The 115343-nt window shown below is 59.6% G+C and carries 88 protein-coding genes and 1 pseudogene (1 of these 89 running past the window's edge); 25 read left to right on the forward strand and 64 right to left on the reverse strand.

From position 1 onward, the window contains the following. Nucleotides 1–416: 416 nt before the first annotated feature. Nucleotides 417–3047 (reverse strand): NAD-dependent DNA ligase LigA, encoded by a 2631-nt coding sequence (gene ligA, locus ACFSYH_RS03880; RefSeq protein ID WP_377465242.1) that lies wholly within the window; start codon nt 3045–3047, stop codon nt 417–419. A gap of 149 nt (nt 3048–3196) precedes the next feature. On the opposite strand from ligA, the gene ACFSYH_RS03885 reads away from it, so the two are divergent. Further along, entirely contained in the window at nt 3197–5326 is a 2130-nt protein-coding gene (locus ACFSYH_RS03885; protein ID WP_377465243.1) for a prolyl oligopeptidase family serine peptidase, read from the forward strand. Then, a complete protein-coding gene (locus ACFSYH_RS03890; RefSeq protein WP_377465244.1) occupies nt 5316–5849 on the forward strand; it encodes an NUDIX hydrolase in 534 nt (177 codons plus the stop codon). Before ACFSYH_RS03885 ends, ACFSYH_RS03890 begins: the two co-directional genes overlap by 11 nt. A gap of 109 nt (nt 5850–5958) precedes the next feature. Here the strand turns inward: ACFSYH_RS03890 and ACFSYH_RS03895 are convergent, their stop codons facing one another. The 4 genes from ACFSYH_RS03895 to ACFSYH_RS03910 are packed head-to-tail and all read right to left on the reverse strand — an operon-like array spanning nt 5959 to nt 10833. Next, a complete protein-coding gene (locus ACFSYH_RS03895) occupies nt 5959–7278 on the reverse strand; it encodes an MFS transporter (RefSeq protein WP_377465245.1) in 1320 nt (439 codons plus the stop codon). 6 nt (nt 7279–7284) lie between these two features. Next, nucleotides 7285–8322, reverse strand: a complete 1038-nt coding sequence (locus ACFSYH_RS03900) for a hypothetical protein (RefSeq protein ID WP_377465247.1) — start codon at nt 8320–8322, stop codon at nt 7285–7287. Next, nucleotides 8319–9596: a tRNA 2-thiouridine(34) synthase MnmA gene (gene mnmA, locus ACFSYH_RS03905; RefSeq protein WP_377465248.1), complete on the reverse strand. Its 1278-nt coding sequence runs from the start codon at nt 9594–9596 to the stop codon at nt 8319–8321. Before mnmA ends, ACFSYH_RS03900 begins: the two co-directional genes overlap by 4 nt. Before the next feature lie 25 nt (nt 9597–9621). Next, a complete protein-coding gene (locus ACFSYH_RS03910; RefSeq protein WP_377465249.1) occupies nt 9622–10833 on the reverse strand; it encodes a cysteine desulfurase family protein in 1212 nt (403 codons plus the stop codon). A gap of 187 nt (nt 10834–11020) precedes the next feature. Between ACFSYH_RS03910 and ACFSYH_RS03915 the strand changes: the two genes are divergently transcribed. Further along, nucleotides 11021–12157: an acyl-CoA dehydrogenase family protein gene (locus ACFSYH_RS03915; protein ID WP_377465250.1), complete on the forward strand. Its 1137-nt coding sequence runs from the start codon at nt 11021–11023 to the stop codon at nt 12155–12157. A 372-nt stretch (nt 12158–12529) separates the two neighbouring features. Here the strand turns inward: ACFSYH_RS03915 and ACFSYH_RS03920 are convergent, their stop codons facing one another. Continuing rightward, the gene (locus ACFSYH_RS03920; protein ID WP_377465251.1) at nt 12530–13525 is read right to left on the reverse strand and encodes an electron transfer flavoprotein subunit alpha/FixB family protein; all 996 of its coding nucleotides are present in this window, start codon (nt 13523–13525) and stop codon (nt 12530–12532) included. Nucleotides 13526–13539: 14 nt separating this feature from the next. After that, nucleotides 13540–14346, reverse strand: a complete 807-nt coding sequence (locus ACFSYH_RS03925) for an electron transfer flavoprotein subunit beta/FixA family protein (RefSeq protein WP_377465252.1) — start codon at nt 14344–14346, stop codon at nt 13540–13542. Between the two features lie 116 nt (nt 14347–14462). On the opposite strand from ACFSYH_RS03925, the gene glgX reads away from it, so the two are divergent. From glgX to glgB, 4 genes are all read left to right on the forward strand, one after another. Then, complete coding sequence (glgX, locus tag ACFSYH_RS03930; RefSeq protein WP_377465254.1) at nt 14463–16769, forward strand: glycogen debranching protein GlgX; 2307 nt, start codon at nt 14463–14465, stop codon at nt 16767–16769. A 333-nt stretch (nt 16770–17102) separates the two neighbouring features. Continuing rightward, on the forward strand, nt 17103–19124 hold the full coding sequence (locus ACFSYH_RS03935) for an alpha-1,4-glucan--maltose-1-phosphate maltosyltransferase (RefSeq protein WP_377466083.1): 2022 nt from the start codon (nt 17103–17105) through the stop codon (nt 19122–19124). Continuing rightward, nucleotides 19121–20875, forward strand: coding sequence for a maltose alpha-D-glucosyltransferase (treS, locus tag ACFSYH_RS03940; protein WP_377465256.1), 1755 nt, complete (start codon nt 19121–19123; stop codon nt 20873–20875). The genes ACFSYH_RS03935 and treS overlap by 4 nt, the downstream gene beginning before the upstream one ends. Nucleotides 20876–20966: 91 nt before the next feature. Next, entirely contained in the window at nt 20967–23213 is a 2247-nt protein-coding gene (glgB, locus tag ACFSYH_RS03945; RefSeq protein WP_377465258.1) for a 1,4-alpha-glucan branching protein GlgB, read from the forward strand. Between the two features lie 240 nt (nt 23214–23453). On the opposite strand, the gene ACFSYH_RS03950 is transcribed toward glgB, so the two are convergent. From ACFSYH_RS03950 to ACFSYH_RS03960, 3 genes are all read right to left on the reverse strand, one after another. Beyond that, entirely contained in the window at nt 23454–24386 is a 933-nt protein-coding gene (locus ACFSYH_RS03950) for a co-chaperone YbbN (RefSeq protein ID WP_377465259.1), read from the reverse strand. A gap of 98 nt (nt 24387–24484) precedes the next feature. Then, nucleotides 24485–25498, reverse strand: a complete 1014-nt coding sequence (locus tag ACFSYH_RS03955; RefSeq protein ID WP_377465260.1) for a hypothetical protein — start codon at nt 25496–25498, stop codon at nt 24485–24487. A 2-nt stretch (nt 25499–25500) separates the two neighbouring features. Continuing rightward, a complete protein-coding gene (locus ACFSYH_RS03960; protein WP_377465261.1) occupies nt 25501–27330 on the reverse strand; it encodes a hypothetical protein in 1830 nt (609 codons plus the stop codon). A 332-nt stretch (nt 27331–27662) separates the two neighbouring features. Between ACFSYH_RS03960 and ACFSYH_RS03965 the strand changes: the two genes are divergently transcribed. Then, nucleotides 27663–30068, forward strand: coding sequence for a DivIVA domain-containing protein (locus tag ACFSYH_RS03965; protein ID WP_377465263.1), 2406 nt, complete (start codon nt 27663–27665; stop codon nt 30066–30068). 12 nt (nt 30069–30080) lie between these two features. Continuing rightward, nucleotides 30081–30581 carry a hypothetical protein gene (locus tag ACFSYH_RS03970; protein WP_377465265.1) on the forward strand — a complete coding sequence of 167 codons (501 nt, stop codon included), beginning with the start codon at nt 30081–30083 and terminating at the stop codon, nt 30579–30581. Between the two features lie 14 nt (nt 30582–30595). Here the strand turns inward: ACFSYH_RS03970 and ACFSYH_RS03975 are convergent, their stop codons facing one another. Next, entirely contained in the window at nt 30596–31396 is an 801-nt protein-coding gene (locus ACFSYH_RS03975) for an alpha/beta fold hydrolase (RefSeq protein WP_377465266.1), read from the reverse strand. 3 nt (nt 31397–31399) lie between these two features. Then, nucleotides 31400–31690: a hypothetical protein gene (locus ACFSYH_RS03980; RefSeq protein ID WP_377465267.1), complete on the reverse strand. Its 291-nt coding sequence runs from the start codon at nt 31688–31690 to the stop codon at nt 31400–31402. Between the two features lie 283 nt (nt 31691–31973). Between ACFSYH_RS03980 and ACFSYH_RS03985 the strand changes: the two genes are divergently transcribed. Together ACFSYH_RS03985 and ACFSYH_RS03990 are read left to right on the forward strand one after the other, a co-directional pair. Beyond that, a complete protein-coding gene (locus tag ACFSYH_RS03985; protein ID WP_377465269.1) occupies nt 31974–32918 on the forward strand; it encodes an FKBP-type peptidyl-prolyl cis-trans isomerase in 945 nt (314 codons plus the stop codon). Between the two features lie 503 nt (nt 32919–33421). After that, nucleotides 33422–33931, forward strand: coding sequence for a phosphoribosyltransferase (locus ACFSYH_RS03990; protein ID WP_377465270.1), 510 nt, complete (start codon nt 33422–33424; stop codon nt 33929–33931). 151 nt (nt 33932–34082) lie between these two features. On the opposite strand, the gene ACFSYH_RS03995 is transcribed toward ACFSYH_RS03990, so the two are convergent. Together ACFSYH_RS03995 and ACFSYH_RS04000 are read right to left on the reverse strand one after the other, a co-directional pair. Continuing rightward, the gene (locus tag ACFSYH_RS03995) at nt 34083–34244 is read right to left on the reverse strand and encodes a hypothetical protein (RefSeq protein WP_377465272.1); all 162 of its coding nucleotides are present in this window, start codon (nt 34242–34244) and stop codon (nt 34083–34085) included. A 151-nt stretch (nt 34245–34395) separates the two neighbouring features. After that, nucleotides 34396–34623, reverse strand: coding sequence for a hypothetical protein (locus ACFSYH_RS04000; RefSeq protein ID WP_377465273.1), 228 nt, complete (start codon nt 34621–34623; stop codon nt 34396–34398). A 119-nt stretch (nt 34624–34742) separates the two neighbouring features. Between ACFSYH_RS04000 and ACFSYH_RS04005 the strand changes: the two genes are divergently transcribed. The 7 genes from ACFSYH_RS04005 (at nt 34743) to ACFSYH_RS04035 (ending at nt 41504) form a co-directional block, all read left to right on the forward strand. Next, complete coding sequence (locus ACFSYH_RS04005) at nt 34743–35342, forward strand: SprT-like domain-containing protein (RefSeq protein WP_377465274.1); 600 nt, start codon at nt 34743–34745, stop codon at nt 35340–35342. A gap of 131 nt (nt 35343–35473) precedes the next feature. Beyond that, entirely contained in the window at nt 35474–37003 is a 1530-nt protein-coding gene (locus tag ACFSYH_RS04010; protein ID WP_377465275.1) for an MFS transporter, read from the forward strand. Beyond that, nucleotides 36993–37637 carry a TetR/AcrR family transcriptional regulator gene (locus ACFSYH_RS04015; protein WP_377465276.1) on the forward strand — a complete coding sequence of 215 codons (645 nt, stop codon included), beginning with the start codon at nt 36993–36995 and terminating at the stop codon, nt 37635–37637. Before ACFSYH_RS04010 ends, ACFSYH_RS04015 begins: the two co-directional genes overlap by 11 nt. 241 nt (nt 37638–37878) lie before the next feature. Further along, nucleotides 37879–38511 (forward strand): hypothetical protein, encoded by a 633-nt coding sequence (locus ACFSYH_RS04020; RefSeq protein WP_377465277.1) that lies wholly within the window; start codon nt 37879–37881, stop codon nt 38509–38511. A 163-nt stretch (nt 38512–38674) separates the two neighbouring features. Beyond that, entirely contained in the window at nt 38675–39211 is a 537-nt protein-coding gene (locus ACFSYH_RS04025; protein ID WP_377465278.1) for a helix-turn-helix transcriptional regulator, read from the forward strand. Then, complete coding sequence (locus ACFSYH_RS04030; protein WP_377465279.1) at nt 39204–40508, forward strand: HipA domain-containing protein; 1305 nt, start codon at nt 39204–39206, stop codon at nt 40506–40508. The genes ACFSYH_RS04025 and ACFSYH_RS04030 overlap by 8 nt, the downstream gene beginning before the upstream one ends. A 168-nt stretch (nt 40509–40676) precedes the next feature. Continuing rightward, on the forward strand, nt 40677–41504 hold the full coding sequence (locus tag ACFSYH_RS04035) for an alpha/beta fold hydrolase (protein ID WP_377465280.1): 828 nt from the start codon (nt 40677–40679) through the stop codon (nt 41502–41504). Nucleotides 41505–41893: 389 nt separating this feature from the next. On the opposite strand, the gene ACFSYH_RS04040 is transcribed toward ACFSYH_RS04035, so the two are convergent. The 20 genes and pseudogenes from ACFSYH_RS04040 to ACFSYH_RS04135 all read right to left on the reverse strand — a co-directional run bounded on the left by ACFSYH_RS04040 (nt 41894) and on the right by ACFSYH_RS04135 (nt 69643). After that, nucleotides 41894–42466: a PIN domain-containing protein gene (locus ACFSYH_RS04040; protein ID WP_377465282.1), complete on the reverse strand. Its 573-nt coding sequence runs from the start codon at nt 42464–42466 to the stop codon at nt 41894–41896. Nucleotides 42467–42469: 3 nt separating this feature from the next. Next, nucleotides 42470–42976: a helix-turn-helix domain-containing protein gene (locus ACFSYH_RS04045; protein ID WP_377465283.1), complete on the reverse strand. Its 507-nt coding sequence runs from the start codon at nt 42974–42976 to the stop codon at nt 42470–42472. Between the two features lie 330 nt (nt 42977–43306). Continuing rightward, nucleotides 43307–43681, reverse strand: coding sequence for a PH domain-containing protein (locus ACFSYH_RS04050; RefSeq protein WP_377465284.1), 375 nt, complete (start codon nt 43679–43681; stop codon nt 43307–43309). 614 nt (nt 43682–44295) lie between these two features. Beyond that, nucleotides 44296–44634 (reverse strand): hypothetical protein, encoded by a 339-nt coding sequence (locus ACFSYH_RS04055; protein ID WP_377465286.1) that lies wholly within the window; start codon nt 44632–44634, stop codon nt 44296–44298. Nucleotides 44635–44636: 2 nt separating this feature from the next. Continuing rightward, nucleotides 44637–45788 (reverse strand): TRAFAC clade GTPase domain-containing protein, encoded by a 1152-nt coding sequence (locus tag ACFSYH_RS04060; protein WP_377465287.1) that lies wholly within the window; start codon nt 45786–45788, stop codon nt 44637–44639. A 92-nt stretch (nt 45789–45880) separates the two neighbouring features. Next, nucleotides 45881–46285 carry an Imm70 family immunity protein gene (locus ACFSYH_RS04065; RefSeq protein ID WP_377465288.1) on the reverse strand — a complete coding sequence of 135 codons (405 nt, stop codon included), beginning with the start codon at nt 46283–46285 and terminating at the stop codon, nt 45881–45883. A 6-nt stretch (nt 46286–46291) separates the two neighbouring features. Beyond that, nucleotides 46292–47449 (reverse strand): hypothetical protein, encoded by a 1158-nt coding sequence (locus tag ACFSYH_RS04070; protein WP_377465289.1) that lies wholly within the window; start codon nt 47447–47449, stop codon nt 46292–46294. 50 nt (nt 47450–47499) lie between these two features. After that, on the reverse strand, nt 47500–48807 hold the full coding sequence (locus ACFSYH_RS04075; protein ID WP_377465290.1) for a hypothetical protein: 1308 nt from the start codon (nt 48805–48807) through the stop codon (nt 47500–47502). Between the two features lie 389 nt (nt 48808–49196). Beyond that, a pseudogene (locus tag ACFSYH_RS04080) lies at nt 49197–50372 on the reverse strand (transposase); the annotation flags it as partial. 158 nt (nt 50373–50530) lie between these two features. Beyond that, a complete protein-coding gene (locus ACFSYH_RS04085; protein ID WP_377465291.1) occupies nt 50531–52195 on the reverse strand; it encodes a UvrD-helicase domain-containing protein in 1665 nt (554 codons plus the stop codon). Further along, the gene (locus ACFSYH_RS04090; RefSeq protein ID WP_377465293.1) at nt 52196–53800 is read right to left on the reverse strand and encodes an ATP-dependent nuclease; all 1605 of its coding nucleotides are present in this window, start codon (nt 53798–53800) and stop codon (nt 52196–52198) included. Between the two features lie 492 nt (nt 53801–54292). After that, nucleotides 54293–56734, reverse strand: a complete 2442-nt coding sequence (locus ACFSYH_RS04095; RefSeq protein WP_377465294.1) for a hypothetical protein — start codon at nt 56732–56734, stop codon at nt 54293–54295. Continuing rightward, nucleotides 56731–58920, reverse strand: coding sequence for a GmrSD restriction endonuclease domain-containing protein (locus tag ACFSYH_RS04100; protein ID WP_377465295.1), 2190 nt, complete (start codon nt 58918–58920; stop codon nt 56731–56733). Before ACFSYH_RS04100 ends, ACFSYH_RS04095 begins: the two co-directional genes overlap by 4 nt. Then, nucleotides 58917–59126: a hypothetical protein gene (locus ACFSYH_RS04105; protein WP_377465296.1), complete on the reverse strand. Its 210-nt coding sequence runs from the start codon at nt 59124–59126 to the stop codon at nt 58917–58919. Before ACFSYH_RS04105 ends, ACFSYH_RS04100 begins: the two co-directional genes overlap by 4 nt. 242 nt (nt 59127–59368) lie before the next feature. Beyond that, nucleotides 59369–60586 carry an Eco57I restriction-modification methylase domain-containing protein gene (locus ACFSYH_RS04110; protein WP_377465297.1) on the reverse strand — a complete coding sequence of 406 codons (1218 nt, stop codon included), beginning with the start codon at nt 60584–60586 and terminating at the stop codon, nt 59369–59371. Beyond that, nucleotides 60583–61197, reverse strand: a complete 615-nt coding sequence (locus tag ACFSYH_RS04115) for an SAM-dependent DNA methyltransferase (protein ID WP_377465298.1) — start codon at nt 61195–61197, stop codon at nt 60583–60585. The genes ACFSYH_RS04110 and ACFSYH_RS04115 overlap by 4 nt, the downstream gene beginning before the upstream one ends. A 954-nt stretch (nt 61198–62151) precedes the next feature. Further along, a complete protein-coding gene (gene nrdF / locus ACFSYH_RS04120) occupies nt 62152–63129 on the reverse strand; it encodes a class 1b ribonucleoside-diphosphate reductase subunit beta (RefSeq protein WP_377465299.1) in 978 nt (325 codons plus the stop codon). Between the two features lie 225 nt (nt 63130–63354). Continuing rightward, nucleotides 63355–65496 carry a class 1b ribonucleoside-diphosphate reductase subunit alpha gene (gene nrdE / locus ACFSYH_RS04125; RefSeq protein ID WP_377465300.1) on the reverse strand — a complete coding sequence of 714 codons (2142 nt, stop codon included), beginning with the start codon at nt 65494–65496 and terminating at the stop codon, nt 63355–63357. Nucleotides 65497–65740: 244 nt separating this feature from the next. Then, nucleotides 65741–65983: a glutaredoxin-like protein NrdH gene (nrdH, locus tag ACFSYH_RS04130; RefSeq protein WP_377465301.1), complete on the reverse strand. Its 243-nt coding sequence runs from the start codon at nt 65981–65983 to the stop codon at nt 65741–65743. 858 nt (nt 65984–66841) lie between these two features. Beyond that, a complete protein-coding gene (locus ACFSYH_RS04135) occupies nt 66842–69643 on the reverse strand; it encodes a glycoside hydrolase family 2 protein (RefSeq protein WP_377465302.1) in 2802 nt (933 codons plus the stop codon). Nucleotides 69644–69732: 89 nt separating this feature from the next. Here ACFSYH_RS04135 and ACFSYH_RS04140 point away from each other — a divergent pair, with 89 nt between their 5' ends. The 4 genes from ACFSYH_RS04140 to ACFSYH_RS04155 all read left to right on the forward strand — a co-directional run bounded on the left by ACFSYH_RS04140 (nt 69733) and on the right by ACFSYH_RS04155 (nt 73638). Then, nucleotides 69733–69915 (forward strand): hypothetical protein, encoded by a 183-nt coding sequence (locus tag ACFSYH_RS04140; protein WP_377465303.1) that lies wholly within the window; start codon nt 69733–69735, stop codon nt 69913–69915. Nucleotides 69916–70014: 99 nt separating this feature from the next. After that, complete coding sequence (locus tag ACFSYH_RS04145) at nt 70015–71304, forward strand: ROK family transcriptional regulator (protein ID WP_377465304.1); 1290 nt, start codon at nt 70015–70017, stop codon at nt 71302–71304. Nucleotides 71305–71365: 61 nt separating this feature from the next. Beyond that, nucleotides 71366–72382: an acetylxylan esterase gene (locus tag ACFSYH_RS04150; protein WP_377465305.1), complete on the forward strand. Its 1017-nt coding sequence runs from the start codon at nt 71366–71368 to the stop codon at nt 72380–72382. Then, a complete protein-coding gene (locus ACFSYH_RS04155) occupies nt 72379–73638 on the forward strand; it encodes an AGE family epimerase/isomerase (protein WP_377465306.1) in 1260 nt (419 codons plus the stop codon). The genes ACFSYH_RS04150 and ACFSYH_RS04155 overlap by 4 nt, the downstream gene beginning before the upstream one ends. Nucleotides 73639–73904: 266 nt before the next feature. Here the strand turns inward: ACFSYH_RS04155 and yicI are convergent, their stop codons facing one another. Beyond that, the gene (yicI, locus tag ACFSYH_RS04160; RefSeq protein WP_377465307.1) at nt 73905–76181 is read right to left on the reverse strand and encodes an alpha-xylosidase; all 2277 of its coding nucleotides are present in this window, start codon (nt 76179–76181) and stop codon (nt 73905–73907) included. Nucleotides 76182–76210: 29 nt separating this feature from the next. Continuing rightward, on the reverse strand, nt 76211–78436 hold the full coding sequence (locus ACFSYH_RS04165; RefSeq protein WP_377465308.1) for a beta-galactosidase: 2226 nt from the start codon (nt 78434–78436) through the stop codon (nt 76211–76213). Between the two features lie 235 nt (nt 78437–78671). On the opposite strand from ACFSYH_RS04165, the gene ACFSYH_RS04170 reads away from it, so the two are divergent. Together ACFSYH_RS04170 and ACFSYH_RS04175 are read left to right on the forward strand one after the other, a co-directional pair. After that, entirely contained in the window at nt 78672–81350 is a 2679-nt protein-coding gene (locus ACFSYH_RS04170; protein WP_377465310.1) for a glycosyl hydrolase family 95 catalytic domain-containing protein, read from the forward strand. An 88-nt stretch (nt 81351–81438) separates the two neighbouring features. Then, nucleotides 81439–82440, forward strand: a complete 1002-nt coding sequence (locus tag ACFSYH_RS04175; protein ID WP_377465311.1) for a LacI family DNA-binding transcriptional regulator — start codon at nt 81439–81441, stop codon at nt 82438–82440. Nucleotides 82441–82821: 381 nt separating this feature from the next. Here the strand turns inward: ACFSYH_RS04175 and ACFSYH_RS04180 are convergent, their stop codons facing one another. The 3 genes from ACFSYH_RS04180 to ACFSYH_RS04190 form a co-directional block, all read right to left on the reverse strand. After that, nucleotides 82822–83814 carry a carbohydrate ABC transporter permease gene (locus ACFSYH_RS04180; RefSeq protein ID WP_377465312.1) on the reverse strand — a complete coding sequence of 331 codons (993 nt, stop codon included), beginning with the start codon at nt 83812–83814 and terminating at the stop codon, nt 82822–82824. Nucleotides 83815–83818: 4 nt separating this feature from the next. Beyond that, complete coding sequence (locus ACFSYH_RS04185; protein WP_377466085.1) at nt 83819–84781, reverse strand: ABC transporter permease; 963 nt, start codon at nt 84779–84781, stop codon at nt 83819–83821. A gap of 95 nt (nt 84782–84876) precedes the next feature. Continuing rightward, a complete protein-coding gene (locus ACFSYH_RS04190; RefSeq protein ID WP_377465313.1) occupies nt 84877–86553 on the reverse strand; it encodes a sugar ABC transporter substrate-binding protein in 1677 nt (558 codons plus the stop codon). Between the two features lie 279 nt (nt 86554–86832). Between ACFSYH_RS04190 and ACFSYH_RS04195 the strand changes: the two genes are divergently transcribed. Then, nucleotides 86833–89832 carry a glycoside hydrolase family 3 C-terminal domain-containing protein gene (locus tag ACFSYH_RS04195; protein WP_377465314.1) on the forward strand — a complete coding sequence of 1000 codons (3000 nt, stop codon included), beginning with the start codon at nt 86833–86835 and terminating at the stop codon, nt 89830–89832. A gap of 275 nt (nt 89833–90107) precedes the next feature. Here the strand turns inward: ACFSYH_RS04195 and nucS are convergent, their stop codons facing one another. The 25 genes from nucS to lysA all read right to left on the reverse strand — a co-directional run. Beyond that, nucleotides 90108–90803, reverse strand: coding sequence for an endonuclease NucS (nucS, locus tag ACFSYH_RS04200; protein ID WP_377465316.1), 696 nt, complete (start codon nt 90801–90803; stop codon nt 90108–90110). A gap of 20 nt (nt 90804–90823) precedes the next feature. Continuing rightward, nucleotides 90824–91255 (reverse strand): DUF2550 domain-containing protein, encoded by a 432-nt coding sequence (locus ACFSYH_RS04205; RefSeq protein WP_377465318.1) that lies wholly within the window; start codon nt 91253–91255, stop codon nt 90824–90826. 26 nt (nt 91256–91281) lie between these two features. After that, entirely contained in the window at nt 91282–91557 is a 276-nt protein-coding gene (locus tag ACFSYH_RS04210) for a F0F1 ATP synthase subunit epsilon (protein WP_377465320.1), read from the reverse strand. A gap of 47 nt (nt 91558–91604) precedes the next feature. Next, nucleotides 91605–93086, reverse strand: coding sequence for a F0F1 ATP synthase subunit beta (gene atpD / locus ACFSYH_RS04215; RefSeq protein WP_377465321.1), 1482 nt, complete (start codon nt 93084–93086; stop codon nt 91605–91607). Nucleotides 93087–93189: 103 nt separating this feature from the next. After that, entirely contained in the window at nt 93190–94083 is an 894-nt protein-coding gene (locus tag ACFSYH_RS04220; protein ID WP_377465322.1) for a F0F1 ATP synthase subunit gamma, read from the reverse strand. 3 nt (nt 94084–94086) lie between these two features. After that, entirely contained in the window at nt 94087–95718 is a 1632-nt protein-coding gene (gene atpA, locus ACFSYH_RS04225) for a F0F1 ATP synthase subunit alpha (protein WP_377465323.1), read from the reverse strand. Between the two features lie 91 nt (nt 95719–95809). Continuing rightward, nucleotides 95810–96625 (reverse strand): F0F1 ATP synthase subunit delta, encoded by an 816-nt coding sequence (locus tag ACFSYH_RS04230; RefSeq protein WP_377465324.1) that lies wholly within the window; start codon nt 96623–96625, stop codon nt 95810–95812. Continuing rightward, entirely contained in the window at nt 96625–97206 is a 582-nt protein-coding gene (locus tag ACFSYH_RS04235; protein ID WP_377465326.1) for a F0F1 ATP synthase subunit B, read from the reverse strand. The genes ACFSYH_RS04230 and ACFSYH_RS04235 overlap by 1 nt, the downstream gene beginning before the upstream one ends. Next, nucleotides 97206–97484, reverse strand: a complete 279-nt coding sequence (gene atpE, locus ACFSYH_RS04240; RefSeq protein WP_377465327.1) for an ATP synthase F0 subunit C — start codon at nt 97482–97484, stop codon at nt 97206–97208. The genes ACFSYH_RS04235 and atpE overlap by 1 nt, the downstream gene beginning before the upstream one ends. Before the next feature lie 113 nt (nt 97485–97597). Then, complete coding sequence (gene atpB / locus ACFSYH_RS04245) at nt 97598–98413, reverse strand: F0F1 ATP synthase subunit A (RefSeq protein ID WP_377466087.1); 816 nt, start codon at nt 98411–98413, stop codon at nt 97598–97600. A gap of 255 nt (nt 98414–98668) precedes the next feature. Next, nucleotides 98669–99142: a hypothetical protein gene (locus tag ACFSYH_RS04250; protein ID WP_377465328.1), complete on the reverse strand. Its 474-nt coding sequence runs from the start codon at nt 99140–99142 to the stop codon at nt 98669–98671. Continuing rightward, nucleotides 99139–100290: a glycosyltransferase family 4 protein gene (locus tag ACFSYH_RS04255; protein ID WP_377465329.1), complete on the reverse strand. Its 1152-nt coding sequence runs from the start codon at nt 100288–100290 to the stop codon at nt 99139–99141. Before ACFSYH_RS04255 ends, ACFSYH_RS04250 begins: the two co-directional genes overlap by 4 nt. Then, entirely contained in the window at nt 100287–101120 is an 834-nt protein-coding gene (locus ACFSYH_RS04260; RefSeq protein WP_377465330.1) for an L-threonylcarbamoyladenylate synthase, read from the reverse strand. The genes ACFSYH_RS04255 and ACFSYH_RS04260 overlap by 4 nt, the downstream gene beginning before the upstream one ends. Then, complete coding sequence (gene prmC / locus ACFSYH_RS04265; protein ID WP_377465331.1) at nt 101117–102103, reverse strand: peptide chain release factor N(5)-glutamine methyltransferase; 987 nt, start codon at nt 102101–102103, stop codon at nt 101117–101119. The genes ACFSYH_RS04260 and prmC overlap by 4 nt, the downstream gene beginning before the upstream one ends. A gap of 17 nt (nt 102104–102120) precedes the next feature. Then, a complete protein-coding gene (gene prfA / locus ACFSYH_RS04270; protein WP_377465332.1) occupies nt 102121–103206 on the reverse strand; it encodes a peptide chain release factor 1 in 1086 nt (361 codons plus the stop codon). 113 nt (nt 103207–103319) lie between these two features. Continuing rightward, nucleotides 103320–103529, reverse strand: a complete 210-nt coding sequence (rpmE, locus tag ACFSYH_RS04275) for a 50S ribosomal protein L31 (protein ID WP_377465333.1) — start codon at nt 103527–103529, stop codon at nt 103320–103322. Nucleotides 103530–103847: 318 nt separating this feature from the next. After that, entirely contained in the window at nt 103848–105815 is a 1968-nt protein-coding gene (rho, locus tag ACFSYH_RS04280) for a transcription termination factor Rho (protein WP_377465335.1), read from the reverse strand. Nucleotides 105816–106235: 420 nt separating this feature from the next. Then, nucleotides 106236–107207, reverse strand: a complete 972-nt coding sequence (thrB, locus tag ACFSYH_RS04285) for a homoserine kinase (RefSeq protein WP_377465336.1) — start codon at nt 107205–107207, stop codon at nt 106236–106238. Nucleotides 107208–107216: 9 nt separating this feature from the next. Beyond that, nucleotides 107217–108287: a threonine synthase gene (thrC, locus tag ACFSYH_RS04290; protein ID WP_377465337.1), complete on the reverse strand. Its 1071-nt coding sequence runs from the start codon at nt 108285–108287 to the stop codon at nt 107217–107219. After that, on the reverse strand, nt 108287–109588 hold the full coding sequence (locus ACFSYH_RS04295; RefSeq protein ID WP_377465339.1) for a homoserine dehydrogenase: 1302 nt from the start codon (nt 109586–109588) through the stop codon (nt 108287–108289). The genes thrC and ACFSYH_RS04295 overlap by 1 nt, the downstream gene beginning before the upstream one ends. 220 nt (nt 109589–109808) lie before the next feature. Next, nucleotides 109809–110675, reverse strand: coding sequence for a hypothetical protein (locus ACFSYH_RS04300; RefSeq protein ID WP_377465340.1), 867 nt, complete (start codon nt 110673–110675; stop codon nt 109809–109811). Next, the gene (locus tag ACFSYH_RS04305; protein ID WP_377465341.1) at nt 110672–111502 is read right to left on the reverse strand and encodes a heme ABC transporter ATP-binding protein; all 831 of its coding nucleotides are present in this window, start codon (nt 111500–111502) and stop codon (nt 110672–110674) included. Before ACFSYH_RS04305 ends, ACFSYH_RS04300 begins: the two co-directional genes overlap by 4 nt. After that, nucleotides 111502–112599: a FecCD family ABC transporter permease gene (locus tag ACFSYH_RS04310; protein ID WP_377465342.1), complete on the reverse strand. Its 1098-nt coding sequence runs from the start codon at nt 112597–112599 to the stop codon at nt 111502–111504. The genes ACFSYH_RS04305 and ACFSYH_RS04310 overlap by 1 nt, the downstream gene beginning before the upstream one ends. A gap of 22 nt (nt 112600–112621) precedes the next feature. Beyond that, entirely contained in the window at nt 112622–113740 is a 1119-nt protein-coding gene (locus tag ACFSYH_RS04315) for a heme/hemin ABC transporter substrate-binding protein (protein WP_377465343.1), read from the reverse strand. A 245-nt stretch (nt 113741–113985) separates the two neighbouring features. Beyond that, a protein-coding gene (gene lysA, locus ACFSYH_RS04320; RefSeq protein WP_377465344.1) for a diaminopimelate decarboxylase crosses the window boundary here: on the reverse strand, nt 113986–115343 show its 3' portion. 55 nt of this gene lie beyond the right edge of the window; only the last 1358 of its 1413 coding nucleotides appear in the window; its start codon lies off the right edge, out of view; its stop codon occupies nt 113986–113988.

The following is a 115343-nucleotide window of genomic DNA, read 5'->3' on the forward strand; positions in this document are numbered from 1 at the left end:
GGTATGAGACACAACCAGGTGCACCCTACTTGGCATTAACAATCAAACACACTATTGAGATATCAAACAACAACCACACACCAACCCAAACCCCCACCACAACAGCAGGAACCCGAACCGGGGCAACCTCTCAACCCTACCAGCACCACCAACCACAGTCAAAACCGTGACCATACGACACTGAAAGAGAAGAAAGAAAGGAGTTCGTCCCGTCAAGCGGGCCGGGTAAAAACTCTACCCCACTCATCCACCAGAATCAAACCCAGCAAACACCCACACCCAACGACACACACCACCACACCAGGCAACAACACCACCCAATGAAAGCGACCCACCCAACACTACACACCCCACCCAACACCCGCCACCACCACACACGTGACACCCAACACCCCCAAGGGTCGAACGTGAGGTGCCTACTCTGCAGCGGCTGCCTCTGGAGGCTCACCACCCGTTTCAACATTAGAGCCAGCATCCGCAACCGCCTCGGGGCCACCGGCCAAAAGCGCAACGAAACCAGACTCGTCGAGAATCCGTAGCCCAAGTTCACGGGCTTTGGTCTCCTTTGAACCGGCGTTCTCCCCGACGACCACGAAGTCAGTCTTTTTGGACACTGAACCCGACGCCTTGCCGCCACGCGAGATGATCGCCTCCTTGGCCCCGTCTCGGCTGAATCCGGTCAGACCTCCGGTGACGACAACCGTGAGGCCTTCCAACGTCAACGGCACAGACTCGTCTCGGACGTCCTCCATCGTGACGCCAGCAGCGGCCCAGGCGTCAACGATTGCGCGACGCCACGGTGACTCGAACCATTCTTTGACCGACAGTGCAATGGTGTTGCCGACTCCTTCAACCGCCGCGAGTTCCTCGACGGATGCGGAACGGATCGCCTCAAGTGAACCGAACTCCGTTGCAAGCGCGCGGGAGGCCGTCGGCCCGACGTGTCGGATGGACAGGCCGACAAGCACACGCCATAGCGGCTGGGTCTTGGCCTTCGCAATTTCCTTGAACAATGTCAGCGTGGTCGCGCTCGGTGCGGCCGGTTTGCTGGCGGTTGCCTTCGAGTAGAAATAGGGAACGAGTTCCCACTTGTTGCCGGACTTGAGTTTGCGCTCGCGCCACACTTTGACGTCTGCGAGCGCACCTGCCAGGTCGGAGGTCGGGTCGGCGAGTTCGAAGAGTTGGGCTTCGCCCTTGAGTACTGGCGCGAGCGGTTGTAGGTCACGGTAGCGATATTCGAGGCGGGTTCGCGTGATTGTGCCCGCTGCGACACCTGCGGCCCGTACGGTCTGGGAAAATGCGGCATCAACCGCATCGGAGGGCACGTCACCGGCGTCCGAGACACCAGCCCCTGAGTCCTGCGCGACCTCTGCGCCACCAGCCACATCAGAACCTGTGACATCGGCATCCGCATCGGGAGCAGAATCTTGGAACACGTGCACGGCGTCGTCTTGTAGGAGTTGCGGGTTGGCCGCAATCTCGGCGAGGACTCGTTCACGATCCTCGCGCCATTCGGCGGGGAAGGAGGAGTCCGGATCAGTGAGTGCGACAGCAGCCTCCCACCCCAGAGCCTCAATGTCGAAGCCGGAGCGGGCGCCGATAGCGAAAATGCGCTCACGCAACTGCGATGGGCAGGATTCGGCGTTGGGACAGCGTAGGTCTTTGTCGCCTTCCTTTGCCTCCCCGATGGGCGTGCCACAGGACGGACAGTGCGTGGGCGGCTCCCACGGCACGGAGTCTGCGGGACGTAGGTGTGGGACGGATCCGAGGATCTCGGGGATGACGTCTCCCGCTTTACGCAGGATCACGGTATCCCCTGGACGCACGTCCTTGCGGACCACCTCGTGGAAGTTGTGCAGGGTTGCCATGGCCACGGTTGATCCTGCCACCACGACGGGTTCCATCTGACCGAATGGGGTCACTCGACCGGTGCGCCCAACGTTGACGAGGATGTCGATGAGTTTGGTGGTGACCTCTTCGGGCGGGTATTTGAACGCGATCGCCCAGCGTGGTGCGCGCGATGTGGTTCCAAGTTGTGCCTGTTGCGCCAGCCTGTTGACCTTGATGACGAATCCGTCGAGTTCGTGTTCGATGTCGTGGCGGTGTTCGCCAAAGTAGTCGATCTTCGCTCGTACGGCATCAAGCCCGTGTTCCACGGAGTTGTGCGGGGAGACTGGGATGCCCCACTCGCGGTACAACTCGTACACGTCCGATTGCTTGGCGAGTTCCACCGGCGCGGGTCCGTTCCACTGCATGGCGCCGAACCCGTGCGCGTACATGGAGAGTTTGCGCGAGGCGGTGATGCGCGGGTCTTTTTGGCGCAGCGACCCGGCTGCGGCGTTGCGGGGGTTGGCGAACGTTTTGCCGCCGGCTTCTCGTTGTGCCTCGTTCAGTGCGTTGAAATCGGCGACGTTCATGAAGACCTCACCGCGGATTTCCACGAGCGCCGGGTGGCGCGCTGGATCGCCGCCAAGGTGAGTTGGGATGCTGCGAATCGTGCGTACGTTCAGTGTGACGTCGTCACCGGTGGTGCCGTTGCCTCGGGTGACCGCGCGGGCGAGCACGCCGTTCTCGTAGACGAGAGAGATCGCAAGACCGTCAATCTTGACCTCGCACAGGTATTCAACGTCGTCGACTTCGAGTCCTGACGCGATGCGCTGAGCCCACGCAGCAACCTCGTCGAAACTAAACGCGTTGTCAAGCGACAGCATGCGCGCAACGTGGTCCACTGCCGTGAACTCAGTGGCGAATCCGCCGCCGACCTTGGTGGTCGGCGAACCCTCAGGCACGTATCCCAGTTGGTCTTCAAGGTCGGTCAGTTGCCGCAGCAGCGCGTCAAAGTCGGCATCGGGAATCGAGGATTCCCCCGCTATGTAGTACTCGAACTGGTACTGCGTGACCGCGCGGGCGAGTTCGTCCCACTGTCCGCGCAACTGCGCGTTATCTGGGCTGCTTTCCGACGAGTCGGCAGGTGGCGTGGAATCGGTCGCCTGCGGTGTGGAGTCGGGGTGGGCAATGGCTGCGGGAAACTGTTGCTCGTTGGTCACGGTTCTATTTTCCACGATTTTGAGAGTTTGGAGTCACGGAACTTTTTGGCATGGAGTTATGTGTGAATGCTGGGGAGAAGTACCGCGAGGGGTAGTAGGTCCGCGTTGGAATGTCAGTCAGTGGGGTTAAGTTAATGTCCATGGCATCCATGAAGCATGAATTCCTCACTCAGGAAGAAGCAGTCGCTCAGGACCCTCATCTCTGGCTTGAACACATTACGTCAGACCAGGCGCTCGAGTGGGTCGAAGTACAAAACGCGAAGTCACGAGAGCGTTTCGCCACAACCGACGAGTTTGCGGCAGTCGAGAGGAGCATCCGTGAGGTGCTGGACTCCGACGACAAGATTCCCATGGTCTCGTATGCTGGCGGGTTCCTCTACAACTTCTGGCGCGACGCCAACCACCCGCGCGGGCTGTGGCGCCGCACCACCGAGGAGTCATATGAGAGCGAGCAACCCCAATGGGACGTCCTGCTCGACGTTGACGCTCTGTGTGAGACCGAGGATGAGCAGTGGGTGTTCCACGGTGCTAGTTTGCTGCGGCCTGACTATGATCGAGCACTTGTCAGCCTGTCTCGCGGCGGTACCGACGCTGACGAAACCCGCGAGTTCGATCTGACCACCCGCTCCTTCATCGCTCCTGAGAATGGAGGTTTCTTCCGCCCCGAGTCCAAGGGTGGACTGCGCTGGATCAACCGCGATGAGGTCTTCGTCTACACTGACTTCGGCCCTGACCAGGACGGCAACCCGACCCTGACCGGTTCCGGCTATCCACGCATCGCCAAGCGGTTACAGCGTGGGCAGCGATTTGAGGATGCGGCCGTCGTCTATGCCGGAGATGACGAGGACATGTACATCTCAGCGTGGCATTCGTTTACACCGGGCTTCGAACGCAACTTCGTGAGCCGCTCAATCGCGTTCTACAACTCCGAGACCTATCTGCTCGAAGACGACGGCACGCTCACTCTGCTTGAGGTTCCCAATTCGGCCGAGGTCTCCGCGTACCGGGACCTGGTCTTTGTGGAACTGCGTGAGGACTGGGTTCTGGACCATGCGACCTACGCAGCGGGCTCCCTCCTCGTCACAGATTTTGAGAAGTTTCTCGCAGGAAATCGCAAGTTCACGGTGCTGTTTGCGCCAACGGACACAACCAGTCTTGCGGGAGCCTCATTCACGAGGGATTACCTTGTGCTCAACGTTCTGGCCGACGTGAAGAACAAGCTGAGCGTACTGATCCCACCCACCGATTCGTCGCAAGGCCAGTGGCGCGAAATGCCACTGGCCGGGCTGCCGGAACTCGGCACGGTATCCGTGGGCGCTGTCGACTCGGACGAGTCCAACGACGTGTGGATCGTCACCACCGACTACCTCACCCCAACCACCCTGCTACGTGCTAGCCTCGACGATCTGCTCGCCACGCAGGAAACAGACAACGTCCCGATTCTTGAGCCGCTGAAATCGATGCCGTCGTTCTTTGATCCGAGCAGGTACGCGGTGTCACAGAACTTTGCGATCTCCGATGATGGGACACGAGTTCCCTATTTCCTGATTCACAGATCTGACATAGTGCTTGATGGCACCACCCCGACGCTGCTGTACGGTTACGGTGGTTTCGAGATCTCGTTGACGCCCAACTACTCGGGTGCTCTGGGGCGCGGGTGGCTTGAACGTGGCGGTGCCTATGCTGTGGCAAACATCCGCGGCGGCGGAGAATACGGGCCTCGATGGCATCAGGCTGCGCTCAAAGAGAACAGGCACCGCGCCTATCAGGACTTTTCCTCCGTGGCCAAAGATCTCATTGCGCGAGGGGTCACCTCTACCCCACACTTGGGGGTAGAAGGACGGTCCAACGGTGGTCTGCTCACCGGAAATATGCTCATGCAGTACCCTGACCTTTTCGGTGCAGTGGTAATCGGCGTTCCCCTTCTGGACATGAAGCGATACACGCACCTGCTTGCGGGTGCGTCCTGGATGGCCGAATACGGCGACCCCGATGTACCGCAGGAGTGGGATTACATCTCTACGTTCTCCCCGTATCACCTCTTCGATGCGGGCCGCACGTACCCTCCGGTCATGTTCTACACCTCGACCAAAGACGACCGAGTCCACCCTGGTCACGCCCGTAAACTTGCGGCTGCGATGATCACGGCGGGCAAGGACGTCACCTACTACGAAAACACCGAGGGCGGACACGCAGGTTCAAGCGACAACAGTCAGGCAGCCTACGTTGCAACGCTCTCGTACCAGTTCCTCTGGGAGAACCTCAGCCATGAACAGTAACAACATCCACGTGGTCGCCGTCCTCGTGCAAGATCACGACGACAACATCCTGCTCGTGCGTAAGCGCGGAACCGAAACCTTCATCCAACCCGGTGGCAAGCCTGAACACGGCGAATCCATCGCCGAGACCGCACAGCGCGAGGTCCTCGAGGAGACGGGTCTCAACTTCGACACCAACCGATTCAAGACCATTGGCACGTTCGATGCCCCGGCAGCCAACGAACCAGGCTTCACCATCACCGCGGACTGCCTTCGTGTACGTTTGCGCCCTGGTGAATCAGCCAAGGTACTCGCAGACGCCGAGATCGAACAGCTCGCGTGGTTCACTCCTCGCCAGGCGGCAGAAGACATCAACGCCGCTCCCCTGTTCAAGGACATCATCCTCCCGATGATCCTCGACACCGATGAGGACGTAGTGCCTCAAGCAGAGGCCCTGCCCTCAGTCGCCGAACTCGGTGACGGTCAGGAAGGTCCGCCGCAGTCCGAGGGTGAACAACCCGGTGATAAGACGCGTGCAGCCTGATCAGCCGTGACTGAGCCGAACGTTTGGCTCATATGCACTTACGCCCAAGAGGGTGCGGAACCGTTCATCGATTCCGCACCCTCCTTGTTTCATTGCTCCCTGCGAGAGCCTATCTCAGGTAGGAGACCGCTGTACGGGAGTCGTATTTTAGGAAGTTCTTCTGCCAGGCAAGCAGGAGCCACAGCGCAACGATGCAGGTGATTCCACCGATGATGGCAGCGTTGCCCTCGCCCCACCAGGTGGCCTCGGTCCCGAGCCACATCTCCCCAAGGCGCGGACCACCGGCCACCACGACGATGAACACGCCTTGGAGCCGTCCTCGCATGTGATCGGGGGTCGCGGTCTGCAGGATGGTTTGGCGGAATATCGCTGACACCTGATCGGAGGCTCCTGCGAGTGCCAGGGCGATTGTCGCGGCGATGATGTACGACCATTTTGGTTCGCTTGGGGTGTTCTGTCCTGCCGCCACAACGATCACGCCGAATGCAACGATGGACAATCCCCACGCCGTGATCGCGTAGGCGATCACCTTGCCCTGTTTGGTCACGTGAGTTAAGCCTCCGGAGAAGGCGGACGCGAAGATACCGCCAATTGCGACTCCGGCTGTCAGCAGACCCACGGTCGTGCTTCCACCGCCGAGCGCGATCATGCCGATTGCGGGCAGCAGTACTTTGGGCGATGCGAAGATCATGGCGCACAGGTCCACGAGGAAGGTCATGCGGACATCGGACTGAGTCTTGAGGTAGGCGAACCCGTCGAGAACGGAACGCAACCCCACTCGTCGACGAGGCTTGGGGTTACCGTCAGCGTCAAGCTCAGGTTCGGGACGCATTGGCGGCAGTTTGAACACCGCGAAGAGAGCGGCAAGATAGAGAGCGGCGTCGATCGTATAGGCGGTTGCGTATCCGAAGAACTGCACGAGCAATGCCCCAATAAGAGGCCCGACGCTGAAGGCTAGGTTTCCGGTCAATCCCATCAGTGAGTTGGCAGCGGGCATGAGTTCTGGACGCAACAGCTTGGGGATGATGGCCTGGCGGGCCGGGTTGTTCACGGCAAAGCAGGCGGATTGCAGCGCCACCAGAGCGTAGAGCACATATTCGTTGCGCACACCCGCCCAGGCCTGAAGCGCAAGTGTCGCGGTGATGACCCACAGTGCGCTTGAAGTGATCAGCGAGACTTTACGTCTGTCGTACACATCGACAAGTGCGCCACCATACAGCCCAAGAAGGACCAGGGGAATCAGCGCGGCGAGTCCGAGCAACCCCACTTTGAACGTGGACTGCGTGATGTCGTAGACCTCGAGCCCCACAGCCATAACGGTGACCTGCGCTCCGAAGTTGGAGACCCCGAGCCCCCACCACAGGCGGGCGAATGCGGGCGATTCCTTCAAGGGAGTCGTGTCGACCAGGATTCTGGATGCTGCAGACATGGTTGGCTACTGTGCGGCCCTTTCGGCGATATGTTCGGCAACGCGTTTGAGGGTCGCAATGGACCCACGTGCGGCGGTGGAACCTTGGTGATACAGATCGCGGGCTGCCACCGCGCTCTGGGTGATGACGGTATCGGCGAGACGGGACGGTTCGAGACCCATTCGATGCCAGGGTACGAGCAGCGTGTCAGCAAGATTCTTGAGGTTTGGCCCTGAACACTGTGAAACCTGCGGTGCAGGCAAACCGAGCCACAGGTGGGTTCCGCGTTCGACAACGCGCGCGATCAGTTCCCAGCCGCGTTCGTTCCAGGAGTCGGATCGCCCGAAGTCCATGACGAGTGCGTCGGCTTCGCTGTGCACGACGGGGGCGATGCCGACCCAGGCGTCGCCGACGTTCACTGCAACGCGTGCGCTACTCGACTTAATCGTTTCAACGAGGGGTTTTAAGTGCTGCACGAGGGTCGGTCCGGGAACTGCCGGGATGCGTGAGTAGCCGGAGAAGGTGGGCAGGACGCCTGCGGCGATCTGTCCGATGAGGTGTTCGTGCAGATGGATCGTGATGTGTGCACCGGGTAGTTGGCTGTGCAGATTGGCGACGAGCCCGCTGGTTCCCTGTGCGAGTGACAGTGCCAGATCTCCAACCGCACCGAAATCCGTAAGTGCTCGATCCCCACGAGCAAGGTACAACTGGGCAGCCAGAGTCCACGGGCCAGTCAGATCAATCGTGATGGGTCCGTCAAACCCGGTACCAGCGATTGCGAAGGCCTCGAGGTCTTGCGTCAACAGACTCTGCGCACGTTCGCGGTCGCGCCCACCGCGGTCAGCGAGCTTCCAGCCATGGGGTCCCAGTTCGTAGGGTACTTCCTCAAGCACGGCGAGGGTTCGGCCAATACGGGTTGCCCAGGCAGCGCGTTCGGGAAGTTCCGCAAGAAACGGGGCGGCGGTGACCCCGGTGGGAGACTGACTCAGGTCCTCAAAGATCTCGAGTTGAGCGGGCAGGATATCCTCGCCCGGCCACAGTCCAGGCCCGACGACACCGGTCATGCGACAACGCGCTCCGCGACTGGCGCCTGGGCCACCGTTGCCTTGCGGTCCGATGCCACCACGGTGGCCTGACCGAGCACGCGTGTTCCGGAGTAGATCACGAGTGACTGACCTGCAGCAACGCCCCGTAGGGTGCCACCCGACAGTTCAACCTCGATCATGGAACGATTCGTATCCGAGACGGGAACCCCCTCAGCGCGACCGCACTGTTGTACAAGGTGCTCCTTGCCCTGACCGAGCATCTCTTCAGCGCGATTCAGGGACACGGCGCGAGCGCGTCCGGCAACGGGAATACCGTGAGCACGGACCTGAACCTCGACGTCGAACCAGTCAGATCCCTGCTCACCGAGGTTCACCTGGTCGAGCACATCATCCGCAAACCACACGGCTTTGTCCCCTACGATCCGGTTGACGGTCAAGAGTTCCGCCGGGCCCACGATGACGGTGTTGGTCTTGGTGTTGGTCTCCACCACATAGCGTGGCTTGCCATCGGCGGCAGGGTTTCCCAGCGCGAGTCCCTTACGCTGACCGACCGTGTACGCGTAGGCACCATCGTGCGCACCCACGATGTTTCCGTCAACGTCTCGGATCTCTCCGGGACGGTCTCCCAGACGCTCCGCCAGGAAACCCTTGGTATCGCCGTCCGCGACGAAGCAGATGTCATAGGAGTCGGGCTTGTTGGACACACCCAGACCACGGGTCTCGGCCTCGGAGCGCACCTCGTCCTTTGAGGCGTAGCCACCGAGGGGGAAGATCGCATGCTTGATCCGCGATGGCCCCATCACTGCCAGGACATAGGACTGGTCCTTGGCGGTGTTCGGGGAACGGTGCAGTTCGCGGATGGACTTGGACGCCCCGGATGAGTCAGTGTATTCCCGCTCTATTATCTGCGCGTAGTGCCCGGTGGCAACCGCATCGAATCCGAGCGCCCGCGCCTTGTCAAGCAGCGCCTCAAACTTGATGAACTCGTTACAGCGCACGCACGGGTTGGGGGTGCGCCCGGCCTCATACTCGGACACGAAGTCTGCGATCACGGTGTCCTCGAACTTCTCGGACATGTCCCACACGTAGTATGGGATACCGAGAATGTCCGCGGCACGGCGCGCATCACCTGCGTCCTCAATCGAGCAGCAACCACGCGAACCTGAACGGAACTGGTTGCGGTTGCGGGACAGTGCCATGTGCACGCCAACCACTTCGTGCCCCGCCTCAACGGCAAGGGCGGCAGCCACGGCGGAGTCAACGCCTCCTGACATTGCGGCCAAAACCCGCATGAAATCCCTCTCCTTTACCGCGTGTTCAGCGGCTAATTCCGGCGGAGGCAAGCCCCGCCGCGCTCGCACGCTCAACGGCCTGCGGCAAAACGTCTAACAAAAGGTCAACATCTTCGGCAGAAGTTGTGTTCCCGAGCGAAAAGCGGAGTGCGCCACGCGCCTCACGCTCTTCGATCCCCATGGCAAGGAGCACATGCGAAGGCTGCGGCACACCAGCTTGGCAGGCCGATCCCGTCGACGCCGCGACGCCCTGGGAGTCCAACAGATAAATGAGCGAATCGCCCTCACAGTTCTCAAACGTGAAGTGCGCATTACCCGGCAGCCGCAACTCCCGGTCCGGCCCAAACGGATCGATGCCTCGCAGAACCGCGCTGGGAATCGCCTGACGCACCCGCGTCACCAAGTCGTCGCGAATCAGTGCCAACCGCGCCGACTCCTCAGCTCTGCGAGCACTCGCAACACTCACGGCCTGCGCAAACGCCGCGATACCCGCAACGTCAAGCGTGCCGGAGCGGATCGTGCGTTCCTGCCCACCGCCATGAATGACCGGGGTCAGCGTCAGTTCCCGTCGCACAAAAAGCGCACCCACCCCCACCGGACCACCGAGCTTGTGCGCGGTGATCGCCATAGAGTCAAGCCCGGATTCGGCAAAGTCCACCTCAAGGTGCCCAGCCGCCTGAACCGCATCGCAGTGAACGGGTACACCGTACTCGTGCGCGGCGGCAACCACATCCGCGATCGGTTGAACCGTGCCGATCTCGTTGTTCGCCCACATCACGCACACGCAGGCCACCCGCTCACCGTGCTCGGCAAGGTAGTTGTCAATGAACCGGATGTCCACAACGCCGCGCTCATCCACCGGAATGAAGACGACCTGCGCGCCCTCATGCTTCTGTAACCACTCCGCTGGGTCGAGGATGGCATGGTGCTCAATCGCGGAAATCAGCAGGATCGGCCGCTCGGCGTCCTGGTTCCGAGACCAGAACATGCCCTTCAGGGCAAGATTGTCGGACTCCGTGCCACCACCCGTGAACACCAGTTCACTCGGGCGGGCACCGAATGCACGCGCGATCGATTCACGCGATTCCTCAACCACTCGCCGCGCGGCGCGACCTGGGCCATGCAGCGATGACGCGTTACCGACCTCGGCCATCCGCTGTGCGTACACCGAAATCGCGGACGACTCCATCGGTGTCGTCGCAGCGTGGTCAAAATAGGCAGAACGGTTGGTGGTCACGCGCCCAGTTTACTCGCGAAGTTCCACCGATTCTGCCCCACGAGCGCAAGTGGGACAGACGCCACTCACCACGATTCGCCGCACACACCGCTCCAATCACACCTGGTTCGCCCACCCCGTAAGATCGAAACTGGCCAACGAGCCACAGTGCCACGCGCACCACAATCACAACTGCGAAAGGCAACCGATGTTTCTCAGCGATACTCTGCTCGAAACAATCCGGGAACGCGCAGCCGCATATGACCGCGACAACACGTTCTTCACCCAAGACTTCGAAGACCTCAAAGAGGCCGGATACTTCACCGCATTCGTACCCAGGGAGTTCGGCGGAGCAGGGCTGACCCTAGAGGAGATCACCCGAGAGCAGATGCGCCTGGCTGGCGCGGCTCCTGCCACCGCGCTCGCGGTCAACATGCACCAGGTCTGGCTGGGCGTGGCCAACACCGTGTACCGCACCGGCGATGCATCCATGAACTTCATGTTTGAAGACGCTGTACGTGGAGATGTATTTGCGTTTGGCGTTTCCGAGGCGGGTAACGATCTCGTGCTGTTTGGCTCTGACTCCGAAGCTCGCGGACAGGATGATGGCGGCTACCGCTTTTACGGCACCAAGATCTTCACGTCCCTGTCCCCCGGCTGGACCAAGCTTGGAACTTTCGGGGCCGAGACAGGCCCAGACGGAGAGCAACTCAATGTATGGGGCTTCGTGGGACGCGATGAGGGTGTCACCGTGAAGGACGACTGGGACACGATGGGCATGCGTGCCTCGCAGTCCTGCACCACCGTGCTGGACGGCGCCTATGCCCCGGTGGACCGTATCGTACGTCGCATCCCCTCAGGACCGAGCGCGGACCCGTTCATCTTCGGTATCTTTGCGAACTTCGAGATTCTACTCGCCTCCGTCTATACCGGTATCGCACAGCGCGCCCTCGATGTTGCTGTTGCGACTGTGAAGAAGCGCACGTCGAAGGCCTCGGGAAGCGTGTATGCGAACGATCCGGCCATCCGCTGGCGGATCGCGGATGCGGCGATGAAACTCGATGTCCTGTTCCCGCTCATCAAGAGCGCGGCCGCTGATGTGGACAATGGCGTGGACCGTGGCCCACTGTGGTTTCCACAGTTGTCAAACGTCAAATCACGTGCCACGGAGGTTGCGCTTCGCACAGTGGAGAAGGCCGTCCGAGTGTCCGGCGGGTCGTCGTACTTCAACCGCTCTGAGTTGTCTCGCCTGTACCGCGACGTGCTGGCCGGATTGTTCCACCCGTCCGACGACGAGTCGGTCCATTCCGCATGGGCAAACGCGCTGCTCGGCCCGGTCGAGTAAGACAGAGTCGAGTAAGGCCCAGCCGCGTGGCGCCCAGTCAGCCAGGATACGGTTCTCTAGGTTTCGCCTAGTAATCTCTCAGGCCGAATGTAGAAAACCATACCTTGGTGTGTGTCATTGCCGACGAGCTCGTCAGTTCGCGCTTCCTCTTCCTGACCCGGCACGGCTGAGTCGGGAGAAGCGGGCTGGCTGGGTCGAGAGACGTCAGCAGGCGTGGCTATCTCGTCGGCAGGCGGTTGGCCCTCCCCAACCCGCGCACCGCCCGCCCCAGAAATCGGGCTGACCAATCCTCGGTGGGGTGTTTTTGGTCCGGGTACCCGCATAAAATGCGGGTACCCGGACCAAAAACACCCCACCGGATTGAGGAAGAACTTAAGCCTTGCTGGCCTTGTGCTCACGCAGGATGGCGGCGGCCTGTGGAAGAACCTCATCAAGTTCGCCAACGACCCCGAAGTCCGAGATCTCGAAGATCGGTGCATCCTGATCGTTGTTCACGGCAATGATGACGCCGGATGCCTGCATGCCACCGCGGTGGTGTGGCGCACCGGAGATTCCAGCACCGATGTACACGCGTGGGGCAACGGTCACACCGGTCTGGCCGATCTGGGCGTCGTGTTCGATCCAGCCCTCGTCAACCGCGTCGCGGGTCGCGCCAACCGCGCCTCCCAGTACGTCTGCGAGTTCCTCGATCGGACCGAAGTCGCCGTTGGTTCCGCGACCACCGGCAACCACATGGGATGCTTCGGCGAGACGTGGACGACCGACGCCACCGGCGATCGGTGGGTGTTCGGTACGCGAGACCAAGACCGCGGACGCCGCGAGTTCGCTTGGAGCAACCGAGAAGTTCTCAACGGTAACGTGGCTGGCAGAAACCTGCGCTGGAGTGGGTACGACCGCGTTGGCACGAACCGTCGCCACTGCAACGGGGGTTGTGATCTTACAGTCCACATCCCAAGCGCCAGCGAACACCCGCTTGTAACCGATGAAGTCATCGCCTTCGAGACCGACAGTCACGGTGTCGATGACCAGACCTGCATCAATGTTGTACGCAAGGCGGGCGACCATCTCCTTGTTCTCAAAGCGGGGGGATGCGAGAACCGCACGAGCATCGGTGAGTTCGACGGCCTGCGCGACAAGTTCCGCCGCGACGGGCGACAGGTGTACGGATGCGTCCCCCTCAACGGAGCCAACAAGAACGCGTTCAACACCGTACTGCTGCAACTGATCGAGGGTCGCTTCGCTTGGCTGCGCAAGAGCCACGGCAACGGGAACACCGATTGAGCGTGCAAGGGTCAAAAGCTCGAGTCCCGCTGAGCTGAGGATCGTTGCGGGGGTGTCCAGGTAAACAAGAACGTTACGGGTAGTCATGTGGGCTGCGATCCTCACACCAGGTCGTTGTTGATGAGGTACTCGGCCAGCGCGCGGCCACCCTCACCCTTGTCAATGTGCAATTCGGTCAGTGTGCGTGGCGGGCGCGGCTGGCTCTTGGTCACAATCGCGCGTGCTCCGGGATCACCGACGCGAGATGCGTCCACGCCGATCTCTGCAAGATCCCACACCGTGATGTCCTTGGTGCGGGCAGCCATGATGAGCTTGAAGTTTGGGTAGCGCGGGGTGTTCACGTGATCCGTTACTGAGACAACGGCAGGCAGGGCTGCGGTCAGCACCTCGGTGACACCGTCGAGTTCACGGGTGACGGTTGCCACGCCATCCTCGACCTCGAACTTCGTGGCAAGGGTCAACTGAGGCAGGTCAAGTTCGGCGGCCAGCAGGCTTGGGATAACCGAGCCGAGGCCATCGAGTGCGGCCATGCCGGTGATCACAAGGTCAACCGGTCCCCCGGCGTGGATCTTGCGGATCGCACCGGCGACAGCGTGCGCGGTACCGAAAACGTCCGATCCTGCGAGCGCCGGGTCGGTGACCCGGATTCCGCGGTCTGCGCCAAGTTGGTAGGCCTTGCGGATCGCACCGTCGGATTCGTCTGGGCCAATTGTCAACACGATGACTTCGTGTGCTTCGCGTACATCTGGGCCGAAACTCTCCACCAGACGTAGCGCACTCTCGATGGCGTTCTCATCGAGTTCGTTCAGGGTGCCGTCCTGAGCACCGCGGGAGACACGTCCCTGCTCGGTGAACTTACGCTCGGAGTGAATATCCGGAACGTGCTTGACGGGGACCACGATTCTCATCAGAAGCGTCTCTTTCGTTGACCGAAACTTTCCGCTCCAAGCCTACCCCGGCTTTACTCTGTGTAACCGTTGCCGATTGTAAGAATGAGATGAGTTTGCCTGTCAGAATAGAGCACATGAGTTACGTCCATAGCCCTCGCACCGCAAGCTGTGTTCCCCCTCTTGGCGTACATCTGGTACCCGGCGGCGCGACCGTCGCCGTTTTTGCCGCGCACGCCACGTGCGTGGAACTCTGCCTGATCGACGTGAGCGATAGTTCGGCCAGCATCCCGGCTGACCCGACCGCCGCCGCGCCAGAGACCGGCGTACCAGGCAGCCGATTCGTCGAGAGGCGAATCCCGCTGAAACGCACCACTTTTGGCGTGTGGCATGATTTTGTGCCAGACATCACAGCGGGACAGTTCTACGGTTTTCGCGTGCACGGCGAGTGGAATCCGCAGGCTGGTCACCGTCACAACCCTGCGAAACTTCTTGTTGATCCCTACGCTCGCGCCATCACCGGGGCACTGGATTACGGCCAGCCATCCTACGGCCACGTTTTCACCGATCCGGACAGCGACGCCGGTTCAGATCCGTACGGCCCAGCGGACAGCACGGACTCGCTCGGCCACGTCCCTCTGTCGGTGACCGTCGCTCCAACAGACCCGTGCACGTTGCATGAACGTAACGAGCGAAAGCCGTGTATCGCCTGGGAGCAGACAGTTGTCTACGAGGCTCATGTGAAGGGCCTGACCTATCAGCACCCGGATGTCCCGGAGGACATCCGAGGCACCTATGCGGCGCTGGGCCACCCGGCGCTGATCGCTCACCTCAAGGGTCTTGGGATCACCTCGCTTGAGTTGCTGCCAATCCACTCGTTCACGAGCGAGCCGCACCTGATCGACAAGGGGCTGACCAACTACTGGGGTTACAACACCCTCGGTTTCTTCGCGCCGCACGAGGCATACGCAAGCGCTGCCGCACGCGCGGCCGGGCCGCAGGCAGTCATTGACGAGGTGCGTGGCGCAGTGGATGCCCTGCACGGGGCGGGCATCGAGGTCATTCTCGACGTGGTGTACAACCACACGGCAGAGGGTGGTGTCAGCGGACAACATCTCAGCTTCAAGGGACTCGACAACACCAGCTACTACCTGCACGATGGAGCGACCCCGGCGCAGTACGCGGACGTGACCGGGTGCGGCAACTCCCTCGACTTCCGCCGCCCGAAGGTGGTTCAACTAACTCTTGACTCGATGCGGTACTGGCTCCAGGAGATTGGCGTGGATGGATTCCGCATGGACCTCGCCGTGACGCTAGGCCGAGATCATGGCGGATTCAACCCCGACCACCCGCTCCTCGTCGCGTTGCAGACCGATCCGGTGATCAGCCACGCCAAGATTATTGCCGAGCCGTGGGATGTCGGTCCCGGTGGCTGGCAGACGGGTAACTTCCCGGTGGGCACACATGAATGGAACGACCGTTTCCGCAACTCGGTGCGTGATTTCTGGCTGTCGGACGCCAAGGCTGCGAGCCACGGCAACTCTGGCTCGGGTATCCGCGAACTGGCCACCCGCCTGTCCGGTTCGGCGGACATGTTCGGTCATTCCGAGCCGCCTTTGATGCGTGGTCCACTCGCCTCGATCAACTTCGTGACCGCGCACGATGGTTTTACCATTGCCGATCTCGTTTCCTACGATCACAAACACAACCAGGCCAATGGCGAAGAGTCACGCGATGGCACCAACGACAACCGATCCTGGAATCACGGGGTGGAAGGTCCACTCGCGCAGGAGGACATGTGGCATGTGATTGCGCCAATGCGTAGGCGTTCGATGCGCAATCTCCTTGCCACGCTGATCCTGTCATCGGGCGTACCCATGATCACGGCTGGGGACGAGGTGGGCCGCACGCAGCTCGGCAACAACAACGCATACTGCCAGGACAGTCAGATCTCCTGGTTCAATTGGGAGTTCAACAGGTGGCGTCAGCAACTGTGGGAGACCACGACGTTCCTGCTTGAACTGCGCCGCCTGCTGCCGGCGTTGCGTGTGGATGAGTTCTTCACCGGTAAGCCGCTTCCCCATGACGAAGACCACCAGCCTGATCTGGCCTGGTACAACGAGTCCGGCACGCGACTCACCATCGAGGAGTGGAACAACCCCGCGACCCGGACGTTCTCGATGTTCCGGCGTGGACGGATCGCTGAGGGATCGCAGAGTTCAGACCCGCACGTCCTACTGGTGTTCAACGGACAACTGAACTCGACCACGATGCGGTTGCCGGTCAAAGACAACTCGACCCGCACCTGGCGCCTCGCCTGGGATTCGGAATGGGATACCCCGCAAGACCAGCCGGACTCAACGCCGCTCGATGCTGGCGCCGACATAGAACTCGAGGCCCTATCGCTTCAGGTGTACCTCGCGGATTCGCCTGGACTCGGCTGAATTCTTGCGATTGGCGACGATACGGCTGGGACCCAGCCGTATCGTCGCCAATGAGGGATGACAATCCCGTAACGAACCACCCGAACACCGGTGGTGCGGCTCACAATTTCGTCCCAAATTAGGTAGCGTTCTACTGTGACTACATCGAGCCGCAAGAGCGCACAGAACACAGCCACCTCGCCCCCCGAGGAGGCACCCGATCTGAAGAAGCCCACGACTCGTGCGCGCAACGCCGCGCGCAGCACAAAACCCGCTGGCAGACCCTCCCGCATCAAGGCGAGCCAAGCAGCGGCCCCGGATACCCCCAAGAAAGAGACACCCGTGCCCGTAGCAATGCAACATGCACTTATCGGACGGATCCCCGTTCTCGACGTCTCCCCCGTCATCAGCGAGGGTCGTTGGGAGGCCAAGGCGGTCGTCGACGAGGTCATCCCCATCGAGGCAACCGTTTTCCGTGAAGGCCATGACGCCGTTGGCGCGACCGCTGTGCTCATCGCACCCAACGGCAAGGAACTGACCACTCGGATGGTTGACATCGCGCCTGGACTCGACCGATTCCAGGGTTTCCTCGCACCCACGAGCGAGGGTTCCTGGGGGCTGCGCGTTGAGGGATGGTCCGACCCATACGCCACGTGGGACCATGATGCCTCGATCAAGGTTCCCGCGGGAATCGATGTGGACCTCATGCTGGAGGAGGGCGCCCGCCTCTTCGAGCGTGCAGCCACCCAGAAGATACCTGGTGTCAGGATCCCAGCGGCCGTACGCAAGCAACTCAAGGACGTCGTCGCTGTGCTGCGTGACTCCGCCATTGACCCGAACGAACGACTCGCGGCGGCGAAGACCCCAGAGATCTCACGGATTCTGCGCTACGAATACCCTGTGCGTGATTTTGTCACGCCTTCGGCCACCTACCCTCTGTTCGTCTCCCGTAAGCAGGCGCTGTTCAGTTCATGGTACGAGTTCTTCCCGCGCTCCGAGGGCGCAGCGTTCGACTCCACCACAGGAAAGTGGACGTCTGGCACGCTACGCACGGCGACTGAGCGACTGCCACAGATCGCGGAGATGGGCTTCGACACCATCTACCTCACCCCGATTCACCCCATCGGCACGACCAACCGCAAAGGCCGGAACAACACGCTCGATGCTCTGCCCGGCGACCCCGGCTCCCCCTACGGGATCGGGTCTCCCGATGGCGGCCACGACTCGATCCACCCCGATCTGGGCACCTTCGAGGACTTCGACGCGTTTGTCACGGCGGCTGGCGAGGTCGGCATGGAGGTGGCCCTCGACATCGCCCTACAGTGCTCCCCTGACCACCCCTGGGTCGCAACCCACCCGGAATGGTTCACCACGCGTGCAGACGGCACGATCGCCTACGCCGAGAACCCCCCGAAGAAGTATCAGGACATCTATCCACTCAACTTCGACAACGACCCCGAGGGCATCTATCAGGAGATACTGCGCGTGTTCAAGGTGTGGATCTCGCACGGGGTCAAGGCATTCCGTGTCGATAACCCGCACACCAAGAACCTGGACTTCTGGGAGCGCCTGCTGCGAGAGGTCCGTGCATCGAACCCGGAGATCATCTTCCTGTCCGAGGCGTTCACCAAGCCCGCGATGATGCACACACTCGCCAAGATCGGGTTCCACCAGTCCTACACCTACTACACGTGGCGCAACACCAAGAACGAACTCGAGACCTACCTGCGCGAGGTCTCCGGTCCGGCTGGTTCGTACATGCGACCGAACTTCTGGCCCACCACGCACGACATCCTGCCGCCCTACCTGCAACACGGAGGCATCCCGGCGTTCGCCGTGCGTGCGGTCATCGCGGCCACCGCGTCACCGCTGTGGGGCATCTACTCGGGATACGAGCTCGCCGAGCGCGTGCCACGCCCCGGCGCCGAGGAACTGATCGACAACGAGAAATATCAGTATCAGTCACGCGACTGGTCCAAGGCACCCGAAACCGGACTGCCACAATTGCTGTCCCTGCTCAACAGCATCCGCAAAGAGCACCCAGCGCTTCAACAACTACGCAACCTGACCGTGCACCACACAGGTGACGACTCCATCCTCGCCTTCTCCTCGCGCCTACCCGCGCAGTTCAACAATGGAGTCGAGGACACGATCATCACCGTGGTAAACCTTGACCCCCACAACACACGCGAAACCACGGTGTGGTTCGATCTCAAGGCTCTCGGTCTCAGCGAGGACGTTCCGCATGCGGAACAACCCGTCTTCGAAGCACACGACCTGCTCACCGGCGAGACCTACGAGTGGGCACGCCAGGCGTTCGTGCGACTCGACCCCATCTTCAACTGCGCACACATCATCCAAGTGAGGCCCCTATGACCCATTCGCTCCCAGAATTCCGCACCGCAACAACCAACCCAGCATCGGGAGCGAATTCAGCTTTTCCAGGAATAGACGCCGAACTCACAGGGCTGTCCAACGATCCGGAATGGTACAAGACCGCCGTGTTCTACGAGGTCATCGTTCGCGCTTTCGCGGACTCAACCGGTTCCGGAACCGGTGACCTGCGCGGACTGATCGGCCGGCTCGACTACCTGCGCTGGCTCGGCGTGGACTGCCTGTGGCTGCCACCGTTCTACCCGTCTCCGCTACGGGACGGCGGATACGATGTTGCCGATTACACCTCCATCGCCCCGCAACTCGGATCGATGGAGGACTTCCAGGAACTCATCACCGAGGCGCACAGGCGCGGCATCCGAATCGTTATCGATCTGGTCATGAACCACACCTCGGACCAGCACCCGTGGTTCCAGGCATCCCGCACCGACCCCGAAGGCCCGTACGGTGACTTCTACGTCTGGTCGGACGATGACACCAAGTACCAGGATGCGCGCATCATCTTCACGGACACCGAGACCTCGAACTGGACGTTCGATCCCGTGCGTCGCCAGTACTTCTGGCACCGGTTCTTCCACCACCAGCCGGACCTCAACTTTGAGAACCCTGCGGTTCAGGAGGCGATGCTCGGCGTGGCTCGGTTCTGGTGTGAGCAGGGTGTCGACGGTTTCCGCCTGGATGCCGTTCCGTATCTCTTCGAGGCCGACGGCACCAACTGCGAGAACCTACCCGAGACCCACGCGTTCCTCGCACGCCTGCGTAACCTGCTCGACACTCAGTTCCCGGGCCGCATCATGCTGGCCGAGGCGAATCAGTGGCCGGAGGACGTCATCCACTACTACGGCACCGAGGAGGCACCCGAATGTCATATGTGCTTCCACTTCCCCGTCATGCCGCGGATCTACTACGCGATCAAGGATGGCCGTTCCAAGCAGATCGCTGACATCCTCGACGACACCCCTGCCCTGGTGGGTGGACAGCAGTGGGGCACGTTCCTGCGCAACCATGACGAGTTGACGCTCGAAATGGTGTCCACCGAGGAACGCGCGTCCATGTATCGCTGGTTCGCGTCGGACCCCCGCATGCGCGCCAACGTCGGTATCCGTCGCAGACTTGCAGCGCTCCTGGACAATTCCCGCAAGGAAATCGAGCTCGCCAACGCACTACTGCTGTCGCTTCCGGGCAGCCCGTGCCTGTATTACGGCGACGAGATTGGCATGGGAGACAACATCTGGCTCAACGACCGTGACTCGGTCCGTACGCCAATGCAGTGGACCCCGGACCGCAACGCTGGGTTCTCCACAGCAGACCCCGGCAAACTGTACCTTCCTGTGGTCCAGTCGCTCGTGTACAACTACCGCAACGCCAATGTGGAAGCACAACTCGAACAGCCCACATCCTTGCTGCACTGGACCCGCGGCATGCTCGCGGTACGCCGCCAGCACCCGGCATTTGGCACTGGCGACTTCGCCAATGTTGAGTGCGACAACGAGTCAATCTTCGCCTACCTACGCCGTAGCAACGAAGAGACGATCCTGTGCGTTGCCAACTTCGCGGCGACAGCTCGCCGAGGCACCCTGTCGTTGCAGCAGTACGCCGGTCAGCACCTGATCGATCTCTTTGGTGGTGCCGACCTGGGCACGATCACAGGTGAGGGTGATTTCGAGGTCATGCTTGGATCGCGCGAATTCCTCTGGCTGTCCGTCCAAGACGGCCCTGCATCCACCAACTAGCGCGCTGGTCAACTAGAGTTCTAGTACACAGAAAATGTGATGTGGCGCACGCTGGTGCGCCACATCGTCCCCCGAGGAACAAGGCACAAAGATGAGCAAGGATGAGGTCGGGACCCCCACACCCGCCAAGCAGGTACCACCGTCACGAGCAGCAGTCGACGGAGCGTTATTGACTCACATCGCTCACGGACTGCACCACGATCCACACAGCGTCCTCGGAGCTCACCTTCTCCCGCCACGCTCAGGCTCCACCCCACAGTGGGTGTCGGTGCGAGTGCAACGCCCTCTGGCGGACAAAGTCGAGTTGATCTTGGCCGATTCCAGCAGGGTAGAACTCGTGCAGGAGTTCGAGGGCGTCTGGGTTACCGTAATCCCCGCACCTCACGGCGACATACCTGACTATCAGGTGGCCGCAACCTACGGGGGGCACACCTCAACCTCCGCAGATGGCTATCGGTTCCTGCCCACACTCGGTGAACTCGATATTCATCTCATCCGCGAGGGACGCCACGAACAACTGTGGACCGTGCTCGGCGCAAACACCAAGACATATGAGACCTCTCTTGGAACCGTGCACGGAACCGCATTCGCGGTGTGGGCGCCAAGCGCTCGCTGCGTACGCGTGATCGGAGATTTCAACGGCTGGGATGGACGCGCCCACGCGATGCGATCCCTTGGCGAGTCCGGGATCTGGGAGTTGTTCATCCCGAACATCGGCCCAGGAACGGCCTACAAGTTCGAGATCCAGGCGGAAGACGGCGAGTGGCTCCGCAAGGCCGACCCCATGGCCCGCCGCACCGAGGTTCCACCGGCAACCGCCTCGATCGTCACGGAAGCCACCCATGAGTGGACCGATACCGCGTGGATGGCCACGCGTGCCGTATCCGATCCACACCCAAAACCCATCAGCGTGTACGAGGTGCATCTCGGCTCGTGGCGGCAGGGCCTGTCCTACCGTGAGGCGGCGACCGAACTCGTGGAATACGTGCGGGAACTTGGATTCACGCACGTTGAGTTCATGCCGCTCGCCGAGCACCCGTTTGGTGGTTCGTGGGGCTATCAGGTCACGTCCTACTATGCGCCAACCGCACGGTTTGGGGACCCCAACGACCTGAAATACCTGATCGATGCATTCCACAACGCTGGTATCGGCGTCATTCTCGACTGGGTACCAGCCCACTTCCCCAAGGACGAGTGGGCGCTTGCCCGCTTTGACGGCAGTGCACTGTACGAGCATCCAGACCCGATGCTCGGGGAACACCCCGACTGGGGCACCTACATCTTCAACTTCGGTCGTAACGAGGTCCGCAACTTCCTTGTGGCCAACGCCAGTTACTGGTTCGAGGAGTTCCACATCGATGCCCTACGCGTGGATGCGGTGGCCTCAATGCTGTACCTCGACTACTCGCGCAATGATGGACAGTGGCGTCCCAACAAGCACGGTGGCCGCGAGAACCTCGAAGCCATCGCGTTCCTACAGGAAACCAACGCAACCGCCTACCGCCGATCCCCTGGCGTGCTCATGATTGCCGAGGAATCCACGGCATTCCCAGGGGTCACTGCCCCGACCTCGGGCGGCGGGCTCGGGTTCGGCCTCAAATGGAACATGGGCTGGATGAACGACACCCTGCGGTACATCGAAGAAGAGGCGATCAACCGCCGCTACCACCACGACGTGCTCACCAACACGATCAACTACGCCTTCTCAGAGCAGTACGTCCTCCCCCTCTCCCACGACGAGGTCGTCCACGGCAAGGGTTCCATCTTTGGCAAGATGCCCGGTGATGAATGGCAGAAGTTCGCCTCTGTGCGCTCGCTCTACGCCTACCAGTGGGCTCACCCGGGCAAGCAGTTGCTGTTCATGGGGTCGGAGTTCGCGCAGCGCGGCGAGTGGCGTGAGGGCGGCAGCCTCGAATGGGGTTCGCTCGACGACCAGAGGCATGCCCAGGTCCAAGCGGTGGTGCGCGACCTGAACGCGCTCTACACCACCACTCCTGCCCTGTGGGAGCGGGATTTCACGCACGAGGGTTTCTCGTGGCTTGAGTTCCGCGACGCAGGCTCCAACACCGTTGCATTCGCCCGCTACGACAACCACGGTTCCCCCATCGTTGTCGTGGCCAACTTTGCCGGGGTCCCACACGAGGACTATCGTGTGCCCTTCCCCAAGGGTGGGCTGTGGCGTGAAGTGCTCAACACCGACGATTTGGCCTACGGTGGGTCCGGGGTCACGAACCGCGGCGAGTTCGCGGTGCAGGACATCTCGTGGGGCTACGCCTCCTACAGCGCGGCACTCCGCGTCCCGCCGTTTGGGGTCGCATACTTCGCACCGGTTCAGTAGTCCCTGTGACACCTCGGATTGACGACGAGGCGGTGGCTCCCAGCATGATGCTGGGAGCCACCGCCTCACGCGTGTATCAGGTGGATGAGTGGCTTGCGGTCACCTCTCGACTCAGCCATCTCGTCGGCAATCACTCACACGGGTCTACACCGGCCAAGGTGCGGAAAACTAACTTGTATGGGCACATCATCTGTGTATGCGGTGAAGCAAACCCCACACGCTCAACGTCACCGGGCTGGACTAGTACAGCGCGCTGGCTAGTGCGCGGCGTGCAGGTCCAACACGCGGGTCTTCGTTGCCGAGGATCTCAAAATAGTCGATCAGGCGTTTGCGTAAGACCTCACGCTCATCGCCGAAATTCTCTCGGATCAAGCCGATCAACAGGTCGAAGGCGTTCTGGGCGTCCCCTTCGAGCACTGCAAAGTCGGCCACCAAAAGCTGGGCCTCAATGCTGTCGGCAGTTGCGGCAGCGGAAGCTTGGGCCTCCTGGCGCGAACTGGTTGAGGTGCGCTGCAGTAGACCCGCCTGGGCAAGACCCGCAGTTGCAAGCGTGTCCCGTGGGTCCTCCCGAAACGCCTGGGCATACGCGGCAATCGCATCGTCGTAGTTGCCCGCCTCGATCGCGTCGTAGGCTTTCTGATGCAGCGGTGGCAGCGGTTCCTCGTCGGGCTCCGGAGCCTGCGGCACCTGCCCCTGCACGGCAATCCGGCCCGTCACACCGTTGGCTTCCGCGGCTGCAAGGAACTGCTCAACCACCTGCTGGATGGCCTGGGCGTCATGGTTTCCAGCGAACAGCGGCACGGGCTGACCATTGATAAGACCCACCGTGGTCGGATAGTCAGGCACCTGGAACGCCTGCGCGATCTGTGGGTACTGTTCCACATCGGCACGAGCATGCAGGAATCGGCCCTCATACAGGGTCGCCAACGAGTCCATCGTGGTCACAAGCTGGGCGCTCTCAGCATCAGTGGGAACCCATAGAACGACAACGACCGGTGCCTGCGCGGATTGCTCAACAACCGAGGAAAAACTCTCAAGGTCGAGGTCAACTGTGAAACCACCCGGTGCGGGTGCACCGCCCGGTGTTCCAGGTTCCGGCACGGTTGGGCGGTTCAGACTCGACAGGTCGACCGCACCCCGAACGTTGTTCAACACGTTTGCTGCATCGTTCATTGTTTCTCCTGCTTCACTCTAGACCTAGCGGGTCCAAACCCAACGGGCGAGCCCATGCTCTCCCTGGGCTTGGCGTCCAAGACAAGGCTGTTGGTCCATCAGTCGGGAATCGATGCGCCAGTGGTGCGCATTAGGCGACCGATGTTGCGAGGTTGTTCGTCGGTGTTGTCCTTGGCGGGGATATACACTGCGACAACCGCGCTGCGCTTGACCGTCAACTCGTTCTTCGCCTCCGCGTCCTTCTTCAAGAATGCCTTTTCAAGGGCCGATGGTGTCACAACGGCACCGTCCTCGCCCTTCAACGTTCCAGACGTTTCGATTGTTCCGACAACAAGCGCGCCACCATCGAGGGTACGCAGGGCCTTCCAGTCCTCGCCCACCTTGAAGGTCTCCGTATAGCTGCCCTCGATCTGCTCAGCCGCTTCCTTGAGGTAGGTCCGCCGCTCCGCGATCGCGGTGTAGAACGTGTCCTTCTCAAGGTCGAACTTTTCCTTGTTCGCCTTGGTGCCTGCCTTGAGGAGTGCCGCATAGTTCTCGAGTGCCTCGGTTGGCGTGACCTGAAGCCCCTCCTCCCTGTCCGTGACCAGAGTGGTTCCGGCATCGGAGGAAGGGAACATCGGAACGGTCGTGCCTGGGAAAAGCGTCAAATAGGCCCACAGCTTGTAGTCGTCGCGAGCCGAGTCCTGGGTGTAGACCAGTAGGCGCTCCGGCTCAAGGTTCTGCGGGCGGTCTGATACCGCAAACATTGTGCGCGGCCAAGTGGACGTTGTGGTCAGGAACATCGACTGCAAAGTGCTCGGCAACTCGGTGATGGCCTTGTCGTCGTCCTGCGACTTCGCAATCTTGTACTCGGCTTTGCGTATCTTCAGAGCAGGGCCGGTAACTCGGGTATCGAGGTCTTCGGGTTCCTTCGCCTCATCCGCCACGGTGAGCACCTCACCGGTGGCCGCCGCGATATCGGCGCCCTGTACCTCGGTGAGCACGGGTGTTTCGATCTCAACTGGCGGGGCGCCTGGAACAGGGAGTTCAGGCGTGCATCCAGCCAGTAGCGCTGCGCTCAGCGCAACGGCGGTCAAGGAAAACGTACGATTCACGTGTGAGGTGGTGGTCATCTTCACTTCTCCCCTTCCGTTGGACGTGCTTCGTTTTCTCGGTTCGGAGCCGGCACTGGCCAGTCTTCTTCCGCTGAGAGTCGTTCTGCCTCTGCACGATACGAGGAGTACAGTGCCCGGCGAGTGGCAGGTGCCTCGGAACGGTGTGCGGTTGGAGCGTTGCTCGATGCTGCTGAACGGGCGCTGAACACCTCGGCTGCAGAATGACTGGAGGCAGTCGTCTGTGCAGACGGTGCGCTGCCGTGGCGTGGGCGACGAGTTGGGGTATCGGTTCCCTCTTCACCGCCCCACCATGAAGCTGGCTGACGCACATCGCGTTCAGTTCCTACAACGGGTGGCACGGGAGGTTTTGGTTCCTGTGCTCCGGCAGATCTGTCCACCAGCTGGGGAGCCACGCCTTGGCGCTGTGGGCTTGCTGGTGTGACTGCAGCGTTGTTGTTCACGGTGGCTCCCCGTGGATACGCCGACTCAGTGCGCTGTTGCGCCGGGTTCAGTGCCGCCTGGGAGTCCTGCCCAGGGTTGGCACCGGGGCTTGGGTAGGACAGGTTGCGCTGTGCGTGTCCGGTTGCCCGGTCGACCGCAGGTCCGGAGTTTGCGTAGGAGGGACTACGATGCTCGATCGCCGTCTGTGGTTGGACCGGGTTCACGTTCTGCTCCTGCTCCGTGGGAGCACTCGGTTCTCCGGTGGCCCCGACTCCCCATGCGGCACGCCAGTTGGAGGCAGTCGCCCGTGACTGTGGTGCGGCGGGCTGGGCACCAGTCGCGTTGTTTGCCTGTGCGGCAGCCGCTGGGTTCGGTGCTGGGAGTGTGGTTGGTGAGGAGTTGCGCGCAGCCTGGGCCTGGTGCATCTCGCGCAATTGGCGACGAGTCAGCCCGAGTTTCTGCAACTCACCCGTGTTGAGGTCAGGTTCTGCGGCAAGTACGCGGGCAACGGTTGCAGCCGATGCAACACTCGGAGCCGATTCAGAGGATTCCTCGGCGTTGGAGGCACGACCACCGGATGACGCGCTCGCGAGTGGCTTGATCGGTGGAACGGGTGATGCGGGCGCAAAGGTCGTGTTTACAGCGGTGGCCGTGCCCACAGGCTGAGGAGCAGACACGGAGGTCCCGGTCCATGCCCCTGCCACGGCCTCCGTGGCCTCCTCGGCGGTGTCCGTCAGGGAGGACCTCTCCTTCCTCTTCGGACCGCGACGTAGGGTGACCAGCAGGAGCGCGACACCCAGTAGGGAGATCACGACGCCGGCCACGATGGCCGGTACCAGGAGCGGAGCGGTCACGTCACGGGTCCATTGCGCCTGAATGGTTGGAGCACCGGAGTCTGCGGACGTGGACACCGCGAGAAGGCTCACATTGTCATCGATGTTCTCAAGGGTGATTGTCTGGGTTCCCGAACCGGAAGCATAGGAAATCCACATGTCCGATTGGGTTTGCTCGAGGCTATTGGGGCGCTCTGCATCCGATTCATCAGTCGCATCCGCGTCCTCGTCAGGTGAGGTGGTGTTTGAGTCTTCGGGCGTTTCATCCGTGTCTAGCGGAGTCTCACCTGCAGCGATCTTCTGGGCGGTCAGCGTTTCCCAGTCCGTCAAGCCGGTAACCGCGTAGTGGTCGTGGCCGGCAAGCCACCCCTCGACATCGACTGTGCGGCCAAGGATCAGGGCCATCTCTGAATCGCCCGGCGCGGTTGCGTTGATTGTGACGTTGTTGTCCACCAGCGCCAGCACGGGTGCATGAACCACAACGTATGGCGAGTCCGCCATAGGTCCGGTCGTCAAAGACACCTGCGAGTCGGGTTTGAACAGGGTTGCGGAGGCTATTCCTCCCGCAACAACCACGACCCCTAAGCAAATAAGAATGAAAGAAACTATCTTCTGAACCACACTTCGCCCCTTCGAAAGACCACTCAAGCCTAACGTGCAAACGATACATATATCGAAGCCTGCGACCTTTTACACATCCCACGCGAAGACCCTTCACCATATATACGCGAACCAAAAACCAGATAGGCTATAGGGTGGGTTGAACATCGAGCAGGGTGGGAGCCACTACCCGCGCCGATGAAGCATGAGCCCAAGATATTTCAGATCTGACCTATAGGTCGCGGCGATTCGCGACCACCAACTCAGTTGGCCGGTGCATCGGTCAACGACCAACCGGAGGAAGTCCCGTGTCTGAAGACCGCCCAACGTTTCCCGTTGTCATGCGTGGATACGACCGCTCCCAGGTAGATGGTCGAATCCGAGCGCTTCAAAGCAGCATTACCGAAGCGCAGGGCTCCCTGAACACGCTTGCGGCAGAACGTGACACGCTCAGACAGCAGATTGAGGCGCTCCAGCGGCAACTTGAAGAAACGGAACGCCCGTCATATTCGGGACTTGGTTCACGCATTGAACAGCTCATGCGCTCCGCTGAGGAACAGTCCACCGATGTCATTGCGGCGGCTGAGGCCCACTGCGCCGATATTACCCGCCGAGCGGAACTGGCAGCCTCACAACTTCGTTCCCGGGCAGAGTCCGAGGCCGCAGAACTGCTGACCTCCGCTCGCCGCGAGGCGGAGGAAATTCGCACCGCAGCTCAGAACGTTGCCGAAACCACGATGGTTTCCGCGGAACGTCGTGCGGAGGAACTTGTTGGGTCTGCTGAACGCGAGGCAGCACGTATCTCCACTGCGATCGCAACCGAGGAAACGGAACGTCGCACAACACTCGAACGCGAGTTGGGCACTCTGCGGGCCACCACTGAGCGTGAGGTCACCGAACTGCGTGTAGCCGCTGAGAACGAAATCGAGGAGATGCGTGCGGCTGCGGTTGAGGAAACCACCAAGCTGCGCGAAGAAACCGAGATCTACGTCTCTGATCTCCGCTCGACCGCAGAGGCCGAGACCACCTCGCTACGTCACCGCACGGACTCGGAGACCGCAGCGCTGCGGTCCGAGACCGAGACCTATGCCGCCAATCTCCGCGCAACAACTGAACGTGAGACCTCTGATCTGCGTCAGCGCACCGAATCTGGCGCAGCGGCTCTTCGTGCAGAGGTGGCAAAGGAGGTCGACGAGCGTCGCACCGCCCTCGAACGTGAACTCGCTGAGTTCCGCACCACCACCGAGAACGAGATTCACGAGTTGCGTACAGCCGCAAACCTCGAGTTGGACAACCTGCGCCGTCAGGTTGCCCAGGAGGTGAACGAACTCAAGGTGAACTCCGAACGCGATGCCGCGCAACTCACCGAATCTGCGACTCTGGACGCAAACCACCTGCGCGAGAGCGCGGACCGTGAGACTCGCGAGGCGCGTGAACTGGCAGAGCGCGAGACCAAGGAACTACGCGAGCGCACCGAACGCGAGGTCGCGGAGCTCAAGGAAGCCAACCGCATCGAGATCGAAGGACTGCTCTCCGATGCCAAGCGCCAGGCGGCAGAACTCGTCACCAACGCACGCACCGAGTCGACCGCGATGCTGGATGACGCACGCAAGTCTTTGGCACAGGCTGAACTCGACATCGCTCAGCGGCATGAGAAAGCTCAGTTCGCCGACACCGAGTTGCACTCGCGCACCAAGGCTGAGACTGACAGGTTGATTTCCGACTCGGAGAAGCATGCGGCCGAGGCCGAGCAACGGGCCGCGGACGCTCTGGCGAAGTTCGAGCAGATCCGCCGTGACTCCGACGCTTATGCTCGTGAGACCACGGACAACGCGCGTCAACAGGCTGAACAGATCCTGCAGGATGCACGCGAACGTGCTGAGGAGATCACCGCTACGACACAGACGACCACCGCGCACATGGTATCCACCGCGAAGCGTCAGGTAGATGACCTCAACGCACAGCGTGAGTCGATCACGACCTACCTCGATGAGTTGCGTTCAATCCTCGCCTCGGAAACGATTCCAAACGAGGCGACTCTCCAGCGTGTCGCAGAGGTCGAAGAGAACTTCGTGGCCGCTGAGGAGCGCCGGGAGGCGGACTTCTCGGCATCTGAGGAGCAGGCGACTGATGATGACGGCGTAGCAATCCTCGATGAGGCACCGCCCGCACCCGATACCGTGACCTTCGTGGCTGCCGAGTTTGCGGTTGTGAGCGACGCTGAATCTGACTTCAACGACTCGACCTCTGCGGTCTCCCCTGTTTCCGCGTCATCGACTGGCACGGCTGTCAGTGCTTCGGCCGGTTCGCCATCCGCGTCATCGGTCGCCAGTGCGGGCTCGGCTCCAAGTGCCCAGTCGGTGCCGAGCGCCGACTCTGTCTCGAGCCCGTCCTCAGCAGCGACCCCTGCGATCTCCGCGCCATCGGCCCTCAGCGCGCCATCAGCGCAGCCAAGCGAGGCAGTGGCAGCGCAGGACGCCCCAACCGAGGTCATTGAGATCGTGTCCGAGGACGAGACTGAGCGCACCTTGACTCTCGATGAGATTGAGGCGGCAGAGGATGCTGCGCTTGAGGAGGAGATCTTGGCTGAGGAGGCCGAGGCCGCCGCAGCTCAGCAGGCCCCACGCAAGACCACCTCTGGCCGTCCAGCGCCACTCTCCGCAGCTCCAGGATTCAAACTCCCTCACGCCACGGCCGATGAGGATGAGGCATAGGCCCAACCTGGAATGAATGCGCACGACGAGAACTCGGTGGGGTCAGCCAGGCACGCCAATGCCGAACTGCCCCCACCGGTCACGGTTGATTCCCCACCGCAGTCTTGGCGGGAACAGAAGTCACTCAACGCCCGGCATTTGGCTGACGAGTTGGAGCGCCGTCAAAGGCGCGAATCCGAGCAGGCAGCAGCGATGCTCCGCGAGTTCGTGGCGCAGGCAACGGCCAAGGGCATTGAGCCTGTTCGACTCCACGCGCGCGGTTACAACGGCTCCACCCGGTACAAGACCAACGTGACCGGGTGGTACCTCAAGCAGAACGAGACCGTCGCGGTTGACGTTGACGCCAACTTTTATGTGCTCTCGGTCCAGGGTGGGCTTGTAGCCCGCTTCACTGGCACGACCATTGCGCCAAGCGACCCGCCTCTCGTACTCGGATTGGGTGGCCGCGATGGCGAATCACTCGATATGAGCGAAGCCGTCGATCGGATTCTCAATCCCGAGAACTATCGCTAGCCGTCGCCTACGGTTCAGCGGGCGGTGAACTTCGCGCGTAGGAAACCATTGATCTCTGCTGCGACAAGGGCAGGTTGCTCAACCGGCGACATGTGTCCAGCCTCGGGGATCACCATGAAAGCATCCGTGGCCAAGAGTTCAGCGACCTCACGCATCACGTCCACGCTCGTGATCTGGTCCTCCTGCCCCACGATGACAAGGGCTGGCTTACCCCACTCGCGCAGTGTGTCAGCCGTGTCGGGGCGGCCAGCCATAGCGCGTTGACTCCACGCGATACCTGTTCCCGTCTGAGATTCGATCACAGAGCGCTGAAACTCCACGAGTTCTGGCCGCCGCTGGACGCTCGCCTCGCACAGCGTGTCCTTGGCCATCCCCAACACGGCGTGAGCGGCGCCGGAAGCCTCCGACTCGTCGGCAATCCGCAGCCGGTTGGCCCGCGCCTCGGGAGTATCTGCGCCCGAGCGGGTGTCAAGCAGAATCACGCCATCGAGCAGTTCGCCGTAATCCCGCATCGCCGCCTGAACCACGTAACCACCCATCGAGAGCCCGGCAAAAACCACTGGAGCCCCGGGAACGACACGACCTTCGAGCGCTTCCCGCACAGCCCACGCAGAGGCCGCCATCGTTGGCGGCTCCGGCAGGATGGTGGCTGAGCCACCCAATCCCGGCAGGTCCACGCCGAGTACTCGCCACGATGCGTCAACGAGCGAAGCCGTCGAGTCCCACATTCGTCGATCCACGGGGAAGCCGTGCAGCAACACGAGTGTTCCGGCTCCGGTGCCTGCGTGATAGTCGGTTACGGACAGTGAAGACATGCTCTACTCCTGAATCGTCCAGCAGCGCGTGTGCCAGTGGCGGCGCTCTGCAAGGGCAGCGTCCTGTCCGAACAGCGAGTCGTTCGCCCAGGCCACCACGTGCGCTAGCCCCGGAGCAATTGAATGATTGCAGCCAGGGCAGATGTACGTCTTATCGGAGGACCGAATGTTTTGCACGGTCCAGTCCTCGCCTCGTCGCGTCACCGTGCGTCGACCACCGGTTGCAACCTGCATGTTAAGTTCTCGGTGCTCGGTGGAATACGGGCGTTTACTTGATCGACGTGACGAAGGCATACCTCTATTTTGCCCCTGCCGCGGCGCTCAAGGCGACACGAACCGCTGTGGAGTAATGACAACCCAGGCTTCGTCGCGCATGGGTTGAAATGCACAGTCCGTTTCCAGAAATGAGGTATAGGCTTGAACAGGTTTCGCCACCCATACGGCCAACCTCACTTGCTGGGACGTGCATCAACAGGGTGGCGCGCAGTATCTACGTTGATGTGAACGCGTGCATTCGTTTGCAGCGCTATCACTCAATCACCGCTTGTTCAAAGGAAAATCCGTGAAACTTCGCTCCATGCGCGCTCTTACTGCCGTCACCGTTGTCGCGGCGCTCGTACTCACCGGCTGCTCCGGGGAATCGACCCCGGAGGAATCCCCGTCCACGACGACTTCAGAAGAGGTTACGAGCACCACCGCTGAGGACGCCAAGATCCTTGAGGGTATTACCTACTCTGCTGCAAACGCAGGTGAGGCACCAACCGATGTCAAGATTGAGGGCGACTTCACCAAGCTCTCGGCTCCAGCCGCTCGCGAGATCAGCCCTGGTACGGGTGAAACAGTTGAGGATGGCGATCTGGTGAGCGTCCACATCGTGTCCTACTCCGCAGCAGGCGAGACGACGCAGTCCACATATGACGACGGTGCTCCCACCACGATTCCAAACTCCGCAGCAAGTGGACTCGTATCCCAACTACTGGATGTGTTGACGAACCAGAAGATTGGCGCTCGCCTAGCGTTCGCAGCTCCCAGCCAGGAGGAGGACGTGGACCCGAACATCATGGTGATGGAGATCGTTGACTCTGTACGACCATGGGCCACCGGTGAGCCACAAGAGGTCACCGATGCCTCCCTGCCAACCGTGACCCTTGACGACTCAGGTCAACCATCGATCGAGATCCCAGATGGTTTCGAGGCCACGGATGACACCCAGACCATCGTGCTGAAGCAGGGCGATGGCGCAGAGGTGAAGGAAACCGACTACCTGCACGCGCAGTACTCTGGCTGGAACCTTCAGGGTGAGCGGTTTGACTCATCCTGGGAACGTGGCGCTGCAACCGCCTTCTCGCTACAGCAGGTCATCCAGGGTTGGACAAAGGGACTTGCAGGACAGAAACTCGGCTCCCAGGTCATGCTGATCATCCCGGCTGAGCAGGCGTACGGAGCAGGTGAGGGCAACAACGAAAGTGGCCAGCCTCTCGGCGACCTGATCTTCGTTGTGGATCTGCTCGCGGTCAACTGATCTTGCGACCACGCGCGTAACGCCTACGTGTGTCGATTGAACCCAATTGCGGGGCGCTGGTGAGAACCAGCGCCCCGCAATCGTATGCCCACTCGATATGTGAACGAGCTGCACGCAAGCCAACTGTGCGCTCGGTGACAGCCGTTTCGTCGGCAACCGGTCGCACCTTGGCCCACCCTGCGCCCCGCCCGCCCCGGAAATCGGACTGACTGAATCCTCGGTGGGATGTTTTTGGTCCGGGTGCCCACATAAAACGCGAGCACCCGGACCAAAAATGCCCCACCGACTTGGAAGACATATCAGAGAGACAGCGCGGACTCCCCCTCAGGCAGGTCTGTGGGTTTTGTGGGCGGTATCACGGCACACAGGCCGACGACAGAACCCACAGACCAGTGCTGGTAACGACCTACACGATGGTTTGCCGAACTATCTCACACTGTGATTCTTTGCCCGTAGTGCCCGTCGCACTGACAGCGCCACGGCCCAGAACCTATTGTTGATTCATGGCAGAGATTATGACTGAGAATGGCATCCGCGAGGTCCTCTCGTGGGATGAGTTCGGGGATGCAGCACGCGAGATTGCGCAGCAGGTTGTCGATTCCGGATTTGTTCCCGACGTGGTCGTTGCGATTGCCCGTGGCGGGCTGATTCCCGGCGGCGCGGTAGCGTACGCGCTCGGCACCAAGGGCGTGGGAACAATGAACATCGAGTTCTACACGGATATTGGCGAGACCCTCTCGGACCCTCGTATCCTGCCGCCTTTGATGGACACTCGCGAACTTCCCGGTCAGAAGGTCCTTGTGGTCGATGATGTGGCGGACTCGGGCCGCACCCTCGCACTCGTTATGGATATCCTTGCCCGCCAGGGTTCGGATGCCCGCTCCGCAGTGCTGTACACGAAACCTCGGTCAATTATCGTGCCGGACTACTCGTGGAAGGCCACGGATGAGTGGATCACCTTCCCATGGTCCGCTCTTCCTCCGATCGGTTCGGATCATTCAATTGACGCATGATCGTTAAATTATCCTGGCAAATTGCTCTATAACGGCAATATAACGCCCGATACAATTTGTTAGTTTAGTTTCTTTTCTCTAATCGACGGATAATGTTTCGTGTCGCACTGGCATTGATCGACATAAGCCACTATCCTCTATTTAGGAAAACCTAGGAATTTGCCTTGAGCAGTTCGTAGAGATCCAGGTAGGACCAATCCCGTTCATCGAGGGTACGGTGGTCGGTCCATGCGTAGTGGCGTGAGCGCCGCTGAAGTGGTTGCGCTGCCTGAACCTCACCTCCCCACGGTGAGAGCGCGACTACACGCGACATAGCGATGGCCCGCAGCCTTTGTTGCTGCGGGCCATGTGCTTTACACGTTAGGTGCCAGCGGCAAAAACGTGTGGATGGAGGGCCTGCGTATCGCGGATGCCTTGCCGAACTGTGAATGCTAGGATCGCCGCGAAAAGCCGGATTACGCTCTCTAGCGCCGCTCTTGCAGGCCAGAGTCCTCACGCCCAAGGGTGGCACGCTGTTCGTTTTGAGTTTTCTTCCATGCGACCACACCAGTGGCGATCGCGATAATCGCGAAGAAGACGACCAGAATCCACTGGGAGAAAACCGCATTAAATACCGCCATGAGAGCAGTGACAATTGCGGTGTACTTAAATATCTGGGTCAGATTTGCGTCGTTGTGCCTCGGTTGCGTCACAGCGGCTTCCTTTCATCGGGCCTGCGCCACATCCTAGCAAGCCTGCCGTCACAGGATTGGGCTCATGGCAGCCGCCACATCTAGAGTGGATGAGTTCGCCACACCCGTGAGGAGATCGATTGTCCAACCTGTACTCCGTTGAGCATTACGTCCAGCACGCCCTGGAACTGCTGCGATCTCACGGCATACCTGGAAATTGGCAGGTGATTTTTGTACCGGGAATGGGCCAAAGGCTGGGTACCTGCAATTCCTCACGTCGCGTCATCCGAATCTCGCAAGCGCACTTTGAGGGCAGCCCTCACGAACAGATACTCGACACCGTACGCCACGAGGTTGCCCACGCAATCGTGCATCATCTCCATGGGAGCGGCGTTAAGCCACACGGGCCGGAGTGGAAGGCCGTGGCACTGCGTTTAGGCGCGACGCCGCGCGCAAGCGTGCCACCCACCCCTCAGCAGAAGGCAGCACGCACTGCCGCACGAGAGATCATTCGAGCCTCAGGTCGCGCTCCCAAGCGCCAGAGACGTCCGTCGTTCTACGCTCCATCGCTGGGGCGAGTGATCCAGGCTGGAGACCTGATGACCTATGGTCCCCACACTTACCGAGTCTTGGAGACCAAGCGCACTCGATTCACTGGAACCCGTCTCGACAACGATCGCACCTATTCAATTCCAGCCGCACTGTTAACCAAAGCAGCACTGACCCCCGCACCAAACTAGCAGCGCCACCAGCGGAAAGGCCGCTGGAAGACGGGAATCGTCGGCAATCCAAACTGCGGTGGGACAGATCACCCAACAAAACAGACCATTTGGTCTGTTAAACAGTCCGTTTGGTCTATAAGATGTTTCGCATGCAAGAAATCCTGACCCCAACCCACACGCCCGCCACAGCGGGCAAGCGAGAATGGCTCGCACTTTCGATCCTTATCCTGGCAGTCACCCTGCTCGCGATCGACGGGACCGTGCTGTACATGGCCGTGCCATCCCTGATCGCAGACCTATCCCCCACCGCAACGCAACTGCTGTGGATCGGTGACATCTACTCGTTCGTGCTTGCAGGCCTGCTCATCACGATGGGTAACGTGGCGGACAAATACGGCCGTAAGAAGATCCTGCTGCTCGGAAGCGCCGCGTTCGGTCTCGCATCGCTGCTTGCCGCCTTCGCAACCACGCCAGCAATGCTCATCGCCGCTCGCGCACTCCTCGGCCTCGCAGGGGCGACCATCATGCCGTCAACGCTGTCGATCATTCGCAACCTCTTCCACGATCCAATACAGCGCACCCGCGCAATCGCGATCTGGTCTGCGGGCGCAACCGCCGGTGGCGCACTTGGACCACTCGTCGGCGGCGCGCTACTGGAACGCTTCTGGTGGGGATCGGTGTTCGTCATCAACATTCCGATCATGCTGATCATCCTGATCGGCGGCTTCTTCCTCCTACCGGAATCGCGCAACCCGTCCGGCCAGCGCATCGACCTGCTGTCTTCGATGCTGTCGATCGCGATGATCGTGCCAGTCGTGTACTCGATTAAAGGCATCGTCTCCAGCTCCCATATCGCCACGATTATGGGCGGCCTGGTGATTGGTGCCATTGCCGCCGTGCTGTTCGTGCGCCGTCAACGGAACCTTGCCGTGCCGATGATCGACATCTCCCTGTTCAAGATTCCCTCCTTCCTCGGCGCGGTGCTCTCGAACACGATCGCGATCTTCGCGTTCATCGGCCTGCTCTACTTCTTCTCGCAGTACCTGCAGATCGTGCGCGGATACAGCCCCTTCACGGCAGGGTTGGCTGAGCTGCCATCGACCATCGCCTCGATTCTCGCGATGCTCGTCATCGGTTTCGCTTTACGACGATTCGGTCGCGGCCGCGCCATCGGGCTCGGCCTGGGTCTCGGTGCGGTTGCGCTCGTGACGCTGGCCGCCACCGAACAGGTCCCGTCCTATTGGGGACTGGGAATCGCCCTTGCACTCATGGGCCTCGGGATCGGCGTGGCCTCCGCCCTGTCAACGGATGCGGTAGTCGCTGCGGCGCCGCGCGAACGTGCAGGAGCCGCGTCCTCCATCGCTGAGACAGCCTACGAACTTGGCGTCGCCCTGGGCATCGCCGTCCTCGGTTCGATCCAGACCGCACTGTACCGTGCGTCCCTGGAACTACCCACAGGGACTCCCGAGGGCGATCGGGTATGGCTCGAAGAGTCGCTTGCGAGTGCCCTCAGCCACATCGACTCGCCGCAATTGCTCGATCTTGCAAAGGAGGCCTTCGCTCACGGCATGGTGCTGACCGCACTCATCGCTGCCGGGCTATTGTTCATTGCAGCAGTCATTGCGTGGCGGATCATCCCGTCCGGTCCAGAAACCATGGAGCACACTCATGAACACTGATATCCCGGAGGAAGCGAACACCAGTGCCAAGCGGGCCAGATTAGCAAAGCACGGGAGCGAGCAGCGGTCCATGCAAGATGGCGAGAGGATATCTGGACGGGACAAAGAACGCACTCGGGCTGCAATCCTCGAGGCCGCGGAGACACTGTTCCTACAGCGTGGAAGCTCCGTGTCCATCGCGGAGATAGCCCGCACAGCAGGGGTGTCCAAGAGCGGACTCCTCCATCATTTTCCCTCCAAGGAACGACTCATCGAGGATCTGATCGAGAACGCCCTCGAACAGTACACCCAGGTGATCCACGCGCACCTCGATCTCTCGGAGAACCGCCCAGGAAAGATGTTACGCGCCTACGTTCGGGCACTGACAAGCGGGAAGAACCGGGCCACGACGCTTCTGTCGCACTCGGGCCTGCTCGCAAAGATGGACCATACGGACCGGACCATGGAACTAGCCGAGCGTGACGCTCAGCGCTGGCGAGAGGTCTTCGCGGCGGATGGCATTCCGCTGGGAAAAATGGCCGTTGTGCGCGGCGCTGCCGAATCGTTCGCAGTCGATGCCGAGTCCCCCTGGCTGACCGAGGAGGAATGGAAAGCCGGGCGGGAGTACCTGCTCTCGCTTGCCGAGCCGGACTGAGTTCTGATTCTTCGAGTTCTTTCCGCCGCTTCCAGCCAGATGGTGATTTTCCGTGGTCAGGACCGTACTGGCCTAATCGTCGCCAATCAGATGAATGATGAGTTGTCTGCAATGTGACCAGCAAGGATATTGATTTCTACTATTTGGTAGAGTTAGATCTACAAAATAGTAGAATCTATATCTACTGTTTGGTAGAATTTATCCTTGACTTGGTCTTTTATGCCGAATGCGAGGCTTGCAGATGCTGGATAACGTTGTCGTGCTTCGTGCCCTCGTAGACCAGGCCCTGGACGGCAAGAACTCCTGGCAGAACGCTGCAGAGTTGGCGCACTGCGCGCAGGTCGGCGAGAAGAACACCTACAAGGCACTGCAACACCCAACAGCCATCGGCGCCATACGTCGTCACCCGCGTGGTGGATTCGATGTAACGGATACCGAGCGACTACTCATGCTGTTTGCCGCTCGCCGCACCCTCAAGGAAGCAAAGATCACGAGTTTCCACAAAGCACTAAGCGTTTTGAAAGATGCACCCGTCTATGCGATCGGTGGTAGCCGGGCCGCCGCCTTCCACCTCACCGGTTCCGAGGCCCCGACAGAGCACGCCATGGCGATCCTCTATGTACCTGAAGGCTACAACCTGAAAAGCCTTCCGACAAGCACAAACACCCGTGTTTCGGGTTCTCATAACGCACTGATCATCACCTCAAAACCACGCGATTTCGAGGCTTGGCGCAACGGATACACCAGCAAGGCTCAAACATTCTCGGACCTCTTCGCCCAACCCAGTCCGCAGGCTCGTGCATTCCAGCATGCACTGTGGAACGAATGGTTCAACTCCACTGCACCCATCGAACCTCCACGGACCACTAAGTAACCTGCGGCTTTGAAGCGGTTCGGCATCACCGCAACCTCCATGTTAAAAATTTCTAACATCGGGCGAATGTTTCATTTATAGAACATTGATGCTATGTTATAGATATTTGACATAACAACGATGTCAACATTTTCGAACATTGCCCAGGGAGGTGAGGTAAGAAATGAGGATTCAGACACCAGCCGACCTCGCCCGGACTGTGAAAACTCAGCGACAAGCACAAGACCTCACTCAACAGGAAGTCGCAGACGCCGTCGGCATCACACGACAGTCACTAGCTCGGATTGAACGCGGTCACGGCGGGACATCATTCGACACTATCCTGCGTATCCTCGAAAAATTAGGGGTTCAACTCGAAGCAACTCCGCAAGAAAGCAGAGGCACCATTACTGCGGCGTCAGGCCACAATAGTGACACTCTTCGCGAGGTGGCAGATGCTCTCCGTCCGCTCAACCGCGCATCGATCGCCCCTCACATCGACACCTCCAAGCTTGTGCCCAGCGTAAACCTCAGGGTAGGCGATCTGACCCGTCAGCTTCGCGAACTAGCAGAGTTCGATACAACTGTGATCAGCGGGAAGACAACACGTCGAGCCCTCCTCGACTCCGTAATCGAAGCCAGCGATCCAGATCGAATCGATTCTGTTTCCGGCCGCAAGGATCATTCCGAGGAGAAGTCAGGTGAGATAGCCAATGACTAACGCACTCGACGTCTACCTGTACGGCGGTCACGTTGCAACGATTTCACGGAAGGGTGAGAACCTGCAGTTGCGCTACCTGCCGGACTACGTCGCGAGCGAACAACCCGTACCAATCTCGGTGCAACTCCCCGTCGTTGCCGGCGTGTCTTCCAGTGAAACAATCAAACGCTTCCTTGAAAACCTCCTCCCCGACCGACCCGACGTCAAAGCGCGCTGGGCCAAGGAAGCCAAACTCAGCAATGACAGCGCTTTTGATCTGCTCTCCATATATGGTGCAGATGTTGCCGGTGCACTCGAATTCTACCCAGCAGGCTCAACACCGCGGACAGGGACTGACCTGCGCCCGGTAGACGAGTTCGCAATCGCTGCCCGCATCCGTCAGATTCGGACCGACGACTCTGATTGGCTTGAACGCTACGCAGTCGAAGAAGGGTTCTCGCTCGGCGGAGCACAAGGAAAATTTGCTCTCACGTGGCTAGAGGATCAGTGGTTCGAACCAACAGGGCAGCACCCATCCACGCACATCTTCAAACCGGGAGTTCACACACTCGACGGTTCAGACATCACAGAGCACATCACCATGCAGGTGGCCCGCAAGCTGGGGTTATCTGTAGCAAATACGGAAATCGGCTTATTTGCCGGTGAACATGTGCTCATCGTTGAACGCTTTGACCGTCTTCTTGTGAATGGCAACTATGTGCGGCTGCACCAAGAAGACCTCGCGCAAGCCACCGGCACCTCATACCTCAATAAGTACGAGCGAGACGCAGGCCCCAACTACCGTCGCATCTTCGAAGTTTTTGACCGTAGTCTGGCACCTACCCAGGCTCAACTAGCGAAGCAGCGCTTCGCGCAGTGCCTTGTCTTCTCGTGGATTATCGGGCACAACGATGGCCACTCCAAGAACTACTCACTCACCCATACCCCCGAGTACTCTTCTCTGTCCCCGTTCTACGACCTCAATACCGCCCTCCCGTTCGAACTGCCCGAACTGGTTCGGGCAAAGGACTATCACGCCTACGACGGAGTAAAACTTGCCTTCACAGTGGATGACGCAACCACAATCGGCGAATTCGGGACTCAGAGCCTTCGCGCCCTAGAACGAGACGCCAACCTCTCCCCCGGCGAGCTTGACGATTTTGCGTTCCATATTGCATTGAACCTACAGACCTGTGTGAATAGCACCATTGACGCTCTCCCGGAAGCGCTTCAGTCGATCCAAGCAGTACAACTATTTCCGTACGCGACCTACACCCAAACACTGCGGGTACGAGACCTGCTCAGTTCGAGGCTGTAAATACACGCGCTCAGCGCGTGCCCGACTGCCGCCCCACCCAACCCGGGTGTTGCTGACCCACTGCCCTGCTCGTCGGAAATTTATCTGTTGCGCCTGCGCCCACCCTTCCCTAACGTCGTTTACACACAGCGAGAGCAACCGCTCTCGCCCAAACGAAGGGGACGCCGCATGTCATACATCACCGTCGGCCAAGAGAACTCAACACCCATCGAGCTCTATTACGAGGATCACGGAAGCGGACAAGCAGTGCTGCTCATTCACGGTTACCCGCTCGACGGCAGTTCATGGGAGCGCCAGACTCGGGAACTGATCGACCTCGGCTACCGTGTCATCACCTACGACCGCCGCGGATTTGGCCGCTCAAGCAAAGTCACCACGGGGTACGACTACGACACGTTCGCTTCAGACCTGAAGATCGTGCTCGAGACCCTCGACCTCAACAACGTGATACTCGTGGGGTTCTCAATGGGTACGGGAGAACTTGCCCGATACACAGCAAAGTACGGATCTGACCGCGTTGCGAAGTACGCGTTCCTTGGCTCACTCGAACCAGGAATGCTCGGCCAAGGACAGCCGCAGGAACAATTCGACGACATCGCAGCCACCGCCAAAGCCGACCGGTTTGCCTGGTTCACCAACTTCTTCAAGGACTTCTATAACCTGGACGAGAACCTCGGCTCACGCATCAGCCAAGAGGTTGTCACCGCAAACTGGAACACGGCCGTTCTCAGCGCGCCGGTTGCAGCCTACGCGGTGGTTCCAACGTGGATTGAGGACTTTACGGCAGACGTCGCCGCCGTGCGCGTCAGCGGAAAGCCCGCACTCATCGTGCACGGAACCGCAGACAATATCCTGCCCATCGACGCGACTGGCCGCCCGTTTCATGAAGCGTTCCCAGAAGCGGAGTACGTCGAGATCGACGGTGCACCGCACGGCATGCTGTGGACGCACGCCGACGAAGTGAACGCTGCGTTGCTGCCTTTTATCCTGAAATAGGTTAGTTGGTGCTGGCGCGCTGACGCTCAGAGCGTTCTGGGTGGCGGGATCGCAATGTCGAGCACATCGGGAATCTCGTTTGTCAGATCGTAGTGCGCTAGCGTCGTGATCAAGCACATGGTCGTTTCAGGCCGACGCGTGACCGCTTCTGGTTGATCCCAATCGGCTGCGGGTGCATCGGCCGGTATGTAATTGCCCCACGCGCTGCGGTAACCCTCATAGTTCCGCTAATCTACATGCCCCAGAACAGCGAGAGGGGCCAACATCGTGACTAAGCCCGCGAGCGTACGTGCCGCTTCGTACACGCTTCTTATTGCCGACGCTCCCCCACCTTCACTCCGCACCTCACCTCGGGCGGTCCCCGCCCCACTTAGAACTCTTAGGTCCCTTCAGTCAGATCGCGCAATCTGTTCACGAATTTTCTCAGCGAAACGTGGCGCACCGCTACGGCTGAGTCGCTCAAGGAGCACCTGAACATCGACTGGTGGGTTGATCATCGCGGCTGATTGTTCCTCGATGACGCCGAGAGCAGCATCGGGTGCTAGGTCGAATTGATCAAGCAAGAATTCATCAAGTTTCAGTGCAATCAAACCTAGTGGCTCAAGCACTTCTGCCGGAAAATCATCAGTATTCTCGGTGACGATTGCATCAGCACGACCTACGAGCGCGGCAGCAACGACATGTCGATCATTTTCATCCGGTAAGCGAATGCTCGCTACTAATGGCTCCCACCCAGTAACCATCGCATCTTCAAACGAAAGACTCATCGAGCGGAAGCGACTTCGGAACCTATTAGAGTCGATGTCTGGGTGTATCCGCCCAAGCGCGCGTTGCGCCTCGTCAAATACCTCTTCAGACCAGAGCGGCCGGAAAGCTCCGGCACCAGCCATCCGGAGGAGAGTGTCACAGGTGGTGATTGGGACAAGAACACACGCATCAAGGAACGCTGCGAATCGGGCCATTGTTCAGTTTTTCCGAGCCTCCGCGAGAACTTCTTTATACGTGTCTGCGTCAACGTCGTAAAGACCGTCTTCTACGGCTTGGCGGGTCATCTCGTCAAGCCGGCTTCGGCGTTCAGCGTTCTTCCGCTCGCGGTAAGCAAGAACGTCATGCAATCGAAGTCGCCGATGACGCGAGTCTCCAAGTCGTTCAAATGCCAGTTCATGTTCATCGAGCAACCGGATGAGGGTATTACGGCTCACGCCGAGCAGATCAGCAGCTTGTTGGGTGGTGAGCCGCCGATCAACTGGCTCGATACTCACGGACGCTCCTCGTTCCATCGCGGAAACAACTTGGCGCAACACTTCATAAGCTTGCATTGGAAGCGGAATCTGCTCACCGTCAGGACCTAGTAACAGCGCTGGTGATTCGTGGTTCTCTAGGAAACGAGCAAGTTCCAGCATCTCGCGGAGGTCCTGCGGCGGCTCCACGAGGTGGGATACGTTTTGTGGGCGTGCAACAGTTGAAGCCATGCCCTCATTATCATCAAATTCATTCAAATCGTCCACAACGTCCAAAACGTGCAGTCTAGAATCCCGTCCTTTGGCCAATTTATTGGCCCCATTGCGAGCGCCGGTCTCGCCTCAGGCAGCCCTCACCACAAACAACCGCCTCAAAGCTCACGCACCCGTGCCACACCTCGTTCCGTGCCGTCCAGCACGCCCCTTATTGCCGACGACCACCCCACCTCCGCCCCACACCTCACCCCGGGTAGACGGCGAGTCCCGCGCGCTACGGGCCAATTGTTTCCGCGAAAGCTACTCCTGAGCCCGCTACCTTTAGCAGAACTACACAGCAGAACCTCAGTGCGACCCAAGCACAGCCCACGCGATCAGGCTATCGATGCGGCGCACGTCAGCACCCTTTCCAAGTCTGACCTTGATGTGCCCCGCGCGCGTCCATAGTTCGATCTCCGCATCGCGATCAAGAATCCCTCCCGCGTTCTCTGAGGACCACATGTTTATCGCACTGTATGGGAGCGAGTAAATCTCAACTTTCTTTCCGGTGATCCCTTGTGCATCACGTACGATCAGTCGCTTCGTGGTGAATGTTGCAGAATCCCTGAATGTCTTGAATGCAGCTACCGCTTGCTCTCCCTGGACGAGCAGATGCGCAATGTCATTCGGGATTGGAATTTCGTTCTGTAATGTCCACGCAAGAATTGGGGCGGTTTCCATGAGTAGTCTCCTCTGATATTTGGGGGGGGGTTACCTCTGTCGATATCATGTCACCTCAATGAGCTGGATACTACCCGTGAGGCTCAGGGCGCTTGGCTTGCTCCCACCGTCCACCACCCCTGAAAGCTGTAGGGGCTACCAGCAAGCAGCCTGCCCCTGTTTTCGACGACCTCCCACCTTCAACCCGCACTTCACCCGGGCGGTTGCCATGAAACCCGCACGGAAGTTGTCGGACCACCCTCATGTCTCGAACGCTGTCATATCTCTGGCCTACATGCCGTCCCGTAAGCTCGCACGCGTCATCGCTCAGCCCGGGTCGCTGAGCCGTTTCGAGAGGTTCGCTCGCAGAGCCTCAACATAGCGGCGGGCCGTAACCCAAGACTCAGTCACTGCTCTACAGATAGTTGCGCGGTCGCCTCACCGTTGGTGAACATCGAGTTGAGTGCGGCAGCCAGGTCGCTACCTCGCACGGCCCGCTGTCCGCGTCCGTGCAGCCGCGGCATTCCGCCCCGTCAAGCCAAAGAACTGACGCGCCTTCCGGCACGTCCCCATTGCCGACGATCACCTCACCGCCACCCCACACCTCACCCGGGCGGACGGCAAGCCCCAGCGCGCTAAGCGCCAAACACTTCGCGACCTTCAACTTTCCAGATGCGCTCATACTCTTGAGCAACCAGCGGCCAAACTTCACGGATCCCATCTTCAAGTGAGTTCACTGTTGAGGTTTCAGTGCCGAATAGCACAAACTCATGCGGAATAGGTCGACCGGATCGGTCTTTGCGTCCTTCTGGATCGAGGAAGCGCAATACAACTCGATCAGATGCACGCTCGAAGTATTCACCGGAGCCAGATGCGCTCGAGAACGAACGCTCGTACTCGCGGAGCGGATCATCAAACCCGCCGTTACGGACGAAGCGAAATCCCCAAGAGTACCCTCGAGTAGCCCAAATCATGTTTATTGCTGACTCCGAAGTAGGACGTTCGCAACTTCGCCCTCATTGAGGTCCATCATGAACTGCGTCAACGTCGCACGTACGTTGTCGTGCTTTTGCAGAGCATCGGCGTTCGTCTTTCTCAGTTGGTCAGCGGCCATATTTACCGCCTCATTGATTACGTCTGAGGGGAGGAACTTCAGAATCAAGCCGATTTTTGGAATCTTAGTCGCGAGTTTAGAACTCAAGATCGTCGCAGCAATCGCCCCGGCACTTTTCAAGAGTTCCTCAGAAACCTTGGCCGGGAGCTGTCGATCTCTAACCCACTTCACGTGCCGCTCGAACGGCAATATTGCTGCTAGAGGCAACATCAGCGGCACACCAATTCGCTTGTCCAATTCGATCTTCCCGGGTTCGAACTTTGCAGACGAGAGAAGCACAAAGTCTGCACCAACTTCGAGTGCATCGCTGCCTTGGACGAGATCAGCGAGTAGTTCCCGTAGGAGATCAACTTCGTCGCACGCTTTCTCGATAATTAAGTCTCGGAACTGGAACACATCTACGTCCGGCAGAAGATCCGCCTTCGAAAGTGCGATTACCCAGATCCGAGGAAACTCGACGAGTTTCTCCCCATTCACGAGCAGGTCGTCCTTCAATGACAAGATCCCGTTGTGGAAGTTTGAGAACAGGCTCTTCAGGTAGCGCTCCTCTTCACCTGCGTTATCAATCAGACGTTGGGCGTCAACGAGGATAAGCGCAACATCAGAGCCAAGCAGGGAACGGAATGTATCGACTCTGCGCTCCGCTTCTTCGGGCCCACTCACATCCTGTTCAAACCACTCGCCTGGGTAGTCATGCCAGACAAGTCGCAGTGCATCAAATGGATTAGCTTTCGCCTTGCTCGTTTCGGGTTTGCGCATCTTGATGGCAAACGAATACGAGGTCGCGGTGAAACGATTGGTTTCAGGAAGCGTCGCTGAGTTTCTCATTCCAAGATAGTTCTTGTAGAGCCGATTACCTTGGCCGATGTCGCTAGCTACGACATTGAATAGGCTCTCTCTCAGATACTTGGGCTCCTGCATTGCTCCATAAAAGGACGACAACAACACTGTTTTGCCGCTTCCGCTCTCACCAAAAACTGCGATCTGTTGTTCAAGTTCTTTACGCACCTTCATGCACTCAGGCTATCCCAAAAGCCGGCGTAACAGCGCAGGTTATCCGCGATTAGCAAGAGGTATCACCCGGTAGTAACGAATGCAGAGAATTTTCAATCGATTACGCGCACTGAAGTCTCAACAACGCTCGCGTAGGTAAGCAACACAACGAGTTCCCAAAGCAAGTCTCGCCCGTCTGAGGTTGTGTATAGATTCGCGCATGAGGTGACTATCGGACTTAGGTTCCCAGTCCAAGGCGGAAGAACTGTGCGATCGTTGAGGTCCCAAATCGCGTCTTCTGGCGAGACCTGTGCGAGGGCGTCACGAACCAGATTCAGTTGACGCGCTGTTTCTTGCGCATCACTCGCCGCGCAAGTTCCAAACCGCAGGAATTGAACCGCAAGCGGCACCTGCGGCAGAAGGGACTGTAGGTGGACTGTGACTATCGACAGAATCGAGTGAGTCAGTTCGTGCCCACCCAGATCAAGCAAACGCTGACCGTCAGTACTTTCAAGCATCATGGCTTACCTCTTAAAATCGATTACAACGTTGGGATCGATCGAGTCGAGTTTTGACTTGAGGAATCTCACGGTATCGTCTATCTTCACCTGTGAGTACCCTCGTTTACTCGCGTCGAGATATATGCGCTGGGCTGTTCCTTCAGGTAGATTCGCCTTGCGCTCCGCGACCTGTGTTCTCAGCTTTAGCGCCAATCCATCTAGATTTGTTTCCAAATCATAGTTCTTAACTTCAATAGCCTCGAGCTTTCCATTGACCGTTCGCACGATATCCGGACGTGTAGATCCCGGAGTTCCGTATGGCACCTCTTTACCGGCGAGATAAGACTTCTGCTCCACTCCACCATATTCTTTCAAGGCGTTAAGTTCAGACTGCCTCGGCGTCGGTATCGCTGACTTGACTGCTTTGTGAATAGTGAGAGCCTTCGAAATTCCCCCCGTGACCACGCCTCCTACGGCGCCCCATTTGAACCCATCGCTTCCAGAGACAGCTGCCGCCCTGAGAGAGGAATTTAGATCCCCTGTCTGTATACCGGTAATGATCCCGTCCGTAGCAGCGCCAAGAACACCTCCACTTAACGCAAAGATGCTTCCAGTCTTAGCTGATGCCGCAAAGATCGCTTGGACCACGCCACCGGCTGGTATCAAGCCTGCTCCTGCGACCACGGTGACAGCAACGGAAACTAGGATTACGCCCGTACCTATCGCAACGTTCTGGATGACCCGATCAAATGTGTCGTCGTAAGCCGCAAATTCTCTAACCTCTGTGACGCCCTCTTCGTTCACATCAAACACGTATTTTGTACCCTCGAATTGGGCTTCCACATCCGATAGTTTGTATCCGAAGTAGATGTTCTCCTGCGAGTTGTATCCCAGTTCCTCGAAGTACTCTTTCGAAACGTGAGAGGCAACCACGTGCTCGATAACGTAGTCATCGCTTTGCAGCTCTGCGTCTAGCGTGGCGTAGACCGAGTCTTCTACGAACTGTAAGAGCTCGGGGTCGTTGAGCCGGTCAAACGCTATCGGGGCCGCAGTCGGTTCTGGAGTCTCCTCGAGCTCAGCGGAATTACTGGGATCCTCCGTCGGCTCAGTCTGAGGCTGCGGGCTCTGCGTTACATCGATGGAACTAGTTGTTGGAGCTTCTGGCTCTTTCGGTTGACTCACACATCCAGTGAGCATCAAGGCAGTGCATAGCAAGAGCCCTATGAAGCGGTTCATGATTCACCGTCCTGGGATGCAGCGTTAACTTCACCTAGTTTACGCTTCCGCTGGAACGCCACCACGGTCCCCACCAACGCCGCACAGGCAAAGATCCCTATCAACAGATAAGGTGTTCTCATCTGGTTCTTTACCACATAGGCTGCTTCGTGAGACACCGCACCGGCCGGAGTGTTTTGGTCCCCGTCAATCACGGGATCGGTAAACGATTCTTCAGGACCTTCAGCAGCCTCCGGCGCAGCTTCAACCGCAGGCCCAGACACCGGTATGAGCGATCCGTCTTCCGAGATGAGAGCTCCCTCAGCAAGTAGATCGTTGATGTCTTCGATGGGCATCCCGGTAGCTGCGTGTGCTTTGAGCACGTCATCGGTGCCCACATAAATCATCTTGACTGTGTATTGCTCTGTGTATCGATTACTAGCGGTGATTGTGTAGGTGCCTTCCTCGACGTATTGGCTTCCGTCTCTGGCGGGCTTGTTGAACCTAATGTCCTCGATCAGTCCGTCTCGGCTGTCGTTCAGTACCTCACGCTTGATGTCTATGTCTAAGTACCGTGACTTCGCAAGGTCCAGACGGAATCCATTGGATGTGACCGCCGAGTTTGTAAGTTCTGCACCGGTGGTCACATCGAATGGGAACACCATGCTGTTCCCGTTACGAACAGCGAATTCGAAGGAGATTTGATATCCGGTGTGCTTGTATGACGGCTTCCAACCGAACACGTCAAATCGAGGTGTTCTGAGTTCATAGTCTAGGGCGACTTCGTAGTCGCCCTCCTCGAAAAGTTCTATCTGCGTCGCGGCAGTCGTCGATGCGTTCGCTTCAAGAAAGTTGCTATAGAGCGTGGTTTTTGACTCGTTTGAATGGTCGGTGTGTTTCACGATCAACATGCCACGCCCGAAGTTCTGTTGTTCTACCTGGAACTTCTGATCCCAGCCGTCTCTATCCTCAGCCACGGTGAGCGATTCGTTGTCGTTAATGCGATCAATGTCTTGCTCTAACTCAAACCATAGCGCTACTTCATCGCCAACATTTTTAAGGAATACGGGCACGCCATCGCTTTCAGCCACACGCGTGAAGCCGTTGACGTAAAAGTTGCCGAGTTGCCAACCCCAGTGAACATCATCCTTGGTGATTTGCTCTGTCCCGGAAAAGCCACTATCTGTACCTGCATTGACGAGTGATTCTTCACCCAAACGGTACTTCGTCTCGTCTTCTACGGCCTGCGCACTTGTGGCGACGAGTGTCACTGCGGCTAGGAAACAAGCAAATAAAACCTTGCCATATTTTGGAGTCTTCATCACTTGCCTATTGTAAGCGGGCTGCTGCGCAATTTTATTGTGTTTTCCAACCGCAAGATAGGCAGGCAGACATATCTGTAACTGCCGCTCGAGAGACCTCTGTCATGTCGACGGCACGCCTACTCCGGCATTCCCCACCAAAGGGGCAAAAGACACCGCCGTTGGGGGCCGCACAGTAGTTGCTGACACAACCGAAGAATCGTCTCAACGAACCCGATTTTTCCCTAGCCTCGATCTTTCATCGAGGCTGGTGGAGTAGGGGCTCGGCGTCGTTGCCGGGGCTGTGGGGTCGATTCTGGCACCGGGGTGCGACATTGGCCGCGAGGCGTCGCGGTCGCGGGGTTTCCGTCCCGGGGTTCCTGGTGTCGTGACGGGCGGTGGTGTCAGTCGCTGGGTGCGGGCAGCGCGCGGAGTCTGCCGATCGCGGCGAGCACGATGGCGGCCCAGCGTGACCGGCTGGACAGGTGCAGGATGCTGCGGCACCCGTGCCGTGCGATGGTGGCGGGGATGGTGAACAGGTTCCCACCGGCGGGCCTCGCGGTGCGAGTGGGCGAGGAGCCCTGCCCAGGCGGTGAGTTCGCTGGCGAGGGCGACGATCGCGCACCAGATCCGGTTCTGATCGAACCCGTGCAGTGGCAGGTTCCTAAGCCCGGTGTCTTTGCCTTCGCAGATGCGGTCCTCGCAGCGGGCCCGGCGGCGGTGTCGCAGTTCAAGCTGCTGCAGTTGCCCGCGGGCGGTGTTGGTGGCGAACGCGGTGAGTCGGTAGCCCTCGACGTCGTCGAACCGGAGCTGCACGCCGGGGTGGGGGCGCTCCCGGCGGACGATGACGCGCATCCCCTTGGGGTAGTCCTGCAGGTTCAACACACCGGTGAGCTCGGCGACCGCCACCCCCTCGCGGGGGTCCCCGTTCGCGTCGAGCGCAGCCTTTCAGAGGTTCTCGGGGATGAGGTTGTAGAGCTCGGGCGTCTCGAACGGCAGGGTGTAGTCGACCGAGTACGACAGGCCCTTGTTCGTCAGCCAGGTGAGGAACTTCTTCGTGCCCACACCACCGTGGTCGGCGAACGCGACCAACGGGTGGAACCCGAACCCGCGTTTGAAGGTGGGTTTCGCGGCTTCCTTCTCGCTGTGCGCGGTGATCAGTGTCGCGTCCAGATCGATCACCAACGGCATCCCAGGCGAGATACCCGCGTTCGGGGCGTGCCCTTCGGCCAGGCCCCACGCTGTTTCGTGGGCTGCCTGCCGTGCCGCATCGATCCCAGCCAGGACCCGGTCCGCGTCCGCTGCCAGAGCCGCGATCGTACGCGACACGGTCGGATCCGACGCGACCAGCCCATAGACCCCGGGCTCAGAGCGGACGGTGGCGATATCACTGAGCGCGTCACCACCCAAAGCGAGCGTCACCGCGAGATCGAGGACCACCTTGCCCGGATCGTGCACAGCTAGGGGCTTGCGCCACGGCGACAGCGCCTGCGACAAGCCCCGATCAAGGCCCATCGCCCGCGCTGTCTCGCTCAGCATCACCCGCCCGCGTGACCGACTGCGAGAACCGCCGCAGTATCGACATCCATACGCGGATAGCCGCTGGTAGTCTTCACCTTGAAGGTGCTCCTCTCACTGAGTGAATCGTTCCCCAGGAAAGAACTATTCTCCCAGATCAGGAGCACTTCCCACGCCTACAACACGACCCCGAAGCCTTCAACGATGAAAGCCCGAGGCTAAGCATTCGCTAGCGGTTAACAACCTCCGCCCAATTCACCGTCTCAAACCAAGAGATTACGCTTGAGCCCTCTTGAAGGTTTGCTGATCTGATCTGTTCAAAAAAGCGTGATCGATGTTGGGGACGGATGAACCCGTTGAGAGTTGGTACCTTCTGAGCATAGTTGAGCACCACACCATGTCGCGCCCGTGACATCATCACCGAGAGCACACGAGCTTCTTCGGCAATTTCCTCAACCGTTCTCGCATTGAAATTCGGTATGGAGCCATCTTCCATCCCAACGATGATTACCCAATCAAACTGTTGCCCTTTGCCTACATGCCCTGTAAGTAAATGTGCACCTGGAACTGTGATGAGTGTGCTGGAATCACCAACGCGGATACGTGAACGAATGTCTAGTGGCTCTATCCCGTCTTGTAACAGATCAGCGCACCACCCGAGCGCTTTACCCAAGTTATCGCGTCCATCGATTACAGAATCGAAATTCGCCATATCTCGTAAGAATGAATCTTTATCGGTTGCGTTCCAGTACCTAACAAGATCAAAGTTCGCAAGCATGGACCTAACAATTCTCGCAGTATCTGTGTCAAGAACCCCATCGTCCCAGCGATGGGCCTCAATATCACTGGCGGCGAAGGCATCGTCTACAAACCTTCTGCGAGTAGTTGATCGAGCAAGAATGCCGATGCGTTGCATTGGTGCCCTGCTCAGGATCGCTTTCGACAGCCGGACAACATAGTCAGCTTCTGCAGCAGCAGAGTCATGTGCAACCGAGCCAACCAAGCCACCACTTGGCCACGACTCCGCATTTGCCGACGCCAAGTGCGCTCCCCCCGTGAGTCCGATGAGTGAGTTCACGGCATCGAGGACTGCCGGGGATGATCGGTGAGACTCGTTCAATTCGACTACCGTCCTGCACTCAGTTCGAATCTCTGCGTCAACGGCGGACGGCAAAGCTCCTGCAAAACCATAGATCCCTTGCGCTAGATCACCAGCATAAGTTGTGCGTCCTTGCCCGATCCGTTTGACAAGCCGGAGTTGCTGCGGGGTCAGGTCCTGATACTCGTCCACGACGACGGCGCCGAAGTGTGCACGGTATAAGTTGGCCACCGTTTCGTTCGCAAGGATGAGCTCCGCGACCCGCGGAAGATCGTCGTAAGTCAATCGTCCTTCGCGCCGTCGTTGCAGCTCTAACGCAAGCGCACCATCGCGGAGAGCGGCCTCAACTGCACTATCTCCAAGCGCTTGTTGCTTCGCCTCTCTTAGCATTTTCTCGATGCGAGCCCTCTCGCCCCAATCAAGTTCAAGGCGGCGGAGTTCATCGCCAACCCAATCACCCTCAGGGAGCATAGTTTCAGGATCTTGACCGATAACATTAGCGTGGGCACGAAACAAGCGTGCCGATAGGCCATGAAAATTCACCACAGTAACACCATTACTCATCTCTGTTGGTGTCAGGTAGGCTCCCAAACGTTCCTTGATATTGTCGCGCGCACGATTAGAGAACGTCACCACCAATACTTTCCGAGGGTGCTGAATCACGCCACGACGCAGCAGCCCCTGTACTCGCAGTGCAAGAGCTTCAGTCTTCCCACAGCCGGCAGGTGCGACGACAAGCAGACTGAGCGACTCGGTATCGCGGATCTCCACCTGCTTTTGAGTAGGGGTCAGCATTTACGCACCTGCAGCTTCTGCAAGCACGCTCTCAACACTCGCGATAGCTCTAGCTGTTTCTTCGGTCAAAAACTCTGCAACGACAAGTGCTGCCTCGACCTTGTTGTTCCGGCAGAAAGCAGCGACATCTTGTGTCGTAAGAGCACCATCAGGACCGCTCGGCGAGACTTTACTCAACTGCCTTGCGCTGAATAACGTAGAGGAAGAAAAAGCCTCCCAAACCTGCGCGGCTCCGAGTGCTCGAACATATTCATCCTCTAGGTCGGTACGGGAAATCCAAATGCTTCGGGTCGGAAGGTCTGCAGTTGGAATACCATGCCGCCTCGCTGCCGCAGTTTCTGCATCTTCATCGACAAGAATTGAAAGTGGCACGTTGAAGCCAGCGGCACCAAAGAGCTTCTCCACCAATGACATGGAGTTCTTTCCTCCAGCATCAACCAGGGACACTCCGAGTCGATCAAGATTCCGCCCGGTCAGATCAGCGGCTCGTTCGACGATAATCCGATCCGAGGCTCCTTCGACCGCAATTGCACGACGCGATGTTAACGGCTCCAATCGACCGCGTACCCACCAACTAGCAACCAATTTCTCCTCGGTAGAAAGAAAGCCAGCTGCAGGTTGGACCACATTTCCACCTTGACGGACTACAACGATCGAGTCCGGATCAAAGGCGCTAACAATGTCAGATGAATGAGTCGCAATGATTTTTTGGTTAGGGCGGTCCCTTAGAAGCCGCGCCAGACTACGTTGACTCGTCGGGTGGAGGTGAACTTCAGGCTCATCGATGCCAACAACATTCGCAACACCACTAATCAAGTCATAGAAAGCAATCGCGAATAGAGCCTTCATCCCGTCGGACTGTTCTGACAAATCACGAGGTACTCCTGCCTTCGCGACCTGCAACCGTACGTCGCTTAAGACATCGTTATCCGCAGAAGCTCCTGGGATGAGTGTCAAATCATCCTTCGCAAGTAGTTCAGGTAGTGCTTTCGATAATTGACCTGCGAGGTCGCTACGAAGTGTCCCAAGTACCGCTGATTCTCCGAGTGTAGTGGTGAGTGCAGTTGTAATCGCCTCAAACTTAGGTTTTTCTACTCCGAGGTCAACCGCAGCAAGTATCTCAGCTAAAGGCGACTTGCGGTCTTCACGAAGTTCACGGGTCTGACTGTTGGCGCTCAGAAACTTCCACCCCAAGCCAAGCACCTGATCACGTGATAACTGTCGTGTGCTCCCTGCGCTTGGAGCGCTGCGCATTATGCTGATCGTCTCGCTGTCATCAATCTCAGCGAAGAGACGAATAGTGAGCTTAGAGTTCCCATCATTTGGGTTAACGGAAATTTCATCCGGGAACAACGCCAGATCGACGACGTTGAAGTCCTCTAAATCAACCTCGACCACAAACGGCTGCCCAGGATCTCGGAAATCTGCTGCCGTTATGGCCGCATACAGCCGGGCGGTACTAGCACCTAGGATCAAATCAAGACAGCGGAGGAACGAAGACTTACCGACATCGTTAGCGCCCACGAGCACGAGATGTTCACGCACTTCGATCTCTAGGTCGGACAAACGTCCGTGATTCTCGACCTTAAATCGGGTAAGCCTCATTCGGGTGCCTCGTTTCTCGTATCTGCTGAATATCAAGTCCGGTGCGCTATCTGTTTAGAACGCGCCATTGACCTCATCGGCAGAACCATCGTTCTTACCTGTGTAGACATCGATGTAGTTCAAGCTGTTAGGTTGAATATATCGCGAATCGCTGACATCGATTGATTAGCCACGACCAGTACGAACACTTCATTTTCTGACTCGTGACGACCTCACAATCGAGGCTAGTCAGATTCACCGGGCAGTGAAGCATTCCCCACGCAGAGGAAGCAAGTACCTTCTATAATCCACGCGCCAATATGTTGTGAATCTGACCGTGGCGTGATCGAGCTCTATTGAAGGCGGGGCTGAACTGTAGCGTTAGCAGGCTTGTACCGTGACCACCCGCTGGTGCCGTTTACTGATCGCGACCGTGTGGCCAATGAGAGCACAAAGTATGCCAGCCCAGACCCAAGAACTGTCCGCGCCAGTGCACAGCGTTCCAAGGAGATTTCAGTCTCCCTCCGCACCAATGAGCCCTTCGATGCTCTTCTTCTCAAAGTAGCGAAACTTCTGGATCGCGTCGGTCATGTTGCCGACATCAATGACACCGATCTCGGTTAACCTGCTGTAAGAGCCGAGAGAGAGTCCAGTGGAGCGAAGGAAAAGCTCGGTGTCGAGTGACTCGATGACATGCGCGAGGCGTTCTTCGCGGAAGTCAGTGAGGTACATGAAGATCAACACCTTCGCGGAGACCTTCTTGAGCTTGTCACGGATGCTCTTCCGCTTGTCGGCGATCTCGTTCTTCGGCTTTCGCTGCTCGCTCGCGCCGCCGCCGACGCGCTTGACCGCAGCGAGCTTCTTCGAGGCAGTAACGATCTTCTCTGCTTCCTCACGGATAGTTCGGAAGTCCTCGATCTGCTCCAACTCAGCGATGAGATCAGCGTCTTGGAGCAGTCTGTCCATAGTGACGCCATTCAAGTTGTACAGGTCGACAGAACGCCAGCGGCGGGCAAGCGCATTCGCTCCAATGCCACCGTGTGCCCAATCGAGGATTGCCCGCACATCGAGCTGCTCCATCCGGCCACCGTCAATGGCAAAAATCGGAAGAAAGTTGATCAGTTCCCCCAGAACCGATGCCTGGGTGGCTTTGCGGTCAGCGGAATTGTTCGCCAGCTCCGTGCCGTAGAGCGCGACCAGCGAGAGCGCACGGTTCGGGTCAAACTCGAAAACGTAGGCCGTCTTCTTCTTAATCTCACCATCGGTCGTCCAAGGCGACTGCACTCGGAAAGCAGCCTGGAAATACGACTCCGGTGCCTTCAGCGACCGGAGCATGAAGATCGACGACCACTCCGGCACCGTCACTCCGGTCATCAGTTTCCCGCACGACAGGGTGATAGACCCGGACTTGCCTGTGTCCTCCGCGTATCGGATCGCGGCTTGAAGCGGCTCGAGAGCCTTAGCCCCGATCTTCGCTTTCGTTCCGGCTGCGACGTAGATCTCGAATGTGGAGAAGAATGGGTCATTACGCAGCAGTTCAGCCATTGCCTCGCATGCGGCAACGTCTTGGAGATACCAGACCGAGTGCCGCACTGCCTCTTTAAACTCAGCGGCCTCATAGGGGAACGGTGCGTTCGCTTCGTCCTGTTCGATGACCTTTTCTGGCAAGGCCTTCTTGCCGCGGATGAGGTCGAGGAAGGAAGCCACATAATCTGGCCTCTCAAAAGCGTAACCGTCTGCAGTTTTCTTGGCTTTGAAGTAGGTGTTCAAGTCGAACCCGTCGAACTCGCCATCTGCGACCCACTCACGACCGGGGGCGCCCATCGCATAGGTATACATCTGCATCTGTGGAAGCGAAGCGTATGGATTGCGCCCCTTTGACTCGTCCCAGCCCGATTTCTCTCGCTGTTCGTCGATGTAAGTCCAGTTGAAGACTTCCGACTCAGCGTAGTCGCCGTTGGTGATCGCTTTGAACGGAGTGCCCGAGAGGTGCAGGTGAAACTTCGTTTTCAGCCCGTAGTCGAGTTCAGGTACGACGTCAGCATCATGATCGCTGGACTCATCCGACGCCTTCAAGAACATCTGCGCTAGCGCGGCTTCAGCCTTGTCTTGCGGGTCGTAGACCTCCCGCGCCGCGGCAGTTGACGCACCGAAGTGGAACTCGTCAATAACAATGCAGTCCCAGTCGACGAGATGCAGTGTCTCGTTGCGCTCTTTTGGCTTGCCGACCGCATCGCGCCCGATAACGTCTTGGAAGGAGGCGAACCAAGCAGTAGGCCGACCACTGTCGATCATCGCGTCCGCATCGCTCAGCGGAGTATCGCGGTCCACGTACTGCCAGTCAATAAAATCGACATGGCTTAGCAGGTCATCCCGCCATGCGCTGCGCACAGCGGGCTTATATGTGAGGATCAACAACTTAGTCCAGCCCATCTCCTTTGCGAGCTGGTACGTCGTGAAGGTCTTACCGAACCGCATCTTCGCGTTCCAGAGGAACTTCGGTGCAATCTCGTTCTCTTCAGCCTCATGTGGGCGGAAGAACGCAGCGGTTTGCTCGACTGCCCGCTTCTGTTCGGGCCGCATCGGAAAGTCTTGGATACGGGTCGGATTGAAGGGCAAGCCGCGCTGCAACGAGCGGATCGCCGCCCAGACCTCGACCTCGGTCGCTTCGAACCACTCGCCTCCGGGATTGATCATCCCCGCTCCCCGCAACACGCGGTGTACATCGTGGTCACTGAAGTCAGTTCCATCGGGTCGGGTCGCTGGCTCAGAGTGGAACAAGATCTCCACACCACGCAGGCCTGGAAAGGCCGTACCGACCTGCTGCCGCACTCGGTCGATTCCGGCATTCGCGGTCTGTCCGACCTTGATCCAGGTGTCTCCTCTTTGACCGCTAGCCCGTCGCCATGCCTTGGTATTTCCTGCGTGTGTGTAAGCGTAGATATAGTTCGTCACGCCGCATCTCCGTCAGCGTCGACATCCAACTCGTCCTCAGGTGAGAAGACCTCGTCCTCGCCTTCATCCGGTTCGCCGAGGCTTGCCAGATAGTCTGCGCGGATATCTTGGAGGCTGCGCCCGCTATCTTCAAGCGCCCACCACCACCAACCGTTCTGTCCTTTTCCGCTGGCCGCAACCGCCGCAGCCGAGGGCGTGTCGTAGGCAGTGTCACCAAGATAGATGTGACCGTCGAGCGAGACGACTGCAATAGCGTCCTTCCACTGAGAATTCAGGTGGCGGCATCGCAGACGTGCCCCCGCATTGATCCAGCCGGATGCAACGAGCTGGGCGACATCGACTGAAGAGACAGACGCCGCTTGAATATCCGATGTGCTTGAGAGCCCGACATGCCCATCCGGTACCGGCCAGATCGCAAGAATTTGGTCGATGAGCTGCTCAGTCCGCTGCTGGATAGCCGTTTCGTTCCAACCGTCTAGCGCCAGATTGATAGCGTCCTTCGTGATCAATACATCGTCGTAGTTCAAGAAGTATTCACGCTTTGCAAGCCACGGACCGTTGTTGATTGCGCTGTTGAGTTTCTGAGTGACTAGAGTGAGATTACCGAGCTGATGCAGTGATTCATCTCGTGCAATTTCCTCATCTTCGGTGAGCCCTTCACCCCAATGCTTGCGCCACTTCTGCGGCAACAGATGCTCAACTGTTCCCTTACCTCGCGCGACTGGCCCCATTGCGAGCTGCTTCCCATCAGGGTAGCCACGTTTTGCATCTTCGAGAGCTTCAAGCACCATCCGCAGGCGAACACGACGATACTTTGTGTATGCTCGCGCGCCACGTAGAGCATCACGTACCTCGTCATCGCCTGGCCAGTAGCCAACAGGTGTGTGGTTCACCGCTAGGTATCTCGTAAGCGCATCTGGGAGCGCATCCTGAGGTTGCTCACGCAGATACTTGATCACGTCGATGATGAATCGGTTTGCACCCTGCGTCGCAGTCTTCACCAAGGAACGCCTGACCAGCCAACTTTCCATTACAGCGAGGACTCGATCCCTGTCTCGCGCAGTAACCCCGGTCTGTTCCGGCTGGCCTAGCCAGATGATAAGCGGGCGCGCAATCTCAGAATCAAGTGCGCCAATCCGGTAACTAAACAGTTCTACACGAGTCAGCGGGCCATTGGGGCGCTCTGCACCTTCAATAACCGCTCTATACTCGTCTGCCGATGCCTTGATCCTCGGAAGTAGTGATGAAATATCCTTCTCAACAGTGTTGACGTAGTACTTGAAATGGCTAAAGACTTCACGAATCGGGAATTCACTCAGCGTACGAGCAGTCAGCCACTGCCAAAGGAACAGCGAAGATCGCGAGTTGGTGATGCGACCAGTTGTGATCGGTTGTTCCCACCAAGGGGTCTCGAACTCAGCCCAAAAATCTCGATAAGACTGCTCCGCTTCAGCGGGTGGCACATCGAGATTCTGGAAAACGAAGTTCTTGATGAGATCAGCAGCCGACAGTGGTGTTCCGCGAGCATTGAGAGTCTCAAAAATCGCCTGTGCATCCTCGTTAGCATCAAGTCGAATACTCGCGATTTCTAACCGATCGAGGACAGCAGGTACGAGAGTTCTGGCGCGGCCTACGGCTTCATTACTATCTCCGATCCACTCGTCGATCACCGCCGAGAAATAGCGGTGTGCTTCGCTCAATCGCGATGAAACAACCGTTTCGTAGTCGGCTGGTTTGGTAGCAGACATGACGGAGACGAATCCGTCTCGGTCGCGATTAGTCGGCCAAAGTTTGTAGCGGTCTTCATCGGTCACACAGTAGTCGCTGGGATTCTCAATCAGCGGGAGGATCTGCCCTGCGAGTTGGTCCCAACCGCGAACAAGTAGCTGACCATGCAAAGCGTCGAGAAGAATCTGCAAAGTAGTCAGCCGCTGCTGACCATCGATTACGTTCCACATCGGTAGACCGCCGAGCGCTGCCGGCACCTGCTGTATGACGATCGCACCGAGAAAATGTGTAGCGTTCTGATTGTGGTGCTGGATCATTTCAATGAGTCGAACGATGTCTTCCCATAAAGGCACCCACTGTGTCTCCTTCGACCATACATATGGGCGCTGGAACAATGGAACTACAAGACGCGTCGGGTTGTAGAAAATTTCCTTAGGCTTGACGACATCGGTTTTCACTCGTCTTCACCGCCATCTTCCTCTAACTTCGCCATCGCCCTCGTGTCTCGGAACTTTCGGCCGCCTGGAAGATGCGTCGACGGAATCGGAGAGTCGAGCGAAAGAATCGGTTCGCGGGCGCCGATCACGCGCTCAATATACGCAATCTCTTCATCAGTTAGATTGAATCGCTCATAGAGATTTAGATCTGTCCAGCGGCGGGTCATGTCAAGCAGTGGCACAAACCCGAAGCGGCTTGGGGTTAGGTCCTGTGAGATCTTTCGCTGAAGTACTAGGAATCGACAGAACTTCGTCGTGAGAAAGAAAGCGTAATTCTCCGCTTCTTCCCGCGTATCGAACGTTCCGGCGACGAGATAACTCTGCGTACAAGCTGAACCAGGCGCGAGCGCAATCGGCTCGCCAAGAACGTACGCAGGTTCTCGCCCGTGACCATCTCCCGCCTTGGGGATCAGAACCTTCCATCGGTCGATCCATGCATGGTTCCGCTCGATCTGTGCACGTCGAATGTATCCCACCCGGTTGACGAAAATAAGCGGAATTGCCCCTTCAAAAGGTTCATTTTCCGCCCCTTTGAAGTTCTAGCCCCGAAGGGGTCACTGGGCGACACAAGGTCGCCCAGAGACCCCTTCGGGAAGGGGTCACTGGAAATTTTTCCCACGATCCCTGCAGCGAAATTGTCCCGAAGGATAACGTCCACGCCTTGTCTCAAGTCTCGCTTCGCAGAATCACAGATCATCCCATCAATACGCGTCGAAAACTCACAATCGCCATCGTACTCACGATCCCAAAGTAGGTAGGAGACACCGCCTTTGATCTCTGCCTGCGGGAACACGTCGTAGAGCTTGGGATTGTCTACAAGTTTCCTGATCCGGCGATCGTTCATCATCTTCAGGCGATATTCACTCAACCCATGACCACTCGTAAACCACCTCGACGGCGTGATCATCACGACGTACCGTGGGTTCATCGCGATAGCCCTTTCAACAAAGAGGTTGTAGAGCGGCGTAATATTGGCAGTTCGGTTGCCCTTCCCATCGTCCATACCGATCTGATAGGGCGGGTTACCGATGATGACGTCGAATTGCACGTCGGCCATCTCCTTCGTAGGGTACGTACCGTGAATGAACGAGTATGCAAAGTTCTCACGACGCTCACGGATGAGCTTTACGGGTGCGCGGCAGACAATGCAGAACTTCCCTAATCGGTCGAGTGTATGGTCGGTTTGAACAAATGGGATGTTGCCTTCGACTGAGTCGAAGTGAACGATGAGATCGGTCAGAGCCGAATCCTTCACCTCTGTGCCGGTGGCGTTCTTGGTTTGATAGAGTGTCCGTCGCGCGATTTCGCCGTTGAGCCGAGTAGTTGCCGCACCAAAGATCATGTTCTTCAGGATGTGCTCACGACGTTTGTAACCGTCAGGCTCCCATTCGGCAAGGCCAACCATGAGCCGCTTGAAAACCTCACGCAGATAGACACCTGACTTTGTCGCGGGGTCAAGCCAAGTGAAGTGCGGTTCTGACCAGACATGTGTCGGCAGGATGTCAAGCATCGCAGTGACGACCTTGGGGGGCGTATATACGTCATCGTTTGGCAGTTGTGCTAGCGTCTCAAGAACGTCTGGCACATGCTTCCCCGTTTGTGCCATCGCTCCTGTCTCGGCGCTCACTCGCCAAGCTCCGAATAGTGCACGGAGGGCATTGGCTCCGGTGGGAGATAGAACAGATCGAACTCAGGCTGCTCCAGTTCGGAGGGAATCCGCTGGAATCGTTCACCAGATAAAGGCGTGTACTCAACGAGGACAATCTGGTCAGCGCCGTTCAGCGAGTCACCAACAACAACGTTGGTCCGAAGAATCTCGCGTGCTGCACGGCGAAATCCTTCTGAAGCGTCAGCATCATCGAATTCGGCATTTGCGATGGCCAATGCAAAGAGGCGCTCTCGTGCTTCCCCAACGTTCTCCTTGCTGATGTCAATCGCATAGATAGATGCCAAGCAGCGCAACAGTGCGAACTCGAACCATCCGTCTGTGCCCCCGTAGCGTTCCTCAGTAATGAGTGCGATCTTTCGTTGAAGGATTGCTACAAGGAAGTTCCCGTTGCCCGCAGCAGGCTCAAGAAAACGCGTGTCAATCTCGGCAAAGGCATCCGGGATGAGGTCGAGCATCGCTTGCACCTCTCGCGGCTGAGTGTAAACCTCGCCGAGATCACGTACACGCTCGCGAGACTTAATATGGCGAGGCTCCTCCAAGAGACCGCCATTCCTTGAGCTATGGGTCATATTCCAATTATCTCGTAGCCCACGGAATATGTTGGCGAGGCCGATCCCGCGCGTGTCCGTACCCAACGAACCGCCAGCGTACGGCAGGGTTTACGTCGCTGAGGAGGGGACCTCAGTTCAATCACTGCCTGGTCAAAGATGCGGCACCAGTGTTGATTGCGGTCACGGTCTGAAACACGACACCCGCCATAACTTCTGTGCCTACCATTTCGAACGTTGTCATCGTCACCATCTACGCGTTTTGGCCTTTCAGCAGTACACCTGGCTTCGTTAAAACGTCCCTTCTTAGGCTGTTCCACCGGGCACTTTTCTAGCACTGAACAGCCGATTCGCAGTGACTCTTGCCTGGATTCTAGTCTCCCAGCGACGCTAAGTTCATCCCGGAGAGTGTAGATTTCAGGCTGGCGTCTAATTAGATTGTCCAGTAGTCTGAAGGGACGTTCCGTCGGCATCGATCCGGCGACTTCAACAAAAATGCCCCTGCTCGTAGAGCAGAGGCATTCTTGTCCGATTAGGAAGTCAGGCTGAGAACCAAACGTCTTCCTTAATCAACTTACGGTATGCGCATTCGCCCTTGCGGTCGATGCACGGCGGAAACGTAGAGGACGCAAGATGGTGGCTAGTAGCCCCATATTGGTCCATCCAGATTCCTGATGCTGGGACACGTTGCCCAGTTTTCCATAGCCCATTGGGGCCAATTGGAGTATGCACCTGCAGACTCCTTCCTCCCACCGGAACATTCGTCCTTGGTGGTGGGTCTTACAGCACAAGAGGGTTCCCGCATATACTCTCGGGAACCCTCCCCGCTTTGTTCGGTGTGCCGCGCAACCAGATGGTCACTTTCGGCCTCCGAGAAACACGCGGTCAAAGCTTGGTCACGAAACATAATGCCGACGTAGCAACTTACTGCTTGCATATCCACACCTATTTTCACCATCGCATCGATCTCGTGGGTTAGAAGTCCCAGTCCTCGTCCTCGGTGACCACTGCCTTACCGATCACGTAGGACGAGCCCGAGCCCGAGAAGAAGTCGTGGTTCTCGTCCGCGTTCGGTGAGAGTGCGGAAAGGATCGCAGGGTTGACGTCGGTTTCGTCCTTGGGGAACAAACCTTCGTAGCCGAGGTTGAGCAGCGCCTTGTTGGCGTTGTAGCGCAGGAATTTCTTGACGTCCTCGGTCAGGCCAACGCCGTCGTAGAGGGACTCGGTGTAGGCAACTTCGTTGTCGTACAGCTCGAACAGCAGGTCGAACGTGTACGCCTTGATCTCGTCACGGCGCTCCTGGGTTTCCTTTTCAAGGCCCTTTTGGAACTTGTACCCGATGTAGTAGCCGTGCACTGCCTCGTCACGAATGATCAGGCGGATCAGGTCTGCGGTATTGGTGAGCTTGGCGTGGCTCGACCAGTACATGGGCAGATAGAAACCGGAGTAGAACAGGAACGACTCAAGCAGCGTGGAGGCAACCTTGCGCTTGAGTGGGTCGTCTCCGCGATAGTACTCGAGAACGATCTCTGCCTTTTTCTGCAGGTAAGGGTTCTCCTCGGACCAGCGGAAGGCATCGTCGATCTCCTGGGTGGAAATCAGGGTGGAGAAGATCGAGGAGTAGGACTTTGCGTGCACGGACTCCATGAACGCGATGTTGGTGTAGACGGCTTCCTCGTGTGGAGTCAGAGCGTCTGGGATGAGCGAGACGGCACCAACGGTTCCCTGGATCGTGTCGAGCAGGGTCAGCCCGGTGAACACGCGGGTGGTGAGTTGTTGCTCCTGCGGGGTCAGGGTGTTCCACGACTGGATGTCGTTGGATACGGGTACCTTTTCCGGTAGCCAGAAGTTACCGACGAGCCGGTCCCAGACCTCAAGGTCCTTTTCGTCCTCGATGCGGTTCCAGTTGATCGCCGAGACACGGTCGATCAGCTTGATCTTTCCGGTGGACATTGCTTCTCCCTTTGATGCGGGTCCCACGTCTCATCAGGCCTGAACTGGCTGGTGAGCGGTTCCCTGAGATAGTACGAGAGCGCATGCCTAAGGCTCTGCGCCAAATCAATCGCTGGATAAATTCTATGGAGTACCACTGGTGCTGCGCCAATAGGTGCAGCGATGCAGGTATGGGCGTTCACACATGCAGTCAACCTGCCGGGTGAACGCCCATCCTCGTCATGTCTAGAGCATGCAGGAAACGCAGCCCTCGACCTCAGTACCCTCGAGAGCCATCTGGCGGACTCGAATGTAGTACAGGGTCTTGATGCCCTTGCGCCATGCGTAGATCTGCGCGCGGTTTACATCGCGGGTGGTCGCGGTGTCCTTGAAGAACAGCGTGAGCGAGAGGCCCTGGTCGATGTGTTCGGTTGCAGCGGCATACGTGTCGATGATCTTCTCGTAGCCGATCTCGTATGCGTCCTCGTAATATTCGAGGTTCTCGTTGGTGAGGAATGGTGCCGGGTAGTAAACGCGCCCGAGCTTGCCTTCCTTACGGATCTCGATCTTCGAGGCCACTGGGTGGATCGAGGAGGTCGAGTTGTTGATGTAGGAGATCGAACCGGTTGGTGGAACGGCCTGGAGGTTCTGGTTGTAGATACCGTGCTCCATGACCGAGGCTTTGAGTTCACGCCAGTCGTCCTGGGTAGGGATGACAACGCCAGCCTCTTCAAACAGCGAACGCACGCGCGCTGTCTTCGGCTCCCAGGTCTTCTCGGTGTACTTGTCAAAGTATTCACCGGTTGCGTACTTGGATGTCTCGAAGTTGAAGAACTTGGTGCCGCGCTCGATCGCAAGACGGTTCGATGCACGAATAGCGTGGTAGGCGACGGTGTAGAAGTAGATCGAGGTGAAGTCGATGCCTTCTTCGGAACCGTAGTGCACGCGCTCACGGGCCAGGTAGCCGTGCAGGTTCATCTGGCCCAGACCGATCGCGTGGCCGAGATCGTTTGCACGGCGGATCGATGGCACCGAATCGATTGCCGTCTGGTCGGCAACTGCGGTCAATGCACGGATGGCAACCTCAACGGTCTGGCCGAAGTCGGTTGAGTCCATGGTCTTCGCGATGTTGAGCGAGCCAAGGTTGCACGAGATGTCACGGCCGATGTGGTCGTAGGACAGGTCTGCGTTGTAGGTCGATGGGGTCGATACCTGAAGGATCTCCGAGCACAGGTTCGAGTGCGTGATCCGACCTTCAATTGGGTTGGCACGGTTCACGGTGTCCTCGTACATGATGTACGGGTAGCCTGACTCGAACTGCAGTTCAGCGAGGGTCTGGAAGAACTCGCGTGCATTGATCTTGGTCTTCTTGATGCGTGCGTCGTCTACCATTTCGTCATACTTCTCCGAGACGGAGATGTCTGCGAATGGTTTGCCGTAGATGCGTTCAACGTCGTATGGCGAGAACAGGTACATGTCCTCATTCTTCTTGGCCAACTCGAACGTGATGTCCGGGATGACTACACCGAGCGAGAGGGTCTTGATGCGGATCTTCTCGTCTGCGTTCTCACGCTTGGTGTCGAGGAAGCGCATGATGTCTGGGTGGTGTGCGTGTAGGTACACGGCTCCGGCACCCTGACGTGCGCCAAGCTGGTTCGCGTAGGAGAACGAGTCCTCGAGGAGCTTCATCACGGGGATAACACCGGAGGACTGGTTTTCGATGTGCTTGATGGGCGCACCGAGTTCACGCAGGTTGGACAGCAGGAGCGCCACGCCGCCGCCGCGCTTGGAGAGTTGCAGTGCGGAGTTGATACCGCGGGCGATCGACTCCATGTTGTCTTCGAGGCGCAGCAGGAAGCAGGACACGGGCTCACCGCGCTGTGCCTTACCGGAGTTCAGGAAGGTTGGCGTTGCTGGCTGGAAGCGACCCTCGATGATTTCCTCAACGATGTTGAGCGCGAACTGCTCGTCCCCATCGGCCAGGGTGAGGGCGACCATGGAGACGCGGTCTTCGAACCGTTCGAGGTAGCGCTTACCATCGAAGGTCTTCAGGGTGTATGAGGTGTAGTACTTGAATGCGCCAAGGAAGGTCTCAAAGCGGAACTTCTTGGAGTATGCGAAGTCAAACAGCGACTTGATGAACGCACGGTCGTATTTCTCCAGCACGGCCGGGTCGTAATACTTGTTCTCGATGAGGTAGTCGAGCTTCTCATCAAGGGAATGGAAGAACACGGTGTTCTGGTTGACATGCTGCAGGAAGTAGGCGCGTGCCGCTTCCTTGTCCTTGTCGAACTGGATTTTTCCGTCCGGTCCATACAGGTTCAGCATCGCGTTGAGAGCGTGGTAGTCCAGCTCGGTGGTGTTGCTGATCTCGACTGACGTAGTCAAATGACTCATCCTCTTAAGCGGGTGCGGTGCGACCGTAAGCCTCATCAACTGGTGGGGTTCGGTTCGCTTAGGTGGTGGGTTGTAGCGGCCCAAGAATCGGGCCTACGGCGCGGCATCCGTGGATGCGATGCCCGTGGCACGCCTTTGTCCCAGCGGTCATCGCGCTGCCATGGTCTGTCACCATGGGCGATGCCTCACGCTGGCCCCCAGCGTTGAGCACAGGGGCCAGCAGGGTTGTCTGGGATTAGACGGCTGCTGCAACCTTGGTTGCAAGACGTGCGATTGCGTCTGGACGGAAGCCCGACCAGTGCTCGTCTTCGGTGACCACTACAGGCGCCTGCATGTGTCCGAGGGAGCGGACGAGTTCCATTGCCTCTGGATCCTGCATGAGGTCCACAACGGTGTACTCGATACCCTTCTTGTCGAGCGCGCGGTACGTCGCATCGCACTGGACACACTGTGGCTTGCTGTAGACGGTGACACTCATCTGTGCTCCTCAAAATGTGGGGTTTGAATACAGGATTTGCGGCTTGCAGACGTAACTACAGTGATGTGGTTACGTGCCCGTAAGTCTCTTGCTGTCAACCTGCTCGGTGACGTGAAACCACTATACCTAGTTGGGAGCCAATCAAAAGCCCCTATACCTAGTGTCTGGATGCCGCGAACACCACAACAGGAAAATTTGACACTGTGGATGAACTGTGGAGAACTCCCGTGGTCAAGTCTCCGTGGATCGATAGAAGGACTCATCCCATCTTTACCTCCTGAGGGTTAACGTCGCGCGGGTAGATTTTCATCCTCCCAGTACCCTCTGACATTCGAACTTGAAACCCTTGAGAACATCCGGTTCCCAGGCGCACTGCCCGCCAGGCGAGACAGCTACAAGTCCACGATCCGACCCAAAACGCTCACGGCCTCAGCAGCTTTTAACCTCCGCATAATGCCCCGCACCCCTCCACATCGGATGACGGAAGGTTGTCCACAATCGGTGGATAACCCTCGAAATTTCGTAAGGGATTGGAGCGGGTGAAATACGCCATACGGCGTGTCGCTCATACCGTCTCAAGACACAAGATCTAGTGGGCACCGCATAATCCGAACACACTACCTTGCTATCGGATACTTCTTATGTGAGAGCGCCATAGACACGAAAAGCGTGGAGTAGTGCGCCATTCTAGGCACGCTACCCCACGCTTCGGTTACCAGCCCCGTACGTCAGTCACAGTGCCCTCAGCGCCCGCCCATATTCGATGAGGCAGCAATGATCCGAGGGCACCGACACGATCAGAGCATCCGGACCCTTTTCGCCCCATCGAGGCGGCGGCATCGTAGAGACTTGCCAGGTTCAGACCCGAATCGTATTGATTGCTCGCACCAGCACGTGCTCACGTTCTGGGTCGGCCAGAGCCTCCTGCACAGCAGCAAGCACATCGTTCGTTGCCAGTTCCTCAAAACCTTGGACAGCACCCGTAGCCCCAGCCGCATAGGGTTGAAGCACGAACTCGGCCTCTTCTCCTGCGAGCAGGGTCACGAGTTGGTCATTCACTGTCAGACTAGGGTGGATTCGGTCCGCCATAATGGCCAGATCAGCCGCGAGCCCAGTCGCACGAACAGCAACCACAACCTGCCCGTCGCGTTCGAAAGCGGAAGCCTCGAACGGGTGTGGCTCAAGTGCGAGGTTTTTGAACTCCTCGAAGTAGTACAGGGCGCGTTCACCGTCAAGATTGGCGACGAGCACTTCAGTTCCAGCATCATCCACCGCTAGGAGGTTGGCTGGCACGGTCACGCGGGCCACGGCCCGCGCGTCAGCAGTAACCGCAACGCGTTCGGTTGCCAGCAGGTCCCCCGCAAAGGTCGTGCGCGTGAACTCGACGTCGCCGCTCCACGATTCGTCGGTGTCGTTGTGCACGAACAGATTGACCTCGCCGAGCGCGCCGCGCCCGTGCGGCAGGTCTTCGCCGAATCCAGCGCCAAGGGCCGCAGGCACCGCACCGGCACCAGCCCCCACCACTGGCCCAATACCCGCAGCAGCACGGTGTAGTGCAGAATCATCCGCCCCTGAACGAGCCACTCCGGAGCCAGGCACACCAGAGTTAGCCACTCCGGCAGCCGCCCCAACGCCATGCTCCCCAGCCGAAACCACGCGCGCGTCAGTAGAGGCAGCCCGTGGTTTGAACGTCAGCAGCCGTGGCGCATGCGCATGCTTGAGCGCATGGAACAGTGGTTTTTCGCGTCCGTCTCCATCCACCGCAGCCCAGGAGGTGACGGGCCAACAGTCGTTGAGCTGCCACACCACGGTTCCCGCGGTGTAGGGCCAAAAGCTGCGGAAGTGTTCGATGCCGAAACTCACCGAGTGAGCCTGCGCCAACTGCGTGACCCAGTTCCATTCCTCGAAGTCTTGTGGCATGGGCAGGTGCGGCGCGGCGCCCTTGTCGAGTTTGATGTTTCCGTCACCTGCCTTTTGGTGCAGCAGGAATTCGGCGGATTCCTGGGAGCGCCCCGATGGCGAAATCGACCGCGTCAGGGTCGACCAGGTTGGCGGGCCTTGGTGGCCGAACTCGGAGCAGAACCGCGGCACGTACTCAAGGTGGGTCAGGTAGTCCTGACGGTTCCACACGTCCCATTCGTGGCGGGTTCCGTGGTGCTGGTCGTTGGGGTGTGCCTGCGTGGTGCCGCCTTCGAGTTCCGCCGTGAACCCCGGCGAGTAGGGGCTGCCGTCGCAGTAGGGGCGGGTTGGATCGAGTTCGGCGAGAACGGAGCGGAACAGGTCGGTGTAGAGCCCAAGTCCCCAGGTGCGTCCTTCGAGGTCTTTTGGCCAGCCCCAGTCCATGAAACCCCAGAGGTTTTCGTTGCCGCCGTTCCAGATCACGAGCGAGGCATGCGAGCTCAGGCGTGCCACGTTGTCTCGCGCCTCGGCCTCGAACTCTTGCCAGAACGGGGCCTCTTCGGGGTAGGCGGCGCAGGCGAGCAGGAAGTCCTGCCACACGAGGATGCCACGTTCATCGCACACGTCGTAGAAGTCGTCGGTCTCGTAGATTCCGCCGCCCCACACGCGCAACAGGTTCATGTTGGCCGCGAGCGCCTGATCGGCCCGGGCTTCGAGGTGTTCGCGGGTGATGCGGGTCAAGAGGTGGTCGTTGGGAATCCAGTTGGCGCCCTTGACGAAGATGTCGCGCCCGTTGATCCGCAGGGTGAAGGGGGTCCCGTACTGGTCGGGTTGGGTGTTCAGTTCGACGGTGCGGAACCCGATGCGCCGCTCATATCGGCCCATTTCTGCGGCGTGGTTGTGCAGAGTGACGGTGAGGTCGCTCAGCGGGTGTTCGCCGTAACCGACCGGCCACCAGAGTGGCGCTTCGGGCACTTCGATGACGATGACGGCTGTGGGCGCGCCGAGCGCGACCGAGACGGTCGCTTTAACCGGCTGGTGACCACCGCTGATCTGGGCGTGCAGGGTGACGGCTGGGTGTTCGTCGTCAATGTGTGGTGCCCTCCAGTCGAGGTCCAGATGGACCTTGACGCGGCCAGTGCCGTCCTCTAAGACGGTGACAAGCGTACGGGTTTGCGTGGCGCGCACAACGCGCCAGCGCTCGAGGCGCACCTGCTTCCAGATCCCGACTGTTTGCAGGTCTGGCCCCCAGTCCCAGCCGAATGAGCAGGCCATTTTGCGCACCATGTTCATGGGGTTTTCGTAGCTGCGGGGCCGGTGTCCGAGTTGTTTTTCTTGGTCCCAGGCGTATTCGATTGCCGACGAGAACTCGATTTCCAGCACGTTGTCACCTTCGCGTAGTGCGTGGGTGACGTCGAAGCGGTAGGTGCGGTGCTGGTTGTAGGTGCGGGCGAGTTCGGTGCCGTTGAGGACGATGCGGGCTACGGTGTCGAGCCCGTCGAAGGTGAGGTCGGCGTGCTCACCTGGGGCGAGCGGCGCCGCGGTGAAGCGGGTCGTGTACCGCCAGGCGCTGGTGTGCAGCCATTGGAGCGCGTTCTCCTCCATCCCGAGGTAGGGATCGTTGATGAGGTTCGAGGCGAGCAGGTCGGTGTGGATGGAGCCTGGGACCTGGGCTGGGATGTCGCGGTCAGCGATGTGCGCAGGAATGTCTCCGGAGAGAGCGCGTGAGGTCCAGCCAGAATCAAGGATTTCGGTGATCATGTGTACTTCCAGTGTCGTGTAACCGGGGTGTCCAGGGATAAGACGGAATTGCCCGTGATGGTGTAGAGGTACGCGGGGATCGCCGTGCCATGCTCGGTATCGACACTGGGCGCGGGTCGTACGTGGTGGCCTGCGGGAAATGGACCGCAGGCCTGGACGCTGTGTCGAAGGGCGCGACTAGTTCGACCCTATCGCAACCTGAGACGATCAACGCGCTGGCGGGGGACCATGATCTTCACGAAGCCATGGACTATCTTAAGCAACTTAACTAAGGTTGGCAATGGTGCGGCAACCCGAGCCTCAACCACCTGCTTTAAACACCTCACGGCGATAGACTTACCCCATGTCAACCTTCAGAAAAAGAGAGCCTCGTGAGTGCTTCACACCCACCTCATCCGCCCACCGGTAGCACATCGGTCATCCTTGACGCGATCCGCGCCGCGGGAACGATCTCGCGCATTGGAATCTCCAATGTCACGGGTCTGACAGGCGCAACCGTGTCAACCGCGGTTCGCCGACTCATCGACGACGGACTCGTGCTTGAGGTAGGGCGCGCCGAGTCCACCGGTGGAAAACCCCGGGTGTTGTTGCAGCTCAACGCAGACGCCTACTACGCGCTCGGAGTACATCTTGACCACGGCGCAATCACCTACGCCCTGACCGACCTTGCCGGGGCACCCATCTCAGGCATGACTCGCCCAGGTGCCGGCCAGGTCACCCCGCGTACCGTCGTGGAACGCATGAGTCACGAAGTCACAGAACTCATCACCCAAGCGCAGGTAGACCGCGAACGTGTGCTCGGCATCGGGCTGGTCTCCCCCGGCCCACTGACCTCACAGACCGGCATGCACCTGACGCCACCGTTCATGCGTAGTTGGGAAGATTACCCTCTAGACAGCGAACTCTCACGGCTCTCCGGCTTTCCAGTCCTCCTCGAAAACGACGCAACAGCGGCTGCAATCGGAGAGTACTGGACCGGTGGAACCGAACGTGAAGGCTCGTTCGCTGCCCTCTACATGAGCACCGGAATCGGAGCTGGAATCCTGCTTTCCGGTTCACCGCACCGAGGCGCCTCCGGAAACGCCGGGGAAATCGGACACATCTCCGCAAACGTCACAGGACCCAAGTGCTGGTGCGGTGCTCGCGGTTGCATCGAGTCCTACGGCGGCCCGGCGGCCCTCGTGACACGAGCACAGGAGCGCGGTCTGCTTCCAGGTATCGCCACGGGCCCGGATCCAGCCCTCGACACCGTAGCCGTGGACCAAACCTCAATCGCCGAGCAATTCGCGACTCTTGCCCAACTCTCCCGCTCCGGTGATGCGGCCGCAACCGAACTACTCGAAGAGTCGATCCCCTACATCGCGCACGCCGCACACATCTTGGCCAACACCCTCGACCTACGCCTGCTCATGCTCAGCGGAACCAGTTTCGGAGCCGCAAGCCACATATACCTGCCCGCAATCCGCGAGGCGCTCGACAACTCCTTCTTCGCCCGAGACAACCACCCCGTCGAGGTGCGTGTCTCCCAGTCAGCCGACACGGCAGCAGCCATCGGAGGTGCCGCACTGGTGCTGCAATCCGAGTTTGTGCCCGAACGCTCCTCCACCCTTGCGAGCAAGGTACGCAAAACCGAGGACGTGAGCGAGCACCCCGCCCCCTAACACGGCACCGGTGCCTCGACACCACAACCGAACACACCCGAACACAAAAGATTGGAAGACGATGGCGTTCTTTGATCTGCCCCTACCCGAACTCGAGACCTACCGGCCACACGTGCGTGAGCCGGAGGACTTCGACGAGTTCTGGACCCGAACCCTAGCCGAGACCCGCGCCTTCGACCTGAACGTCACCGCCACCAAACTCAACACCTCACTGAAGTTCGTGGACTCCTACGACGTCGTGTTCTCCGGATTCGGTGGACACCGCATCAAAGCCTGGCTCAACCTTCCCGCAGGAGCAGAGCCCGGAAGCCTGCCTGCCATCGTGCAGTATCAGGGCTACGGCGGCGGACGCGGCTACGCCCAGGAACACCTGCTGTGGGCAAACGCCGGGTACGCCCACCTGTTCATGGACACTCGCGGCCAAGGTTCTGGGTGGGGTTCGGGCGGACACACCGCCGACCCAGCGGGCACCGGGGCCTCCGGTCCCGGATTCATGACCAAGGGCATCGGCAACGCGGACGACTACTACTACCGGCGCGTCTACGCCGACGGCGTACGCGCCGTCGAGGCGATCCGCACCTTCGCACAGGTCGATGCCACCCGCGTATCCATCACCGGCGCCTCGCAGGGAGGCGGCATCACGCTGGCAGTCGCGGGACTCGTCGACAATCTGTATGCGGTGATGCCCGACGTCCCCTTCCTGTGCAACTTCGAACGAGCCACCTCTCTGATAGACAACGACCCCTACCACGAGATCACCCGCTACCTCGCAGTCCACCGCACCCACGTGGATCAGGTTTTCAACACGCTGTCGTACTTCGACGGCGTGAACTTCGCACGCCGTGCCACCGCACCCGCACTGTTCTCCGTCGCGCTCATGGACGGCATCTGCCCGCCCTCGACCGTGTACAGCGCCTACAACCACTACGCCAACGACAACCGCGCCATCGAGATCTACCCCTACAACGGACACGAAGGCGGCGAGTTCGGCCACAAACTCACCCAGGTTGCCTGGCTCAATCGACAACTCGCTCAATCAACAACTCGGACGCCGAACCCGACAAGGACCCGAACATGAACGCACCAGCATCACAGCAACCACTGATCGCCTCCCCCGAGCACGGCGAATGGCTGCGCTCGCAGGCAGTGGACCTGCTCCACTTCGCGCAAGGCTGCATCGTCCCCGGCCGCGGCGCGGGATGGGTCACCAACGACGGTGGCCTCGACCTGTCCCGCGGCGTCCACACGTGGATCACCTGCCGTATGGCGCACTCCTATTCAATCGGCACGCTGCTGGGCGTACCCGGCGCGCGCGAGATCGCAACGGATGCGATCTCCGCGCTTCTTGGGCCGCTTCACGACGACACCCACGGCGGGTGGTATGCCTCCATCCCAGCCGTTCCCGACTCGCCAGAGGGCTTCGACAACACCAAGGCCGCCTACGCGCACGCCTTTGTGGTGTTGGCTGGGACCTCGGGTGTACGTGCAGGCATTGAGGGGGCGGACAGGCTGCTTGAATTGGCGTTGGAGGTGTTGGAGACCCGATTCTTCGATGCTGAGAGCGGCCTACACGTCGATGAATGGAATGCGGACTGGTCCGATCTGTCCGACTATCGCGGGGTGAATGCGAACATGCACGCGGTCGAGGCACTTCTGGCAGCGGGTGATGTCACCGGTGACGCCAAATACCACGAGCGTGCCCTTGGAATCGCACGAATCGTTGCTCTTGAGTGGGCGGCCAAGCATTCGTGGCGGATTCCAGAACACTTCGATTCCGACTGGACTCCGCTGCTCGAGTTCAACGCCGATCGCAAAGACGATCAGTTCAAGCCATACGGCGCAACCGTTGGGCATGGAATCGAATGGGCTCGGCTCCTGCTGCACCTCGATGCAACGTTCGGCACCGGAACTCACCCGTGGCTTGTTGATTCCGCGCGTGAGCTTTACGCCCGCGCCGTGACCGACGGCTGGCGATTGTCCTCGCATAGGGTGTCCGGGTTCGTGTACACGACCGATTGGTCTGGGGAGCCCGTCGTCGAAACCCGCATGCACTGGGTTGCCGCCGAAGCGCTCGCCTCCGCCGCCGCACTGTTCACGGCGACGGGCGACACCATCTACGCCGAGGACTACGAGCGCTGGCTCGAACACGTGCAGCAGTACTTCATGGACAGCGAACTCGGCTCTTGGCACCACGAGCTCGATAGCGCCAACCAACCCGCCGCCGAGGTCTGGCCAGGCAAGCCGGACATCTATCACGCACTCGGGGCCCTGTTGGTTCCGCTCGTGCCACTGTCTCCGTCCCTCGCCAGTGACCTCTCCCGCTCACCCCTCTAGTCTCTAACCTCTAACCTCTAACCTCTAACCCGATGTTGCGGTTGTGTCGGCACTGTTTCGGTAAAAAACCGAAACAGTGCCGACACAACCGCAACATCGGGTATATACGGCACAAACTCTCCCGGCGCAAGTAGTGGGACCGACCCAGGCTAATCGTCGCCAATCCCCATAAACGACACTGGATCGCTTCTCAACCTTCTCGCCGAAAATAATCGACGAAAAGGTAGGAAAGCGGTCCAGTGCTTTTGCGCATTAGCCCAGCCGGACTAGCTCAGCGTCAGGCTCACACTCTCACCCGTGGCTGCGACCGTTAGGCCACCAACCGCGAGCGCAAACGGTCGGGAACCTTGGGTCCGCGTTGCTGTGACCGTGTCTCCCTGACGTGTGATGACGTACCTTGCGGCAATCTGCTCGGTGTCATCGTGACAAGGAATCGTCACGGTGACCTCGGCTCCATCGGCCAGTTCATAGGCGCGCAGCGTGACGTCCTCGTCCCAGTCATAGTCTGGGTAACCGGTTTGGGCGCCGAACGGGATGATCGTACCCGGTCGAGCGAGGAGTGGCAGTTCATCGAATCCGAAGTCCTCACGGTACCAGCGCGGGCCCTCATAGGTTCGACCGTTCAGGATCGAGGTCCAGGTTCCCTCGGGAACGTAGAACTCGGCCACCTTGGGGTCGAACACTGGCGCGACGAGCAGGCTGTCACCGAGCAGGTACTGGGTGCCAATTGAGCGGGCGGATCGGTCTTCGGGGAATTCGAGCAGCATGGGGCGCATGACCGGGGTGCCGTGGGTTGCTGCCTCCTCGGCGAGCCGCCCAAGATATGGCATGAGTGTCATCTTGAGGTTCGCGAATTTTCGGGTGACCTCCACGGCCTCGTCATCGAACACCCACGGAACCCGGTAGGAGTCCGAGCCGTGGAACCGGGAGTGCGAGGACAGGAACCCGAACGCTGTCCACCGTTTGAAGACTGCAGGGTCGGGTGTACCCTCGAATCCGCCGATGTCGTGGCTCCAGAACCCGTAACCGGACAGGGCAAGCGACAGTCCACCGCGTAGGGATTCAGCCATGGCCACGAACGTGGATTCGCAGTCGCCGCCCCAGTGCACGGGATACTGTTGACCACCGGCGGTGGCGGATCGGGCGAACAGCACGGCCTCGCCCTTGCCGCGGGCACGTTCAAGCAACTCAAACACCGCTCCGTTGAACAGGTGGGTGTAGTAGTTGTGCATGCGTTGCGGATCGGAGCCATCATGCCACACCACCTCGGTGGGGATCCGCTCTCCGAAGTCGGTCTTGAACGAGTCCACGCCCATGTCCAACAGCGCCTGGAGTTTGGAGAGATACCAGGCTGTCGCATCCGGGTTGGTGAAGTCGACGAGCGCCATGCCTGCCTGCCACAGGTCCCACTGCCACACATCGCCGCGCGGGTCGGTGACGAGGTATCCGTGTTCCATGCCCTCGGCAAACAGGTGTGAGCGCTGGGCGATGTACGGGTTGATCCATACGCAGATCTTTAAACCTTTGGCCTTGATTCGATCGATCATGCCCTGCGGGTCTGGGAAGGTCTGCGGGTGCCATACAAAATCGCTCCAGTGGAAGCCCCGCATCCAGAAGCAGTCGAAGTGGAACACCGAGAGCGGTAAATCGCGCTCAAACATTCCGTCGATGAAGTGGGTGACGGTTTGTTCGTCGTATTCGGTGGTGAACGAGGTGGACAGCCAGGTACCGTACGACCATGCCGGGAGACGAGCCGGACGTCCGGTGAGCGCGGTGTAGTGGGCGAGGATCTCCTTGGGGTCCTTACCGTAGATCACGTAATACTGCAGGTGGTTCCCAGCAACGGACATTTGCGTGCGGGACACGACCTCGGAGCCAACCTCGAAGGAGACTTTGTCCGGATGGTCCACGAACACCCCGTAGCCCGCATCGGAGATGTAGAACGGAACGTTTTTGTAGGCCTGTTCGGACTGGGTTCCGCCGTCCTCGTTCCAGATGTCAACCACCTGGCCGTTCTTCACAAACGTGCCAAACCGTTCCCCGAGGCCGAAAATGTTCTCGGCTGGTCCCATGGTGAGTTGTTCGTAGACGTAGCGGCTTCCCTCGGGCCCAAGCGCCACGCCAACCGAGCGCTCCATGGAGGAGGTCAGGTGCTCTCCGTCCCCGAGGAACTCGACATTCCAGGCCCCATCGGTTGCGATGCGCGCGGTGAGTCCTCCGGATGTAAACGTTGCGGGCGCTCCACTCCCCCGTTCTGGCACCTCGACCACAACGTCCACATCGCCGCGGTTGAGTTCGAAGTGTGGTTCGCGCGGACGCACGCCCTGATGATGTTCAATCCGCACCCCGATGATATTGGGGCGAGGTGCCGTGAAGGTCGTGGTGATGAGTGGGCAGTTGAGGGTGTCACCACGCTTGGTGATTCGCGCTGTCGGCGCATACACGCACAGGGTGTCGCCGGTCGCGGCAACATCATCGATGTCGCGTGGGCGCAGGATGTCGTAGCCGTCTTTGACGAGCCAGTAGCCGTTGGAGAATTTCATGGGTGGTCCTTAGATCCTGTTGGTGCGGGTCATGGAAGTGTTGGGGTGTGCGGGTTGGCGTAGTCGATGATCTGGGCGTCGAGCGGCGGCACGGTCACGGTGGCTAGACCTGCTGGCAGCGCGAGGGGCGTGCCAAGATGTTTCTCGAGTGCCGCTCGGGTGATCTGAGCCGGCTCGTGTCCGTAGTTGAGTAGGTAGACGCCGAGATCATCGGGCACGATGTCGAGGTGCGGATTGCGCTCGCTCGGAGCAAGCGGTTCGATGCCGCTCTCACGCAGCGCCTGTTCGAGCACGTCCCCGAGTGCGACCTCGTTCAGCAGTGCTCCGACGTACCGCAGTGAGCCGCGTCCATGTGCTCGCCTCGTGACGGCGGCGCGCCCGGTGAGTTCATAAGGGTCTGGGTCTACTTCCGCGTAGCGCAACAGCGCTGTTGTGTCCGAGTCAAGATCGAGCTTTTCGACGAACACCTGCGCCGCGTAATCCTCTCCCGGCAGCGGGTGGTCGGCCGGGGTGCCAGTGACCAGTCGCAGCGGTGCGTCGTGCTTGGGCAGGGGAATCCACTCTTGACCTGCCACTCCAACACCGGCTCGCAGGGGCGCGGGGAACGGTGCGTGGTAGACCCGGTTGGTGAGGTCGGCGACCGCTGTGAAGGGACCGCACACAAGCGTTCCACCTGCCTCGGCATAGTCGAGCATGCGCCCGGCGACAGCTTCATCGAGTAGATGCAGACTCGGTACGAGTACGAGGTCGTAGCCGCTCAAGTCTGCCTCTGGGGCTATCACATCGGCGCGGATGCCACCCAGCCACAGCGCGCGATGCCAGGCTTTGAGTTGTTTGAGTGCGTCCAGCTCTGAGGTCGGAAGTGCCTGCTGCCCGGTGGCCCACCAGGATGGCCAGTCGAAGATGAGTGCCACACGCTGTGCGGCAATGGAACTGGCGTGCGGCTCGTGGTCCTGCTCCATCTGAGAGTTCGCGGGCGTAGCGTTCACATCCCCGGATGCAGGGTCCGCAGGAGCAGAGGGCACGGGTGCAGGCCTCGCCCGAGAGACGGTAGAGCGCAGGCCCAAAGAAGTCTCCCGATACCGCTGAGCCAGATCGCCCAGTTCCGCCCCAAGTGCGCGCACCGCGCGATGTACCTGCGATTCCGGCCCAGCGTGCGGCAGCAGCGCGGAGTGAAACCGTTCGGAACCTGCAGTGGACGCTCGCCACTGGAAGAAGCAGATACCACGCGCGCCTCTCGCCACCGCAGACAGGCTCTCCAACCGAGTACGGGCAGGCGGCTTCGGGACATTGTGGGTACGCCAGTTCACCGAGGTGATGGCTTGCTCCATGATCATCCAAGGGGCTGACCCGCCAAGCGACCGCATGAGCTCGTGCGTGAGGGCCGTGACCTGCGGCGCATCGTGTGCCTCGGGATCAGGATAGATGTCGTCTGCGACGATGTCCACGTGCGGTGCCCACGAGTGATAGTCCACGAGTGGAAAGAAGCCCATGAAGTTGGTGGTCACGATGGCGTCGGGATCAGCGGCCCGGATGATGTCGACCTGTTCAAGATACAACTCAAGCATGGCCTGCGAACTGAACCGTTTGAAGTCCAGGTCTTGCGCGGGGTTGATGAGGTAGGTGGTGTCACGCGGCGGCATAACCTCACTGAAGTCCCCGTAGTGCTGGCTCCAAAAGGCCGTTCCCCAGGCCTCGTTCAGGGCATCCAGACCGCCATAGCGCTTGGTCAGCCATTCCCGGAATCGCTGGGCGGACTCTGGGCCGTAGCACAGTTGCCCAAACTCGTTTCCGACGTGCCACATGGCCACGGCAGGGTGGTGTGCATAGCGATGTACCAGGTCGGCGGTGATGGAGGCGCACAACTCCCGATACTTTGCCGAGGCGACGGAGAAGTGATTGCGAGAACCCCACGTTGAGCGCTGCCCGTTGGGCCACACCGCGAGGGTCTGCGGATAGGTGCTGCCAACCCACGGCGGAGGAGAGGCGATTGGGGTGGCCAGATCCACCGAGATCCCCGCCTGCCACAGCAGGTCAATTATCTCGTCCAGCCAGGTGAAGTCACGTTCACCTTCGCGCGGCTCGATCATGGCCCAGGAGAATACGCCGATCGTGACGAGATTGATTCCCGCCTGCCGCATGAGTTGAACATCCTGTTCCCAGATGTGGCGGGGCCACTGTTCTGGGTTGTAGTCGCAGCCGAAAGCGAGGACCGGAAGTGACCGGCGTGTGTGGCTGGTTCGCGTGCGGTGCACCATTGCTCCTTTGTCGTCGACGCCTCTCACACGATATCATCGAAGCGGTTCAACAATCTATAGTCGAATCGGACATAGAAGTCCATCTGATCGACGCGACTGACGGGCATGGTTCATGACACTCCCCAGAAGTTCCCCACGCTCTGGACAAGGCGTGATTTCATGCGATCTAACGGCGATAATTCGTCATACGACGCCCTCATGTCACTCCGACAGACTCCTGCACGACACGGATTTGCACACTCTCGAAACATCGACGGGGCAATGGGTCGAAGCGCTTCCCCTTGGCAACGGTGTTCTCGGTGTTATGAGCCACGGGAGGGTGGGCGGCGAACTCCTCACGCTCAACCGGCACGATGCCTGGTCTGGAGACGAGGCCTCACCGTGCCAACAGGTTCCTGCTCTGAACCAGCCAGATTTCCTCGACCGGGTTCGCACCCTGATCGACACCGGAGACATCCCGGGCGCCGAAGAACTGCTCAGCACCGCCCAAAGCACGCACTCCCAGGCATTCCTCCCCTACTTCGACGTGGGCATCCGGGTCCACACAGCACAAACAGTAGGTCCAGAGCATAAAGAGCACGCAGTAGGTGCAGAGCAAGAAGAACACGCGGTAGAAGCGCAACCCCACACCGCGATCCACCGCACCCTGGACTTCCTGGACGCGCACACGCTGACCACGTATACGCTCGGGCACAGCCACTTCGCCCACACCACGTACGTGCCCCGTGTGGACAGCACGGCAGACACCGAATCCCCGCACGCAGAGCCTGCGGACACTACACTCACAAAACCCGAGTCTCCACACACCGACCGCGCCCCGGACTATGTGGTCCATGTGGTCTCGAATCATTCCCCGCACGCTGCCACCGTGCACGTCAACATCGCCTCTTTGCTGCATCACATCGCCCATCCAGACGGCGGGCACATCGTGGAGCTACCCAGCGATGTCACCCCCACCCATGAGGACTCGCCACAGCACGTGCGCTACGAGGCCAAGCGCCCTCGCGTTGGACTCCTTGCCCTCGGAGCAGCACTCCACCCGCACTTGACCGACCATCATCCCGCACCCAAGGCAGCGGGAGAACCTGCCGAATCGTCGTCAATCGAACCAGTGACAGACAACGTGACGGAGACGATCATCGCACTACCCGGGCACACGAGCACCGTGCTTGTACTGGCCTGCCCAGCACCCGAGCCCACCACGACAGACCTACCGCTCGAACCCATCACCCGCCTGCCGCTACTCGCGGCAGAGCGTAGCCGGGCACTTGCCCGCGAACGCGAACGGGCCCAGCGGCTCGCGCACCTGATCGCCGCCAACCTGCATGAGCACGTCAACGCCCATAGCTCAGCGCATCGCGGGTTGTATGAGCGCTGCCGCCTCGAACTACCTGATCAGCGAGTGGTCCGGCAGTTCAACTTTGGGCGCTACCTGCACGTGAGCGCCTACGCTCCGGAGGTCAATCCGGTGAATCTGCAGGGGTTGTGGTGCCATGAGATTCCGCCGCCGTGGAGTTCGAACTACACGCTCAACATCAATACCCCGATGAACTACTGGCCGGTCGAGGCAATCGGTTTACCGGAGGTGCACAAACCGCTCATCGAGTGGCTTGAGCGGGTGTCCCGCGGTCCTGGACGTGCCGCCGCACGGGACCTGTACGGCCTTGATGGGTTCGTGCTGCACCACAACGCGGACGTGTGGGGGCACGCGCTTCCCGTCGGCGCGGGTGAGGGGGACGCCTGCTGGGCGTATTGGCCGATGGGTGGTGTGTGGTTGACGAGGCACCTATGGGATCACTACGAGTACAGCCAGGATCTCGCGTTTTTGGATCGCGCGTGGCCGCTCCTTGAGGCTACCGGTCGATTTGCTGCTGGCTGGATCGTTCCTGCGGTTACTGGTGGCACCGCTGATGCTGATAATTCTGGCAGTGTTGCTGTTCAAGACTGTGTCGCTGATGCTGACACCGCTGGTAGTGGCGGTCTCAACGGCGGCGCGGCAGGATCGTCGGCAATGTACCGCACCGCCCCGTCCGTCTCGCCAGAGAACAGGTATCTACTCGCCGGTGAGCCGGTGGCGGTTGCACAGTCGGTGACGATGGATGTTGCGCTGCTGCGCGATCTTGCGCAGTACGCGAGCCGCGCGCATCGCGACCTGTTTGGGCCGCAGTCTCGACGCCCGCAGTGGTTGCGGGAACTGCGCGAGCGAGCCGCCGGTTTACCTGACCCAACGTGCGGTGACAACGGGGCGATACGGGAATGGCCGTTCGATGCGCAGGAGGTCGAACCTGATCATCGCCACCTCTCTCATCTGGTGGGGGTATATCCGCTCGGATCGTGGCAATCGCGTCCCGACCTGCTTGCGGGTGCGACCCGCTCACTCGAACTTCGGGGCGACGATTCGACCGGCTGGTCCCTCGCCTGGCAGTCCGCGCTGTGGGCGCGTTTGGGGCGCGGTGACCGTGTTGCGGACGCCCTCGAACTCTCGCTTCGCCCGGTAACGACTGAGCCGGGTGACTGCGTTTCCGAGTATCGCGGGGGCATCTATCCCAACCTGTTCTCAGCCCATCCTCCGTTCCAAATCGATGGGAACTTCGGGTTCGTTGCCTCAGTCATGGAGGCCCTCTGCTTCGCACTCAACGATCAGGTGTACGTTCTCAACGCGCTCCCTCCGAGGTGGAGTACCGGGCGGATCGAGGGCGTGCGGTTGCGTGGTGCACTCACCGCACAACTCTCCTGGGAGGGACCTGACACATTCCAGCTTCGCCTACGGGACACCCGCCAGAGTGGGGCGAGTCGAGCCATTCGCATCACAAGCCCAGCAGGGCAGTTGGCCGTGTGCCTCGAACCCCGACAAAACGTTGATATCACGTGCATGAATGGCGAATTCACGCGCCATACACCGGTATCCTAAACCTTGAGTGTCTACGCAGCAGCACCTTCCACAACACCTAAGAAACGCTACGGTGCAGGCACACCCAACACAGACGAGGAAAAACGAAATGGCCACGATCGACGACGTCGCGAAAGCGGCGGGCGTGTCAACCTCAACGGTCTCCTACGTGCTCAGCGGGAAGCGCCCCATCTCCGCGCCGACCCGCTCCCGCGTCGAGAAAGCCATCAAGGATTTGGGATACCGCCCACATGCCGGAGCCCGCGCACTCGCCTCGAATCGCACGAACGTTCTTGCTCTCGTGGCTCCGCTGCGCGCCGCAGTCAACGTCAACGTCATCATGCTGTTCGTGTCTGGAATCGCACAGGCTGCGCAGCACCATAACTACGACGTTCTCCTGGTCACGCAGGATGATGCCACGGGACTCGACCGGGTGCTGAACGGTTCGATGGTGGATGCCGTCATCACGATGGACGTTGAGGAGCACGATCCACGCATTCCCGTTCTGCGCAATGCCAAGCAGCCTGCCGTGCTCATTGGGTTACCGCGCGATACCGCTGGCCTATCGTGCGTGGATCTCGATTTTGCAAGCGTCGGCTCAAGCGCGGTGCGGCACCTCGCAGAGCTCGGCCACACCAAGATCGGACTACTCGGTTCCGGGTCTGCGGCTTGGGAACGCCGCACGTCATTCCTCGAACGTCTCCTACAGGGTGCCAGAACCGAAGCGAACTACCAGAGCGTCGAGCTCGCGGCCATACCGTGCGAGGCCTCCGAGGTCGGCGCAGCCGAGGCAGTCGATTCGATCCTTGCGCAGCAGCCCGGGTTGACCGCCCTCATAGTGCACAACGAGTCCGCTCTCCCCCACGCTATTGCGCGTCTGCGGGAACTCGGTAAGTCCATTCCCGGCGATATCTCCGTACTCGCAGTCTGTCCACCGGATGTCGCGGCAAACCAACCACTACCGCTCACCTCAATCGACATTCCAGGCGAAGCCATCGGACGCGCTGCCGTGGACATGGCCATGAACCGGCTCGACAACGACCTTCCCGCCGAGACCAGGCTCCTCGCCCCAGTCCTGACCCAGCGCGAATCAACCGGACCCGTCCGCTAGCCCTCTTCTTTCCGCTCCCAACCCTCACCTCAGCCATCTGGTGCAGTTGGGTGTAGAGGCCACCGATGTCCCGAGACGTCACATAGGTGTATAGGTTTTTCTTGTCATCCAGTGGATACCAGGCTATGACACAAGAAAAAACCTATACACCTGTTTTCGGGATGCGCTTTCAGATTGGCGACGAGTCGGCTCGGTGCGCGCACCTCTCTCCCAACCCAGCCCGGCCGGGTCGTGCGGGGTGGGCGGAAACTGCCCGGGGCGTTGTCAATGTAGAAACAAAAAGTGGCAGACTGCCAAAGTAAGACAGACTGCCACAAGGTGGTAAGCAACATGTGAGCTTACCAGGGCGGGGCAACAAACTGGTGGAGAAGGAACCAGCCGTTAACCCTTGATCGCCCCGAAGATGACGCCCTTGGTGAAGTGCTTTTGCACAAACGGATAGACAACGAGAACGGGGATGACTGCTAGCACCATGATCGCCATCTTAATTGATACGGTGTTCAGTTCACCTTGAGCGACAGTAAGGTTCATGCCTGGAATGGACTGCCCCTGCAAAACGTACTGGCGTAACACCATCTGCAACGGCCACTTCGCAGAATCATCAATGTACAAGACGGCGTTAAAGAACGCGTTCCAGAACCCGACACCATAAAACAGCGCAATAACCGCAGTGACAGCCTTTGACATTGGCATAACGATGAAGCCGAGGATGCGCCACTCGTTCGCGCCATCGATACGTGCCGCCTCAAGGATGCCGGTGTCAATACCCATGAAGAAGTTACGCATAATGAGCAGGTTGAAAGCGGAGATACAACTCGGCAGGATCAATGCCCACAGCGAGTTACGCAGTCCCAGGGCGGAGATCCACAGGTAGGTGGGGATCAACCCTGCGCTAAAGAACATGGTGATAATGAATAGGAACAAGATCGGCCGGTGTAACGCGGTGCCAGGCTTGGACAAACCGTAAGCAGCGAGCGCCGAAACAACGGTAGAAATCACGGTACCTACAACCGTGACAATAACTGAGACCCATGCCGCCCTGGCTACCACGCCACCAGATAGGAGTTGCTGGTAGGAAGCTAAGGTAAAACTCTTCGGGATAAGCACCAAGCCGCCGGCGTCTTGTACGGTACGTGCATCAGATAACGAGGTAGCCACAATCGCCCACATTGGGACGGCCACCAGTGAAAAAATAATAACCAATGCAAGGGCCTTGAAAGTCATGCCCCAAGCGGTAGCAGTCTCCTCCCACACCGGCTTGTCAGGGTTGCGGTGGCGACGCTTGTGAGGCAGTCCTTCAATCCTGTGGCCTGCTGGGAGATCTTTAATCTCCTCAGGTGTAAACCGCGTAATCGGTGGTGTTGTTGCAGTCATGTTCTTAGGCCGCCTTCTGGTAAACGCCTGCTTCACCCATACGGTGTGCCAGCTTGTTCGCACCAAGCACCAGCAGCAGAGCAACTACGCCCTTGGTGAGCCCCGCAGCCAAAGCGAATCCCCACTTTGAGTACTGGATGCCTTCAAAATAAACAAATGTGTCAAGCACGTCCGAAGCACCAGAACCAACAGCATCGCGTTGCAGGTACATCTGCTCAAACCCGACATTGAGCGTATCGCCCAGCCGCAGAATCAGCAGTAGCACAATGACCGGTCGGAGGGCTGGAAGAGTGATATGCCACAGACGACGTAGTTTTCCGGCGCCATCCATCACTGATGCTTCATACAGCGATGGGTCAACGGTGGAGAGCGCAGCAAGGAAGATGATCATTCCCCAGCCTGCGTCCTTCCAGATCGCTTGCGTAGTAACCAAAGCAATGAAGGTATCCGGGTTGGTCATGATCTGCAGCGGAGCGTTCCCGTTTTGAATTAACCACTGCGAAATGGGGCTCGCCCCACCCATGAACTGCTGGAAGATCGTGATGACCAGAACCCACGAGAAGAAGTGCGGCAGGTAAACGACCGATTGGATGAACGTGCGAACTTTAGTGTTCAAAATAGAGTTCATCAAGATTGCCAGAAATATTGGCACCGGGAAGTAGAACAGCAGTGAGAATAACGTAATCAGCAGTGTGTTTTTTAATGCGTTCATGAACGAAGCCGACGTAAACACATCGATGAAGTTGTCGAATCCAACCCACGGGCTGCCAGTAACGCCAGCGTAGGGGTTGTAGTTCTGGAAGGCACCGATGTTGCCTGCCATCGGAATGTAGTTGAACACGATTATCAAGACGACCGCTGGCAGCGTCATGATAATGAATGTTCGGTCTCGCACAATCCGCTGCCACCACGTCATTCTGCGCGGTGGCAGAACATCACTGTCGAAGGGCTGTTCGCTTTTCTTCATGTCCCGTTGCGTTTCAGTGCTGGAGGCTGGCCGCGTTGTTACGGACTGTCTGTCTAATTCGGCGTCTGATGCGTCGGCCTCGTTCGTGAGCGTCATTACATCTCGTCCAGGATCTTCTTGTAGAAGTCGCGCAGGGCGTCACCGCCAGCTTTGCGCCAGTCCTCGACCCGACTACGCATGGCGTCGAGAGACGCACGGCCGCGCTGGACTTCGGTTTCCATGTCAGAAATACCGGCTTCGATGTCTCGATACTGTTCAGGCACAACGATGTTGAGCCCAAGGAACGGGGACGATTGGACATAGGCACCGGCGGCTTGGGAATACTTCGAGTATGCCTCTACGTATCCTGGGAACTGGAAATCTGCTGCCACACCCGGAGGCGAGGCGAGGAACATGAAGGAAGGTACGACCTCGCTGTTACCGAGCGCGGTTTTGATCGGTTCCTGTGTTGAGCCGAGGTCGTAGTGCACACCCTCAACACCGTTAGCCACGAGATCAAACTCTCTAGTGCCATATGGTGCGGCAAGGAAGTCCGCTGAGGTAAGGATCGCTCGGATCTTCTCCTCTCCGATTCCCTTTTTGATGAATGACCAGAAGGACGCTGGTGCGGATCGCCAGTACACAGGCGCTCCTCCCTTGTAGTCAAAGGGCACTACCGCATCCATGGCGAAGCTGTCGTTGACTCCTACCTGGCTGGCCACCATTTCACGCCAACCACCTAGACCGTCACCGTTGAAGTAGACGTTTCCGTCAAGGAATGTTTGCCTACCTGCTGAGTCGTCTGGGTGCACCAAGTTCTCTTTGTAGAGTTTGGCCACGAATTCGAGGCAGTCGTAGTAGTTGTCCGTTTCCATTCGGTGGACGATATTGCCATCGACGACAGTCCAGCCGGATTGCACTCCGAATGCGACGTTGGTCAGTGCGGTCCACGGGTTGAGTGTTGCGTACTTACCCGCACCTGGGTCGTTGACCTCTTTGAGGAGTGCGTAGAGCTCATCGGAGTTTTTGGGAGCGACTTCAGTGATCCCTTTTTCCGCAAGGAGATCCTTGCGGTAGAAATAGGTCATATCAAGTGCGCCGCCAGGCATTGGGATGGCGTAGATCTTGTCCTGCCACGTCGAGTTCAGCCATGCTTCGGTAGGAACGTTAGCGAGATGCGGATACTCAAGCACCTTGTCACCACTCAAGTGCGGGGTGAGGTCCTCGAATACCGCTGGAGCAATTTCGGAGCCAAACTTAGCGTTGCCCGAAACAGTCCAGGTAGGAAGGGCGAACCAGTCCGGTAACGAGTTGGAGTCAGCCAAACGCGTCTGTGCGATATCCCAGATGTCGTTTCCAGACAGGAGGTTGAAGTCAATTTGGTTGCCAATTGCGTCAGAGACAGCAGTGAAGTACTTCCCCTTTGTGTCTGGGATTGGGGACCAAGTTGGTGCGGCAGCAGTGATGGTGATTCCAGCTCCCGGTGGGACCGGGTAAGCCTGAACGAGTTCCGGACGGCTAGTGTATCCAGGAAGCGTTCCGTTCACCGAGGGGAAGTCGGGTTCGACGTAGGAGATCGGCTTGTAGCTCGGGAGCAATGTGGTGTCGGAGGTCGCGGGGCCTTGCGGTGCGGGTGCGCTGCTGCTTGGTGCGGCTGCTTCTTCTTTGACAGCACAGGAAGCAAGTAGCGACGGCACACCGATCGCGGCTGCGCTCATCGCCATCATTCCGAGGAATGAGCGTCGGTCAACCGGGGTGCTCAGAAAGTTCTTGCCTTCACGCTTGATACTCATTGGCGTCCTTCACTTCGTTGTGGTTACGCGCGCTGATTGCGCTTACTGGAATCGCTCTCATCATCGAAGCGATTCGACAAAATGGAGACTACTCAGGAAACCACAAAATAGCAAGAGGGCAACTCCCCAAAACCTCAAAAATACCGAGTTTCTAGGCGCTATAAAGACGATCAGCGCCCGGCAGTCACCACACTCGATAACGAATAGGTCTCGGTTATTCATGTCGAACCGTTTCGAGCGCTAACCTATGAGGCGAGACCTCAATCAAAGGACAATGACGTGCCACACCTCCCAAGTTCCTCGAGCAACCGCGCCGCGCACAGGGGCTTTGACCATTTCAACGACTTAGACGACCCGCAGACCCGGCAACACGGCAAGGCCGCCACCACGCTGTTGGCCCACCTCACGCTCGAGGAGAAGATCTCCCTCCTGCACCAGTTCGCCCCACCCATCGAACGGCTTGGACTGGCCGCGTTCCACACCGGCACCGAGGCACTGCACGGCATGGCGTGGCTCGGTACGGCAACCACGTATCCGCAGCCGGTGGGACTCGCAGCGGCCTGGGATCAAGAGTTGCTCACACGAATCGGCGATGCCGTGGCAACAGAGGTTCGAGCGCAGCATGCCAAAGACCCGCGCGTGTCACTCAACGTATGGGCACCAGTCGTCAACAGTCTGCGTCACCCACTATGGGGGCGAAACGAGGAGGGCTACTCGGAAGACCCACTCCTGACCGGTGACTGCGCAATCGCCTACGCTCGCGGCCTGACGGGCCGCTCCGGCAATGGCAGCGCCTTCTGGAAAACCGTTCCCACGCTGAAGCACTTCCTGGCATACAACAACGAGGTTGATCGTGCCGTGACCTCAAGCGACATGCGCGCTCGGGTACTGCACGAGTACGAATTCCCTGCTTTCTCTCGGCCGCTCGCTGAGGGGGTGATTGGCGCGGTCATGCCGAGTTACAACCTCGTGAACGGACGACCCAACCACGTGGCCCATGGCCTTCTAGACACACTGCGGTCGTGGTCAACTGCCCCCATAGCCGTCGTGTCTGATGCCGCTGCACCCACAAACGTGGTGAACCTCGAACGGTACTACCCCGATGCGCCCGCGTCACACGCTGCGATGCTGGAAGCCGGGATCGATTCCTTCACCGACAACGACGCGAATGCCGCTCCCACGCTCAAGGCGGTGCGGGCAGCGCTCGACAGCGGCACCCTCGACCTCCGCCACGTGGACCAAGCCGTGTTCCGTATGCTGTACTTGCGCTCTTTGACCGGGGAATTCGTCGACAATCAGCATGTCGCCCACCACTATCAGGGGGCCGCTGACCCGTACGCGGGCATCACGGCGGACGCAATCGATGCGCCCGAGTCGCGTGCTCTAGCACGCGAGGCAGCAGCGAAATCACTTGTTCTGCTCAAGAACAACGGCGTTTTCCCGCTCTCGGACACAACGCGGGTCGCGGTGGTCGGCCCGCTGGCAACCGCGACGCTGCACGACTGGTATTCGGGCACTCCGCCCTACCTGTCAACCATCGGTGAGGCGTTCACGGAACGCTACGGCACAGAGCAGGTCATTGTGGACAGCGGGGCCGATCGAGTCGCAATCTACTCTCCCAGCTCGGGCCGCTACCTGCACGTACACAATGACGGAACACTCACCGCATCCGCGCAAAGCGGCGCCGAAGCCGAAACCTTTGAACTTACCGACTGGGGTCACGGCACGACCACCCTGCGCGCCCAGTCGAGCGGCAAATTATTGCAGGGTGGGTGGATCGTCTCAGCGAGCGCAGACCGAGTCGGCGGTTGGGTCGCCCAAGAAACGTTCGCACTGCACACGCACACCGACGCAACAGTGTCGCTTCTGCACATCGGTTCGGGCAAATGGTTGCGCACGCAAACCGGCTCACAACTCGTGTCCGGCGATTCGAGTGACCTCGCGCATGCCGAACGCTTCGAACTCGACCTCCTATCGAGCGGCATCGAACGCGTCATCGCCGCCGCTCAGCAAGCAGATGTCACGATCGCCGCCGTCGGCAACGATCCGCACATCCTCGGCCGAGAAACCGAGGACCGCCCCGACCTTGCCCTCCCCCGCTCAGCGCGAGCGCTGTGGCGCACCGTCAGAGCGCACAGCGCCACCGCCGCACTCACCATCGTCTCGTCATACCCCTACGCACTTAGGTCCATTGCCGACGAGTCGGATGCGCTTGTGTGGTCCTCACACGCTGGGCAGGAGCAAGGCCGAGGAATCGTGGACGTGCTCTCTGGAGACGTTGAACCACAGGGTCGCCTTGCACAGGAATGGGTGCACGATGAAACCTGCGTTCCCCACATCCTCGACTACGACATCGTCTCCTCCAGCGGAACGTACTGGTACAACGAGTGCGAGCCCGACTTCGAGTTTGGGCACGGGCTGTCCTACACGAGCGTGGAGTATTCGGCACTCACACTGAACGAGGGTGCAGCCGAGACCATACCCGAAACAACCCACCATGCTGCCCCGGTGCACGCGAGCGTCACCGTACGCAACACAGGAGAACGGGTCGCCCACGAGGTGGTCGCGCTCTACGCTGCGCTGGACTTCGCAGCCCACCCGCTCGGCTCCCCTGCGCCGCTACGCCGTCTTGCCGGATATACGCGGGTCACACTCCAACCCGGTCAGGAACGCACCGTGACCGTGCCTCTGTTCCGCGAGGCGTTCGAGGTGTGGGACGTTCGCGGCGAACGCCTCCACGTCCACCCGGGAACCTATCGTGTCTGGGCGGGCACAAGCCGTCGCTCGCTGATGGAAGCGCTGTGGGAGGTGGATTCCTCGCTCGAGTATGCGCCCTCCCCACTCTTGGGAGTCGCGCTACGCATGGATCAGTTCGATGCACACCACCACATCGTGCACCGCGACGCGGACCGTACAGGCGCCAACTGCGTGGCCGTGGCAGCCGGACATTCGTCAGGGTACGTCGAGTTCACAAACGTAGATGCCCGCTCAGTGAAGTCGATCAGTCTGGACCTGGCCCGAGATACCCTGGGACAGGTTGGAGATGTCTCCGTGTCGCTTCATGGAGCGGGCGATGGCTCGACGGTGGGAGCCGCGCACATACTCGGACAGGTTTCCGGAACCGCTGCCTCCGTAGCATCCGACAAGTATTCGTGGACCGAGACAACACTTCCGGTGGATCTGGCGGCCCTTGAGACAGCACTGGTGAGGGAACCGCTGTCCACGCTGCGAGTGACGTTACACGGGAACATTCGCGTGCGGTCCATCACGTTCTCCTGAGCGATGAGCTTGTCCAACGTTGACTGGTCGCCATACGCCCGCCGCCCTGTGCACCGAGGTCCTGGGCGTGTGGTGACCGGTCGTGTCATAAGGTCAGCGAGTGCCAGCACATAACCACTATGGTGATCTTCCGGAATCAGGGTGATTATTTTTTGGTCACTGGACCCGGAAAATCACCATGTCGGTTAACAAGTTCTGGGGTCACGGCAGTTTAGGTATACCCAGCGCAAAGGACTTGCGCTAAACGCACTGCGACATCCAAGGTCCAGGACACGCTAAAACAGGCGAGACTCGACGTCGTCGACACCCTTCATCGCATCGTAGTCGAGCACAAGGCAGGCAATGCCACGGTCCGTCGCGAGCACCCTGGCCTGTGGTTTGATCTCCTGGGCCGCGAACACGCCCTTGACCGGTGCGAGCAACGGGTCGCGGTTGAGCAGATCGAGATAGCGGGTAAGCTGCTCCACACCATCGATCTCTCCCCTGCGCTTGATCTCCACGGCGACCGTGCGCCCCTGGGAGTCCCTGGCCAAGATGTCCACGGGGCCGATAGCAGTCATATACTCACGGCGAATCAGCGTGTGCCCTTGCCCAAGCAGTTCGATCTGTTCGGCCAGCATCTCCTGCAGGTGCGCTTCCACGCCGTCCTTGATCAAGCCGGGGTCTACGCCAAGCTCGTGTGAGGAGTCGTGATAGACCTCAAACAGCTCGATCTCAAGCCGGTCATCGCTCTTTTGGTGTTGCACCGTCAGAATCGACGTTACTCCGCGCTCCTGGGCCTCCTCTGACGGCTGTGACACCGCCATCGAGCAGGGAGGGCTCATCCAGTTGAGAGGCTTGTAGGAACCACCGTCCGAATGCAAAAGCACACTTCCGTCGGCCTTGATGACAACGAGTCGTTGAGCCTTTGGCAAGTGTGCGCGGAGACGGCCTGTGTACTGTGCTGAACATTCAGCGACAACGAGACGCAAAAACTGCTTCCTTACATAGTTTAATAATTGTTGTACCCTCCGGCCGACGGGGGTGCAGATTCAACCCATGATGACAGTCCATGATAGGCCTCGGCTGACATCATCAGTTCAAACGGCACACCCTCGTGACGACACTGTACGAGATAAACGTCCGGCAGGTTCGCTTGGTCGAGTGGAACTCGACCGGTCACCTCGAACTGGTCCCGCATCCATATGTGGTTTGCGTTGACGGATAGCGAGTAGACCCGCCACCACAGCAGTCGATCAGACTGATATTCACACAGCCCCTGAACCCAGTTGTCGGTGGGTTTTCCGTCAGATTTCGGTGTGCGCAGGGCACAATCGAACATGCCGACGGAGGTCGTGAGACGGCGAAGCCGCAGGAAACCCCACGTGCTGATCACTGCCAGTACCACAAGTACTGCGATGATCACCCACACGGTCTCTCCCACGGCTCCGCCTTTCTCGACTTCTCAGGTTACGCGCCCGCAGGCGTGTTCAGCGTTACCTTGTCAGCCACAATGTTGACCTGGTCATCATCAACGGACATGAATCCGCCGGTGATGGTGAAGTCAAGCTTGTTGCCGCTCACCTCGGTGATGCGAACGTGACCCGCGTTCAGCACGGACAGAATCGGCAGGTGACCGGCAAGGATACCGATCTCCCCGTCTGCTGCTGGTGCGCTCACGATCTTAGCCTCACCAGACCATACAGCCTGGTCCTTGGCTACGACGTTAACAGCGAGCTGTGCCACGTGTTCTCCTTAAGGTTGAAAGAAAACGCATCGGATTCCCATAGGGATCAGATGCCGTATTCCTTCTGGATACGTTGCCAGTTGCGCTCGAGGTCCTCGAGGCCACCGATGTTGAAGAACGCCTGCTCAGCGATGTGGTCGTACTTACCGTTCGCAATTCCCTTGAACGCCTCGATGGTCTCATCCAACGGCACGGTCGAACCCTCGACACCGGTGAACTGCTGAGCCATGTAGGTGTTCTGGGACAGGAACTGCTGAATACGACGTGCGCGACCGACAACGGTCTTGTCCTCTTCAGAGAGTTCATCGACACCGAGGATGGCGATGATGTCCTGGAGTTCCTTGTTGCGCTGCAGGATCGACTTGACCTGCGTTGCAACCTCGTAGTGGTCCTGGCCCACGTAACGCGGGTCGAGGATACGGGAGGTCGACGCAAGCGGGTCGATTGCGGGGTAGAGACCACGCGATGCGATCTCACGCGAAAGCTCGGTGGTTGCATCGAGGTGCGCGAACGTGGTCGCCGGTGCTGGGTCGGTGTAGTCGTCAGCAGGAACGTAGATTGCCTGGAGTGAGGTGATCGAGTGACCACGCGTCGAGGTGATGCGTTCCTGGAGCAGACCCATCTCGTCAGCCAGGTTTGGCTGGTAACCCACTGCGGATGGCATACGGCCGAGCAGCGTGGAAACCTCAGAACCTGCCTGAGTGAAACGGAAGATGTTGTCGATGAACAGAAGCACGTCCTGCTTCTGAACGTCACGGAAGTACTCAGCCATCGTCAGAGCCGAGAGAGCAACGCGAAGACGCGTTCCCGGTGGCTCGTCCATCTGGCCGAACACGAGTGCGGTCTGGTTGATAACGCCCGACTCGGTCATTTCGTCGATCAGGTCGTTACCCTCACGGGTACGCTCACCGACACCGGCGAACACGGAAACACCGTTGTGGTTGTTGGCCACGCGGTAGATCATTTCCTGGATCAGAACGGTCTTGCCAACACCTGCACCACCGAACAGACCGATCTTGCCACCCTGCACATACGGGGTCAGGAGGTCGATCGACTTGATACCGGTCTCGAACATCTGAGTCTTGGACTCAAGCTGATCGAACGCTGGTGGCTTACGGTGGATTGGCCAACGCTCGGTAACCTCGAGCGTCTCGCCTTCCTTGAGGTTCAGTGGTGCACCGGTCACGTCGAAGACGTGTCCCTTGGTGACGTCACCTACTGGGACCGAGATCGGTACGCCGGTGTCGGTGACAACCGCACCGCGAACCAGACCATCGGTTGGCTTCAATGCGATCGCACGCACGAGGGAGTCTCCCAGGTGCTGAGCGACCTCAAGGGTCATCGTGAAGGCCTTTTCGCCTTCACCCTGCGCGGACAGGTCAACTTCCACGGTCAGAGCGTTGTAGATCTCAGGGATCGCGTCTGCCGGGAACTCGATGTCAACGACTGGACCGATCACACGGGCAATGCGCCCCTGTGCTGGGCCAGAAGTCGTATCGACCGCTGCTTCGACTGTTGTGGCAGTCATTAGTGGCCTCGCTTTGCTGTGTCGGGACCCGTGAGGATCACGACTAGGTCTGTGCAGTGAGCAAAATCTGTAGTCGGTTGACTAAAACGGTGTTCTAGTCGTTTCAGGCACCCGCGAGAGCGTCCGCACCGGACACGATTTCGCTGATTTCCTGGGTAATCTCCGCTTGACGCGCCGAGTTGGCAAGTCGCGTGTACATGCGAATCAGGTCTTCTGCGTTCTCCGTCGCCGTGTGCATTGCACGCTGGCGAGCGGCGAGCTCGGAGGTTGCGGCCTCGAGCAGGAAGCTGAAGATCCTGGACCGTACGTAACGTGGCAGTAGGTCGTCGAGGACCTCGTCTGCTGACGGTTCAAACTCGTAGAGTGGGTAGGCTTCCGTTTCACTGGATACCTCTTCCTCAACGACTTCGAGCGGCAACAGGCGTACAACACGGGGACGCTGGGTCACCATGTTCACGAACTGCGTGTAGACAACGTAGAGTGTGCTAACCCCACCTTGGTCCGCTGGGTCGAGGAACCGCTTAAGCAGCGTGTCCGCGATGTCCTGGGCGTCCTCGGTGGTTGGTGCGTCGGACGAGCCGACCCACGTCTTGACAAGCTCACGTCCACGGAACTGGTAGAAGGAGACACCACGACGCCCTGCGACGTAGAGGTCCACCTCCTTGCCCTCTTCCCCGAGACGCTCAATGAGGCTCTCAGCCTCACGGATGACGCTCGCGGAGTAGGCACCAGCCATACCGCGGTCCGAGGTGACCACCAAGACCGCGACACGGTTGGTGTCGTGGCGCTCGGAGATGAGCGGGTGGTCGAGGTCGGAGTGGCTTGCCACGGCTCCCACTGCTGCCGTGATGGCGTCGGCGTACGGCTGAGTCGCCGCCGTACGTCCACGTGACTTTCCGATTCGGGATGCGGCGATCAGCTCCATCGCGCGGAAGATCTTCTTCAGCGATTGAGTTGACTTGATGCGCGCCTTATAGACGCGCTGGTTACCGGCCACGGATCATGCCTTCTTCTGGCGGACGATCTTTTCCTGTTCGATCTCGGCGGTGCCCTCTTCGGCTTCTTCAGCCTCAACGAGCGCTACGCCGTCACCCTTGATGAAAAGGTTGCGGAAGCCGTCGACAGCAGCGTCAAGCGCTGATTCGGTTTCCTTCTCAAACTTTCCTGAGGTGGCGATCGTGGTCAGAACATCGGTGTTACGGCGCAGGTAGTCGAGCAGTTCCGACTCGAAGCGTAGGACGTCTTCGACTGGAACGTCGTCGAGCTTACCCTTCGTGCCAGACCATACCGAGACAACCTGGTCCTCAACTGGGTACGGGGTGTACTGACCCTGCTTGAGCAGTTCCATGAGGCGAGCACCACGGGTGAGCTGAGCCTTGGACGCCGCGTCGAGGTCGGATGCGAAGAGCGCGAACGCCTCGAGTGAACGGTACTGAGCAAGCTCGAGCTTGAGGGTACCGGACACTGCCTTCATCGCCTTGGTCTGTGCCGAACCACCAACACGGGAGACCGAGATACCCACGTCGACCGCTGGACGCTGGTTAGCGTTGAACAGGTCGGATTGGAGGAAGATCTGTCCGTCGGTGATCGAGATGACGTTGGTTGGGATGTAGGCCGAGACGTCGTTTGCCTTGGTCTCGATGATTGGCAGACCAGTCATCGAACCAGCACCGAGTTCATCCGAGAGCTTTGCACAGCGCTCGAGCAGACGCGAGTGGAGGTAGAAGACGTCACCTGGGTATGCTTCACGGCCTGGTGGGCGGCGGAGCAGCAGCGAGACTGCACGGTAGGCCTCTGCCTGCTTCGACAGGTCATCGAAGATGATGAGGACGTGCTTGCCCTCGTACATCCAGTGCTGACCGATTGCGGAGCCGGTGTATGGGGCGATGTACTTGAAGCCTGCTGGGTCGGATGCCGGAGCGGCCACGATCGTGGTGTACTCCAGTGCTCCGGCCTCTTCGAGTGCGCCACGCACGGATGCGATGGTCGAACCCTTTTGACCGACAGCAACGTAGATGCAGCGAACCTGCTTGGTTGGGTCGCCGGACTCCCAGTTGGCCTTCTGGTTGATGATCGTGTCGATCGCGATTGCGGTCTTACCGGTCTGGCGGTCACCAATGATGAGCTGACGCTGTCCACGACCGATTGGGATCATCGAGTCAATTGCCTTCAGACCGGTCTGCAACGGTTCGTGAACCGACTTACGCTGCATAACGCCCGGTGCCTGGAGTTCCAGTGCACGACGACCAACGGTCTTGATTTCGCCGAGACCATCGATTGGGTTACCGAGTGGGTCAACAACGCGACCGAGGTAGTCGTCACCAACACCAACGGAGAGGACCTCCCCGGTGCGGCGGACTTCCTGGCCCTCTTCAATACCGGTGAACTCACCGAGGATGACGACACCGATTTCTCGAACGTCGAGGCTTAGTGCGAGACCGAGGGTCCCATCTTCGAATTGCAACAGCTCGTTGGCCATTGCGCTTGGAAGTCCTTCAACCTGAGCAATACCGTCACCGGCGAGGGAAACTCGTCCGACCTCTTCGGTTATTACTTTGGCAGGCTCATAGGACTTCACAAAGCTGTCAAGTGCGGCACGGATCTCATCCGGCCGGATAGTCAGCTCAGCCATTAGCTCTTCTCCTGTCGTGACCGCTGCGTGCAACGGTCAACTTGCTTTGTCCTGGGGTGCCGGCCTGTGAGCCGGCTGCGTAGTGGGGTCGTCAACTGGCGAGGCGGCGCCGTGCATCCGTCAGACGCGTCAAGATCGTGGTGTCCACGACCTCGGCGCCGATCTGGACGCGCATGCCACCGACCACTGCTGGATCGACTGTCACGTTGAGCTGGATGTCCTGGCCGTACTGCGCAGACAAGATCGACTCAAGGCGTTCAATCTGCGTATCGCTGAGCGCACGGCTCGTTGACACGTAGGCGACCTTGCGTGCTCGTCGGGTAGCGGCCATATCGCCGATACGTCCCAGGGCAGGAACGAAACGTTCCCCACGGGGCGCGGCCGCGGCTCGGGCGGCAAGCGCCACCGTGACCTCGTCGGCCCTACCGGCAATCAGGTCGTGCACAAGCTTCACCCGGATCGAGCTGTCCGTGCTCGGGTCCGAGAGTGCCTGGCGCGCCTCACGCTGCCCTGACAGCGCACGGGTCAGTACGAACAACTCGGACTCCACGGTCTCGAGTGCATCGCGGGACTCGGCTGCGCTCAGGTAAGCGTCGATCGCCAGCAGGGAGATGGCATCCACCAGATCACGATCAGATGACCAACGCGACTTGGCTACGTTCTCCATGATGGAGATTGTGCGGTCGTCGAAGCCGTTGGCGAGAACCGAACGGATAAGGGCTGCTTTGTCCTCACCGGTACGTGATGGGTCTGCAAGTGACCGGCGCAGGGACCCGGAACTGTCGAGCGCATCAACAACGACGAACAGTTGTTCGCCCAGTGTCTGTGCGTTCGTGCCCGCAGCCTTGTAAACAGCTTCCGACTGTTCACGGATAGCGGTCAGAGACGCCTGGCTGGTCCCGCGCATTACTTCCCCTTTACAGCGGTCGTTACTGAGGATGCTTCGAGTTCGTCGAGGAAACGGTCGACTACGCGCGATTGACGCGCAACGTCTTCGAGCGATTCGCCAACGATCTTGGAGGCAAGTTCAGTAGCGAGTGCACCCACATCGTTGCGAAGAGCTACAGCGGCTGCAGCACGTTCTGCCTCGATCTGGCGCTTTGCGGTGTCGGCAGCGCGCTCGGCCTCTTCAGAAGCCTTGACGCGTGCCTCAGCAACGATGTCTGTTGCCTCGGCGCGAGCCTGCTCACGAATGCGTCCTGCTTCCGTGCGTGCTTCGCTCAGCTGTGCCTTGTACTCGGCAAGGAGTGCGTCGGCTTCAGCCTGTGCTTCTTCAGCGCGGTTGAGTCCGCCTTCGATCTTTGCGGTGCGCTCGTCGAGGACAGATAGAAAGGCCGGCAGGATCTTCTTGTAGAAGAAGAATCCAATGATGAGAAGCACCAACGCCGACCCGATGATGTCGTACCACGGTGGAATGAAGAGGTCGATCCCCTGAACCTCTTTGCCTCCAGCCGCAAGCACGTCAGTGGTCGCGGTGAGTGCCGTCATCAGAAGAGGAATCCAGCAACGAAGCCAAGGAGCGCGAGGAGCTCAACGAATGCAACACCGATGAACATGGTGGTACGGAGCTGACCGGCCACCTCTGGCTGACGTGCCATACCTTCAACGGTCTTACCAATGAGGATACCCAGACCAATACCTGGGCCGAGGGTACCGAGGCCGTAACCGATAACGGAGAGCGAGCCGGAAACTTCTGCGAGAGTGGTGGTGGTGTCCACGAAGGGATTCCTTCCGTTCGGCGCCCCGCCTGTGTGGTGGGGCGTCATATGTTGGTTTCTAGACGAGTTTTACGTGCTCGAGCTGTATGCCTTCACACGGTGGAATGACGTACCGCGATGCGGTTTCGTTCCATGAAGTTTTTCAACCTTGTGGTTCGGTATCAGTGCTCTTCTTCGATTGCCATATTGATGTACACCGCGGAAAGCAGGGTAAATACGTAGGCTTGCAGCGCTGCAACGAGGATCTCGAAGAGCGTGAAGGCGAGACCCGCCGCCAGGCCTACAGGTGCCAGCGCCTTCATTCCAATGCTTGGGTGGAAGAGGAAGAAGTTGGCGGCCCCGAAGCACAGAACAAGAAGCAGGTGACCTGCGACCATGTTGGCTGTGAGACGAAGTGCAAGCGTCAACGGACGGAACAGGAATACCTGAAGTGCTTCGATCGGGGTGATGAGGACGTACAGGAAGGCTGGCATACCCGGTGGGAACAGTTGGTTCTTGAGGTACTTGCCTACGCCGAACTTCCGCATACCCGAACTGAGGTACACAAAGAAGGTCCACAGCGCGAGAACGATTGGCATTGCTACCAGTGACGTGCTTGCGATGTTCAGGAACGGAATAACACCTGTGATGTTGAACGCGAGGATCGCGAAGAACATCGTGGTGAGCATCGGAAGGTACTTGCGCGCGTTGTGGCCAAGGATTTCTTCGGCAATGTTGACCCGTACGAAGTCGAGCGCCATTTCCGCCACGTTCTGACCACGACCTGGAACAAGCTTTGCGCGACGTGCGGCAAGCATGAACAGGGTAACCAGAACGACTGCCGCAATGATGCGTACGAGGTGGATGCGGTTGAACTCAACCGAACCAAACTCGAGGATCGCGTGCGGGAAGAATTCCGAGATTGAAGGTGGGTGGAACCCGCCTTCGTCTCCAGACGCGGCGAGATACTGAGTTGTCGCGAGGATGGACAGTTTAATCTCCCGGTGTTCTTTGGCACCGATGCCTTAGCGGGGGCTAACCCGGCACCAGTGCGAATCCGTTATGGATCGCAAAAATCTTAACCCATTGCACACACTAAAATCACAGCCGTCCGCGGGTTTCGCTTGCGGTTGGGCGGATTTTACGCCTGCTTTTCAAGATTCGCCGCCGTTCTCACGTGGCATGGGACCGAGACTCATGCGGTTATGACGGTCCTAGAAAATGTAGGACCACCAGCCGTGAATCTGGTCACATTACTTCTTGATGGGGGTGACGTACGGTTGCCTGACCTTGGAAACGGCCAGAATGTCGAGTGCCGCACTGCCGATTGCACCGATCAACAAGATGACAGCGAAGATCGGCTTGTTGTAAAACTCTTCGTTTCGAATCGAGGCGATCACGATGATCATGAACACGATCTTGGCAAACCATGCTCCCAAAACCACGCCCATGAGGTAGTTGGGTGATTTATCTGCGGTGTGGATCATTGACCAGATAGTGGTACCGGAGAAGACCAGAGCGATGCCCACACCCATGAGCGCTCCCCATAGTCCGGGAAGGCCATCGATCCAGTAGGCCACGCCGCCACCGATCACGAGGAGCGCTACAAGCAGATAACCAAGGAATTTGAACGAGAGCTTGAATACCTCAAGGTTTGCGGTGTGTGGCAGTTCGGGGACCTCGGGAAGGTCTCCCTGTGAGTTCTGTGGTTCGGTTGGATTCGTCATGGGGCGGTTCCCTTCCTGCTCGCACGCTTAGCGAGGTGGGTTCGAATGAGTGGCCAAAAGGTTATGAACAGCATGACGGTGAATGCTGCCAGCAGACTGAATGCGACGTATCGGAACTGGAAGATGAGGAGCGCCACGGCACCGAAGGCGAAGACCCCGCTCCACAGGTACATGACCAGCACGGCCTCACGGTGGGTGTGGCCAAGGCCGAGCATCCGGTGGTGCAGGTGGGCGCGGTCGGGGGCGAACGGGGACTTTCCCGCCGCCAGTCGGCGTACGACGGCAAGTCCCATGTCAAGCAGCGGCAGGATGAGTAGCGCGGCAGGCAGCAGGATCGGACCGAACGCTGGGATGGTCATTCCCACGGTCACGGTCGCGGGGTCGATCTGGCCGGTTACCACAATGGAGGCACAGGCCATCATGAAGCCAAGTACCATCGACCCGGAATCCCCCATGAAGATCTTGGCGGGGTTGAAGTTATGGGGCAGGAACCCGACGCAGGCACCGACCATCGCCGCGAGCACGGTGAGAGCGACCGACGAGTAGTCGTTGGGGGTGGTCTGCTGGGTGAGTAGGTAGGCGTAGACGAGGAATCCCGTGCCACCGATGGCCACGATCCCCGCTGCCAGCCCGTCGAGACCATCCACGAAGTTCACGGCGTTCATCACCAGAACGATCACGAACATGGTGACGAGGATCGACATGCGTGCCGATCCAATGGTCAGTCCTGCGATCGGGATGGAGATGAGTTGCACGCCCTGCCAGGCCACAAACCCTGCGGCGAGGAACTGTCCACCAAGTTTGACCATCCAGTCGAGGTCCCATAGGTCATCGAGGACTCCGAGTAGACACACCAGCCCCGCACCGATGAGGATGGCCCACATGGAGTTGCATCCGTTGGTCACACAGGCGGTGATGTCTGCGTTGAACAGTGGTTTCAGGAACGGCAGTTGCGAGGCGAACACGAAGGCCACAACCATGCCGAGATACATTCCCGCACCGCCAAGCCGCGGGGTGGGGATCTTGTGGACGTCGCGCGAACGCACGGCAGTCACGGCCCCCGTGCGTAGCGCGAGCCAGCGCGCAAACGGGGTGAGCAGGTAAGTGGTGAGCGCCGCGATAAGCAGGACGAGTGCGTAGGCCTTCACTTCGAGACGCTGTCTCCTGCGGCGGGGTCGTCTGCCGCGGCAGACTGGTCTGGCTCAGCGTGCGCGTCTGGCGGCAGGCTCCCACCTTCGGCACTGCGTGGCGACGATTCGGCAGCTTCCGGCACGTCTTGCGTACCAGCGCCCTCCGCCTCGGAGTCGCCCTCACCTTCGATGTCGAGTCCTTCACCAATGCCGAGGACCGGCGCAACCTCGCGCAGTTGACCAAGGGTCAGCGCTCCCTCACGCACGACACGCAACTGGGTTCCCGTCGCATCGACGATCGTCGATGCGACTCCGCCCGGTACGGCTCCCCCATCAAGATAGATGCTGACCGAGTCCCCGAGTTGAACATAGGCTTCACGGGCAGTAAATGCCGCGGGGTGGCCATGTTTGTTCGCGGAGGAGACCGCCAGGGGGCCCGTGCGGGACAACAACGCCAGCGCAGTCTCATGGTCGGGCATGCGCAGAGCCACCGTACCGTGGGTCTCGCCGAGATCCCATGCAAGAGAGGGCTGTGCACGCAGGATAATGGTCAACCCACCCGGCCAGAATTTCTGGGCCAAGGCGCGCGCATCGTCGGGAATCTCCGTGGCCAATCCATCCAATGCACCCAGGTTGCCGATCAACACGGGGGGCGGCATCTGCCGACCGCGGCCCTTGGCCGCAAGAAGCGCACCCACGGCGTCAGGGTTGAATGCATCCGCACCGATCCCATAGACCGTATCGGTGGGGAGCACGATCACGCCGCCGCGGCCAAGCGCGTTGACGGCCTCATCGATAGCCGCACCCCACACAGACTCGCTGTGCGCTGGCACAATCGGATTGCTCACTTAACTGTTCCTTCCACATAGGCCACATCATTGCGGAACGCCACGACCATGCGCGGCCGACTGGTCAGATCGAGGCGGGTCTCCACCCGCTCAAAATAGGTACTCGCTGACACCATATCGCGCACCGCAGCGTCTTGGACCTCGGCATGCTCCATCACGTACAGGCCACCCGCTTTGAGCAGTCTAGCCGCTGCGTCTGTGATACCGCGTGGAACCTCAAGTCCATCGGGTCCCAGGCCGAAAAGCGCGATGTGTGGATCGTGCTCTGCAACCTCACGGTCCCTGGGAACTGCCCCCGGCGGGACGTACGGCGGGTTGGAGACGACTACATCTACGGTGCCGTCGAGTTCATGCAGAGCCGTGCGCGCATCGCCACGTATAAAAGTCACCGCATCGTCATATTTGGCATTGTTACGCTGGGTGTACTCAAACGCCTCGCGGGACAGTTCCACGCCCCAGACCTCGGCGTTCGGCACCTCGGTCGCCATGGCGAGGGCGATGGCACCCGACCCCGCGCACAGGTCCACCCCACGCAACGGGCTGATCGGGGTCACCGCCGCTGCCTCGTCGGAAATGGGAACCACGCGCGATGCAAGCTCCGCACGCAACGCCAACTCGTCGATAGCGACCTGTGCCACGATCTCAGTCTCGGGACGAGGCACGAAAACGCCCGTGCCCACATACAGTTCCAGATGTCTGAACGGGGCGTGCCCGGTCAGGTGTTGGAGTGGCAGGCGCATTGCACGCTGAGAGACGATCTCCGCGAATCGGGCCGCCTGATCGCTGTCCTGCCAGACTGGTGCCCTCAGCAGGGCAAGGCGCAACAGTTCGCCACGTTCGATGTCCAACACGTGCGCAAGCAGCAGTTCCGCATCCACGCGAGAGGTCGAGATACCAGCGGATCGCAGTTCATCAGCGGCCCAGGCGATTGCCTCGCGCACATCTGTCAACAGGGCGGCAATTGGGCCGAGATCCCGCGGCACCCCCGAGTCCGGCACCATTATTCACCCGCAGTTGCGAGGCGGTGTGCCTCATCCGCATCAATCGCGGACTGGATAACCGGCTGTAGATCCCCATCGAGTACGTGGTCCAGGTTGTACGACTTGTATCCGGTACGGTGATCCGCAATGCGGTTCTCCGGGAAGTTATAGGTGCGAATACGCTCCGAGCGGTCCACCGTACGCACCTGGCTCTTGCGCATGTCCTGAGCAGCCGCAGCAGCCTCCTCCTGGCGCGCAGCCAACAGGCGCGCCCGCAGCACACGCATCGCCTGCTCGCGGTTCTGCAACTGAGACTTCTCATTCTGCATCGACACCACGATACCCGTGGGGATGTGAGTGATACGCACCGCCGAGTCAGTCGTGTTCACCGACTGGCCTCCGGGTCCTGAGGACCGGTAGACATCGATCCGCAGGTCGTTCTGGTCGATCTCGATCTCACCGTCGTCCTCGACCTCGGGAAAGACAAGAACACCTGCAGCAGAAGTGTGGATACGACCCTGGGACTCAGTGACCGGAACGCGCTGCACCCGGTGCACACCGCCCTCGTACTTCAGGTGCGCCCACACGCCCTCCTCAGGGGTCACAGTGCCCTTGGCCTTGATGGCAACCTGAACGTCCTTGTAACCGCCGAGATCGGACTCGTTGGCCTCGATCACCTCGACCTTCCAGCCCTGACGCTCCGCATACCGCATGTACATACGCAGCAGGTCACCGGCGAACAGCGCGGACTCCGCACCACCCTCGCCAGCCTTGACTTCAAGGATCACGTCGCGAGCATCGTCTGGATCGCGCGGGATCAGCACCTTGACGAGTCGATCATGTGCCTCGGTGAGCACCTGCTCCATCGCAGGTATCTCCTCGGCAAAACTTGGGTCTTCAGCCGCCATCTCCCGGGCTGCCTCAAGGTCATCCGCAGCGCTGCGCCACGTCCGGTAAGCACCCACAACCTGTCCCAACTCCGCATAGCGTCGACCAATCTTGCGCGCGGCATTCTGGTCCGCGTGAATCGACGGGTCCGCGAGCTTGGCCTCAAGCTCGTTGTATTCCGTGAGCATCGATTCGACGGCGGCGAAAGAGTTAGACATGACCTTAAGTTCTCACATTCAATTGTTGGATAAAGCAACAGCGCCGGTCGGATACGCTCCACCTGCCCCTGGAGAGGTTGGTGAAAGCTGTATCCGCCGGCGCTGAGAAGTCGCTAGTTCTTCTTGCCGTAGCGAGCCTGGAAGCGAGCAACACGTCCACCGGTGTCCAGAATCTTCTGCTTTCCGGTGTAGAACGGGTGGCATGCCGAGCAGACTTCAACGCTGATCGCGCCGGAGGTCACGGTGCTACGGGTGACGAACTCGTTGCCGCAGGTGCACTTGACAGTGGTGTCAACGTACTCTGGGTGAATGTTAGCCTTCACAGCTTTTCTCCTTATCTAAGAGTCTCTGGGTCGAACCGCAGTGCGGGTCCGTGAACCAGAAACAGTTCCTGCTTACGGTGAGGCAAACAGGCAACACTCCATTTTGCCAGAACCTTGTGCCCTACGACACCGGTCCATGGTGTCCAGGTGCTGTGATTTCTCAGACACTGCACACTGGCGAACTCCAACTCCATCTGCGAGTGAAGACTTGGACATTCACAAACGCAGACAAGCGACGAGCCGACCCCTCCCAGCGTCACCCACCTCACAGGAGGGCGTGCTGGAACCGAGCCGGCTCGTCGTAAAGAGAACCCTGGACTAGTCGTTGTCGAGATCGACCAGCGAATCCGGAGTGGTCTTCTGGATGTTCAGCAGGAACTCGACGTTGGTCTTGTTCTCCTTGAGCTTCTTGATCAACAGTTCAAGAGCCTGACCCTGCTCGAGGTTGTGCAGCACGCGACGCAACTTGTACGTGATCTTGAGTTCCTCAGGGGACACCAGGATCTCTTCGCGTCGAGTACCCGACGCGTTGACGTCAACAGCAGGGAACACCCGACGATCCGCCAAGTGACGCGACAGACGCAACTCCATGTTTCCGGTGCCCTTGAACTCCTCGAAGATGACCTCGTCCATCTTGGAACCGGTCTCCACCAGAGCGGACGCGAGGATCGTGAGCGATCCACCGTTCTCAATGTTGCGCGCAGCACCGAAGAACTTCTTCGGCGGGTAGAGCGCAGCCGCGTCCACACCACCGGACAGGATACGACCCGATGCCGGGGCAGCCAGGTTGTAGGCGCGACCCAGGCGGGTGATCGAGTCGAGCAGAACCACGACATCCTGACCGAGTTCGACCAGGCGCTTCGCGCGTTCGATCGCGAGCTCGGCGACGATGGTGTGGTCAGACGCTGGGCGGTCGAAGGTCGAGGCGATGACCTCACCGGCGACGGTGCGCTCCATGTCGGTGACCTCTTCAGGACGCTCATCCACGAGCACGACCATGAGGTGAACCTCGGGGTTGTTCGCGGTGATCGAGTTGGCGATCTGCTGCATGATGATCGTCTTACCGGCCTTGGGCGGAGCAACGATCAGACCGCGCTGACCCTTACCGATCGGGGCAACGATGTCGATCAAACGCGGAGCGATCTTGTTGTTCTCCGGGCTTTCCAGACGCAAACGTTCCTGCGGGTACAACGGCGTGAGCTTGTTGAAGTCCGGACGGTTCCTGGACTCCTCAGGCGACATGCCGTTCACCGAGTCGAGGCGCACAAGAGCGTTGAACTTCTGGCGCTGGTTACCCTGGTCTCCATCACGTGGCTGACGCACCGCACCCGTGATCGCGTCACCGCGGCGCAGTCCGGCCTTCTTGACCTGGCCGAGCGACACGTACACGTCGTTTGGTCCAGGCAGGTAGCCCGAGGTGCGTACGAACGCGTAGTTGTCGAGCAGGTCGAGCACACCGGCGACCGGGATCAGCACGTCGTCCTCGGACAGGTCAGCCTCATCGAATGCGAGGTCGTTGTTGCGGTTGCGGTTGCGTCCCTTGCGGTCGCGGTTCCGGTCCCGATCACGGTCGCGTCCGCGGCGACGACGGTTGCCACGGTCATCGCCGTCATCGTAGCGGTCTTGACGGTCTTGACGGTCGTTTCGCTCGTTGCGTCCCTCGTCCTCACCGCTGTTGCGGTTGCGGTCGTTGCGGTTACCCCGATCCTGGCGCTCATTGCGCTCGGAGTTGTCGTTGCCCTCACCGTTTTCGTTTCGGTTGCGGTTCCGGTTCCGACCATTGTTGCGGTCGTTGCGGTCATTGCGACGACGCTCAGGAGTCTCAGCGGATGGTAGCTCGATCTTGACGCCGCCGACCACTACCGCGTTGTCGCCCTCGCCCTGTGCGCCTGCGGTCTCGGCACTGTCGGATGCGTTCTCGCTCCGCGAGGGCCTCTCCGTGCGCTCGGCCCTGTCGGTACGAGTGCGATCGCCGCGCTGCGTTGAGCGACGAGCACGTGCAGGAGCTTCCGTCTCCCCTGATGCGGTTTCAGCGGAGGCTGAATTGGCGATTGCAGGCTTTTCCTCAACCGCCTGCTCCGGTGCGGTTTCCTTGGAGGCTGTTTTACGCGCTGCGGATTTCGGTGCAGAACCACCGGACTGTGCAGCAGAGATAGCCGAGATCAGATCGCTCTTGCGCATCTTGGAGATGCCTTTGACGCCAAGCTGCTGTGCAATGGACTGCAGTTCCGGGATGCGGAGGCTTGCGAGCGAACCAGAGGTTCCGGCTGGGGTGGATTGTGACACGAAGGACCCTTCCCCTCGTATTGGCCGAAGAAATACGGCCTGCGGAGATGACCTAGAGCGCGATACGCACTCAGATCTACTGACTTTATGTTCCTGACCAGGAATATCCAGGGCGTTTACCTTGCACGAACTACTGCGTGATCGGTGATGTAAAGATGACCCTCAGGTTCTTAACCCTATGAATAAAGAGAAGATCTGAGCGGCTACATAGAACGCAACCCGTTCGCCGATCAAGAACCATAACGATCAATCACCACCTACAGGTGATGGTTACAAGGTTCTTGCGATTCTTTAACGAGAAAGAGAACTCACACACTCGCTCGTTTCACACCGATAAGGTGAGAAACTCTGCCGAGTGGAATCGACGGTTGGCGGGATACCCTGCGCCAAGAAACTACACCAACTATAGCACCCGCATGGCTAGAGTTGTTCGTACTGTGCGCCTAAGTGATCGAATCCCGGGCGAATTACCCTCCAGTCGACGCGGGTCACGGTTCCGGTTTCTTCATCCACGAGGGTACGAGCCACCTCGCTGGCATCGAGGACACGAGCGATCTCCTGCTCCACAATGGGTGCGTTATCGGCTCGGTCAAGCACCAGCACGGTTGGCCCGGCTCCAGAAACAGTTGCGGCGATTCCGCGTTCGCGCAGGCCAGAAACGAGCGCCCACGTCTGCTGCATGACTGGCGCACGATATTCTTGGTGCAGTTTGTCTTCCGTGGCATCGAACAGCAGGTCGGGATCATTGGCCAGCGCGTGCACGAGCAGCGCCGCCCGACCAGCATTGAACGATGCGTTGGCATGCGGGACTGCGATGGGGAGCACACCCCGTGCACGGTGTGTGGAGAGTCGCACTGTCGGCACAATGATTGTCGGTTCCAGGCCCGGGTGAATCTCCAGATTCACCGCAGCGGGGCTGTCGTGAGTGGTCATCCACGCGACGGTGGCACCACCGCGCAGGGCCGGAGCAGCGTTGTCCGGATGTCCCTCAAGTTGCGTGGCCAGGTTCAGCAGGACTTCGGAGTTGAGTGCGTCAGGGTCAGCGATCAAGCCCTTCGCCGCCATGAGCCCGGCCACCACCGCGGCTGCAGACGACCCCATCCCCCTACCGTGTGGAATCCGGTTCTTCGCTCGCAGATGCAGGCCAACTTGGGGTGCGCCCACGTGGTCGAGTGCGCGACGGATCGTCTTCACGACAAGGTGCCGTTCGTCTCCGGGGACCTCACCGGCACCCTCACCCTCGATCTCAACCTCGACGTGCTCCGATCCGAGCGCGCGCACTTCGAGTTCGTCGGAAAAGTTGAGGGCAAGTCCGAGCGCGTCGAAGCCCGGGCCAAGGTTCGCGCTCGTTGCGGGGACCTTGACCTTGACGTGGTCTGCTGCGAGTTTCATGGGCGTGGGCTATGCCAGTCCGAGTGCCTGCGCGATGGACATGACGTCAGCGGTGACCTTCTGGGGTTGCACCTCTGCCCCATCCTCGGTGCGTAGCGCCCAGGCTGGGTCCTTGAGGCCGTGTCCGGTCACGGTGATGACGATCTTCGCGCCCGCTGGCACGAGTCCAGCCTGTGCACGCTTGAGCACTCCGGCAACGCCCGCTGCGGAGGCGGGCTCCACGAACACTCCTACCTTGGCGGACAGGATGCGGTGCGCAGCGAGGATTTCCTCATCGGTCACGGCCTCTATCACGCCGCCCGATGTGTCGCGGGCCTCGAGCGCCTTGTCCCACGAAGCTGGGTTACCGATGCGAATTGCGGTTGCGATGGTTTCTGGCTCATCGAATGGGTGACCGGCAACGATCGGCGATGCGCCTTCTGCCTGGAAGCCCCACATCTGGGGGCGGCGAGTTGCCTTACCGGCAGCCTCGTATTCGACGTAGCCCTTCCAATAGCCGGTGATGTTTCCGGCGTTTCCAACGGGGAGCGCATGAATGTCCGGGGCATCGCCGAGCACATCCACGACCTCGAAGGAACCGGTCTTCTGACCCTCGATGCGGTCGGGGTTCACGGAGTTGACGAGTTCGACAGGGTATGACTCAGCGAGCTTGCGCGCGGCGACGAGGCAGTCGTCGAAGTTACCATCAACCTGGAGCAGTTTGGCGCCGTGTGCTATGGCCTGCGAGAGCTTGCCCATGGCGATCTTGCCATCCGGCACGAGCACAGCGCAGATCATACCCGCGTGGGTTGCGTATGCTGCGGCTGAGGCGGACGTGTTACCGGTGGAGGCGCAGACAACGGCCTTGGCGCCCTTTGCGGCGGCCGCGGAGATCGCGGTGGTCATGCCTCGATCCTTGAACGAGCCGGTCGGGTTCATGCCCTCGACCTTGAGGTAGATCTCGGCTCCGGTCAACTCATTGAGGTAAGGTGCTGGCACGAGCGGGGTGCCTCCCTCGCCGAGGGTCACGATGTTGGTTTTCAGGTGCTCAGGCAGGAATTCTGCATATTCCTTGATGATGCCTTGCCATATGTGGGCCATCAGGATCCCTCGACTCGTAGTACTGACATTACTTCTTCGATGACGTCGAGTTGGGCGACGGTCTCGATGGTTTGTGCGAGGGCGGCTTCCCTGCCCTCGTGGGTTGCGATCACCAGGTAGGCGGAGCCATCGCGGTCATCGCGTGGTGCCTGCGTGACGGTCTCGATGGATACCCCGTTGCTGGCGAACACCTCAGCGATGCGTGCGAGCACGCCTGGCTTGTCTGCAACGGAGAGGCGTACCTGGTAGCGGGTGCTGGCAGTACCGAAATCCACAACGGGCAGGTTCGCATAGTTGGATTCGCCTGCCCCGCGGGCGCCGGCCACCCGGTTGCGTGCGCTTGAGACCACGTCGCCCATGACAGCGGATGCGGTGGGCGCGCCACCGGCACCCTGACCGTAGAACATGAGTGGTCCAGCGTTTGCCGCCTCCACGAACACGGCGTTGAACGCATCGGAGACCGTGGCCAGCGGGTGGGTGTCGGGCACGAGCGCGGGATGTACGCGCACGCCGACGCCCTCATCGTTCTGCTCGCAGATTGCGAGCAGTTTGATGACGTGCCCCGAACGCTTCGCCCACGCAACATCGTCTGCGGTGACCTTGGTGATTCCCTCGCAGGCCACCTGGTCGAGCGATACTCGGGTGTGGAACGCGAGGGAGGCGAGGATCGCTGCCTTCGCCGCGGCGTCGTGACCCTCGACATCCGCTGTGGGGTCCGCCTCGGCGTATCCGAGCGCCTGCGCATCCTTGACGGCCTGCTCAAAGCCCAAACCATGCTTGGTCATCTGGTCGAGCACATAGTTGGTCGTGCCGTTCACGATTCCAAGGACGCGGTTGATCTTGTCTCCCGCAAGCGAGTCGCGGATTGGGCGGATGATCGGAATGGCTCCTGCGACAGCGGCCTCGAAAGCCACATCGACTCCGGCCGCATCCGCTGCCTCGAAGATAGCCGGGCCATCCTGGGCGAGAAGTGCCTTGTTGGCCGTGATGACGGATGCACCTGCGGCAATACCACGCAGGATCAGTGTGCGGGCAGGCTCGATGCCGCCCATCACCTCAATGACGATGTCCACGTCGTCAACAAGGCTCTCGGCGTCCGTGGTCAGCAACTGCGTGGGAATCACGGCGTCACGTGGCACGGTCACGTCGCGCACGGCGATACCAGCCAGTTCGAGCGGCGCACCAACGCGGGCAGCGAGTTCGTCGCGGTGCTCGAGCAAAATCCGAGCGACCTGGGTTCCGACGACTCCGCAGCCGAGTAGCGCAACCTTGAGAGGCTCCGAATCCTTCTGCGCGGTCACGTGTTCCGCCTTTCATTGTGTAGACGTACCGGCGCGACCCGCGAGATGCTGCTTGCAGGCAGCACCGAGTTGCGCGCATGGGTAGATGTCACTGTGGTGATCTAGGAAAAGAATACTGGTTTTCTCATGGTGGACAGTGCAGTGTTCGCAGAACGGAACATAACCCGTGACGTCCACCAGAATGCATGCGGGTGGGATCAAACCCACCCGCACACGATGACTACTTCCTGCGCTTGGTTGCCCAGAACGCAAACCCGGCGATAACGAGCAATCCGACACCAACGCCCACTATGGTCGGAACGTTGTTCGAACTCGTGTCCTCGACCTCAACACCGCTTTGCGACGAGTCGGAGGAGTTCGGGCCTGTTTCTTGCGTGTGCGTGTCCGCTGGTTCGGAAGCCGACTCGCTCGGCTGCTCCGACTCGTCGCCAATCGGCTCTTCTGCCTGTTCGGCAACTACATCGGCGGGGTCCACCGTGGTGTCCGCAACGAAGGTGATCGGGGTGAAGGTCTCGTTGTTGCCGTTCTTCACGCCGTGCGCCCCAAAGGTGATCACACCGCAGGTGTCCTTGAGGCAGTCAACATCGGTGGGGTTGCCGTCGCGGTCCATCGACTCAAACGTGGCTGAGGGCATCGCAAGCTCAGTTTCCCAGGTGCCGTCCTCGGCGATGAATCCGCCGTTTGCGGCGGCTGCGGTCTTGGATCCCTCAAACGCGATGTACCGGCTGTGACCCTGATTGGTCTCGTCCTCGGCGTCCGGAACATAACGGTAGTTCTCCCCCGTTTGCCCGCCGTTGCTTGGTGCCCAGCTCAGGCCATCAGTGTCGGACACCCATCCGAACACAACGTAGATTCCACCCGCGCCGTTCTTGATCGCCTGGAAATCAGACCCCTTGAGCGTCAAGACGGTGCCGCCGTCGATCGCAGCAGTGGGGAAACCCGACTCGTTGAGCGCCTCGACGCTCGCACCGCTGACCGAGACGGTGTCCGACTCGTCAGCACCTGCTGGAATCGCCAACCCGAGGCCAAGCGAACCCGAGAGAACCACCGAGGCAGCGGCAGTCACGGTCTTGCGTACAGTGTTCATTTCGTGTCCTTTTCCGTGTGTGGCGAGCGCGTAGATAGTGGGGGGCAGGCGCGTTGCGGCAAGATGATGAGTTCCCCGGTCTCCGGATGTGTGAACACCGAGATGGGGTACTGGTAGATGTCAGTCAACCGCTGTGAGGTCATCACGTCAGCGGGTACGCCCTGGGCGACGACATGACCGCGATCCACCACGACCACCTCGTGTGCGTAGGATGCGGCGAGTGTCAGATCGTGCAGGACGACCACCACGATCTTGCCGTTCAAGGCTTCTGCGAGAGCCTGCTTGAGTACCGCCTCCTGGTGCTTGATGTCGAGTGCGGCGGTCGGCTCATCGAGCATGATGATCGGCGTTTGCTGTGCGAGCACGCGGGCAAATGCCGCGCGCGCCTTTTCACCACCCGAGAGCGATTGAAAGTTGCGGGTGCGCAGGTGGCCGACATCTGCGATCTCGATGGCTTTGTCGATGACCTTCTCGTCGTTGTCCTCCTGCTCGGTTCCCTGCCAAGGTGAACGGCCCATCTCCACAACCTCGTGCACGGTGAACGGGAACGAGATCCGGTTTTCCTGGACGAGCACGGAACGCTCCCGGGCCAGGTCCACGAGCTTACGCTTGGTGATGTCCACGCCATTGATGAGGATGCGCCCGTGGGTTGGGTGCCTGTCCCCCGCGATTGCTCCAAGCAGGGTCGATTTTCCAGCACCGTTCGGGCCGACGAGGGCAATGAGTTTGCCACCCGTAAAGGTCAGATTCACTGCGTCGAGGATGCGGCGTCCGGGGACGTCGATCGTGAGGTTCTCCACCTCAAGGGTCAACGGTGTCATGGTCATCAGGCCCATCCTCCCGCGCTCTTGCGGGTCTTGCGGATGAGGTAGAAGAAGAAGGGGCCGCCCACGAGCGAGGTGAGCATGCCGATGGGAAGGTCGGCGTAGAGGACCGCGGTACGCGCGACCAGATCGGCGCCGGACAGCAGAACGGCACCGCCGAGCGCGGACAGCGGAATGAGCGCGCGGTGGCTGGGTCCGATCATCATTCGGATGATGTGCGGAATGACCAGACCGACGAACGCGATGATTCCGGTGAACGCCACTGCGGCTGCGGTCAGGGTCGCGACGATAACGATTGCGGTGATGCGCAAACGCTCGACATCGACTCCGAGGTGGCGTGCGGAGCGTTCGCCCAGCGCGAGGAGATCGAGTTTGCGGGCGATGAGGATGGCACCGATCAACCCGATCAACACAAGCGGGGCGACGACCGCGACATACTGCCAGCGGGTTCCGTTCATTGACCCGAGTTGCCAGAAGATGATCTGCTCGCGAGCCTGTTGGTCGCCCACGAATGTCAGGAACGCGATGAGCGCCCCGGCAACCGCGTTGATTGCCACGCCGGTCAGTACGAGCGTGACCACCTCGGTGCGCCCGTTGGCTCGCGACATCGCGTACACGAGCAGGGTGACCACGAGTCCGCCCACGAACGCGAACAACGGTGTCGTCCACGGGCCGAACACGGTGATGTTGAAGACCATAGCTGTACAGGCTGCGGCTGCGGCTCCCGAGGACACTCCGACGACGCCCGGGTCGGCGAGCGGGTTGCCGAACACCCCCTGCATGATCGCTCCACCCACCGCGAGGGCCGCACCCACGAGGGCTGCGAGCAGTACGCGTGGGAAGCGGATCGTCCACAGGGCGCTCTCCCCCTGTGGGTGCGCCGTGACGGGAGAACCACCGAGGCCCAACTTGTTGAGCAGTGAGCCGAACACCTCTCCTGCGGGAAGCTGGAGTTGTCCGCTTGCGGCGCTGACGATCAGGAGCGTGAACAGCGCGCACACCAGGCCAATCACGAGAACGATCAGTTTTGCCCGACGGTGCTTGGAGGCGGCGAGATGGTCATGAGGGGGGACTGAGCGTGAACTCAGGTTTTTTGACATGTGGGGTTCCGTGCCTGATGTGTTACTGAGCAGCCGACGCGTTTGCATCGGGTGCATAGAGTGCGACTGCCAGAGCGTCGAGTACCTCGGCGGTTGCTGGACCGTAGCTCAGGATGGCCGTGTCATCCATGTCCACGATGCGTTTGTTGATACCTGCCGGGGTCTGCGCAAGTTCCGGGAGCGCTTCGAGTAGCCCATCGACGCCGTCTGTGGATTCAAGTCCCTTGGTCATCGTGAGGATGACGTCTGGCGCAGCGGCGATGATCCCCTCGGCGTTGACCGGTTTCATTCCGCTCCAGCCGATCTCACTCGCGACATCCACACCACCGAGCGCGGAGATGAGTGCATCGGCGCCGGAATCCGAGCCGAACATGTAGTACACGCCCGAGCCACCACGAATGTACAGAAAGGCGATCCGTAGTTTGTCTTCCTGGGCTGCTGGTGCGATCTCCGCGATTTGCTGGACCTTCGCGTTGACCTCACCCTCCACCTCCTGAGCCAGGGTCTCACCAGCCTCGGAAACGCCCAGCGCTTCCGCCACCTGCCGGATCATGTCGGAGGTGTTCTCAATGGAGCGGTGTGAGTCCACCACGACCACCGGGATACCCGAGTCGCGCATCTGCAGGATGACATCCCATGGGCCAAGCGAGGTGTCGGTGATGATGACCGTTGGCGAGAGCTCCAGGATCGCCTCGGCAGCGAGGTCGTGCCCTGCGGGCGTGACGAGCGGTAGATGCCGGGCCTCGGGAAAGTTGGTGGAGGTGTCGCGTCCCACGAGTTGGTCGCCCAGGCCGAGGCGGTAGACGATGCGTGAGGTGGTGCCGTACACGTCGAGCGCGAGGATGCGTGAGGTGTCCGTGATCGTGACCTCGGTGCCCTGCATGTCGGTCACCGTGACGGGAAGTTGTGGGGTCCCGGGTTCAATCGGCTCAAGTGGGGTTTCACCGGTCATGAGTGCGGTGGACGGCCCGACATGGGCTTTCGGGTTCTCGACCGGGGTTACGTCCGCGAGAGCCACTCCCGTCTCCACGGGAGCCTCTGCCTTCGCCGTCGGTTCGATCGGGGAACAGCCCGCAACGAGGAGTGCACCCATGAGTACCCCTGCTATCGCAGTCTTGCGTACCCGCGTTACACGGTTCATCAGTTGCACGTTCAGCCATCCAGTCACGAAGTCGAGGTTTGCCTACCCTAATTTATTCACCTTCGGCAATTAACACAACGCGCTCATTGCGGAATTGGACGTTGCACATGTCACGTTGGCTTTTCAGTACCTTTGTCCCATCCGCTCGACATCGAGTGCGTCAGATAGGGAAACGGGCCGCGGATATGACATCCGCGGCCCGTTGACGTGCTGGTTTGAGCTGCCTGGACTCTCGTTTCGATAGATCAGCCGAGGTCGAGGGCCAGCAGGTCGTCCTCAGTCTCGCGGCGCACGATGACACGCGATGCACCGTCCTTGACCGCGATGACCGGCGGCTTGAGCAGGTTGTTGTAGTTCGATGCCATCGAGCGGCCATAGGCACCGGTCGCGGCGACGGCGATGATATCGCCGCGCTGTACATCCGCTGGCAACGCGAGGTCGTTGATGACGATGTCACCGGATTCGCAGTGCTTGCCGACGATGCGGGCGAGTACCGCTTCCTCGGAACCTTCGCGGTTGGCGAGGCGGGCGGTGTAGACCGCTCCGTAGAGCGCTGGGCGAATGTTGTCCGACATTCCGCCGTCCACGGACACGTAGGTGCGGACGATACCCTCGTCGGTCGTGACGTTCTTGATCGTGCCGACCGTGTACAGGGTTACCGTGGTCGGTCCAGCGATCGAACGGCCCGGCTCGATGGAGATGCGTGGAACTGAGGTGTTCAGTTCCGTGGCGACTGCGGCCATGGTCTGTGCGAGGGACTGTGCGAGGGACGGCACGTCAATTGGCTGGTCCTCGGGAACATACGCGATGCCGTAACCGCCGCCGAGGTCCAGTTCAGGCATGACGTAGCCCGTCTTTTCCTCAAGGCTCTTGCGCAGTTCCAGCATCTTGCGTGCGTTCAACTCGAACGCAGTCGAATCCTGAATCTGCGAACCGATGTGCGCGTGGGCTCCGAGCAGACGCAGCTGCGGGAACTTCAACACGAGTTCCATGCCCTCGAGTGCCTGACCGCCTGCCAGGGACAGGCCGAACTTCTGGTCCTCGCGTGCGGTCGAGATGAACTCGTGGCCACCGGCGTGGATACCGGTGGTCACGCGCACCATGACCGGAACGGGGCTGGCCGCGGTGCGGCCCTCGGCCTCGGCGAGCTGCGCGATCTGTTCGATCTCCACGAGCGAGTCAGCCACGATGCGGCCCACTGATCCACGGATCGCCCGGACAATCTCCGCCTCAGATTTGTTGTTACCGTGCAGTCCCATGTTCTCGCCTGCGATACCGGCGCGCTCGGCAACAGCCATCTCACCCGCGGTGCAGGTGTCGATCCGTAGGCCTTCCTCATCGGCCCACTTCGCAACCGCTACCGACAGGAACGACTTACCCGCATAGTACACGTCGACATCGGCGCCCACGGCCGAGAAAGCGGACCGGAACGACTCGACAAACAGGCGGGCGCGAGCGCGAAAGTGGGACTCGTCGACGATGAACGACGGCGTACCGTGCTCGGCGACCAAGTCGGCCACATCGATGCCGCCAACCGACAGCGAGCCGCCCGCCAATCGCGCGGACTGCGGCCACACGTGCGATGCGAGCGCGGCGCGCTGCG

Origin of the sequence: Populibacterium corticicola, assembly GCF_042683685.1 — a bacterium.
GTDB lineage: Bacteria > Actinomycetota > Actinomycetes > Actinomycetales > Cellulomonadaceae > Timonella > Timonella corticicola.

Bases quoted from the DNA above. Each gene is read 5' to 3' on its own strand.
- ACFSYH_RS03885 (WP_377465243.1), top strand. From the start codon at position 3,197: ATGAAGCATGAATTCCTCACTCAGGAAGAAGCAGTCGCTCAGGACCCT.
- ACFSYH_RS03890 (WP_377465244.1), top strand. From the start codon at position 5,316: ATGAACAGTAACAACATCCACGTGGTCGCCGTCCTCGTGCAAGATCAC.
- ACFSYH_RS03895 (WP_377465245.1), bottom strand. From the start codon at position 7,278: ATGTCTGCAGCATCCAGAATCCTGGTCGACACGACTCCCTTGAAGGAA.
- ACFSYH_RS03900 (WP_377465247.1), bottom strand. From the start codon at position 8,322: ATGACCGGTGTCGTCGGGCCTGGACTGTGGCCGGGCGAGGATATCCTG.
- mnmA (WP_377465248.1), bottom strand. From the start codon at position 9,596: ATGCGGGTTTTGGCCGCAATGTCAGGAGGCGTTGACTCCGCCGTGGCT.
- ACFSYH_RS03915 (WP_377465250.1), top strand. From the start codon at position 11,021: ATGTTTCTCAGCGATACTCTGCTCGAAACAATCCGGGAACGCGCAGCC.
- ACFSYH_RS03920 (WP_377465251.1), bottom strand. From the start codon at position 13,525: ATGACTACCCGTAACGTTCTTGTTTACCTGGACACCCCCGCAACGATC.
- ACFSYH_RS03925 (WP_377465252.1), bottom strand. From the start codon at position 14,346: ATGAGAATCGTGGTCCCCGTCAAGCACGTTCCGGATATTCACTCCGAG.
- glgX (WP_377465254.1), top strand. From the start codon at position 14,463: ATGAGTTACGTCCATAGCCCTCGCACCGCAAGCTGTGTTCCCCCTCTT.
- ACFSYH_RS03935 (WP_377466083.1), top strand. From the start codon at position 17,103: ATGCAACATGCACTTATCGGACGGATCCCCGTTCTCGACGTCTCCCCC.
- treS (WP_377465256.1), top strand. From the start codon at position 19,121: ATGACCCATTCGCTCCCAGAATTCCGCACCGCAACAACCAACCCAGCA.
- glgB (WP_377465258.1), top strand. From the start codon at position 20,967: ATGAGCAAGGATGAGGTCGGGACCCCCACACCCGCCAAGCAGGTACCA.
- ACFSYH_RS03950 (WP_377465259.1), bottom strand. From the start codon at position 24,386: ATGAACGATGCAGCAAACGTGTTGAACAACGTTCGGGGTGCGGTCGAC.
- ACFSYH_RS03955 (WP_377465260.1), bottom strand. From the start codon at position 25,498: ATGACCACCACCTCACACGTGAATCGTACGTTTTCCTTGACCGCCGTT.
- ACFSYH_RS03970 (WP_377465265.1), top strand. From the start codon at position 30,081: ATGAATGCGCACGACGAGAACTCGGTGGGGTCAGCCAGGCACGCCAAT.
- ACFSYH_RS03975 (WP_377465266.1), bottom strand. From the start codon at position 31,396: ATGTCTTCACTGTCCGTAACCGACTATCACGCAGGCACCGGAGCCGGA.
- ACFSYH_RS03980 (WP_377465267.1), bottom strand. From the start codon at position 31,690: ATGCCTTCGTCACGTCGATCAAGTAAACGCCCGTATTCCACCGAGCAC.
- ACFSYH_RS03985 (WP_377465269.1), top strand. From the start codon at position 31,974: ATGCGCGCTCTTACTGCCGTCACCGTTGTCGCGGCGCTCGTACTCACC.
- ACFSYH_RS03990 (WP_377465270.1), top strand. From the start codon at position 33,422: ATGGCAGAGATTATGACTGAGAATGGCATCCGCGAGGTCCTCTCGTGG.
- ACFSYH_RS03995 (WP_377465272.1), bottom strand. From the start codon at position 34,244: ATGTCGCGTGTAGTCGCGCTCTCACCGTGGGGAGGTGAGGTTCAGGCA.
- ACFSYH_RS04010 (WP_377465275.1), top strand. From the start codon at position 35,474: ATGCAAGAAATCCTGACCCCAACCCACACGCCCGCCACAGCGGGCAAG.
- ACFSYH_RS04015 (WP_377465276.1), top strand. From the start codon at position 36,993: ATGAACACTGATATCCCGGAGGAAGCGAACACCAGTGCCAAGCGGGCC.
- ACFSYH_RS04020 (WP_377465277.1), top strand. From the start codon at position 37,879: ATGCTGGATAACGTTGTCGTGCTTCGTGCCCTCGTAGACCAGGCCCTG.
- ACFSYH_RS04025 (WP_377465278.1), top strand. From the start codon at position 38,675: ATGAGGATTCAGACACCAGCCGACCTCGCCCGGACTGTGAAAACTCAG.
- ACFSYH_RS04030 (WP_377465279.1), top strand. From the start codon at position 39,204: ATGACTAACGCACTCGACGTCTACCTGTACGGCGGTCACGTTGCAACG.
- ACFSYH_RS04035 (WP_377465280.1), top strand. From the start codon at position 40,677: ATGTCATACATCACCGTCGGCCAAGAGAACTCAACACCCATCGAGCTC.
- ACFSYH_RS04040 (WP_377465282.1), bottom strand. From the start codon at position 42,466: ATGGCCCGATTCGCAGCGTTCCTTGATGCGTGTGTTCTTGTCCCAATC.
- ACFSYH_RS04045 (WP_377465283.1), bottom strand. From the start codon at position 42,976: ATGGCTTCAACTGTTGCACGCCCACAAAACGTATCCCACCTCGTGGAG.
- ACFSYH_RS04050 (WP_377465284.1), bottom strand. From the start codon at position 43,681: ATGGAAACCGCCCCAATTCTTGCGTGGACATTACAGAACGAAATTCCA.
- ACFSYH_RS04055 (WP_377465286.1), bottom strand. From the start codon at position 44,634: ATGATTTGGGCTACTCGAGGGTACTCTTGGGGATTTCGCTTCGTCCGT.
- ACFSYH_RS04060 (WP_377465287.1), bottom strand. From the start codon at position 45,788: ATGAAGGTGCGTAAAGAACTTGAACAACAGATCGCAGTTTTTGGTGAG.
- ACFSYH_RS04065 (WP_377465288.1), bottom strand. From the start codon at position 46,285: ATGCTTGAAAGTACTGACGGTCAGCGTTTGCTTGATCTGGGTGGGCAC.
- ACFSYH_RS04085 (WP_377465291.1), bottom strand. From the start codon at position 52,195: ATGCTGACCCCTACTCAAAAGCAGGTGGAGATCCGCGATACCGAGTCG.
- ACFSYH_RS04090 (WP_377465293.1), bottom strand. From the start codon at position 53,800: ATGAGGCTTACCCGATTTAAGGTCGAGAATCACGGACGTTTGTCCGAC.
- ACFSYH_RS04105 (WP_377465296.1), bottom strand. From the start codon at position 59,126: ATGACCCGCCGCTGGACAGATCTAAATCTCTATGAGCGATTCAATCTA.
- ACFSYH_RS04115 (WP_377465298.1), bottom strand. From the start codon at position 61,197: ATGACCCATAGCTCAAGGAATGGCGGTCTCTTGGAGGAGCCTCGCCAT.
- nrdF (WP_377465299.1), bottom strand. From the start codon at position 63,129: ATGTCCACCGGAAAGATCAAGCTGATCGACCGTGTCTCGGCGATCAAC.
- nrdH (WP_377465301.1), bottom strand. From the start codon at position 65,983: ATGAGTGTCACCGTCTACAGCAAGCCACAGTGTGTCCAGTGCGATGCG.
- ACFSYH_RS04135 (WP_377465302.1), bottom strand. From the start codon at position 69,643: ATGATCACCGAAATCCTTGATTCTGGCTGGACCTCACGCGCTCTCTCC.
- ACFSYH_RS04140 (WP_377465303.1), top strand. From the start codon at position 69,733: ATGCTCGGTATCGACACTGGGCGCGGGTCGTACGTGGTGGCCTGCGGG.
- ACFSYH_RS04150 (WP_377465305.1), top strand. From the start codon at position 71,366: ATGGCGTTCTTTGATCTGCCCCTACCCGAACTCGAGACCTACCGGCCA.
- ACFSYH_RS04155 (WP_377465306.1), top strand. From the start codon at position 72,379: ATGAACGCACCAGCATCACAGCAACCACTGATCGCCTCCCCCGAGCAC.
- yicI (WP_377465307.1), bottom strand. From the start codon at position 76,181: ATGAAATTCTCCAACGGCTACTGGCTCGTCAAAGACGGCTACGACATC.
- ACFSYH_RS04175 (WP_377465311.1), top strand. From the start codon at position 81,439: ATGGCCACGATCGACGACGTCGCGAAAGCGGCGGGCGTGTCAACCTCA.
- ACFSYH_RS04180 (WP_377465312.1), bottom strand. From the start codon at position 83,814: ATGACTGCAACAACACCACCGATTACGCGGTTTACACCTGAGGAGATT.
- ACFSYH_RS04185 (WP_377466085.1), bottom strand. From the start codon at position 84,781: ATGAAGAAAAGCGAACAGCCCTTCGACAGTGATGTTCTGCCACCGCGC.
- ACFSYH_RS04190 (WP_377465313.1), bottom strand. From the start codon at position 86,553: ATGAGTATCAAGCGTGAAGGCAAGAACTTTCTGAGCACCCCGGTTGAC.
- atpD (WP_377465321.1), bottom strand. From the start codon at position 93,086: ATGACTGCCACAACAGTCGAAGCAGCGGTCGATACGACTTCTGGCCCA.
- atpA (WP_377465323.1), bottom strand. From the start codon at position 95,718: ATGGCTGAGCTGACTATCCGGCCGGATGAGATCCGTGCCGCACTTGAC.
- ACFSYH_RS04230 (WP_377465324.1), bottom strand. From the start codon at position 96,625: ATGCGCGGGACCAGCCAGGCGTCTCTGACCGCTATCCGTGAACAGTCG.
- ACFSYH_RS04235 (WP_377465326.1), bottom strand. From the start codon at position 97,206: ATGACGGCACTCACCGCGACCACTGACGTGCTTGCGGCTGGAGGCAAA.
- atpE (WP_377465327.1), bottom strand. From the start codon at position 97,484: ATGACGCCCCACCACACAGGCGGGGCGCCGAACGGAAGGAATCCCTTC.
- ACFSYH_RS04250 (WP_377465328.1), bottom strand. From the start codon at position 99,142: ATGACGAATCCAACCGAACCACAGAACTCACAGGGAGACCTTCCCGAG.
- prfA (WP_377465332.1), bottom strand. From the start codon at position 103,206: ATGTCTAACTCTTTCGCCGCCGTCGAATCGATGCTCACGGAATACAAC.
- thrB (WP_377465336.1), bottom strand. From the start codon at position 107,207: ATGAAACTCGCAGCAGACCACGTCAAGGTCAAGGTCCCCGCAACGAGC.
- thrC (WP_377465337.1), bottom strand. From the start codon at position 108,287: ATGGCCCACATATGGCAAGGCATCATCAAGGAATATGCAGAATTCCTG.
- ACFSYH_RS04300 (WP_377465340.1), bottom strand. From the start codon at position 110,675: ATGAACACTGTACGCAAGACCGTGACTGCCGCTGCCTCGGTGGTTCTC.
- ACFSYH_RS04305 (WP_377465341.1), bottom strand. From the start codon at position 111,502: ATGACCATGACACCGTTGACCCTTGAGGTGGAGAACCTCACGATCGAC.
- ACFSYH_RS04310 (WP_377465342.1), bottom strand. From the start codon at position 112,599: ATGTCAAAAAACCTGAGTTCACGCTCAGTCCCCCCTCATGACCATCTC.
- ACFSYH_RS04315 (WP_377465343.1), bottom strand. From the start codon at position 113,740: ATGAACCGTGTAACGCGGGTACGCAAGACTGCGATAGCAGGGGTACTC.